Raw genomic sequence first — 109,349 nt, 5'->3', positions numbered from 1 at the left:
CCGAGGCGGGCATCGACCGCCACGAAGAAGATTTCGGCCAGACGCTCGGCCGCTGGGGCGTGGGCGCCGGACCATATGTCGTGCTGCCGCTATTCGGCCCTTCGACCCTGCGCGACACGGCCGCGTTGCCGGTGGACCGCGCGGGTGGCGTGGTCTCGAACATGAACGACGTGGCCTGGCGCAATTCGCTGTCGTTCCTGGAGGCCGTCGATACGCGGGCGAAGTACCTGCGCGCCGGGCGCCTGCTCGATGACGCTGCGCTCGACAAGTACACCTTCACGCGCGACGCCTTCCTGCAGCACCGCCGCAACGACGTCTACGATGGCAATCCGCCCGACGACGAAGGTGGGAAATAGGGGCAGAAAACGCGCAGAAAAGAGGCTGTTCGCAGCCGGATGAGGCACTTTCTGCTTGCATCCGGTTTCAAGGCTTCACCTGCGCTTCAGGGAACCCGGTCGGCTCCGGACCCGTCGAACACGTTCTTTCCAGGAGGCACATCGTTCAACGCGTGCCTTGTGGATTTTCAAACTTGAGGGAATTGCCATGAACAACAAGATCTTGCAACGACGCGGCTTTGGCCGCCTGGTACTGGCCACCGCGCTGCTTTTTGGTGCCGCCGCGGCTTTCGTCCGACCGGCGCAGGCTGCCGATGAAGCGCCCGATGCGCTGGTGAAGCGCCTGTCGACCGACGTGCTCGAAACCATCAAGGCCGACACCTCCATCAAGTCTGGCGACATCAGCAAGATCATGGTGCTGGTCGACAGCAAGATCATGCCGAACGTCAACTTCCAGCGCATGACGGCTTCCGCCGTCGGTCCGGCATGGCGCCAGGCCACGCCCGAGCAGCAAAAGAAGCTGCAGGAAGAATTCAAGACTTTGCTGGTGCGCACCTACGCCGGCGCGCTCGACCAGGTGAGCGACCAGACTGTCTCGGTCCGTCCGTTCCGCGGTTCGCCCGAAGACACCGAAGTGCTGGTGCGCACCGAGGTCAAGGGCCGTGGCGATCCGGTGCAGCTCGACTACCGTCTCGAGAAAACGCCTGGCCAGGGCGGCGGCTGGAAGGTCTACAACCTCAATGTGCTGGGCGTCTGGCTGGTCGACACCTACCGCACCCAGTTCGCGCAGGAAATCAACGCCCGCGGCATCGATGGCCTGATTGCAGCCCTGGCGGCGCGCAACAAGGGCAACAACGGCAAGAGCTGATGCCATGCTGGTGCTGCCGACGAAGCTCACCCACGACGATGCCCCGGCCTGCATGCGCATGCTGCAGCAGGGGCTGAAGGGTCAGGCCGATACGTCCACCGTGGTGGACGCCAGCGCGCTGGCGCAGTTCGACTCCTCGGCTCTGGCTGTGTTGCTGGAGTGCCGCCGGGAATCGAGTGCGCTCGGCCGCGGCTTCGCGGTCAAGGGGCTTTCGCCGCGGCTGCGTGAACTGGCTGCCCTCTACGGCATCGCAGGGCTCTTGCCGGCGGCACCCTGATTGATCTTGCTTGTGGCCCGGCCCGGAGCGGCCGTGTCAGGGTATCCGGCCGCGCCGCAGCGGCTTGTCAAGCAGGCCCGTAAAATCGTCGGCTCCCATGCCCGCGATCTCATTCCAATCGGTCTCCAAGACCTATCCCCCCTCCAGACAGCAACGGGCCCAAGGCAAGCAAGGGCTGCGCGCCGTCGACGAGGTCAGTTTCCAGATCGAGCCGGGCGAGTTCTTCGGCCTGCTCGGCCCCAATGGTGCGGGCAAGACCACGCTGATCAGCATGCTGGCCGGCCTGTCGCGTCCTACCGCCGGGGCGATCAGCGTTCACGGCTTCGACGTGCAGCGCGACTATGCCGAGGCCCGGCGCCAGCTCGGCATCGTGCCGCAGGAGCTGGTGTTCGACCCCTTCTTCAACGTGCGGGAGTCGCTGCGCATCCAGTCGGGCTACTTCGGCATCAAGAACAACGAGGCCTGGATCGACGAGTTGCTGCAAAGCCTCGGCCTGGCCGACAAGGCAACGGCCAACATGCGGCAGCTCTCGGGCGGCATGAAGCGCCGGGTGCTGGTGGCGCAGGCGCTGGTGCACAAGCCACCGGTGATCGTGCTCGACGAGCCGACGGCCGGGGTCGACGTCGAACTGCGCCAGACGCTCTGGCAGTTCGTCGCCAGGCTCAACAAGCAGGGCAGCACCGTGCTCCTGACCACGCACTATCTCGAGGAAGCCGAGGCGCTGTGCAGCCGCATCGCCATGCTCAAGCTGGGCCGCGTGATTGCGCTCGACCGTACCAGCGAACTGCTGAAATCGGCCACCAGCAACGTGCTGCGCTTCAAGACCGACGCCATGCTGCCCTGGGCCATTGCCCAGCACGCGCGCATCACCGGGCGCATCGTGCAACTGCCGGCACAGAACGCCCATGAAGTCGAACAACTGCTGGCCGCAATCCGCGAAGCCGGCGTCGCGGTGGAAGACGTGGAAATGCGCAAGGCCGATCTGGAAGACGTGTTCATCGATCTGATGGCGGGCGAGCAAACGCCGCTGGAGGTCTCGCGATGATGGCCGTGACGGGTTGGCGCGCACTTCTCTATAAAGAAACGCTGCGCTTCTGGAAGGTCGGCTTCCAGACGGTCGGCGCGCCGGTGCTTACCGCGCTGCTCTACCTCATGGTGTTCGGCCACGTGCTCGAAGACCACGTGAAGGTCTACGGCTCGGTCGGCTACACGGCCTTCCTGGTGCCGGGCCTCGTGATGATGAGCGTGCTGCAGAACGCCTTCGCCAACAGCTCGTCGTCCATCATCCAGAGCAAGATCATGGGCAACCTGGTCTTCGTGCTGCTCACGCCGCTTTCGCACTGGGGCTGGTTCTTCGCCTACGTGGGCTCGTCGGTGATCCGCGGGCTGGCCGTGGGACTCGGCGTGTTCGCGGTGACCGTGTTCTTCGCCATGCCGAGCTTCGTTGCGCCGCTGTGGATTCTGGTGTTCGCGCTGCTGGGCTCCGCGATGCTCGGCACGCTGGGGCTCATTGCCGGGCTCTGGGCCGAGAAGTTCGACCAGATGGCCGTGTTCCAGAACTTCCTGATCATGCCCATGACCTTTCTCTCGGGCGTGTTCTATTCGATCGGCTCGCTGCCGCCGTTCTGGCAGTCGGTGAGCCACCTCAATCCGTTCTTCTACATGATCGACGGCTTCCGCTACGGCTTCTTCGGAGTCAGCGACGCTTCCCCCTGGCTCAGCCTGGGGATCGTCGGCGCCGCCTGGCTGGTGGTGAGCGCCATTGCCGTTCATCTCCTGCGAATCGGCTACAAAATCAGAGGCTGAAAGGCCCTTCAATCTCCCCATGACCGCCGAACAACTCCAGGCCCTGATCCAGTCCCACCTCCCCTGCGAGCACATCACGCTCGAAGGCGACGGCCGGCATTGGTACGCCACCATCGTCTCGGCCGAATTCGAGGGCAAGCGCGCCATTCAGCGACACCAGCGGGTCTACGCCACCCTCGGTGCGAAAATGCACACCGACGAGGTGCATGCGCTCTCCATGAAGACCTACACGCCGGCCGAATGGGCGGCGTTGGAAAAATAACTCCCGGCCCCTTGAGGCCCTGATTCGCTGGAAATTCGATGGACAAACTTCTGATTCGCGGCGGGCGCCAGCTTCGCGGCGAGGTGCTCATTTCCGGCGCAAAGAACGCGGCGCTGCCCGAACTGTGCGCCGCGCTCTTGACCGACCAGCCCGTGACGCTGCACAACGTGCCACGCCTGCAGGACGTGTCGACCATGCTCAAGCTGGTGCGCAACATGGGCGTCGTGGCCGAGCGCGATGACAACGGCACGGTGCAGCTCAATGCAGGCGACCTTGCCAACCCCGAAGCCCCCTACGAGCTGGTGAAGACCATGCGCGCCTCGGTGCTGGCCCTCGGCCCGCTGCTGGCCCGCTTCGGCCGTGCCAAGGTCTCGTTGCCGGGCGGCTGCGCCATCGGATCGCGGCCGGTCGACCAGCACATCAAGGGCCTGCAGGCCATGGGCGCCGAAATCACCGTCGACCACGGCTACATGATCGCCAGCCTGCCGGCCGGGCGCACCCGCCTGAAGGGCGCGCGCATCCTGACCGACATGGTCACCGTCACCGGCACCGAGAACTTCCTCATGGCCGCCGCGCTGGCCGAGGGCGAAACGCTGCTCGAGAACGCCGCGCAGGAGCCCGAGATCGTCGACCTGGCCGAAATGCTGATCCGCATGGGTGCCAAGATCCAGGGCCACGGCACCAGCCACATCCGCATCCAGGGTGTTGAAAAACTGCACGGCTGCGAACACGCCGTGGTGGCCGACCGCATCGAAGCCGGCACTTTCCTTTGCGCCGTCGCGGCCACGGGCGGCGACGTGTTCCTGCGCCACGCCCGCGCCGACCACATGGACGCCGTGATCGACAAGCTGCGCGACGCCGGCTGCACCATCTCGCCGGAAGAGGGCGGGGTGCGCATCAGTTCCAAGGCCCCGGCCAGTGAGCACCTCAAGGCGCAGAGCTTCAGCACCACCGAATACCCCGGCTTCCCCACCGACATGCAGGCCCAGTTCATGGCCCTGAACGTGATTGCGCGTGGCGCCTCGATGGTCACCGAGACCATCTTCGAGAACCGTTTCATGCACGTGAACGAGATGGTGCGTCTGGGCGCGACCATCCACGTCGAAGGCAAGGTGGCGATGGTCGAAGGCGTGCCCCAGCTTTCGGGCGCCACCGTGATGGCCACCGACCTGCGCGCCTCGGCCAGCCTCGTCATCGCCGGGCTCGTGGCCGACGGCGAGACGCTGGTCGACCGCATCTACCACCTGGACCGCGGCTACGACCGCATGGAAGCCAAGCTGCGCGGCATCGGGGCCGACATCGAGCGTGTGGCCGGAGCCGCCGCATGATCACCCTGGCGCTCTCCAAGGGCCGCATCTTCGAAGAGACGATGCCCCTGCTGGCCGCCGCCGGCATCGAGGTGACCGAAGACCCGGAAAAATCGCGCAAGCTGATTCTCGCGACCACCCGCTCCGACGTGCGCGTGGTGCTGGTGCGCGCCTCCGATGTGCCCACCTACGTGCAGTACGGCGGCGCCGACCTCGGCGTGACCGGCTCCGACGTGCTGCTCGAGCACGGCAACCAGGGCCTGTACCAGCCGCTCGACCTGCGGATTGCGGCCTGCCGCCTCAGCGTGGCCGTGCGCGCCGACTACGACTACGCCTCGGCCGTCAAGCAGGGCTCGCGCCTGCGCGTGGCCACCAAATACGTAGGCCTGGCGCGCGATTTCTTCGCCAGCAAAGGCGTGCACGTCGACCTGATCAAGCTCTACGGCAGCATGGAGCTCGCGCCGCTCACCGGCCTGGCCGACGCCATCGTCGACCTGGTCTCGACCGGCAACACGCTCAAGGCCAATCACCTGGTCGAGGTCGAACGCATCATGGACATCAGTGCACGGCTCGTGGTCAACCAGGCCGCGCTCAAGCTCAAGCGCGAGCCGATCCGCCGCATCATCGATGCCTTTGCGTCAGCCATTCCTCGGTCTTGAGGAGCGCCGTGTCCGAAGAGAACAAGAGGAGCTTTTTCTCGAAACTCGACAGCCACTACGCGGCAGTCGAGATGATCAGAGACGCCTCCAAGGCACTCTGGATCATTGCAGCGCTGCAAGCGATTTCAGCGCTGATCGGCGACAAGGTCGGATTGGTGGATGCCGCGTTGAATGCCGCCTGCGCATTTGGCATTGCCCGCTTCCGCAGCCGGGTTGCTGCGAGCATTGCTCTGGTATTTGCGCTCGGAACCTTGATCTTTGCCGGATATGGCATGGCGGCCGGTGGCCGCGTCAGCGGTGCGGGCGCGTTGATCGCGATGTTCGCCGTTTGGGGCTCGGCCCGCGCTCTTGAAGCGACCGTCAAAATACGAGGTACCTTGGTCAACAAGCCCTCGCGTCTTTCGAGCGACCTCGAATGAACAGCCGTCCCGTTGGATATTTTTCTCGATTCATGCGATGAAACTGAAAGCAGCCCCCGCCCGTCTCTCCACGACTTCAGCCAGCTTCGATGCTGAATTCAAGGCGCGGCTGCATTGGTCCGCCGACGCGGACGCGGCCATCGAGAAGGTGGTGGCCGACATCCTGACCGATGTGCAGAAGCGGGGCGACGACGCGGTGCTGGAATACACCAACCGCTTCGACAAGCTCGGTGCCAGGACGCTGCCCGAACTGGAGTTGACGCAGGCCGAGCTGAAGGCCGCCTTCGAATCGCTGCCCGCCGCCCAGCGCGACGCGCTCGAAGCCGCCGCGCGCCGTGTGCGCAGCTACCACGAGGCCCAGAAGAAGGCGAGCGGCGAGAGCTGGAGCTACCGTGACGCGGACGGCACGCTGCTCGGCCAGAAGGTCACGCCGCTCGACCGCGTCGGCATCTACGTGCCGGGCGGCAAGGCGGCCTATCCGTCGAGCGTGCTGATGAATGCGATTCCGGCGCACGTGGCCGGCGTGGCCGAAATCATCATGGTGGTTCCGACGCCGGGCGGCGAAAAGAACCCGCTCGTGCTCGCCGCAGCCTACGTGGCCGGCGTGACGCGCGGTTTCACCATCGGCGGCGCCCAAGCGGTGGCTGCGTTGGCCTACGGCACCGCCACCATTCCCGCAGTCGACAAGATCACCGGCCCGGGCAACGCCTACGTCGCAGCCGCCAAGCGCCGCGTGTTCGGCACCGTGGGCATCGACATGATCGCGGGCCCGAGCGAAATTCTCGTTCTGGCCGACGGCACCACGCCGCCCGACTGGGTGGCCATGGACCTGTTCAGCCAGGCCGAGCACGACGAACTCGCGCAGAGCATTCTGCTGTGCCCCGACGCAGCGTATATCGACCGCGTGCAGGCCGAAATCGACCGCCTGCTGCCCGCCATGCCGCGCGCCGAAATCATTGCCGCTTCGCTCAACGGCCGCGGGGCGCTCATCCATACCAAGAGCATGGAAGAGGCCTGCGAGATCAGCAACCGCATCGCACCCGAGCACCTGGAAGTCAGCAGCAGCGAGCCGCAGCGTTGGGAACCGCTGCTGCGCCATGCCGGCGCGATCTTTCTCGGCGCCTTCACCAGCGAAAGCCTCGGCGACTACTGCGCGGGCCCCAACCACGTGCTGCCGACCAGCGGCACGGCGCGTTTTTCGAGCCCGCTCGGCGTCTACGATTTCCAGAAGCGTTCGAGCCTCATCGAGGTGAGCGAAGCCGGCGCGCAGGTGCTAGGTCCGATTGCGGTGACGCTGGCCGAAGGCGAGGGCCTGCAGGCGCACGCCGAAGCGGCGCGCATGCGCTTGCGCAAGATTTGAAGTTCCATAAACAGAAAACCGCTCGGGAGGAGCAAGCCAGATGATTCATCGTCTTCATAGTTCGCGTTTTTTCAGATTCGCTGCGGGCCTCATTGCAGGCGCGGGTTTGCTCGCCGCCTGCAGCCAGATGCCGCAGGCGCCGCGCAATGAGTCGGCCGCCTTGTCGGCAACGCCCAGCGCTGCGGCTGCTGTGCCCGCGCCGGCCCAGCTCGGCACCCAGTGGGGCGAGGGCAGAGAGTCGAAGACCCGTACGGTCGAGGCGAAGCGGCTGTCCGCGCAGCCTGACGAAGTCGCCTCGCTGGGCTACAACGAAGCATCCGCCGTGCGCCGCGAAGCGGGCAACAACCCCGAGCGCCGGCTCAACCTGCAACTGGCCCAAGGCGATGTGGAATGGTCAGTGCTGGATGAAAACGGCCGTCCTCTGCCGATGCAGCGCGCACGCCGCAGCAGCAGCGACATGTTCCGCCTCGCCGGCATCGAAGGCGCGCGCTACACGCTGCGCTTTCGCAACCTCAGCGACCGCAGCTACGAAGTGATTGCCACGGTCGACGGCCTCGACGTGCTGAACGGCAAGCCCGGCAGCCTGCGCAATGGCGGCTATGTGCTGCGTCCGCTGCAGACCCTCGACATCGAAGGCTTCCGCAAGAGCCAGAGCGAGGTCGCGGCCTTCCGTTTCGCCGCACCAAGCCGTGCCTATGCAGCGAACACCGAAGCCGGCGACGTGCGCAACATCGGCGTGATCGGCGCCGCATTGTTCGAGCTCGAGCAGCCCGAAGCATCGCGCCGCCCGCGCCGCAATGCCGCGTCGACGCAGCCGAACGCCTTCCCGGCCGACGACTCCTACGCACCGCCGCCGCGCTACAGCAAGTGATGCCATGAGCCATGCCGCCGTCCTGCTGCTGCCGCGCCTTTCGGCGCTGTTGCTCGCACTGGCGGCCGGTGCCGGTGCGCAGGCCATGAGCATTCGCGAGCTGCGCACGCTGGAAGCGGGCGAGAAGGACGGCAAGGCCTACGCGAGCTACTACCTCGTCGGCGTGCTCGAAGGCTTGCGCGAAGGCGTGGAAGCGTCGCAGCGCAACGGCCAGAAGCCGGTCTTCTGCGTCGAGGGCCGCCGGCTCGAGCCTTCGATGGCACGCTCCCTCTATCAAACCGAGCTGACGCGCAACGCCGACAGCTATGAGGCCGACATGCCCGTGCAACTGGTCATGTCCGGCGCCCTTAGAAACAGCTACCGCTGCACCCGATGACAACTTCCGCTACCGCCCGCCCGATCGACCGCATCCGCTCCGACGTGCAGTCCATGCATGCCTATGCGGTGCAGGACGCGCGCGGCTTCGTCAAGCTCGACGCCATGGAAAACCCGTTCGGCCTGCCGCCTGCGTTGCAGGCCGAGCTCGGCGCACGGCTCGGCGCGCTGGCGCTCAACCGCTATCCGGGCGAGCGGGGCGGCGATCTGCAGCGCGCGCTGGCCGCGCACGCACACATGCCCGAGGGCTTTGCGCTGATGCTGGGCAACGGCTCCGACGAGCTGATTTCGCTGCTGGCCATTGCCTGCGACATGCCCGGCGCAGCGGTGCTCGCGCCCGTGCCCGGTTTTGTGATGTACGCCATGAGCGCCCAACTGCAGGGCTTGCGCTTCGTCGGCGTGCCGCTCACGGCCGATTTCGAACTCGACGAGGCGGCAATGCTGGCTGCCATCGCGCGCGAGAAGCCGGCCATCGTGTACCTGGCCTATCCGAACAACCCCACCGCCAACCTCTGGGACGATGCCGTCATCGAGAAGATCGTCGAGGCCCAGGGCGCGCAGGGTGGCCTGGTGGTGATGGACGAGGCCTACCAGCCATTTGCCGCCAGGAGCTATATCGACCGCATGGCGAAGCACGGCCACGTGCTGCTGATGCGCACCCTCAGCAAGTTCGGCCTGGCCGGCATTCGCCTCGGCTATCTCATGGGGCCGGCCGCGCTGGTCTCCCAGATCGACAAGGTGCGTCCGCCCTACAACATCAGCGTGCTCAACTGCGAATGCGCGTTGTTCGCGCTCGAGCATGCCGAGGTGTTCGAGGCCCAGGCCCGGCAGATCCGCGAGGAGCGCCACCGCCTCATGATGGGGCTGGGCCGTCTTTCGGGCGTGAAGACGTGGCCGAGCGACGCCAACATGATCCTCGTGCGGGTGCCCGATGCCGCCAAGGCCTTCGAGGGCATGAAGGCGCGCGGGATTCTGGTGAAGAACGTTTCTAAAATGCATGAACTGCTCGCAAACTGCCTGCGCCTCACCGTCGGAACGGCCGACGAGAATGCGCGGATGCTCGCGGCACTCGAAGCCTCACTATGACCACCCCCCAAACAGCCGACACGGGCACTGCCGCGCGCACCGCAACGGTCACCCGCAATACCGCCGAAACCAAGATCACCGTCAGCGTCAACCTCGACGGCACGGGCAAGGCCAAGCTCGCCACCGGCATCGGCTTCTTCGACCACATGCTCGACCAGATCGCCCGCCACGGCCTGATCGACCTCGACATCGACTGCCAGGGCGACCTGCACATCGACGGCCATCACACGGTGGAAGACGTGGGCATTACCCTCGGCCAGGCGGTGGCCAAGGCCGTGGGCGACAAGAAGGGCATTCGCCGCTACGGGCATGCCTACGTGCCGCTCGACGAGGCGCTGAGCCGCGTCGTCATCGATTTCTCGGGCCGCCCGGGTCTGGTGATGCACGTGCCCTTCACGAGCGGCATGATCGGCACCTTCGACAGCCAGCTCACCTACGAGTTCTTCCAGGGCTTCGTCAATCACGCCTTCGTCACGCTGCACATCGACAACCTCAAGGGCGTGAACGCGCACCACCAGTGCGAAACGGTGTTCAAGGCGTTTGCACGCGCAATGCGCGGCGCGCTCGAACTCGACCCGCGCTCCGTGGGCGTCATTCCCTCGACCAAAGGCTCGCTCTGAAATCCATCGGCGCTCAGCTATGAAATCTGTAGCAAATACCGTCGCCGTGGTCGACTACGGCATGGGCAACCTGCGCTCCGTCTCGCAGGCCGTGCAGCATGCGGCCGACCAGGTGGGGGTCGAAGTCTTCGTCACCTCCGACCCCGATGTGGTGCGCAAGGCCACCCGCGTGGTGTTGCCGGGGCAGGGCGCCATGCCCGATTGCATGCGCGAGTTGCGCGACTCGGGCCTGCAAGAGTCGGTGCTCGAAGCCGCGGCCAGCAAGCCGCTCTTCGGCGTGTGCGTGGGCATGCAGATGCTGCTGTCGCGCAGCCATGAAGGGCCGACCGATGGCCTGGGGCTCATCCCCGGCGAAGTCGTCAAGTTCGACCTGGCCGGCCGGTTGCAGCCCGATGGCAGCCGCTTCAAGGTGCCCCAGATGGGCTGGAACCAGGTGCGCCAGGCCCAGCCGCATGCGGTGTGGGCGGGCGTACCGGACATGAGCTATTTCTATTTCGTTCACAGCTTCTATGCGCGGCCTGCGGACGACCGGCACAGCGTGGGCGAGGCAGATTACGGGGCATGCTTTACCGCAGCCATCGCACGCGATAACATTTTTGCCACCCAGTTCCACCCGGAGAAGAGTGCGGACCACGGGTTGCAGCTCTACCGAAACTTCCTCCACTGGAATCCCTGACCTTATATTTCCGCCCGGGCCGAACCTTCCTCAGCCCGGATTCCGCACACTCGCGTCACTTCCATGCTCCTCATTCCCGCCATTGATCTCAAAGACGGCCACTGCGTTCGCCTCAAACAGGGTGACATGGACCAGTCCACCATCTTCAGCGAAGACCCCGCCGCCATGGCCCGCAAGTGGGTCGAGGCCGGGGCGCGGCGGCTGCACCTGGTCGATCTGAATGGCGCCTTTGCCGGAAAGCCGCAGAACCACGCGGCCATCAAGGCGATCCTGCGCGAAGTGGGCGACGACATTCCCGTGCAGCTGGGTGGCGGCATCCGCGACCTGGACACCATCGAGCGCTACATCGACGACGGCCTGCGCTACGTGATCATCGGCACCGCCGCGGTCAAGAACCCGGGCTTCCTGAAGGACGCCTGCGTGGCCTTCGGCGGCCACATCATCGTGGGCCTCGACGCCAAGGACGGCAAGGTCGCCACCGACGGCTGGAGCAAGCTCACGGGCCACGAGGTGGCCGACCTGGGCAAGAAGTTCGAGGACTACGGCGTCGAATCGATCATCTACACCGACATCGGCCGCGACGGCATGCTCTCGGGCATCAACATCGATGCCACCGTCAAGCTCGCGCAGGCGCTGACCATTCCGGTCATCGCCTCGGGCGGCCTGTCGAACATGGCCGACATCGACCAGCTTTGCGCGGTCGAGTCCGAAGGCGTCGAAGGCGTGATCTGCGGCCGCGCCATCTATTCGGGCGACCTCGATTTCGCCGCCGCGCAAGCCCGCGCCGACGAACTCGCCGGCGTCTGAGGCGTCTTGTGTAGCGCGGCGTGCTCTGTGCGCTTGCCATTGCCAACTACCGGTCGCTGCGCCAGCTGACGGTGCCGCTCGGCCGGCTTACCGTCGTGACCGGGCCCAACGGCAGCGGCAAATCCAGCGTGTACCGCGCGATGCGGCTTTTGGCCGACATTGCCAACGGCGGCGTGATCCGCTCGCTGGTGCGCGAGGGTGGGCTTTCCTCCACCCTCTGGGCCGGGCCCGAGCGCTTTTCGGCCGCCATGCTGCGCGGCGATGCGCCGGTGCAGGGCACCGTGCGCAGCGAGCCGGTGAACCTGCGGCTCGGGTTCTCGGGCGTCGAGACGAGCGACTTCGGCTACGCGATCGACATCGGCCTGCCGGTGCCGCGCGAAACAGCGTTCGGGGGGGACCCCGAAATCAAGCGCGAGGCCATCTGGAGCGGTCCGGTGCTGCGGCCCGCCACGCAGCTGGTCGACCGCAAGGGCGCTTCGCTGCGGCTGCGCGGCGAGCGCAGCGGAAGCTGGGAGCCCGTGGGCCGGCCCATCGCCCATTTCGCCAGCATGATGACCGAGTACGCCGACCCCCACGCCGCACCCGAGATGCTCACGCTGCGCGAGCAGATGCGCTCCTGGCGCTTCTACGACCACTTCCGCTCCGACGCCGACGCACCTGCGCGCCAGCCGCAGCTCGGCACCTACACGCCGGTACTGGCCAACGACGGGTCCGACCTGGCCGCCGCGCTGCAGACCATTCGCGAGATCGGCGACAGCGGCGCGCTCGACCGTGCCGTGGACGACGCATTCCCCGGGGCCCGCGTCGAAGTGCGCGCGAATGACGACCGCTTCGAAACGCTGATGCACCAGCACGGCCTGCTGCGGCCCCTGACCGCGGCGGAGCTCTCGGATGGCACCCTGCGCTACCTGCTGTGGATTGCCGCGCTGCTCACGCCCCGGCCGCCGGCGCTGCTGGTGCTCAACGAGCCCGAGACCAGCCTGCACCCCGACCTGTTGCCTGCGCTCGGCCGGTTGATCGCACAGGCTGCCCGCGAGTCGCAAGTCATCGTGGTGTCGCATGCCGCGCGGCTGATCGCCGCGCTGGAAGACAGCGACGAACTGCAACCGGTGGTGCTGGAAAAGCGGTTCGGCGAAACCCGCATCGCCAATCTCGACATGAGCGAGATACCGCATTGGGCGTGGCCGGCGCGGTAGCTGCCGGCCTCCGTTTCCCCTCCTGCGCGGATTATTCCGCCTTCACCGACATCGTCTGGATGATCGCTTGCATCTGGGCGCTCATCGGCAGGTCGATGCTTTCCCCCGTCGGAAGCTTGCGCAGGAACCAGCGCTTGTACTGGCGCTCGATCTCGCCGTCCTGGGCCAGCACCTGGAAGGCGTCGTTGATCACCTTGGCCAATTGCGCATCGCCCTTGCGGTACATGATGCCGTAGGGGTCGTAGGAGAGATAGTCGCCGACCACCTCGTACTGGGCCTTGGCGGCTTCCCGCGCGATCAGGCCGTAGAGCAGCACGTCGTCGGTGGCAAAGGCATCGGCCTGGCCGCTTTTCACCAGCCCGAACGAATCGGCGTGGTCGCGCGCCACCAGCAGGTCGATGCCGAGCTTGAACTTCTGCGAAAGCTCGCGCAGCGTCTTCTCGTTGGTGGTGCCCGCGGTAACGGCCACCCGCTTGCCGGCCAGGTCGCGGAACGACTTGATCGGCGAGCCCTTCTTCACCAGCACCTTGGTGCCCGAGACGAAGATCGTGGGCGAGAAGCTCACGCGCTTCTGCCGCTCGAGATTGCTGGTGGTCGAGCCGCATTCGAGATCGACCGTGCCGCGTTCGACCGCTTCGATACGCGAATCGGAGGTCACCGGCACCCACTTGATCACGAGGCTCTTGTTCACCGTTTCCTCGATGGCCGTGACCAATTCGCGGCAGAGTTCGATCGAATAGCCGATGGGTTCGTCGCGTGCATTGAGAAAAGAGAACGGCACCGACGACTCGCGATAGCCGATGGTGATGGCGCCGGTCTCGCGCACCTTGGCAAGGGTGCCGGTCAGCGTAGGGGGCGCTTCCTGCGCCTGCACGGGGGCTCCCATGACAAGGGCAACCGCCGCCAGCAGGCCGGCAATGAAAACCGGCAGCGTCGGCCTGGGCTTCATCGCGGGCCTCACGCGTGGGCCGGGTGGGCGAGGGTGGCGGCGGCCTCCTCGTCCAGCGCCTTGGCGTTCACCGCTGCGTCGCTCTCGGAGAGCAACTGGCCCTCCCACTTGGCAACCACCGCGGTGGCAATGGAATTGCCCACTGCATTGGTGGCGGAGCGCCCCATGTCCAGGAAGGTGTCGACGCCCAGGATCAGCAGCAGGCCGGCTTCCGGAATGTCGAAGTGGTTGAGCGTGGCGGCAATCACCACCAGCGAGGCGCGCGGCACGCCGGCCATGCCCTTGGAGGTGAGCATCAGGATCAGCAGCATCGTGACCTGCGTGCTGAGCGGCATGTGGATGTTGTAGGCCTGCGCGATGAACAGCACGGCAAAGGTGCAATACATCATCGAGCCGTCGAGGTTGAACGAATAGCCCATCGGCATCACGAAGCTCGAGATCTTGCGCTTCACGCCGAAACGGTCGAGCGCCTGCAGGATCTTCGGATAGGCCGCTTCCGAGCTGGCCGTGGCGAACGAAAGCAGAAAGGCTTCCTTGATGAGCACCATCAGCTTGAACACCCGTCGTCCCAGGAACGACAAGCCCGCGAGGATCAGCACGCCCCACAGCACGAAGAGGCCCAGATAGAAGTCGCCCATGAAAACCGCGAACTTCAGCAGGATGCCCAGGCCGTTCGTCGCAACGGTGGCCGCCATGGCGGCCATCACCGCAAGGGGTGCGAGCTTCATCACGTAGCCGGTGATCTTGAGCATGGCGTGCGAGAGCTCGTCGATGGCCGCCACCAGCGTCTTGGCCTTGTCGCCGAGCGAGGCGAGCGCCACGCCGAAGAACATCGAGAACACCACGATCTGCAGGATCTCGTTGTTGGCCATGGCCTCGGCAAAAGACTTGGGCACCAGGTGGCTCACGAAGTCCTTGAGGGTGAACTTCGCGGTCGCCAGGTTGGCCGAGGCGCCAATGTCCGGCAGCGGCAGCCCCAGGTTCTCGCCCGGCTTCAAAACATTGGCCATCACGAGGCCGATGAGCAGCGAGATGAGCGAAGCGGTAAAGAACCAGCCGAGCGACTTGCCGAACACGCGGCCCACCGACTTGGCGTCACCCATGTGCGCAATGCCCACCACCAGCGTGGAGAACACGAGCGGGCCGATCAGCATCTTGATGAGGCGCAGAAATACGTCCGACACGATCGACACGTAGCCTGCAATCTGCGCAGCCGCTTTCTTGTCCGGAAAGCTCGTGAAGATCATGTAGCCGACAAGAATGCCGAGCACCATGGCGATCAGGATCCAGGCGGCGGCCGGCAGTTTCTTCATCATGCGTTTCTCTTCGATGTGTAGGTATGGTTTTGGAGGTGTGCGCGGACCTGCCGGCGTCTGTGTGCTTGCGTGGCGGGCAAAAGGTTATCCAAGAAGGCCCCCCGCGTGCAACCAGCAGCACCACGGCTTCGATGAGGTCTTAAGTGTCCATTGCCGGTTTCGCGTGCGGGAATTTCCGCTGCCTACAATTCCCGCATGGACATCAATCCGATCGAGTTTCGCGGCCAGCCGGCGCTTCGTGCCACCGGCGCCGACGGCAGTGCTTTCACCGTGTCTCTACACGGGGCGCAACTGCTATCCTGGACCACGGCGGATGGCGTCGAGCGGCTCTATCTGAGCCCGCGCGCCGTGTTCGACGCAGCAGCCGCAATCCGCGGCGGCGTGCCCATTTGCTGCCCTCAATTCAATCAGCGAGGCATGTTGCCCAAGCATGGTTTCATGCGCAATCTGCCTTGGGAAAACCGTGGCATCGACGCCGCATCGGGCGAACTGACCTTGCGGCTGCGCGACAGCGAGGCCACGCGCAAGCTCTGGCCGCATGTTTTCGAGGCACGCCTGCAAATCGGCATGGCCCCGGGCCGGCTGCGCGCTGCCCTGACACTGCTCAATCTCGACCATGCGCCATTCAGCTTTGCCGCGGCGCTGCATACCTACTTGCGTGTCGACGACATCGCCGATGTGCGCCTGGAGGGGCTGCAAGGCGCCAACCGCTGGGATTCGCTGCGCGACGACCGCCACGTGGAGACGGCGCCGGAGCTGCGTTTCAATGCCGAGTTCGACAGCGTCTATGCAGCGCCCGCCAAGCCATTGCGGCTGGTGCAGCCGAGCGGCACGCTTGAAATCGAGCAAAGCGCGAGCTGCAGCGAAACCGTGGTCTGGAACCCCGGTGCCGTGCTTGGTGCGAAACTCGCCGACATGCCTGAAGATGGCTACCGGCACATGCTGTGCGTGGAAGCCGCGCGCATCGACGAGCAGGTGCTGCTCGCACCCGGGGCCCAATGGCAGGGCTGGCAGCAGCTTCGCGTTCTCTGATTTTTTCCCTACGACCGACCATGCTCGCAAAACGCATCATTCCCTGTCTCGACGTTACCGGCGGCCGCGTGGTCAAGGGCGTCAATTTTCTCGAGCTGCGCGATGCCGGCGATCCGGTCGAGATTGCGGCGCGCTACAACGCGCAGGGCGCCGACGAGCTCACTTTTCTCGACATCACGGCCACCAGCGACGGCCGCGACCTGATCCTCCCGATCATCGAGGCGGTGGCCTCTCAGGTCTTCATTCCATTGACGGTGGGCGGCGGCGTGCGCACCGTGGCCGATGTGCGCCGGCTGCTCAATGCGGGCGCCGACAAGACCAGCTTCAACTCGGCGGCCATTGCCGATCCGCAGGTGATCAACGACGCGTCGCAGAAGTACGGGGCGCAATGCATCGTGGTGGCCATCGATGCCAAGCGCCGCAGCCCCGGGGAAGCCGCCACGCGCGGCGCGGGCTGGGATGTGTACAGCCATGGCGGCCGCAAGAACACAGGCCTGGACGCCGTGGAATGGGCGGCCGAGATGGTGCGCCGCGGCGCCGGCGAAATCCTGCTCACGAGCATGGACCGCGACGGCACCAAGAGTGGTTTCGACCTCGAACTCACCCGTGCGGTGAGCGACGCCGTGAATGTGCCGGTCATTGCATCGGGCGGGGTCGGCAGCCTCGACGACCTGGCCGACGGCATCCAGACCGGCGGCGCCGATGCGGTGCTGGCCGCCAGCATCTTCCACTACGGCGAACACACGGTGGGCGAGGCCAAGGCCCGCATGGCGGCCCGGGGCATTCCCGTCCGGCTGTGAGTGCGGCCGCCGCCCCTGGGGGTGGGACAATACCCTTTATGAATTGGCTCGATGAAGTGAAGTGGGACGCGAACGGCCTGGTGCCCGTGATCGCGCAGGAAAAGGGCAGCAACGACGTCCTGATGTTCGCCTGGATGAACCGCGAGGCGCTCGAAAAGACCGCCGAGCTGGGCCGCGCCGTGTATTTCAGCCGCTCGCGCAACAAGCTGTGGTTCAAGGGCGAGGAATCGGGCCACGTGCAGACGGTGCACGAAATCCGCCTCGACTGCGACAACGACGTGGTGCTGCTCAAAGTCACCCAGCTCGGCCACGAGCCCGGCATTGCCTGCCACACCGGCCGCCACAGCTGCTTCTTCAGCAAATACGAGAACGGCCAGTGGACCGCGGTCGAGCCGGTCTTGAAAGACCCGGAGTCGATCTACAAATGACGGCCACAGTGAACACCGCCGACGCCCTCGCACGCCTTGCCGCCGTCATCGAAAGCCGCCTGCCCGCGCACGGCGGCGATCCGGAGAAGAGCTACGTGGCGCGCCTGCTGCACAAGGGCCCCGATGCCTTCCTCAAGAAAATCGGCGAAGAAGCCACCGAGGTCGTCATGGCCGCCAAGGACGCCGACCACGGCGGCGACCGCACGAAAATAGTGAACGAAGTGGCCGATTTGTGGTTCCACACCATGGTGGCGCTGGCCCACTACGGTTTCTCGCCCGGCGAGGTGATTGCGGAGCTCGAGCGCCGCGAGGGCACCAGCGGCATCGAGGAAAAGGCCCTGCGCAAGGCGCGGGCGCGTGAGGCATCCAACGATTGAAAGGACATCCCATGGCCAACGACATCGTGAACGTGGAACCCGACGAGTCCCTCAAGACCTGGGGCTGGGTCAGCTATATCCTGCACCTGATCGTGGCCATTTGCGCCGTCTTGCCGGGAGCGCAGGCTTCCGTGGCGCTCCTGCTGGTGGCGCTGGTGATCGATTTCGTCAAGCGCGATAACGCGGCGGGCACCTGGCAGGCTTCGCACTTCAGCTGGCGCATCCGGTCGGTGCTGTGGGCCGGCCTGCTGTACGTCGTGACCTCGTGGCTCTGGCTGCTCTTTCTCGTGCCGGGCTGGATCGCCTGGAGCCTGATTTCGCTGTGGTTCCTCTACCGGATCGTGAAAGGCATGATCCGCATGAACGACAGCCGTCCCATGGAACCCAAAGATGTCATCTGATCCGAACTGCGTCTTCTGCAAAATCATCGAAGGCAAGATTCCCTCGCGCAAGGTCTACGAAGACGACGAACTGTTCGGTTTTCACGACATCTCGCCCTGGGCGCCGGTGCATTTCATGCTGGTGCCAAAGAAGCACATCGCCTCGATGGCGCAGCTCATGCCCGACGACGCCGCGCTGATGGGCAAGATCATGACGCTGGCCCCCAAGCTGGCGGTGGAGCAGGGCTGCAGGCCCTATCCGGAGGGCGGCTGGCGCGTCGTCATCAATACGGGCGCCGAGGGCGGGCAGGAGGTTCACCATCTCCATGTCCATGTCATGGGCGGTCCCCGTCCATGGCTTCGCGGCTGAACATTAGGCCAAACTGTCACATTTCGCCCGACTAAAATCGGACACATTCTTAGGAGTCTTCCATGGGTTCATTTTCAATCTGGCACTGGCTGATCGTGCTGCTCGTCGTGGTCATGATCTTCGGCACCAAGAAGCTGCGGAACATGGGTTCCGACCTTGGTGGCGCCGTCAAGGGCTTCAAGGACGGCATGAAAGAGGGCGGCACCACTGCCGACGCGCCCGCTGCTTCGTCGGCCCCTGCCGCCCAAGTGACCGGCCAGCCGGCCAACAGCGACAAGTCGACGATCGACGTCGAAGCGCGTCAGAAGTCCTGAGCGCGGGTCCTAAGTGCTCGACCTCGGTATTGAGAAGCTGGCGCTGATCGGCGTCGTGGCGCTGATCGTCATCGGCCCGGAAAAGCTGCCACGGGTGGCGCGCACGGTCGGCACCCTGCTGGGCAAGGCGCAGCGTTACGTGAACGACGTCAAGGCCGAGGTCAATCGCTCGATGGAGCTCGAAGAGCTGCGCAAGATGAAAACCACCGTGGAGGATGCGGCGCGCGATGTCGAGCACAGCATCCACACCGGTGCGACCGATCTCGAAAAGCAGTTCTCCGGTTCGGGCGAAACCCTCTCGGCCCTGGCCGAACCCGAGCCTTCGGTGCCTGAATACAGGCACCCGCGCAAGAACTGGCGCCTGAAGCAGGGCGCCACGCCGCAGTGGTACAAGGCCCGCAACGGCGTGCGCACCAAGGCGCTGTCGGGTGCCGCGCGCGTGGCCCGGTTCCGCCCTCACAAGATCAACTAGCGGCTTTCACATTCCCGCGTTCCTCGTGCGCCGCACGCCGGCCGAAGCCACGCTTTCTCCTGCTCTTTTTCCCTTCCAATGGCCGATTCCGACAACAAGAACAAAGACGCAGAAGACGAGTTGGCGGGCACCGAACAGCCGTTCGTGCAGCACCTGGTCGAACTGCGCGACCGGCTGCTCTATTGTGTCTACGGCCTAGTGATCGCGGGCGTGCTGCTGGCCATCTGGCCCGGCCCGGGCGGGCTGATCGACCTCATCGCCATGCCGATCCAGGCCCACATGCCGCCGGGCGCCAAGCTCATCGCGGTGGGCGTGTTCTCGCCCTTCTTCGTGCCGCTCAAGGTGCTGATGATGACGGCCGTGCTGCTGGCACTGCCCTGGCTCATGTACCAAATCTGGATGTTCGTGGCGCCGGGGCTCTATAGCCATGAAAAGAAATTCGCGCTGCCGCTGATCTTGTTCGGCAGCCTGCTGGCCTATGTCGGCATCGCCTTTGTGCAGTTCTTCGTGCTCGACAAGATGTTCGGCTTCATTCAGAAATTCACGCCGCCGAGCGTGAGTGCCACGCCTGACATCTCGTCGTACGTGGAGGCCATTTTGTCGCTCTACATCGCATTCGGCGTGGCGTTCCAGGTGCCGATCGTCGTGATGCTGCTGGTGAAGTTCGAGATGGTGACCATTGAAAAGCTGCGCTCGTTCCGCGGCTACTTCATCGTGGTGGCCTTCGTCATCGCCGCGGTGCTCACGCCGCCGGATGTGGTGTCGCAGCTCGCGCTGGCGGTGCCGATGTGCCTGCTCTACGAGGTAGGCATCATCGGCGCGCGCTACTTTGCAGGCGGCAAGAAAAACGAAGAGGAAGAAGAAAGCGCCGATTCCTCGGCGTCTTCCTGATCGATCGCGGCTCGGCTACTCGGGCTGGTTGGGCACCTGCCGCACCGGGCTCTTGGGCCGCAGGCCCGGCGTTACGTCCAGTTCCATCTTGTCGGTGCCGCGCTGAAGCGCAAAGCGTGCGGTGCTGCCCGGCTTCAGGCCAGCCACGGCAGTCAGCAGGCCCTGCACGTTGTCGGTCTTCTTTTCTCCGACCGAAGTGATCACGTCGCCCGGGCGGATGCCAGCCTTGGCTGCCGGCCCGTTCTGGAGCACGCCGGTGATGATGACGCCGGTATCCGCCTTCACGCCGAAGGTCTCGGCCAGTTCGGGCGAGAGTTCGTTCGGCTCGACGCCGATCCATCCGCGGCGCACCTGGCCTTCCTTCACGATGCCTTCGAGCACGATCTTGGCCATGGAGACGGGAATCGCGAAGCCGATGCCCATGCTGCCGCCCGAACGCGAGTAGATGGCGGTGTTGATGCCCTGCAGGTTGCCGTTGACGTCGATCAGCGCGCCGCCCGAATTGCCGGGGTTGATGGCGGCATCGGTCTGGATGAAGTTCTCGAAGTTGTTGATGCCGAGCTGGTTGCGCCCCAGCGCCGAGACGATGCCGCTGGTGACCGTCTGGCCCACGCCGAAGGGGTTGCCGATGGCCAGCACCTGGTCGCCCACCTGGAGTTCGTCGGAATTGCCCAGCACGATCGCGGGAAGCTTGTCCAATTCGATCTTGAGCACGGCAAGGTCGGTGTCCGGGTCGGTGCCGATCACCTTGCCGCGCGTATGGCGACCGTCGTTGAGCGTGACTTCGATTTCGTCCGCGCCTTCGACCACGTGGTTGTTGGTCAGCACATAGCCGTCGGAGCTCACGATCACGCCGCTGCCCAGGCCGACCTGGGGCTGGTCGCCCTGGTCGCCGAAGAAAAACCGGAACCACGGGTCGTTGCTGCGCGGGTGGCGTTGCGCCGCCTTGCTGGTGTTGATGCTCACGACCGCGGGCGAGGCTTTCTTTGCCGCCGCGCTCAAACTGCCGGGGACCGGCGCCGAGGGGGCGCCGGCCGGGGCCTCGACGACCGACACCACGCCGCCCAGAGAGGTGGCGCGCCGGTTGATCCATTCGGGCTTGAGTGTCGCAACAACGAAGTAGGCCGCCAGGAGGACGGTCACGGCTTGGGCAAAGAGCAGCCAGGTGCGTTTCATGAAACTTTGATTAGAGCGGGGTGAACGCGCCGTCCGCGCGGCGCCAAGAGCCAATTGTCCCTCAACCCCTGTCCGTCAGAAACCGCGCCGCGCGGTCGAGAATGACATAGGCCTCAAGCGCCAATAAGGGATAACCCTTAGCATCGCGCAGCGAGCCCACACGGCTCCGAACTCCGGCCTTCCGCATCGCCCACCCGGCGGACGCGGCCAGGTGTTTCGCCTGCGCGCTGCCCTCCGCTTTCAATCCCTCTGCGGCCGGTGCGCGGCAACGACCTTCCGCCAGCCATGACTTCTCACGCAATTTCCCCGGACGGCGCACAGCCGGTGCCGGCCCGCACGCTCGACGCGCGCGATTACAAGACCCTTGCCCTGTCCGCTCTCGGCGGAACGCTGGAGTTCTACGACTTCGTCATCTACGTATTCTTTGCCACCGTTCTGGGCGCGCTTTTCTTTCCCGCCGACATGCCCGACTGGCTGCGGCAGCTCCAGACTTTCGGCATCTTCGCCGCCGGCTACCTGGCCCGGCCCGTGGGCGGCATCGTCATTGCGCATTTCGGCGATCTGCTCGGCCGCAAGCGCATGTTCACGTTGTCGATCTTCCTGATGGCGGCGCCGACGCTGGTCATCGGCCTCTTGCCCACTTACGCGAGCATCGGCATCGCGGCGCCGCTGCTGCTGCTGGCCATGCGCGTTCTGCAGGGCGCAGCCATCGGCGGCGAAATGCCTGGCGCCTGGGTGTTCGTCGGCGAGCACGTGCCGGCGCAGCGCTACGGTTTCGGCATTGGCACGCTGACCTCGGGCATTACCGGCGGCATTCTGCTGGGCTCGCTCGTTGCCGTGGCCATCAACCGCTACTACCTGCCGGCGGAGGTGAGCGAGTTCGCCTGGCGCATTCCTTTCGTGCTGGGAGGCGTGTTCGGGCTCGTCTCGGTGTACCTGCGCCGGTTCCTGCACGAGACACCGGTTTTCAAGGAACTGGCCGACCGCAAGACCGTGGCGCGCGAACTGCCGCTGCGCACCGTGCTGCGCGAGCACCGCGCGGCGAGCATCTACGTGGGGCTGCTGACCTGGGTGCTGTCGGCCGCCATCGTCGTGGTGGTGCTGTACACGCCCACCTACCTGCAGAAGGTGCATCACATTCCGGCCGCACTGGCGCTGGAAGCCAACGCCCTTGCCACGCTGACCCTGACCATCGGCTGCGTGCTGGTCGGCTGGGCCAGCGACCGCATCGGCACGCGCGCCGTCATGCTCATTGGCTGGGGAGGGCTCTTCGCGACGGCATATCTGTTCTATACCGGACTGCCGGGCACGCCGGCCACGCTGTTCTGGCATTACGGCCTGGTGGGATTGTTCGTGGGCACCATCGCCACGGTGCCAATTGCCGGCGTGCGTGCATTCCCGGCGCCGGTGCGCTTCACCGGGCTTTCGTTTGCCTACAACATGTCTTATGCCGTGTTCGGCGGCCTGACGCCCGTGATCCTGACCGTCTGGCTGCAGCACGACAGCATGGCGCCGGCGCATTATGTGGCTGTGCTGGCAGCCCTGGGCTTCCTGCTGGCCCTGTGGCCACTGGCGGCACGCGGCCATGCTATGCGCAACGGTGGCGGGAGCGCGACAATGTCGCGATGAGCACCACTCGCCACGAATTGCTGCACGCCTTCGACCTGCTTCTTGCGCCCTCACGCTTCAAGGACTACGGACCCAACGGCCTGCAGGTCGAGGGCCGCACCGTGGTGCGGAAAATCGTTTCCGGCGTTACCGCGAGCCGCGCGCTCATCGAAGCCGCCATCCACGCCGAGGCCGACGCCATCTTCGTTCACCACGGCCTGTTCTGGCGCGGCCAGGACGGCTGCGTGACCGGCTGGATGAAGCAGCGGCTGAGCCTGCTGCTGGGCGATGACGTCAATCTGTTCGCGTACCACCTGCCGCTCGACGCGCACCCCGAGCTCGGCAACAACGCCCAGCTCGGCCTGCAGCTCGGTCTGCTCGCCCATGCTGGTTCGACCGGGCGCTTTGGCGATCAGGAGCTCGGTTTCCTGGGCGCGCGCGATAACGGCGAGAGCTTTGCCAGCGGCAAGGAACTGGCCGCGCACGCCGAAAAGATTCTCAAGCGGCCCGTAACCCTGGTCGATACGGCGCACCGACCCATCAAGAACATCGCCTGGTGTACAGGCGGCGCCCAAGGTTATTTCGAGGCGGCCATTGCCGCAGGGGCCGATGCCTTCATCACCGGCGAGATCTCCGAGCCCCAGGCCCACTATGCACGCGAGATGGGCGTCGCTTTTCTGGCCTGCGGACACCATGCCACCGAACGCTACGGCGCCCAGGCCGTGACCGCGCATGTGGCGGCCCAGCTCGGGCTCAAGCACGAGTTCATCGACATCGACAACCCGGCATGACCGGCCAGGCCGCTATCGTTCCTGTTGCCATCACGCTGGGCGACCCCGCGGGCATCGGCCCGGAAATCATCGCCAAGGCTTTCCATCGGGCGCCCGACGCCACGCGCGGTGCCTTCGTGGCCGGTGACGTGGCCACCATGCGCCGCGCATCGCAAGCCCTGGCGCAGCCGGGGCAACCCGCGTGGCCGATGGCGGAAATCGGGCACGTGGCCGAGGCGGCCTCAATGCCGCCGGGTTGCATCCCCGTGCTGCAGGTGGTGGCGCCGCCGCAGAACATCGTGTTCGGCCGGATCAGCGCCGAAGCCGGGCGCGTGGCGGGCGACTGCGTGGTCTGGGCCGCGCGCGCCGCATTGCGGGGCGACATCGCCGCCATCGTGACGGCACCGCTGCACAAGGAAGCGCTGGCCGCGGCGGGTTTTCCGTATCCCGGGCATACCGAGCTGCTGCAGGCCGAAGCCGCCGCGCATGCGGGCCTTGCGGTGGACGGCATGCCGGTGCGCATGATGCTGGCCAACGACGATCTGCGCACCGTGCTCGTCAGCATTCACATGTCATTGCGCGACGCCATCACCGCCGTGAGCTTCGGCAACGTGCTGGAGACGCTGCGCATCACGCACCGTGCCTTGTACCGCATGCTCGGGCGGGCGCCGCGCATCGGCGTGGCCGGCCTCAATCCGCATGCGGGAGAAGGGGGGCTCTTCGGTTCCGAAGAGCACGACATCATCGCTCCGGCCATTGCGGCGGCTCGCGCCGAGGGCATCGACGCCGACGGACCGCATGCGCCCGATACCGTCTTCATGCGCGCGCGTACCAAGGCGGGCGTGCCCGGAAGCGGCGAATTCGATGTGGTGATTGCCATGTACCACGACCAGGGGCTGATTCCGGTCAAGTACCTCGGCGTGGACAAAGGCGTGAACGTGACGCTGGGCCTGCCGCTGGTGCGCACCAGCCCCGATCACGGCACCGCGTTCGACATTGCGGGCACGGGCCGGGCCGACGCATCGAGCCTCATCGAGGCTCTGCGCATGGCCAGAACGCTGACCGGCGCTTGAGGCGCCAAGGACGCCTCAGGGGCGATTCTTCAGGCTGTCGCGAATCTCGCGCAGCAGGGCGATGTCTTCCGGCGGTGCCACCGGCGCGGCGGGGGCCTCGGCATCGGCCTTGCGCAGCTTGTTGATCTGCTTGACCATCATGAAGATGATGAAGGCAAGAATGACGAAGTTGACCGCGATGGTGATGAAGTTGCCATAGGCCAGCACCGGTACGCCGGCCTTCTTCAGCTCGGCCAGGTTGTTGCCCGCGCCCGCCGGTACGGAACCCAGCACCCAGTACAGATTGGAGAAGTCGAGCTTGCCGAACACCAGTCCGACCACCGGCATGATGATGTCGCCGACCAGCGAGTCGACGATCTTCCCGAACGCCGCACCGATGATCACGCCCACCGCGAGGTCGACGACATTGCCCTTGACGGCAAATTCCTTGAATTCACTGAGGATGCTCATGATTTCGATGTGCTTGGGCGCACGGGTGTTGAAGATGGCGCGAGTATGCCTGTGGAATAATCATCCCGCCTTGAACCGGATCGACGCATGGTTGTAGTTCGAAAGAGTTCCCGGCGGCCGGCCGACTTTAATAATAACGATTCAATCGCCGGGCCCGCACCGAAAAGGCGCAATTCCATTTTAAATCGATGAATAGTTTCTGGTTATTGGTCACCGGGTTCGGTGACAGCGGCTTTCTATTGCCCGCCGCATTGTGGATCGCAATTTGGCTGGCGGTCGACCGCGCCACGCGCCCGGCAGCGGTGCATTGGGTGCTCCTATTCGGCGGATGCGGGCTTGCCGTGATGCTGTCCAAACTGGCTTTTCTGGGCTGGGGAATCGGCAGCGTCGACTTCGATTTCACCGGCTTCAGCGGGCACACGGCGCTGGCAACGAGCGTCTGGCCGGTCGTTTTCTGGCTTGCGGCGCTGCGCTTCGCACCATTCTCGCGCGTCGTTGCGGCGCTGGCGGGATGGGCCTGGGGCGTTGCCGTCGGAGTGTCGCGGCTGGAGCTCGAGGTGCACTCCACCGCCGAGGTGCTAACAGGCGTCTTGCTCGGCACGATTGTGAGCGCAAGCTTTCTGCGGCTGCAGCGCAACAGGCTGCCAGCCGTATCGCTGCGAACTCCGCGCTGGCTTGCTGCCGGCCTTGCAGCCCCGCTGTTGTTTTTCATCGTCGTGGGGCGGCCCGCACCCACGCAGTACGCGCTGGAATCCATTGCCGCCTGGATGGCGGGCATCGAGCGGCCGTACAGGCGTAGCGATCTCCTGCAGAACCGCGAACCCGCCCGTCGGCCCGCATGGAATTCACAGGTGCTTACAAAAGAGCAAACCTTTTAGATGAGACGGCAATGGCTGCCAATTGTCGCTTGAATGCAACAATTGATCCATTGGGCAGTTAATTAATAGTTCACATTTGCAAACCGCAGGTCGCGGTTTTGAATGTGCCCCGAAGGTCCTCATTTCCCAATGAGAAACAGGCCCTCGGCATTGCGGCCGAACATGCCCCTGACGGCACCCGGGTCAATCCACAGATAGACACATTTTTTTCGTCTATTCAACGGAAAACAGGGGATGCGCGGGCAGCGACAATTCGGTCGGCGTGCCTGACAACATCGCGCAGGCCCGCTTTCACGAACCGTGACAAAAAGGTCGAGGCCAAATGCAGATTGGGCTCGGGCCTTGCATATGAATCACGGAATGTCGAAAAAACCAATTTGTGCAATGGGGATCAATTTGACACGCTACGTGCACCCGATGGGGTGGGGTTTTGCCCTAATCGGCGCGTTATTGCTGCAGGGTTGCGCACCGGGCTTCAGTTCTGTGTCTGCCTACGAGGCAGACCAGAGCCTGCCCCCGGAGTTCCAATACCTGCCGGCCGACGGCGCGCCGGACGGGGTAATTACCTCGATTTCACCCGCTCTCATCCGTGCAATGGCCGAGGCGCAGCCGACGGCCGTCGCGCCCGACGTGAAGGCCCTTTTCGGCGAGGCGCGGGTCTACACCATCGGGCCGGGCGACGTCGTGGGCGTGATCGTCTACGACCATCCGGAGTTGTTGCCGAATGCCGGCGCGGTGATCACGCAGCAGGCGGACCCCACGGGCATCAGCGTGGCGCCTGGCTTCATCGTCGGCGCGGACGGGCAGATCACGTTCCCCTACATCGGCCGCGTCAAGCTCCAGGGACTGACCGAAATCGAGGCCTCCGACCTCATTGCGAAACGCATTGCGACCTACATCAAGGATCCGCAGGTGACCGTGCGCATCCAGTCGTTCAGAAGCCGCCGCGCTTTTGTCGAAGGCGAAGTGCGAACGCCCGGCCTGCAGATCTTCACCGACGTACCGATGACGCTGGCCGAAGCGATCAGCCGCGCCGGCGGCATTACCGCGAATGGCGACCGTTCGTTCGTGACGCTGCAGCGCAGCGGCAAGTCCACGCTGATCAACCTGCCGAATCTCCAGGAGCTGGGCGCCGACGCCAGCCAGATTCCGCTGCGCAACGGCGACGTGATCCAGGTGCGGCACCGCGACGAGAGCAAGGTGTTCGTGATGGGCGAAATCGCGCGTCCCTCGGCGCTGCTCATGCACAACGGGCGGCTCAGCCTGAACGAAGCGCTCGGCGAAGCCGGCGGCCCCAACCTGGCTTCGGCCAACACGGGCCAGGTCTACGTCATTCGCAACAACGCCAGAGGCTTGCCGGCGATCTTTCATCTGAACTCGAAGAATCCGGCCGCATTGGCATTGGCCGAACGCTTCCCACTGCAGCCGCGCGACGTGGTCTACATCGATTCCGTGCCGCTCGTGACCTGGAACCGCCTGGCCAGCCTGATCCTGCCGGCGGCGCAAGTCATCAACGCCGGCGACGAGGTCTGGAGCCGCCACAGATGAAATCCGTCCTGACAGTCTGCATCGGCAACATCTGCCGAAGCCCCATGGCGGAAGGGCTCCTCGCCGCCGGGCTGCCGCATCTGCGCGTCGCATCGGCGGGTACCGGGGCGCTCGTCGGCAAGCCGGCCGACGCCACGGCGCAAAAGCTCATGCAGGCGCGCGGCATCGACATTTCGGGCCACGTGGCGCAGCAGGTGAGCCAGTTGCTCTGCCGGCAGGCCGACCTGATCCTGGTGATGGACATGGAGCAGCGCCGCTACCTCGAGTCGACCTACCCCTTCGTGCGCGGCAAGGTCTTTCGCATTGCCGAGGCCGCCAAGCAGGACGTGCCCGATCCCTACCGAAAAGACGAAGCGGCCTTCGAGCACGCCCTGTCCCTCATCGACGTGGGCGCCAGGACCTGGATCGATCGCATTCTGAAAATTACAAAACCCGAGCAGCAACCGACATGAACGCACCCCAGCAAGCCGCCCTGCCGATGCCAGCGCTGGAAGAGGAGGGAGACGGCGTCAACCTCGTCGAGTACCTGGACATCCTCGTCGACAACCGCTGGCTCATTGCCATCGTGACCGCCGCGACTTTGTTCCTCGGCTTTGCCTATGCCTTCTTCGGCAAGCCCATGTACGAAGCCAACGTGGCGGTGCAGGTGGAAGACTCCGGCAATTCGGCGGGCAGCTTTCTGGGCGATGCCGCTTCTTCCCTGCTGAGCGTGAAGACCCCCGCCGCGGGTGAAATCGAAATCATCAAGTCGCGCGCCATCCTGGCCCAGGCCGTGGAGAACACCAAGCTCTACATCAGCGCGCAGCCCCGCTACGCACCCATTGTGGGCAGCTGGCTCTCCCGGCGCGCCACCGATCTGTCGGACCCCGGCTTCATGGGGCTTTCGGGCTACGTGACCGGCACCGAGCAGATCCTCGTTCCCCAGTTCGACGTGCCCGCTGATTTCGAAGAGAAACAGTTCACGCTGACTGTAAAACCCGACAACCGCTACGAGCTGACCTATCCCGACGTCGCAACTCCGCTCAACGGCGCCATTGGAACGCCGCTGGTCGCCAACCTTCCGAGCGGCAGCCTTCGGCTGTTGGTCAGCTCCGTCAATGCCAAGCCGGGCGCCCAATTCCGGCTGGTCCGGTTTTCGAAACAACTGACGCTCTTGTCTTTGCAGGACGGCCTCAAGGTGGTTGAAAAAGGCAAGCAGTCCGGCGTGATCGACGTCAGCTGGAAGCACCCGAATCCCGAAAAGCTGACGCAACTGCTCAATGAAATCGGACGCCTCTATGTTCGCCAGAACATAGAGCGCAAGGCGGCCGAAGCCGAAAAAACCCTGGGCTTCCTCGACACCGCACTGCCCCAGTTCAAGAAGCAGCTCGAGCAGTCCGAAGACCTCTACAACCGCTACAGAAACGAGAACGGCACCGTCAGCCTCGACGACGAGGCGAAAAATGCCCTCACCCAGACGGTCGATCTGCAATCCAAGTTGCTCGAAGCGCAGCAGAAGCGGCGCGAGCTCTCCGCGCGCTTCACCGACAAGCACCCGAGCATCCAGACGCTGGACACGCAAATTGCGGCGTGGAAGGGCGAAATCGGGTCGGTCGATTCGCGCATCCGCAAAATGCCGCTGCTCCAGCAGAACACCGTGCAGATGCAGCGCGACATCAAGGTCAACACCGACCTCTACGTGTCGCTGCTCAACAGCTCGCTGCAGATGCGGCTGGCCAAGGAAGGCAAGGTCGGCAACGTGCGCCTGCTGGACGACGCCATCACTCCGGAAGAGCCCGTCTGGCCCAAGCGGCCGCTGATCCTCGCCTTTGCATTGCTCGTGGGGCTGATGGCCGGCGTGGCCGCCGCGATTGCCAGGAACTCGTTCTTCGGCGGTATCCGCAATCCGAGCGAAATCGAAATGCATACGGGGCTCAGCGTCTACAGCAGCATCCCCCTGAGCGGCGCGCAGCGGATGATCGACAAGAGCATCGAAAGCAAAGCGCCCGGCATGCACATCCTTGCACTTCAGCACTCCGAAGATCCTGCGGTGGAAAGCTTGCGCAGCCTGCGAACCGCCCTGCAGTTCGCCATGCTCGAAGCACCCAACAACCGCCTGCTCATCTCCGGTGCAACGCCCGGCGTCGGGAAGACTTTTGTTTCCGTCAATTTCGCAGCAATTACCGCCGCTTCCGGGAAAAAGGTTCTTCTGGTCGATGCCGATTTGCGCAAGGGCCGGGTTAATCAGTTCTTCTCAGTATCCCGATCCTCCGGTTTGTCCGAATTGATTGCCGGCACATTGAACCTGGAAAAGGCCGTTCGTTCGTCGATCCTGCCGAATCTGGACGTCATAACGACCGGCGTGCTGCCGCCGAACCCCGCCGAATTGCTGATGAGCGACTCTTTTTCGCAACTTTTGGAAAAACTGTCGCCCGACTATGACTTGGTCATCGTCGATACGGCGCCGGTGCTGGTGGCGGCGGACACGGCTTCGGTGGCGCCGCTCGCAGGCTCCCTTCTTCTTGTTGCCCGTGCGGAAAAAACCCAGCTCGGCGAATTGAACGAGAGTGTCAGAAGGTTGGCGCACGCTGGCTGCTCGGCCAATGGCGTAATTTTGAATGCTATGGACTTATCTCGCCGACATGCGGGCGGCAGTGCATACAAATACGGTGGTTACCGTTACATACACTATAAATACAAAAACAACAGGGATACCACCTAGTTGATGGAACGATTTCTGAGAAAATTAAGCTAGAGCGTGTGATTTATCACGCGTGGCACTAAATTGGTGCCTTTGCTCAAAAGCTAATAACAAAGGCCTAGGGTTAAGTACTTCGTTCTTTTGTATTACGTGGTTGAGTCGCTCGGACTGCGCAATGGTTTTTACGCGCAGCATCCTTCAAGGCTCCCGGGCAAGGCCGAAATGACCTGAAGCCCGAGCCGCAACTTATCACCGACCCGAGAGGGGCAAGCGCTTGCTTGTAAGACGAAAGGTGCTCCAGCAATGAGAGTTCTTAAGCTAGAAATTTGCCTCCGTTTCAAATGTGAGAATGGAGCATTCCTATGACAAATTTCCATCAAGAGGAATTGATTGCGCCAAGAGGCGAGGAAATGCATGGCGAATTTTCAGACTCGGCATGGACAAAAGTCCGTCATCCAGCCATGCTGCGGGCCGGTAAAAGGGCGGTGGATATTGCCGCTTCGCTTTTCTTTTTTACCGCTTTCGGCTGGCTCTATATTCTGCTTGCCATTGGCGTTTTTCTGAGTTCCGGAGCCCCCGTCCTGTATTCGCAGCCGCGCTATGGACGGGGAGGGCGCGTGTTCAAGTTCTACAAGTTCCGCTCCATGCTCTCGAACTCGGCCCAGATTCTCGAGGAACACCTCAAGAACGACCCCGTGGCGCGCCAGCAGTGGGACGACTATCAAAAGCTCGAGAACGACCCGCGCATTACCCGCTTCGGCAAGTTCATCCGCAAAACAAGCCTGGATGAACTGCCGCAGTTCTGGAATGTGCTGGTTGGCGACATGAGCCTGGTCGGTCCCCGGCCGTGCATGCTCGACCAGAAGGGGCTCTATGGCGCCGATTGGTCGTTCTATTGCGCCGTGCGGCCCGGCATCACCGGCCTGTGGCAAGTGAGTGGCCGCAACCAGCTGAGCTACAAGAAACGCGTGGCGCTGGATGTCAGCTACGTCGAGACGCTCTCCGTCGGCAGGGATATCTCCATTTTCATCAGGACCATCTGGGTGGTTGCCGTGGGACACGGTTCGCGATGACCGGTCTCCGAAAACAAACTAACTCAAGATGAAAAAGATTCTGATTTGCGCGGTACCTTTCAGCGACAACCTGGGAGATGGGGTCATCGCTGCATCCCTGGCCCATATTGCCGGCCTGAAGTACCCGCGGGCCAGCGTCGAGTTTCTGGACATTGCCGGCCGTGCCGGGTTCGAGGAAGAAAATCTGCGAGGCGGCGGTGCCTTCCAGGTTTTCGCAAAGCTGCCGTCCCTGTTGCAATCCCTGATCGTTTTCCTGTACTGCCTCAAAGGCTATTTTTTCGTTTGGCGAAAAAACTGGAAGGCTGCAATCAGCGACGCAGATCTGATCGTCATCGGAGGTGGGCAGCTGTTTTGCGATGTTGCGCTCAATTTTCCGGCCAAACTGTTTCTCCTGAGCCGGCTTTTGCGTGGAAAACGGGTGGTGGTGGTTTCGGTCGGCGTCACGGCGCGGTGGTCGTTTCTGGGGCGGTTCCTGGTCAAGCGGTTCATAAGAAATGCCAGGCCTGTTTTCTACGCGACGCGCGACAAGGAGTCGGCAAGCAACCTGCATACGCACTTCAGAATTCCGAGAGGAAGCATCAGGGTCGTTCCCGATCCCGCGCTCGTTTGCGCCGATGCGTTTGCGGAAGGACTTTCGCCCGAGAAGAACTGGGACATCGGAATTTGCGTCAGCAGTCTCGATGCCCTGGTAATGAACTCCGAGTATGCGAACTCCAACTCGACGGAGTCCGCCAAGTTTTTTTCGACGCTCGCCGAAGCATTGCGAGCCGAAGGAAAGCGGGTGCTCTATTTCACGAACGGCGCATCCGAAGACAACAAGATATTGAACGAGATTTCTTCGGAATCCAGTGCGCCGAAATCCAGTTTCCTGGTTCCCCGGCATCCTGACGAGCTCGTTTCTCTCATCAGCGCCTGCTCATGCATCGTTGCCCATCGGCTCCATGCAAACATCGTTGCGTACAGCCTGAACATTCCGTCCATAGGAATGAATTGGGACAAGAAGGTCGAGTCCTTCTTCGAACTGACAAAGCGAAAGCGCTACCTCTTCGATTTGTCGCCAAAGGTGGAAAAACTCGAGGCTTCGGTGCTCGGGCTGCTGAACGAGAAAGCTCCGGACCGGCAAACGCTCGACTTGCTCAGAGGCGAAGTGGTTGCCGGAATTCATGCCTTGATCTGACTTCGCAGGCCATGAAAATATTGCACATTGCCGAAACGCTCAAGGGCGGGCTGGAAACCTATCTTCGGATGGTTTCGGGCTTTCAGCAGAACTCGCCGGTCATCAGCCAGGCGAAGTTCATCCTGCCCGGTCCGGTGGACTGGCTGAGCTCGCAAGACACCCACGTGGTTCCGACGGCGCGCAGTCCGTTGGCTCTTGCGAGTTATGCCGCTGAAGTCAGGAAAATCATCCGGACGGAGCGGCCCTCGGTGCTTCATCTCCACAGTTCGATTGCCGGTGGGGTTGTTCGCGCCATGGCGCTCTTCGGCCAGGTGCCGCAAGAGACAAAGATCGTCTACTGCTCTCACGGCTGGGCGTTCGATCAGATCGGTCCTTCCTACAAGAAGTCGATCTATCGATGGGTCGAATGGCTGCTTTCATACTGGAGCGATGCGATCATTTGCATCAGCGACCACGAACTGCGAATTGCAGAAAAGTTCGGCATCAAGAAATGCAGGTGCATTCCGAACGGAATCACCCCCGCAGCCCTCGGCCAGGAACAGGTTGTTGTCCCGAAAGAAGAATCGCCGCGGCCCAGAAAAGTCCTGTTCGTGGGACGGCTCGATCGGCAAAAGGGCATCGACGTGCTGCTCGATTCCTATGCCCGGGTCCGGCCGAATTTCAAACTCACCATCGTCGGCGGCGCCGTTCGGAACGATCTTTCTCTTGCCCATTCCGAAGACATAGAGTTCAAGGGATGGCTTGAAAAGGAAGAGCTCGATGCCGCGTACAGGACTTCCGACGCGGTCATCGTGCCGTCGAGATGGGAAGGCTTCGGCTTTGTCGCGGTCGAGGCGATGGCAAGGAGCAAGCCGGTTTTTGCCTCGGCCGTGGGCGGCCTGATCGACATCGTCGAAGACGGCAGCAGCGGCCGGCTGTTTCCGCTCGATCGCCTGGACGAAATGCTGCGCGAAATCGACCAGATCCCCGACGAAGAGTTGGTGCGAATGGGGCGAACCGGGCGAGAGCTTTTCGAAAAGAAATACACCGCCGACAGAATGAATTCAGCCATCGTCGATCTATACAAGGAGTCGGTCCAGTGATGAAGTTTTCATCCCTTGTTCCTGTCCCGGGGCGCCTGCGCGGAATCTTCAGGTTGTTCTGCGCCTCGGTGGCGGTGGCCGCAATCTCGTTGTCGGCCCAGGCCCGGGGCGTCGGCGAGCTGAGTACGGAGTACCCGACGGCCCTGAGCGTGCAGATCGATCCGGCCACTATTTCGAACGAAGACCTGAATGAAATCAGGGCCGCGGGTTTCGAGTTCGTTCGATTCGGCGTGCGGCCTCCGCTGAAGAGCGTCAACCCCGCCATGATCGATTACTCGAGCCTGATCCGGCGCGTGAAGAACGCCAGGCTCGAAGCCATCGTGACGCTGTTCGGAGGCAAGGAGATCTGGGGGCACGAGCCCGCGGACCTGGGCGCCGGCGGCCAAAGGGAAAAGCTGTTCGCGAACTTCGCGCTCGAATTCATGAACGCGCATGCTGCCGACGTGGCGGTTTGGGAGCTATGGAACGAGCCCGACCACAAGACGTTTCTGAACCCGGCGCTTTTTTCGAACTTCCAGACCGCGACCGCGGAGTTCTGCCGCAGCATCACGCAGTTGAAGACTCCACCGAAGGTCGTCATGGGCTTCGGTTTTGCGAAGCTTCCTTTCAGCCAGGGCCAAGTCCCTCTGCAACTCGAGAACGCCTTCGTGTCGGCAGCCAAGGCCAACTGCCTGACGGACATCTCGATCCATCCCTACCGCTCTGTTCCCGAAACAGCCATTGCCGACTATGGAAAGCTGCGCGGCAAGCTGGATGAGCTGCAGCTCGGAAAAGTCGGCATCGTTGCTTCGGAATGGGGTTATGCGTCTTACCTTCCTGTTCGGGACCGCAACACCCAGGCTTCGCTCATCTTTCGCGAATACCTGACCAACGTGGCTGCCGGCATCAAGCTTCTGAACCTCTATGCATGGCAGGACCGGGGAACGTCCGCCGTTTCGAGAGAAGACAATTTCGGGCTCAAGTCGAAGGGGGGCGAGAAGAAGGAAGCCTTCTCCAGCCTTACCGAATTTCTCAAGATCGCCAGAAACTCCAGGAAGGTTTCCTACGAGAGCAACGCCGGTCTGAACAAGCTGGTGCTGAGCCGTGGAAATTCGCTGCTCCACGTGGTGTGGACGCAAAGCTCGGAGCAGAACGTGCTGGTGCCCGCCGAAAAGGGAAAGAAGTGCACGCGCGTCGATTTCTTCCCGCAGGTGCGGCACGGCACCTGCGGCAACCCGGTCGACGGGGGCTTTGCAGGCAAGGCAACCGCCTATCCGTTCCTGTTGTCGATTTCTGACTGAGGATGGCGTCTTTCTCCGGAATTCGGAAGCGTCTGGGGCCGATCTATGCAGTTGCAGATCAATGCATCTATAGCGCGAGCCAGCTGCTGCTGAGCTTTGCGCTGGCCCGGGTGTTGTCGCCTTCGGATTTCGGTATTGCTTCGGCTTTCCTGGCGATCGTCAGTTTCCAGTACATCCTGCATACGGCGGTGGTGCATGAGCCGTTGCTGATCAAGCGCTACTACGCGGATCGCTCCGCCGCCTGGTGGAGTTGGGCGCTCGTTGTCGCGGTGTCTGTTGCCGGCTTTCTGATCTGGCAGTTCACCGGGTTTCCGGGGCCGCTGAACTGGGCCGGCGTGGCCTTGATCGTTGGCTACGAGATATTCTGGATTTCTCGCAGTGTTTTGCTCGTGGGGCGCCGGTTCGCAGTGCTGTGCGTGTCCGGTGTCCTGATCTGCATCGGCTATGTGGCGGTCCTGGTCGGCTTGAGACCGGCGACGTGGACACAGGCCTTGCTGTGGATTGCCGTCATTCAGCTGCCGTTCCTGGTCCTGATTGCCAGGAGCCTGAAGAATGTGATTGCGCCCCTTCCGGCGCCGGCCGGCGCGCAAACCTTGACCATCAGGGAAGCCACGGCCTATGGGTGGAAGGCAAGCCTGTCGCAGCTCATGAGCTGGATCATGACGGGTGGCGCCATATTGCTGCTGGGCTCCTCGGCGGATTCCGCGCAGGGCGGGTTGCTGAAGATCTACATCACGTTTCTGCTGCCCATGCAGTATGTGCTGCTCGCGCTGGGCTACTACATCCTGCCGAAGCTGGCGGCCAGCTGGAAATCAGACGACCGTAAAGACGCTTTTCGCCTCTTCATCAAGTTCGTCGTCTTCGGCTTCGTGGTCGCGGAGATCGGCGGCGTCCTGTTGGGCCTGCTGGGGCCTTACCTGGTGGTTCTGGCATTCGGCAAGAACTACGGTGGAATGGATTTCTCACCGTTTTTCTATGCCCCCGCCATCTTCGGTCTCACGATGTGCCTGAGAACGGGGTTCAGGGCCGCCGCGCGGCCTGGCGCTCTTTTGTGGTGCTCGATCTTCGGGGCGCTGGTGTTCGCGGCGTGCATGCTCGCGGCCAGGCCGCCGATTTCCTATATCCAGACCATCAATGCCATGACACTGGGCTTCGCCTGCATGGCGGCCATGATGATCGGCTGGCTGTTCTTCATCATGCGCGAAGACCGTTCCGGTCGAACCGCCTGATCTCTTTTTCGAAGAAGGCCCGCCGCACGGGTGAGCGCGGCGGGGTTTGACGGAAGCGCCGTGTCAGCGCGGCCGGTCGAAGTTCAGGATGTTGTCGCCTGTGCCCGGCGTGCCGCTGTCCGGCGGGCTGAACTTGAAGGCGCTCGGGTCGCGTGCGGAAGTCATCTCGTAGAGCGGGTGGATCCGGCCCAGGCGCGCACCGCCGTCGCGCACCAGCGGTGCCCACGCGAAGTTGGCGGTGAACTTGTTCGAGCGCGGCAGCAGCGCGTCGAAAGGCACCGAAATGTAGATGCCCTTGTCGAAGCTGCCTTCGCCGAACTGCCTTGCCGACACATTGGTCTTGGTGGCGTAGGCGCCAAGCACCACGCCGTTGTCGAAGCGGCGGCTGATGTCGATGGTGACGCCGCGATCACCCGCCAGGTACTGGCCCGCGCTGATCTTGGCCAGCACGCCGTTCCAGCCGGTGTCCCAGTAGAGGGTGGCGTGGCCCGTGTTCACCTTGTAGTCGCGCAGGCCGAAGTCCTGCTCGAAGTCGCGCTGCCGCACATGGTTGAAGTCGACGCCAATGGCCATCCGGCTGCGCCACGGCCGGTAGAGCCATTCCGCGCCGACGCCTGCATACATGCTCTCCAGCGCACCGCCGTACACGCTGTAGTACTGGTTGTCCGTCAGCCTGCCGACGTGCGTCAGTTGCAGCACCGGCATGGTCAACCGTCTCGCGGTGGCGTACTCGCGCTGGAGGGTTCGTACACGGGGCATGTTGCTTCCCGCCGTGTAGGTGAACTTGTCGAAGTTGTCGAGCAGGCGCAGGTTCAATGCACCGTTCACCCAGGTGCTCGGAGTGAAGCGGTATTCCGCCACCGCCTGCACGCCGATCTGGTAGAGCACGAATGCGTTGGGGCCGCCGAGAATCTGGCCGAGACTGGGCGTGAGGCCGATGCTGAACTTCGAGGTGCGCCGCTCCCACGGCGCCAGTGCCTTGTCGTCCACGATGCCGGAGGCGTCCCTGGATGCGGCGGCCGTATTGGCGCCCTCGGCCTTCGGGATGTTGACGGCCTGAAAGTCGGAGCCCACCGGCGGCGCATAGTCGCGCTGGCTGGCCGCGCGAGCTTCACTGGGCGTTTGCGTCTGGTAGTGCGCTGTGACCCATTCGTTCCGGTCGACCACTTGCGCGTGCATCGGCAAGCCTCGTTCCGAATAGTGAAGCACGAAATTCTTGATCGAACCCGGCGCATCGCGATGCAGCACGGCAATGATCTGCTCGACACGGGCATTGCGATAGACGGTGGCGCTTTCGGTGATCCACACGTGCAGCATCTGGCCCTGCGGCGCAATGCGTTGAACGGTCCACTCCGTGCGGCTCTCGATGTCGGCCGCGGTGGCCGCCCAGCCCGGGGAGGTGGCGGGCGGTGTCGGCGAAAAGCTCGGTGCCGGAGGATCCGCTGTCTTGGTCATCTGCATCTTTGCCAGATTGGTGTGCAGCGTGACGCCCACCATCACCTTGTTTCCGCGCTCGAGGCCGGCCGAGAAAGTCACGCCCGGTGAGTAGCGGTACTCCAGGCCGATGTTGAAGGGGGAGCGCCGCGGCTGGTCGTTGTTGAGCGGTTCGTTCTTGTAGTTGTTGCCTTCGAATTCGAGCTTGAGCGTCAATGGATCCCAGGGCGTGTGCCATTGCACGCCGCCAAAAAGTGCGGTGGGTCCGCGAAAGAGCCGGCCGAAGTTGGCGCCGCCCCACGTCGTCTCGCTGATGCGGGTCTTGAAGCGACTGCTCAGCAGACCGAAGGGGTTGCTGATGTTCCCGCTGCTTCCCATGTAGCCCCAGCCGATGCCGAGGCTGAAATCCAGGTCGCCGTGGCGCTTGCTCGCCACGAGGTACTCGGACGAAAAGAGACCGGTACCGCCGATGTCGCGAAAGCCGAGGGCCACTTCGGGAAGGTAGGCCGACTCTTTCCAGAGCCGCGCCTTGACGTCGATGCTCTTGTCCTTGTAGTCCTGGTTGCTGAGGCCGACCCCGTAGATCCGGTTGCCGATGGACGTGTAGCGGAAACCGGCTTCCAGCCAATCCAGCGGCTGGAACATCACGTTCAGCCGCGTATAGGGCGAGACATGCGTGAGCGAAGTGCGCATGTCCCCCGCCTGACCCATGCGGGCCGTGGGCGTCTGCAGCAAGCCGGTTTCGCCCCAGTCATTGCCGCTGGACTGCAACGCGCGGTACTGCGGTGCCGCCTCGGGACGCACTGAAACCGTGGTCGGCTGGAATGGCGTGGCCGATGCCGATGCCGATGCCGATGGCGCGGCGGGGTCGGGTGGAATTCCGGCCGGTGGCGTGAGTGGAAGTGCCGTAGCCGCAGCAGCGGCGGGAGCCACAGCCGACGGCTCTGCTGCCACGGCCACGGCGCCGCCTTGCGGCGACGGGCCCTGCGTGGCCAGGAACTTGATCATGCCCTCGGAAACGGCATCCAGGTCGACCATGCCGCGTGGCGCTGCCCAGACCCATGCGCCGGGCGCAGGCTCGTCCGAAAGATGCGCATTCCACTTCGCCATGCCGACGCGGGCAGTGCGGCCGTCGGGCTGCGCTACCCAGGCCCAGTCGTGCTTGCCTTCGGGGTCGCAGGCCGCCACGTAGTCCCATGCCGTGCGGCCGGGCTCATGGGCCACCTGGCAGAGCTGCCCATCGGGCTGCACCACCGAAATCGTCTTCAGTGCCGGCGGTGGCGCAATGAGTTGCTGGCCCGCCGTCAGCACCGGGTCTTCTTCCGGATGCGCCTGGAGCCAGCGCGGGTCCACGATGCCGAGCGCAACCCGGCCGGTCACGGGAAGCTTCTGCAGCCATGCGATCAGCTGCTGGCGTTGAGCCTGTTCGTCCCGGGGCGCGCGCCGCCTGGCGGCCTCGAGCCGCAGCAGCACCTGGTTCTTCAGAAACTGCTGCGCCAGGCGCTCCTGCGGAACGCGCCACGAGAGGCCGGGTGCCGCTGTCTCGGTCGGCTGGCGAAGCAGCCAGGCACTCAGCCGCTCGCCGGGGCGAATGTCGGCATCGTTGGTGGGGGTCTTGTTGTCGACGGGGCTGCTGCCCAGAGGCTGGGCCCCGGCGGCGCAACTCGCCGCCAGCGCGCAGGCCACCGCGGCGCGAAGAGGCCAGGAATGTCTGCCAGAGCCACGGGGAAGCGAACGGCTCATGTACCAGCGCTCGCCGCTGCGACGGGTGCTGGGGGGGAAGGCGTCCACTGCTCGAAACTCATACACAGATCATTGGAAATACATTGCTCGGAGTAAACGACCCGAGGGATACCGCCCGCTTGCGAGACGCCGAAGCGCGCGGGAGGCAAGGAAGCACTTGCCGGCCGGGAAGCGCTGCGCTCCTCGTACCAGCGCAAGGAAGCAGCAGCCGTGCCAGCCAGGGCGACTTGCTGCGGTGCGGCAATGGGCGTCAGCACGATTTCGTCCCGAATGCCGAAACGGTAGCCGGGCATCATGTCGCGCTGGCGCTGATAAGTTCTTGCCGGCTGCGGGCTGTTCGCATCGCCGGTCCACGCGGGCAGGCCGAAAAAGCGCACTTCCCGCCAATCGGTCGAGAGGCCGGTGGTTCCCACGACGCGTCCGTCGAGCAGCTTGACGACTTCGCCGCTCCCGCTGTACCAGACTTCGACGGCACCTTCGGGGCGCTTGTCGATATAGCCGAGCACCATGAATACCGTCTGCTCGCCGATAGCGACGCGCAAATAGCGGTAATTAGGATTAAACGTGGGCGAGGGCGCTGCAGACGTGCCGTTATAAATATGCCGCGCCGTGGCCAGCATGGCGGAAGATCCGGAAGAACAGCCGCCAACGCCCAAAAGAAATGCTGACAAAAGACAGCATTCAACAAGTCGCGTGGCGTGGCCAACGCGCGGACTTTTCAGCGAATGCCCTCCCGCCAGGAGGGCCCGCACGGTTAATTCGTGCCGGTGGTGCCTGTGCCTGTGCCCGTGCCGCCAGTACCGCCCGTGCCGCTGCCGCCGCCGCTGTTGCCGCCGTTTCCGCTGGCAACAGCAGCTGCCAGCCCCACGCTGGCAGCAACGCCGCCAGCTTGTCCGGCGGTGATGCGGCCCGATGCGGAGTTGGCTGCGCCCGTGGCACTTGCCGGTTGCGGGCCAGGCGTTTGAACCGGGGGCGGCGTTTGCGCCAGCGCCGAAGAAATGCTCAGGGTCGCAATGACGGTTGCGTAAACCAGTGGCTTGATTCTCATGGCAAACATCCTCTCGAATTGACGATTAACAGTTGGGGCAAGATTAGCAGTTAGCGAAGTGTGCCGCAACTAATTTAGCCCTTTTGCCGCCCTATACAGTTGCAAATCGTTGTGTCGAAATGTCTTGTAAATAAGTTGCAAATAAATACTAATTAGTTGTTCTTAATAAGCCTTTCGCGGGCGTTGGTGGAGCCCATTCGCGCGTGCTCCGGGCCGGCGGCGTTGAATATGCCCGCAACAGCCCGCTACAATCGCCGGTTGACCCTGCTCCAGCGAAGAAGACTTAGAGGATCCCCATGAGTGACATGACCTCCGGTTCCCCCCGGATCGACACAAGCAAGCGGACGTGGTTAATCGCATCCAGCTGTGCCGGCGTAGCGGGAGGCGTGGCCACCGCGATTCCCTTCGTGAGTACTTTCCAGCCCTCCGAAAAGGCCAAGGCCGCGGGCGCTGCGGTCGAGGTGGACATCGCAGGCCTCAAGGTCGGCGAGAAGATCACCGTCGAATGGCGCGGCAAGCCCGTCTGGATCCTCAAGCGTTCGCCCGATCAGGTTGCCGAGCTTCCCAAGCTCGACGGCCAGCTGGCCGATCCGCTCTCCAAGCGGCACCCCGACGAATTCACGCCCGAATACGCACAGAACGCGCACCGCTCCATCAAGCCCGATGTGCTGGTGGTGGTGGGTATCTGCACCCACCTCGGCTGTTCGCCGGTCGACCGCCTGCAGGCCGGCCCGCAGCCCTCGCTGCCGAACGACTGGGAAGGCGGCTTCCTGTGCCCCTGCCACGGTTCCACCTTCGACCTGGCCGGCCGTGTCTTCAAGAACAAGCCCGCGCCCGACAACCTGCCTGTGCCCCCGCACATGTACCTGTCCGAGACCAAGCTGCTCATCGGCGAAGACAAGAAGGCCTGAGGCAGAAGAAGAACATGGCTGAATTCCACGAAATTTCCCCCAATGCGCCCGCCGGCGAGAAGCTTCTCAACTGGGTCGACAACCGTTTCCCGCTGACCAAGCTCTGGAACGACCAGTGGGGCAAGTACTACGCGCCGAAGAACTTCAACTTCTGGTACATCTTCGGTTCGCTCGCGATGCTGGTCCTCGTGATCCAGATCGTGACCGGCATCTTCCTCGTGATGCACTACAAGCCCGATGCGAACCAGGCGTTCGCTTCGGTCGAGTACATCATGCGCGACGTGCCCTGGGGCTGGCTCATCCGCTACATCCACTCGACGGGCGCCTCGGCGTTCTTCATCGTGGTGTACCTGCACATGTTCCGCGGCCTCATGTACGGCAGCTACCGCAAGCCGCGCGAGCTGATCTGGGTCTTCGGCTGCGCGATCTTCCTGTGCCTGATGGCCGAAGCCTTCATGGGCTACCTGCTGCCCTGGGGCCAGATGAGCTACTGGGGCGCCCAGGTGATCGTGAACCTGTTCGCCGCCATCCCGTTCATCGGTCCTGACCTGGCGCTGCTCATCCGCGGCGACTACGTGGTGAGCGACGCAACGCTCAACCGCTTCTTCAGCTTCCACGTCATTGCCGTGCCGCTGGTGCTGCTCGGCCTCGTGGTGGCCCACCTGATCGCGCTGCACGAAGTGGGTTCCAACAACCCCGACGGCATCGAAATCAAGGCCAATCGCGGTCCCGACGGCCATCCGCTCGACGGCATTCCGTCGCACCCGTACTACACGGTGCACGACATCTTCGGCGTGGTGGTGTTCCTCACGATCTTCTCGGCCGTGATCTTCTTCGCGCCGGAAGCGGGCGGGTACTTCCTCGAGTACAACAACTTCATTCCGGCCGATTCGCTCAAGACGCCGAACCACATCGCTCCGGTCTGGTACTTCACACCGTTCTATTCGATGCTGCGTGCAACCACCGACGACATGGTCAACGTGTTCGCGCTGATCATCGGCGCTGCAGCCATCCTGAACTTCGTCAAGGGCAAGTCGGGCACCGCGCTGAAGATCGCGATCGTCGTCGTGGCGGCCGTGGCCATCTTCCTGCTCAAGGCCTTCGACGCCAAGTTCTGGGGCGTGGTCGTGATGGGCGGCTCGGTCATCATCCTGTTCTTCCTGCCATGGCTCGACAAGAGCGAGGTCAAGTCGATCCGCTATCGCCCGAGCTGGCACAAGTATGTCTACGGCGTCTTCGTGTTCCTCTTCCTGATCCTGGGCTACCTGGGCATCCAGGCGCCCGGCGTCTGGGGCAGCCTGGTCATCGGTTCGTTCGCGCTGGACATCGCGCAAACCATCTCCCAGATCGGCACGCTTTTCTACTTCGGTTTCTTCCTGCTCATGCCCTGGTGGAGCAGCAAGGGCGAGTTCAAGCCCGTGCCTGACCGCGTGACCTTCGCCGCCCATTGAGAAGCCCAAGAGAGCTCGAGAGAAACACGATGAAGAAAAGCATTTCTGGCTGGCTCGCGGTTGTGGGTCTGGCACTGGGCCTGACCTTTTCCGCGGTCGCATCGGCCGAGTCCGGCGGCCTGGCTTGGGACAAGGCGCCCAACAAGACCACCGACGTGGCCTCCCTGCAGAACGGCGCCAAGCTGTTCGTCAACTACTGCCTGAACTGCCACTCCGCGGCTTTCATGCGCTACAACCGCCTGCAGGACATCGGCATTACCGAGCAGCAGATCAAGGACAACCTCCTGTTCTCGACCGACAAGGTCGGCGAGACCATGAAGGCCAACATCGACGCGCGCCAGGCCAAGGACTGGTTCGGCACGATCCCCCCTGACCTGACGCTGGTGGCGCGTTCGCGCGCCGGTCATGGCGGCACGGGTGCGGACTACCTCTACACCTACCTGCGCACCTACTACCGCGACGACACCAAGGCCACCGGCTGGAACAATCTTGTGTTCCCGAGCGTTGCCATGCCCAATCCGCTGTGGGAACTGCAGGGCGAACGCCGCCCGGTCTACACCAAGGTCGAGCAGCACGGCCATGCAACCGAAGTGTTCAAGGGCTGGGAGCAAGTCACCCCCGGCACCATGACGCCGTTGCAGTTCGACAATGCCGTCGGCGACCTGGTGAGCTACCTGCAATGGATGGCCGAGCCTGCACAGAACACGCGCATCCGCATCGGTGTGTGGGTGCTGTTGTTCCTCCTCGTGTCGTTGGTCTTCGTGTGGCGACTGAACGCCTCGTACTGGAAAGACGTCAAGTAGTTCCGTCCACGCCGACTGCGCGCCTCGTGCGTGCGGTCCCGCAGAGTGGGTTGCCAACGCGACCCACTCTTTTTGATTTTTAGGAGTCTCTCGCCATGATGGTCTTGTATTCAGGAACGACCTGCCCCTTTTCCCACCGCTGCCGCTTCGTGTTGTTCGAGAAGGGCATGGACTTCGAAATCCGCGATGTCGATCTCTACAACAAGCCCGAAGACATCAGCGTGATGAACCCGTACGGCCAGGTTCCGATTCTGGTCGAGCGCGACCTGATCCTGTACGAGTCGAACATCATCAACGAGTACATCGACGAGCGCTTTCCGCACCCGCAACTGATGCCTGGCGATCCGGTCGACCGCGCGCGCGTGCGCCTGTTCCTGCTCAACTTCGAGAAGGAACTGTTCGTGCATGTGGCCACGCTCGAGAACCGCACCGCCAAGGGCAACGAGAAGGCGCTCGAAAAGGCCCGCTCGCACATCCGCGATCGCCTCACGCAGCTTGCACCCGTGTTCCTCAAGAACAAGTACATGCTGGGCGACAATTTCTCGATGCTCGACGTGGCCATTGCGCCGCTGCTCTGGCGCCTGGACTACTACGGCATTGACCTCAGCAAGAACGCGGCGCCGCTTCTGAAGTACGCTGAGCGCATCTTCTCGCGTCCGGCCTACATCGAAGCACTGACGCCTTCCGAAAAGGTCATGCGCAAGTAAAACTGCGTCAACCGTTCTCCGCTGTCTTTCATGATCAACGCGCTCGAGTCGTCCTCCACCCGCCCGTACCTCATCCGGGCGCTGTACGAATGGTGCACCGACAACGGGTTCACGCCCTATGTCGCGGTGCAGGTCGACGACACCGTCCAGGTGCCGCGCGAATACGTGAAGAACGGCGAGATCGTGCTGAACATCAGCTTCGACGCGACCAGTTCGCTCAAGCTCGGCAACGACTTCATCGAGTTCAAGGCCCGGTTTGCCGGCAGCGCGCGCGAAATCATCGTGCCTGTGGGCCGGGTGATTGCGATCTATGCGCGTGAAAACGGGCAGGGCATGGCCTTCCCGGCGCCTGTGGCCGCGGGCAGCGGTGCCGAGGGCGGCGGCGGATCCCCGGAGGCCGCGCACGCGCCCCAGGGGCCCGCACGCATGCCGCTGCGCGATGCATCGCGCGGCACCGAAGGCGATGCCGGCAAGATCGTTCACCTGGTAACGGGTGAAGATGCGGACGAAATGGTCGATGCCGGCGACGACGCCGGTTCGTCCATCGACCCCACCGATGAGCCGCCGCGCCCTCCGATGGGTGGCGGCAGCCGCCCGTCGCTCAAGCGCGTGAAGTAGGCCGGTTCCGCACCGCTAAAATCCCAGGATTCGTGCCGCTTTAGCTCAGTTGGTAGAGCACCCGCCTTGTAAGCGGAAGGTCGTCAGTTCGATTCCGACAAGCGGCACCATATCGAAGAAGATCCCGGAAAGGCATTCGCCTTGGCCGGCAAGCAAAAAGGGGCGATTTCTCGCCCCTTTTTCATTTTTTGGCGGCTGACAGAGATCAGCAACGGCCTTTCTTGGCTTGTCCCGGAGGGCAGTGCGGGTGTCCGCCGCCGCCGTGGTCCCCGCCATGGTCGGCGTGGCGAGGCCTCTCCGCGCGGCGCCAGTTGCCTTCCATCCATCGCCACCCGCCGTCCGCCTGAACCCAGCGGCCAGGCGCATAGGCGTAGTCCGGCCGTGCGGCCTGCCAGAAGCCGGCACGCCAGACATAGGCGCGCTGGTTCCATTGCCAGTGTCCCGGCACCCACACCTGGCTTGCCCTGGGGCCCGGCATGGGCTCATACCGGGGCGCGGGAGGCGCAACCTGAACCAGGGGCAGGTTGATGTTGACCGAAACCTGCGCCGCGGCGGGCAGGGCAGCCGCGACGAGCGCGGCGGCCACCAGAAGAGCTGGGACTTTCATTGGAACCTTTGAATATGTGAACACGCATGCACAACGCAGGCCGGTGCAAAGTGTAATCAGCACATTCCTCAGGTTGGGCTGTATGAAAACCATGGTACGCAGCGTCGTGGCCGTTCCTGCCGGTGCTAGAGTCGAAACGCAAGTTGCACGCTGATGCGCAGACTCCGCTTTCTTACCCACCGGCACCGCGCCCCTTCCACGAACCGGGTGCTCGGCCTGCTGTTGGCCTTCAACGCCGGCGCGGTCAATGCGGGCGGATTCCTCGTGCTGCACATGTACACCTCGCACATGACGGGCTTTGCGTCGCAGTTCGCCGACGGGCTGGTGCTGGGCAACACCAAGCTGCTGCTGAACGCGCTGGGCGCCATTCTGGCCTTCGTTTCGGGCGCCGCCGTTTGCGCGATTCTCGTGAACTGGGGCCGCCAGCACCACTTGCGCAGTGTCTATGCGGTACCGCTGCTGCTCGAGGCCGCGCTCATGTTTCCGTTCGGCTTGATAGGAGCCATTACGCTGACATGGCCCACCCCGTTTGCCGTGCCGCTCACCGTGCTGCTGCTTTCGTTCATCATGGGCTTGCAGAACGCCGTCGGCTCGAAGACCTCCGGAGGGAGCATCCGCACCACCCACATGACAGGCAACATCACCGATCTGGGCATGGAGCTGGGAAAGCTGCTCTACTGGAACCGCCATGCGACGCCCGCGCGTGCGATGGTGCGCCACAACCGCCGCCGGATGCAGGCGGCGGGCGGGTTGATCGGCATGTTCGTGCTGGGCGGCGTTGTCGGTGCGCTCGGCTTCAGCTACGTCGGCTTTGTGTGCGTGGTGCCGCTCGCGGCATTGTTGCTTGCCATCTCGGTGCCGCCACTCATGCGGGACGTGCCACGCTCCAGGACATTGCAGAAACTCCTGGGGGCATTCAGACGGCACCCACGCTGCCTGTGATCGGCAACACAATGCCCGTGATGTAGCTGGCGCAGCACGGAGCGGCCAGGAACACATAAGCGGGGGACAGTTCCTCGGGTTGCGCCGGCCGATGCATGTCGGTCTTCTTGCCGAAGTCTTTCACCTTTTCAGGCGGGCTGTCCGCCGGGTTCAATGGCGTCCATACCGGCCCCGGCGCCACCGCATTCACGCGGATGCCCTTCGGCAAAAGGTTGCTGGCGAGCGACTTGGTGAAGGCGTGGATCGCGCCCTTGGTGGTCGAGTAGTCGAGCAGGTGCGCGCTTCCCTCCAGACCGGTGACCGAGCCGGTATTGATGATCGACGAGCCCTGGCCCAGGTGCGGAACCGCGGCGCGCGCCATCTGGAAGTAGCCGAACACATTGGTCCTGAGCGTCAGGTCGAAGCGCTCGTCGGTAATGTCCTCGATCGAGTCCGCGTGCAACTGGAAGGCCGCGTTGTTCACGAGGATGTCGAGCTTGCCGAATGCTTCGACCGTCCTGTCGACCGCCTCGCGGCAGAAAGCAGGGTCGCAGACGTCGCCCTTGATCACGAGGCAGCGCGCACCTTCAGCCTCGACGTAGCGCCGCGTTTCCTCGGCATCCTCGTCTTCCTCCAGGTACGCGATGGCCACGTCGGCGCCCTCACGGGCATAGAGCAGCGCCACGGCGCGTCCGATGCCGGAATCGCCACCCGTGATCAGTGCCGCCATGCCTTCGAGCTTGCCGCTGCCCTGGTAGTCCGGCGCCTCGAAGCGGGGGCGCAGGGCCATCTCGGCTTCCAGGCCGGGCTTGCTCAAATGCTGTGCCGGCATGGGGTTGGCCGGCTGGGGCCGCGGCCCTGCTTGCGCAGGCTGGCCGGACTTCTTGGCGGCGGGCTTTGCGCTGCCGTCTTTCGCGTCTTGTGCACGCTGAACCGCACGGTGTTTGGACGCCGCCGTGTGGGCCGTCCCTCCGGACTTGGTTGATCTTGCGGGTGATGCAGTGGTCGATTTCATGGTGCCTGGGCTCCTCATGTGAATGACCACCGTAAAACTTCGCTGCCTGGCCTGCGTAGGAATCCATCCCGAATGCACGCCCGCCGTGTCGTGCGATACGCCCACCCCGGGGCGAGCTAGATTTCCGCGCCCTCGACCAGGAAGCGCACGCGCCGCACGCCCTGCCATTCATCGGCGTCGAGCCTGAAGGCCAACTTCACGCGCGCGGGCAGCGGCTCGGTATGGCCGAACCAGATGCCGTCGACCGGCTGCCCCTGGTGCCGCAGCTTGAGCGCCAGGTGCTTTTCGCCCACGAGGCGCTGCGACACCACCTCCACTTCCTCGCTGAAGGTGGGCGGCGCGAAGCCCTGGCCCCATACCTCGCGGTGCAGCGTGTCGACCAGGTCGATGCGCATGTACTCGCGTGCCAGCGGCCCGTCGGTGTCGAGGCGGCGCGTCAGCGTGGCCGCATCGAGCCACTCGTGCGCCACCTCGGCCAGCGCCTGTTCGAACACCTCGAATTTCTCCCGCGCCACCGTGCAGCCGGCCGCCATCGCATGGCCGCCGAATCGCAGCAGCACGCCCGGGTGGCGCTTGGCCACCAGGTCGAGTGCATCGCGCAGGTGAAAGCCCGGGATCGACCGGCCCGAGCCCTTGAGTTCATGCTCCTTGCCCGGCGCGCCGCTCGCGGCAAACACGAAGGTCGGACGGTGAAAGCGGTCCTTGAGCCGCGAGGCCACGATGCCGACCACACCTTCGTGAAAGTCGGCATCGAACACGCTGATGGCGGCCGGCGGTGCCTCGCTGCCGTCGGTCGCGGGGCCGAACAGCGATTCGGCCAGCAACAGCGCCTGGTCGCGCATGCCGCCCTCGATGTCGCGCCGCTCGCGGTTGATGCCGTCGAGCATGCGCGCCAGTTCGTCGGCGCGGCCCGCATCGTCGGTCAGCAGGCATTCGATGCCCAGCGTCATGTCGGCGAGCCGGCCGGCCGCATTGATGCGGGGGCCGAGCGCAAAGCCGAAATCGAAAGTGGTGGCCACCGCGGCGTTGCGTCCGGCTGCCTTGAACAGCGCCGCAATGCCCGCCGGCAGCGCGCCGGCGCGAATGCGCCGAAGGCCCTGCGCAACGAGGCGGCGGTTGTTGGCGTCGAGCTTCACCACGTCGGCCACCGTGCCCAGCGCCACCAGCGGAAGCAGCACGTCGAGCTTGGGCTGCGTGGCCGCCGTGAAGATGCCGCGCGTGCGCAATTCGGAGCGCAGGGCCAGCAGCACATAGAACATCACGCCCACGCCGGCAATGCTCTTGCTCTCGAAGCCGCAGCAGGGCTGGTTGGGATTCACCAGCACATCGGCGGCCGGCAGTTCGGGGCCGGGCAAGTGGTGGTCGGTCACCAGCACCTGCAGGCCGCGCGCCTTGGCGGCGGCCACGCCCTCGACGCTGGCAATGCCGTTGTCGACGGTAATCAGCATGTCGGCACCGCTGTCGGCCACGCGCTCGGCGATGGGCGGCGTGAGGCCGTAGCCGTCGACCACGCGGTCGGGCACCAGGTAGCTCACGTTTTTTGCGCCGAGCAGGCGCAGGCCTCGCACCCCGACGGCGCAGGCGGTGGCACCGTCGCAGTCGTAGTCGGCGACGATGCACAGGCGCTTGCCCTGCGCCATGGCATCGGCCAGCAGCACCGCGGCCTCGCGCGTACCGTGCAGCGTGTCCGGCGGCAGCAGGCGCGCCAGGCCGTCGTCGAGCTCGTCCTTCGCCAGCACGCCGCGCGCGGCGAAGAGGCGGGCCAATAGAGGGTGCACGCCGGCCTGCTCCAGCGCCCAGACCGAGCGGGGCGGAATCTCCCTTGCGATGATTTTCATAGGGCCTCGAGCACGGTGGCGGCGCGCGTCCGGTCGAACAGGCTCCGGGCCCAGCCCATCAGCCCGCGCTGCTGCACCGCGTAGCATTGCGCCGCGCGGTCGCCGCACAGCGTGAGCGTCACGTCGGCACCGGCGGTGTAGTCGGCCAGCAGGCCGGCGACGGCGCCCGCATCCAGTGCCTGCCACGCTTCGGCCCAGCCGGGGCCGTCGTCGCGCAGCGCGGCTATGCGCAGCGCGTCGCTCACTGTCGGCTCGGGCGCGGCGGACGAAGGTATTTCCGCCTGCAGCGCGCCGGTGCCGCTGAGCCAGAAAGAGTTGATAGGCGGTACGCCGCGGGCGGCGCGGTCGTCGTTCACGCGCTGGGTGTAGAGCAGCATCTGCATTTCGTTCTGGAGGCGGCGCAGCGGCCGTGCGGCCTCGGCCAATGGCGACCACTGCGAAATCGGGTGGCCCACGGCCCTGTCGATCGATGCCGTTGCCAGGCCGTTGAAGATAGGCGCGCGCGCAAGCCAGCGGCCTGGCGTGGGCGAGGGGTGCAGCGCAATGCCGTCTTCCTCGAAGAAAGGAAGTGCGGCGGCCAGCAGCGCGGCCGATTCGGCGGCGTCGATCTCGATGGCGGCCGGGTCGCCCAGCACCACGTCGTCGATGCCCACTTGCCAATTGCACAGCGAAACGAGGCCCCAGCCTTCGCGGTCGCCGGGCCCGGCGATGCCGGCCTGCCTGGCTTCCAGCGCAGCCCAGGGAATGCAGCCGTCGGGTGCGGAAATGCCCAGCGCCCCCGCCAGCGCCCGTTCGTGGGGCGGTGAGCGCGTGCTTTCGTCTTGCGTATCGGTCTGCGCGAGCGAAAGCCGGGAGAGCAGGGCCTCGAGATTGGGCAGCCGAAGCGATGGCAGTGCCGCGCGGCATGCCGGGGAACCGCGGCCGGCAAAGGGGATCAACAGGTGACGTGGGAGAGGTTCGGCCATTTCCCCATTGTCCGGGATGCCACAATCCCGGGATGAAACGCCCCCCAGCGTCGTGGGACGCGCGAAGCGCGTTGGAATAACCAGGATATATGCGACTTCCTTATGAACTGCAGCTCGGCTGGCGCTATACGCGCGCAGGCCGGGCAACACGGCGCAACGGCTTCATCTCCTTCATCTCGGGCGTGTCGATGCTCGGCATCGCATTGGGGGTGGCGGCGCTGATCATTGTGCTCAGTGTGATGAACGGCTTCCAGAAAGAAGTGCGCGACCGCATGCTCGGCGTGGTCTCGCACATCGAGATTCTTTCGCGCGACGGCCAGGCCCTGCCCGACATCGACGCCATCATGGCGGCCGCGCGCAAGAACCCCGAGGTGATCGGCGCGGCGCCCTTCATTGCCACGCAGGCGCTCATTGCGCGCGGCGAGGACATGAAGGGCACGCTGGTGCGCGGCATCGTGCCCAAGCTCGAACCCGAGGTGACCGACATCGACAGCACGGCGCAGAAGGGCACGCTCGACAAACTGGTGCCGGGCCAGTTCGGCATCGTGCTCGGCGGCGAGCTGGCGCGTTCGCTCTTCGTGCAGCCGGGCGACCAGGTCACGCTGGTGGCGCCGGGCGGGCAAGTCACGCCGGCGGGCGTGGTGCCGCGGCTCAAGCAGTTCACCGTGGTCGGCACCTTCGATTCGGGCCACTACGAATACGACTCGGCGCTGGCCATGATTCACGCGGAAGACGCCCAGCGCGTGTTCCGTCTCGACGGGCCCACCGGCATCCGCATCAAGCTCAAGGACCTGAACGAGGCGCGCGACGTGGCCGACCAGATGGCCGTCACGCTGCCGGGCCAGTTCCTCATTCGCGACTGGACGCGCCAGAACAAGACATGGTTCGCGGCCGTGCAGGTCGAGAAACGCATGATGTTCATCATCCTCACGCTCATCGTGGCGGTGGCGGCCTTCAACCTGGTGTCCACGCTGGTGATGACGGTGACCGACAAGCGCGCGGACATCGCCATTCTGCGCACGCTGGGCAGTTCGCCGCGCAGCATCATGGGCATCTTCGTGGTGCAGGGTGCCATGGTCGGCGTTATCGGCACCGTGGCCGGGCTGCTGCTGGGGCTGGGCATTGCCTACAACATCGACGTGATCGTGCCCGCGCTCGAGCGGCTTTTCCACGCGAGCTTCCTGCCCAAGGACATCTACCTGATCAGCAAGATGCCGAGCGATCCGCAGCGCAGCGACATCATGCCGATTGCCATCATTTCGCTGGTCCTGGCCTTCCTGGCCACGCTGTATCCGAGCTGGCGCGCCAGCCGCGTCAACCCCGCCGAGGCCCTGCGCTATGAGTGAACAACAAGCTACCGCCACGCCGGGGAACGGCGTGGTGCTGAAGGCGCGCGGCCTCACCAAGCGCTTTCACGAAGGGCGCATCGACCTCACCGTGCTGCACGGCGTCGACCTGGACGTGCGTGCCGGAGAAACGCTGGCCATCGTCGGCGCCTCGGGCTCGGGCAAGAGCACGCTGCTGCACCTGATGGGCGGGCTCGACGGGCCCACGGCGGGCAAGGTCGAACTGCTCGGCAAGGACATCGCGCATGCCGACGCGGCCGAGCAGGGGCGGCTGCGCAACCAGCACCTGGGCTTCGTCTACCAGTTTCACCACCTGCTGCCCGAGTTCAGCGCGCTCGACAACGTCGCAATGCCGCTCAAGATCCGGCGCATGGCACCCGCGCAAGCGGCGGCGGCGGCCACCAAAATTCTCGAAAGCGTGGGCCTGGGCGAGCGCCTGCATCACCGGCCGGCCGAGCTCTCGGGCGGCGAGCGCCAGCGCGTGGCCATTGCGCGCGCGCTGGTCACGCAACCGGCCTGCGTGCTGGCCGACGAGCCCACGGGCAACCTCGACCGCAACACGGCCGACACCGTGTTTGCGCTGATGATCGAACTCGCGCACAAGCACCGCACGGCCTTCGTGATGGTCACGCACGACCAGGAACTCGCAAGGCGCTGCGACCGCGTGCTGCAACTGGTGGCGGGACGGCTGGCGGGTTGAGTTGATGCCGCTTGCCACGGCGAATGCGATGTCGGCGAAACTGTCTGTCTGTTCGGCAAGATGCCGTTCAATCACAGGAGTGCTTCTTGATCATGGAAACCGACGACGACACCACGCCCGCCGCCACCGCGGAGCCGCGCAATTCCTACCTGGAAGAGAAAGCCTTCAAGTCGCGCACGCTGCTGATCTTCGGCAGCATCACCGACTCGGTGGCCGCCGACGTCACGCGCAGGCTCATCGCGCTCGACGCCGACAGCCAGGACAAACCCATCGACATTCTGGTGAGCTCGCCGGGCGGCCACCTGGAATCGGGCGATGCCATTCACGACATCGTGCGCTTCATTTCCGCGCCGGTGAACATGATCGGCACCGGATGGGTCGGCAGCGCCGCCACGCATCTCTACCTCGCAGTACCGCGCGAACGGCGCGTGTGCCTGCCCAATACGCGCTTTCTCATTCACCAGCCGAGCGGCGGCGCGGGCGGGCAGGCGACCGACATCGCGATCCAGGCGCAGGAGATCATCAAGGCCCGCCATCGCATCGCACACGAAATTGCGCGCGAAACCGGCAAGCCGATCGATGTGGTGCTGGCCGACATCGAGCGCGACCGCTGGCTCTCGGCTGCGGAGGCGGTCGAATACGGGCTGGTCTCGCGCATCATCCAGCGCAAGACCGAGCTGCTGTAGCAGCTGCCGGGGCCGATTACCTGGGCTTGTAGGCCACGACGTCGATCTCTACCTTGGCGTCGACCATCAGGCGCGCCTCGGTGGTCGAGCGCGCCGGCTTGTTTTCACCGAAGTAGCTCATGTAGATGCGGTTGAAGGCACCAAAGTCGCGCGCGTCCTGTAGCCAGACGGTGCTCTTGCACACGTCGTCGAGCGTGGCGCCGGCCAGCGCGAGCACCTTCTTCAGGTTTTCCATCACCTGGCGCGTTTGCGCCTCGATGCCGCCCACCACGATCTCGCCTTCGGCATTGGCGGGCACCTGGCCCGACACATAGACGAAATCGCCGGCGCGCACGGCCGGGGAGAAGGGGCGGGCCTGGCGGTCCGAGGCGACGGGCGGGGCACCGAGGTATTCGAGCGGCATGGGGAAACTCCTGAAGTGAGAAAAGAAGAAAAGAGGATCGCAAGTATCGATCCAATCTGAAAATTAGTTTCAGAAAACCCTTGAATCAAGGGTTAACACGGATGATTTGGCATGAATACTGCTTCAAAGTCCGGGCCGAAAAGAAAATTTCTTTCACAACCTGCCCGCCCCATGAAGGAGTCCCCCATGCCTTACGCCGGTCTTGTCCAGCGCCTGCCGCACCTGTCGAAGCGCAGCCTGCTGGGTGCTTCCCTGCTCGCGCTGCTGTGCGCCGCGCTGCCTCACCAGCAGGCCCAAGCCCAGGGGCCGCGCAACTTCGCCACGCTGGCGATGGTCGCCGAGCCGCAGACGCTCGACCCGATGGCCTCCACGGCCGACCTGGTCGGAACCATCATGCAGCACGTGTACGAGACCCTCTACACCTTCGACGCCAAGTGGAACGTGGTGCCGATGCTGGCCGAGACCATGCCGAAGATCTCGGCCGACGGCAAGACCTACGCCATTACCCTGCGCAAGGGCGTGATGCTGCACAACGGCCGCGAACTCAATGCCGACGACGTGGTGGCCAGCCTGCAGCGCTGGATGGACCAGTCGCCGCGCGGCAAGGCCGTGGGCAAGGAAATCGAGAGCCTCAAGGCCAAGGGCCCGCTGGGCGTGGAGATCGTGCTGAAGGCGCCGTATGCGCCGCTGCTCTCGCAGCTCGCGCTGCCCAGTGGCATGGCGGCCATCATGGCCAAGGACTCCATCGCATCCCCGCTGAAGGATTTCGTCGGCACCGGCCCCTACAAGTTCAAGGAGCGCCGCCCCGACCAGTTCGTGCTGCTCACGCGCTTCGACAAATACGCGGCGCGCAAGGAGCCGGCAAGCGGCTACGGCGGCAAGCGCGAAGCCGCCATCGAAGAGCTGCGCTTCGTGCCGGTGCCCAACGCCAGCACGCGCGTCGAAGGCGCCCTGGCCGGCCAGTACGACTTTGCCGACCTGCTGCCGGTCGAAGCCCTGCCGCGCCTGGAGAAGTCGGGCGGCAAAACCGTGCCGATCATGACGCCGTCGTTCGGTTTTCCGTATCTCGTGCTCAACACCAAGGAAGGCGTGGCCGCCAACCAGGCCCTGCGCCAGGCGATCCAGTCCGCGCTCGGCGAAGGCGAAATGCTCGCGGCCGGCTTCGGCGACACGCGCTTCTTCGTGGCCGAAGGCAACCACTTCCCCAAGGGCTCGCCGTTCTATTCGACCGCCGGCACCACGCTCTACAACGAGCGCAACGCATCCAAGGCCAAGGAGGCCGCGGCCAAGGCCGGCTACAAGGGCGAGCCGATCCGCGTGCTTACCAGCCGCCAGTACGACTTCCACTACAACATGTCGCTGCTGATGGCCGAGCAGCTCAAGCGTGCCGGCTTCAAGGTCGACCTGAACGTGGTCGACTGGGCCACGCTGGTGCAGCGCCGCAACGACGCGAAGCTGTGGGACATCTACGTGACGCACTCGGGCCAATTCCCCGAGCCGATGCTTTCGCCGCCGCAACTCGGCGACGGCGCGCCCGGCTGGTGGGACACGCCCGCCAAGAAATCCGCCCTCCAGGCCTTCAATGTCGAAAGCGACCCGGCCAAGCGCGGCGCGCTGTGGGGCAAGGTGCAGCAGGTGGTCTACGAAGAAGTGCCGTACATCAACGTCGGCAAGTTCAACGGCCTTTCGGCCAAGAGCCCGGCGCTGGACAACTACCAGCCGGCCACCTGGCCCTTCTTCTGGAACGCCCGGATCAAGTAATGGAGCCGTCCGCTTTCGCATCGGCTCGACAAGACTGCACCCCATGATCCGCTACATCGCCTCCCGCGCCGCCGGCATGCTGGTGGTGCTCGCCATCGTGGCGGTGCTCGTCTTCGTACTCACGCGCGCGGCCTCGGGCGATCCGGTTTCGGTGCTGCTGGGCGACCAGGCCACCGCGGCCGACATCGCCCGCGTGCAGAAGGAATACGGCCTCGACAAGCCGCTGCCCGTGCAGTTTGGCTACTGGCTGCGCGAAGTGCTGCAAGGCAACCTCGGCACCTCGATTTTTCTGCAGCGACCGGTGACGCAGGCGCTGTGGGAGCGCGCCGAGCCCACCACGCTGCTCGCGTTGATGGCCGTGGCCATTGCCGCGCTCATCGGCGTGCCGTGCGGCATCGTCTCGGCGGTGTTCCGCGGGCGCGTGGTCGACCAGTTGTTCACGGGCATTGCGATGCTCGGCGCCAGCATTCCGAGCTTCTGGCTCGGCATCGTGCTCATTCAGATCTTTGCCGTGTCGTTCGGTTGGTTCCCGGTGTCGGGCTACGGCGCGCCCGATGCGCCGTTCACCGAGCGGCTGCACGCGCTGGTGCTGCCCGCCACGGTGCTGGGTTTGCTGAATTCGGCGCTCATCATCCGCTTCACGCGTGCCTCGATGCTCGACGTGCTCGGCGAAGACTACGTGCGCACCGCGCGCTCCAAGGGCCTGAGCGAAAGCACGGTTGTGCTCAAGCATGCGCTGCGCAATGCGCTGGTGCCCATCGTCACGGTGATCGGCCTCACGGTGGCGCTGATGATCGGCGGCGCGGTCATTACCGAGACCGTGTTCGGCCTCCCGGGTGTCGGCAACCTCGTGGTGAGCGCGGTGCTCCGGCGCGACTACCCAGTGATCCAGGGCGCACTGCTCGTGATCGCCGCGATCTACGTGCTCATCAATTTCTCCATTGACCTGCTGTACGCCGTCGTCGATCCGCGCGTGAAGGTCTGAGAGCAACAACAACATGCAAATGCCCCGAATGCTCCGCCAGCTGATGCATCGCCGCATCGTGATGGTCTCCGCACTGGTACTGCTGGTGATTGCGGTGCTCGCCATCGGCGCACCGCTGTTCGCCTCCATCGATCCCAACGACACGGCGGTGCTGCAGCGCCTGAAAGGTCCGAGCGCCGAGCACCTGCTGGGCACCGACGAGCTCGGCCGCGACATGTACTCGCGCATCGTTCACGGCGCGCGCTACTCGCTCGCCATCGCGGCGCTCACTGCGCTGGGTTCGGTCATCGCCGGTACCGTGCTGGGCCTGATGGCCGGCTTCTTCCGCCGGCTCGACACGCCGCTGATGCGCGTGGTCGACGCGATGATGTCGTTCCCCGACATCCTGCTTGCCATTGCGCTCGTGGCCATCCTCGGGCCTTCGCTCATCAACACCGTGCTCGCGCTGGTGCTGGTGTACACGCCGCGCGTGGCGCGGGTGGTGCGGGCCTCGACGCTGGTGGTGCGGGAGCTGCTGTTCGTCGAAGCCGTGCGCGCGCTGGGCGTGCGCACCTCGCGCATCCTGTGGCGGCACATCCTGCCGAACCTGATGTCGCCGATCCTCGTGCAGGTGTCGTTCATCTTCGCCTACGCCATCCTGGCCGAGGCGGGCCTCTCGTTCCTCGGCGTCGGTGTGCCGCCGGAGATTCCGACCTGGGGCACCATGGTCGCGGGCAGCCAGCAGTACGCGCATCAGGCCTTCTGGGTGGTGCTGTTTCCGGGGCTCGCCATCATCTTCACTGCGCTTTCGCTGCAACTGCTGGGCGACGGCGTGCGCGACCTGCTCGACCCCAAACTGAAGAAGACGCTGTGATGACGAACGCCACGAACATACCGCGTCTGCAGGTGAGCAACCTGAGCACCAGCTTTCCCACCGAAGACGGCCTCATCCGCTCGGTGGCCGATGTGAGCTTCTCGATCCAGCCCGGCAAGACGACGGCGCTGGTGGGCGAATCGGGCTCGGGCAAGTCGGTGACCAGTCTCACGCTGATGCGCCTCTTGCCCAAGACCGCGAACGCACAGGTCAGCGGCTCGGCCTCTTTCGTCACGCGCGAAGGCAAGACGCTCGACCTGCTGCAGATCGGCGAACGCGAGATGCGCAGCCTGCGCGGCAACCAGCTGTCGATGATCTTCCAGGAGCCGATGACCAGCCTGAACCCGGTCTTCACCATCGGCGAGCAAATTGCGGAGAGCGTGCGACTGCACAAGGGCCTCGACCGCAAGGCGGCCATGGCCCATGCGCTGCGCATGCTGGAGCTGGTCGAGATTCCGGCGGCGGCGCAGCGCATCCACGAGTACCCGCACCAGCTCTCGGGCGGCATGCGCCAGCGCGTGATGATTGCGCTGGCCATGGCGTGCGACCCGACGCTGCTGATTGCCGACGAGCCCACCACCGCGCTCGACGTGACCATCCAGGCGCAAATTCTCGAGCTCATGCGGCGGCTGCAGGCCGAGACGGGCATGAGCATCCTCTTCATCACCCACAACCTCGGCGTGGTCGCACACCATGCGGACGACGTGGTGGTGCTCTATGCCGGCCGCGTGGTCGAGAGCGCGCCCGTGCGGCCGCTGTTCGCGCAGCCCGAGCATCCGTACACGCAGGGCCTGCTGGCCTGCCTCCCGGGCAAGGCGCGGTTGCCGGGGCAGCCCAAGCCGAAGCGGCTGTTCGCGATTCGCGGGCAGGTGTCGAGCCCGCTTGCGCCGCCGCCGGGCTGTGCTTTCGAGCCGCGCTGCGACCATGCGCTGCCGGGTTGCAGGGAAGCGATTCCGCCGTTGATCGATATCCGCGAGGGCCGCCAGGCACGCTGCATTCGCGTGCAGCCGGACGCCCAACTTGCGAGGGCCGCATGAGGCGCCCGCTGCTGCCCCTGTCTTGCTCCCTCCCCTTCCGGGGGAGGGCTGGGGTGGGGGCATGCGGCCGTTCCGTCGTTGCGACGGTCTCCACCGCCCAGAGCCCCCATCCCAACCCTCCCCCGGAAGGGGAGGGAGCCAATACAACATCCCCACGATGACCACCGCCGCCCCCCTCATCGAAGTCCGCGGACTCAAGAAATACTTCGGCAGCAGCGACCGTCCGGTACGCGCGGTCGACGACGTGTCGTTTGCCATCCAGCCCGGCGAAACGCTGGGCCTGGTCGGCGAATCGGGCTCGGGCAAGAGCACCATCGGCCGCACCGTGCTTCGCCTGATCGAACGCACCGAGGGTCAGGTGCTCTACCGCGGCGACGACATCGGCGCGCTCTCGGGCGAACGCATGCGCAAGCTGCGCAGCAAGCTGCAGATCATTTTCCAGGACCCGTATGCGAGCCTGAACCCGAAGATGCGCATCAGCGCCATCCTCGGCGAGGCGCTGTCCACACATGGCCTGCACAGGGGCGCCGCGGCGCGCGACAAGCGCATTGCCGAGCTGCTCGAAACCGTGGGCCTGCGCGCCGAGCATGCAAGCCGCTTTCCGCACGAGTTCTCGGGCGGCCAGCGCCAGCGCATCGGCGTGGCGCGCGCGCTCGCTGTGGAGCCCGAGTTCATCGTGGCCGACGAGCCGCTGTCGGCGCTCGACGTGTCGATCCAGTCGCAGGTCATCAACCTGCTGGCCGACCTGCGCGAGCGCCTGGGCCTCACCATGCTCTTCATTTCGCACGACCTCGACGTGGTCGAGTACCTGTGCGACCGGGTCGTGGTGCTGTACCTGGGCAAGGTGATGGAAGTGGCCACCACCGATGAGCTGTTTGCGCGGCCTTCGCATCCCTACACGCAGGCGCTGCTGGCCGCGAGCCCGAAGCCCGACCCGACGCTGGCCACCGAACGCATCGCGCTCAAGGGCGACATTCCCAGCCCGATCTCGCCGCCTTCGGGCTGCGTGTTCCGCACCCGTTGCCCGCACGCCATCGAAGCCTGCGCGCAGACGGTGCCGCCGCTCGACGAGATTTCTCCCGGACACTACAGCGCCTGCATCCGAAAAGAGCTGCTCTCCAACATTGCCGCATGACCATGACCGACACCACCGCTGCCGCCGACCAGGATTTCAACGACCCGCTGCTGGGCAGCAACTTCAAGGGCTATCCGCGCACCCAGCCGCCGCGCCGCCGAAGCGAAGTCGGCGCCGCGGGCTGGAACGTGCTTGCCGGCGATCTGCCGCTGCCGCTGGCCGTGCTCAAGCGCGAGGCGCTCGAGCACAACCTGGCCTGGATGCAGTCGCGCGTGCGCGAATGGGGCATCGACCTGGCGCCGCACGGCAAGACCACCATGTCGCCGCAGCTCTTCCAGCGCCAGCTCGATGCCGGCGCCTGGGGCCTGACCTTTGCCACGGTGACGCAACTCGCCGTGGGCGTGGCGGCCGGCGCGCGCCGCACGCTCATCGCCAACCAGGTGGTGAGCGACGAAGACCTGGCCGGCATCCAGATGCTGCTGCAGGCGCATGTCGACCTGCGCATCGTGTTCCTGGTCGATTCGCTCGCGCAGCTTGCGCTGATCGAAGACTGGGCGAAACGCCATCCGGCAAGCGTGCCTTTCGAGGTCATGATCGAGATCGGTGTCGAAGGGGCACGCACCGGCTGCCGTACGCACGAAGAAGCCGTGGCGCTCGCCACGCGGCTGCGCGCCAGCGATGCGGCCAAGCTCGTGGGCATCGAGACCTACGAGGGGCAGGGCGCCACCGGTGCCAGCGAACCCGACACGGCCTACGCCAACACGCTGATGGACCGCGTGGAAGCCATCGCGCGCCACTGCGACACGCAGCAGCTGTTCGAAACCGGCGAGGTGCTGGTCTCTGCCGGCGGCTCCGCCATCTTCGACCTCGTGGCCGGCCGCTTGAAGCCGGTGCTGGGTTCGCCGGTGCGCGGCCTGCTGCGCTCGGGCTGCTATGTCACGCACGACCACGGCTTCTACAAGCGCATGGTGAGTGCGGTGGACGAGCGCCTGGGGTGCGGTTGCGGCGAGAGCCTGCGCCCCGCGATGGAAGTGTGGGCCACCGTGCAGTCGCGGCCCGAGCCCGGCCTGGCGATTCTGGCCGTCGGCAAGCGCGACATATCGTTCGACCTTTCGATGCCGGTGCCGATCGCTCGCGCCGCGCGCGGCATGCTCGAAGCGCAAGCCGTGCCCGCGGGCTGGAAGATCACCGCGCTCAACGACCAGCACGCCTACCTGCGATGGGATGCATCCGAAGAAACGCAGGCCCCCGTGGTCGGCGACCGTGTCGGCCTCGGCATTTCGCACCCCTGCACCACCTTCGACAAATGGCACTGGATGCCGGTGGTCGAAGAAAACTACCGCGTGAGCGACGCCGTCGCCATGCACTTCTGAACACGAACCGATGACTCCCTCATTGCTTCAGAAGATCGCCGAACTCCGCAGCAGCGCACCGGCCACGCGGCGCGCGATTCTCGACCTGATCCTCGAAGACCCCGACCGCGCGCTCGAAGAAAGTTTCGAGCAGCTGGCCGAGCGCTCGCGCAGTTCGGTGCCCACCATCATGCGCACCTGCCGCGACCTGGGCTTTGCAGGGCTGCGCGAATTCAAGCTTGCGCTCGCGCAGGAGCTGGCGCTTGGCGGCTCGCCGCTGCACCGGCGCGTGAACATCGAGGACGCGGCCGATGAAGTCGTCAGCAAGATCGCGCGCAGCGCCGCGGCTTCGGTCTCGGGCGTGCGCGGGCAGCTCGATATGCAGGTGCTCGAGGGGGCGGTGGCCGTCATTGCGGCCGCGCCGCATGTCGACTTGTACGGCGCGGGCGCCACGTCGTGGTTCATGGCCAACGACCTGCAGGCGCGGCTCTTCAGGCTCGGCCTCTCGGCCAACGCCTGGGCCGACTACCACCTGCAGCAGGTGGCGGGTGCCGCGCAGCGTCCGGGCGGCGTGGTCATTGCCATTTCGCACGTGGGCGGCATGCCGTCGCTGCTCGACGCGGTGGACATCGCGCGCGGGCAGGGCGCCAAGGTGGTCGCACTCACGCGGCCCGGCACCGCGCTGGCGGCCAAGGCCGACTTTCTGCTGGGCCTCTCGGTGCCCGACGACGCCGTGATGCACGTGGGCATCGATGCCTACCTGACGCACCTCACCGCCATCGAGATTCTCACGGTGCTGGTGGCGCAGCGTCGCGGCGAGCCCGCGGTGCAGCGCCTGCAGCGTGCACGCGAAGCCTTCCAGCGCCATGGCATCGACGCCACCACGCATCCGCTGCAAAGCTGGGATGGCGGCGGCATCAACACCGGAGGCCGCGCATCGTGAGCGACGCCAAAGCCATATTGCTCGAGGCCGGCCTGGTGGTCGACGGCTCGGGTGGGCCTTCGTGGCCCGGCGACCTGCTGCTGCAGGGCGACCGCATCGTCGCGCTGGGGGAAGGCCTGCGCGAGCGGCTGCCCGAAGGGATTGCGCTGGCCGACGTGGAGATCGTCGACTGCCGCACGAAGGTGATTGCACCCGGCTTCATCGACGCGCACACGCACGACGACGCCATCGTGCTGCGCGACCCGCTGTGCCTGCCCAAGGTGTCGCAAGGCATCACCACCGTGGTGACCGGCAACTGCGGCATCTCGCTCGCGCCGTATCGCACGCCGCAGTCCAAGCCGCCGCTCACGCTGCTGGGCGCGGAATCATTCAAGCATGCCACCATGGCCGAGTACCGCGCAGCCGTCGATGCGACGCAGCCGGCAATCAACGTGGCGGCGCTGGTGGGCCACACCACCTTGCGCTTCGCGGCCATGGAAGCGCTCGACCGGCCCGCGAACGGCGATGAGTTGGCGCGCATGGAAGCACTGCTCGACAGCTGCATGGCCGAGGGCGCGCACGGCATGTCGTCGGGGTTGTTTTATGAAGAAGCGTTTGCCGCTCCCGCCGAGGAAGTGACCGCACTCGCACGCGTCGTGGCAAGGCATGGGGGTGTCTACGCCACGCATCTGCGCAGCGAAATGCAGCAGATCATCGAAGCGCTGCACGAGGCCGGCGACACCGCCTTCAGCGCCGGCGTGCCGCTGGTCATTTCGCACCACAAGTGCGCCGGCCCCGCGAACTGGGGCCGCACCAAGGAAACGCTGCCGCTGATCGAGGCGCTGGCGCAGCGCCAGCAGATCGCGATGGACGTGTACCCCTACGTCGCGGGCTCCACCGTGCTGCGCGAAGACTTGGTCGATGGCGTCATCGATGTGCTGCTGACCTGGTCCGATCCGCACCCGGAGATGACGGGCCGCCTGATCTCCGACATTGCGCGCGAGTGGGGCACCACCGAGCAGGAGGCCTGCCTGCGCCTGAAGCCCGGCGGCGCCTGCTATTTCCAGATGCAGGAAGAAGACGTGGAGCGCGTCATCGCGCATCCGCTCACCATGATCGGCAGCGACGGCCTACCGCACGACCGGCATCCGCATCCGCGCCTGTGGGGCGCGTTCCCACGCGTGTTCGCGCGCTACTGGCGCCAGCGCCGCCTGTTCACGCTCGAGCAGGCCGTGCACAAGATGACGGGCATGACCGCGCGCAACTTGCGCATTGCCGACCGCGGCCTGCTGCGCGCGGGAACCATGGCCGACGTGGTGGTGTTCGACCCTGAGACCATTGCCGATACCGCCACCTACGACAAGCCGCATGGCGTCAGCCTAGGCGTGGAGTGGGTGTTCGTGAACGGCGTGCTGGCGTATCGCGGCGGTGGCGATGAGGCGAAGGTGCTTGCTCGGGCGGGGCGGATGCTTGGCCGCGGGGAGAAGGCGTAATTCATTCAGGGCGAGTGCAAAGGCCACCGGGTACTCCCCTCCGCGAATGTCCCCCGCCTTCGGCTCCTCCTTTATTTCGCTGCGGGGAGCACCCGATGCCCTGTGCACACCGGGCGCTGCGCTTGTTCCGTTCGATCAACGACCACCGCGCATAACGCTCACGTCGATGGGGTGCCTTGCGCAGCGAAATAAAGGAGGAGGCCGCAGGCCGGGGGACATTCGCGGAGCAAGGTACCCCGTCGGCGGGTGCGCGCCCTGAACAACAAGCCCCGGGTAGGATGCGCCACCTCCACGCTCCTCCTTTCCATGCACACAGCAGCACGCCATCTCGTCTTCCACGCAGCAGTGATCCTGCTTTTCGGACTCTTGCTCGGTGCGCCCTATGCGAAGGCCATCAAGCGCAATGCGCCGGCCCACATCGTCAACTCCTGGCGCGTGGCGCACTTGAGCCTGCCCATCGGTGCGACGCTGATGCTCGCGACGGCTGCCGTGCTGACCTTGCTCGCGGTTTCCATGCCGGTCATGTGGGTCATCGCCGTTGCGCTGATCGTTTCAGGCTACGGCTTCTGCGTTGCCACGCCCCTGGCCGCAATCACGGGCCAGCGCGGGTTGTCTTCCGATGGCGCTGGCCTGGGCAAGCTCGTCTATGCTGGAAACATGGTCGGTGCGTGGGGCTCGATCGTCGGTGCTGTCGCGTTGCTCTGGGCGGCGTTCGTCGCGCTCTGACGGGCAGGAACTCTGCAATGGCGGTGCGGTTGGACGACAGGCACTCGTGGGCGGTTTCCGGTTCTCCGGTTGTTCCCCTCACGAATCCCGCTTACGCGCGGTCGTCGCCGCCACCGATCTGCGGAAGTTTCGCGATCACCTTGATCTCGAACTGGAAGCCGTAGAGCCACGTCACACCGATGCCGGTCAACGTCGGGTGCGGCGCATTACCCCAATATTCCGGCAGTACCTTCCAGATCGTGTCGAACTTCGATTCGGGATCGACGATGAACACGGTGACGTCGATCACGTCGTCGAACGTGCAGCCTGCGGCCCCGAGGATCGCATTCAGGTTGTCGAACGCGAGCCGGACCTGCGCCTCCAGGTCGGGCTCGGGCGAGCCGTCGGGGCGGCTGCCGACCTGTCCCGAAACGAACAAAAAGCCATTGGACCGGATCGCCGGCGAATAGCGATTCTTTTCGTAGAGCGCCTGGCGCCCGGGCGGGAAAACGACGTCACGTTGAGCCATGGAGATTGCCTTCTTTTCTTGATGGGCCGAAGCCGACCCGTTGATAACGATGAAGGGACTTTAGGCAGCCGCGTCACCCGGATAAACAGGCAAAGTCAACAATCACTGTTTGCAGAACCCAAACAATCTTCGAATCAGCAGGAGCGGATAGACATGGACCGTTTCGATGCGATGCAGGCATTCGCCCGTGTGGTGGAAACACGCAGCTTCACCCAGGCGGCCGAGACGCTGCACATGAGCAAGACCAGCGTGACGCAACTGGTGCAACAGCTGGAAGCGCGGTTGCGCGTGCAGTTGCTCAACCGGACCACGCGCAAGGTCAACGTCACGGCCGACGGCGCGGCCTATTACGAGCGCGTGGTGCGCCTGCTGGCCGACATGGACGATGCCGAAACCAGCCTGTCCGGCGCCTCGGCGTCGCCGCGGGGCCGGCTGCGCGTGGATGTGCCGACCCCGCTGGCCCGCATGCTCCTGGTGCCGGCCTTGCCGGCGTTCCATGCGCGCTATCCCGACATCCAGCTCGACATGGGCGTGAGCGATCGCATGGTGGACCTGATCGGCGAGAACGTGGACTGCGTCGTGCGTGGCGGAGAACTCACCGACCAGTCGCTGATGGCACGCCGCGTGGGCGACCTGCAGCTCAAGGTCTGCGCGGCGCCGGACTACCTCGAACGTGCCGGCACGCCTTCGCATCCGAGGGAGCTGGAAGACACGCACCACCGCATCGTGGGTTACCACTGGTCGCGCACCGGCAAGACCTTTCCATACGCCATGCGCCGCGGCGGCGAGCACATCGAAGTGCAAGGCCGCTACGTGCTCGCGGTAGACGACGGCAATGCCTATCTTGCGGCCGGCCTGGCCGGACTGGGCGTTCTCTGGCTGCCGGACTACATGTGCAAGGCGCACCTGGCGCGTGGCGAGCTGGTGCCCCTGTTCGAAGATTGGCAGCTCGATCCGATGCCGATGTACGTGGCGTTCCCGCCCAACCGGCATGTCAGCGCCAAGCTGCGCGTGTTCATCGACTGGATCGCCGAGCTGATGGCACACCAAGCGCCCGTCGTCGTTCGCGGCCGACGTGACTCGTGAATTGCGACTGGAACGTCGGGAGCAGGGCGAGACCGGGTTCATGCTGGTAGGCTGGCGGCTTCCATTCCCTGGACTCATCTTCGTTCCACGCGCATGAATGCCTCTTACCGCCGGCCGGTTCCATTGAACAAGGCCTATCGCCTGCTGAACCACGGCCCGACCGTGCTCGTGAGCGCTGCCCACGGCGGCCAGCGCAACATCATGGCCGCGGCCTGGGCCATGCCGCTGGACTTCGACCCGCCCAAGGTGGCCGTGGTGCTCGACAAGAGCACCTGGACGCGCGCGCTGCTCGAAGGCGCGGGCACCTTCGCGCTGCAGGTGCCTTCGCGCGCGCAGCTCGACCTGACAGATGCCCTGGGCAACAGCTCGGGCCGCGAAATCGCCGAGCGCGACGGGCACGACAAGTTCGCAGCCTACGGGCTACAGACTTTCACCGGCGCAGCCGGTACGGCGCCCCTGCTGGAAGACTGCGTTGCATGGCTCGAATGCCGGCTGCTGCCCGAACCGCCGATCCAGCAGCGCTACGACCTGTTCCTGGGCGAAGTGATCGCGGCGCAGGCCGACTCGCGCGTGTTCGCCGAGGGACGCTGGAACTTCACGGGGCACGACGAGCTGCGCACGCTGCACCATGTGGCGGGCGGGCACTTCATCGTCGATGGCGACGCTGTGGATGCGCAGCCGTTCGCACCCGTGCAACCTTAGTTCTTGAACGGCGGGCGACCCGGTCAGGGCGCCGGCCTGCGCGCAATGGGCGCCACCAGCATGTGCCGCAAAGCCAGCACGCCGCACACGGTCGCCAGCGCGATCACCAGCAAGGCCAGCGCGGTGTCTGAAAGCGACACAGTCTCGGGCAGGTCGCTGATGAAGATCGTGCCCGTGTTGTAGGCCGCATGCAGTGCGATACACGGGATGAGCGAGCGGGTGCGCTCATAGAGCCATCCGAGCACCGTGCCCATCGCCAGGCCAACGACGAACTGGTAGATGTTCATGTGCGCCACGCCGAAGAGCAGCGCCGAGCCCACGATGGCCTGCCACCGCGAATAGCGCTGCAGGAACCCGCGCAGCACGATGCCGCGGAACAGCATTTCTTCCAGCAGCGGCGCCATGACGCACACCGCCAGCGTGGCCGCCACGCTGCCGTCGGCCATGCGGCTGAACATCGATTCCTCCCAGGCCGAAAGCGGCGCGATCAGCACCAGCAGGTTCATCGCGGCCACTATCACCACCATCAGCCCCGGCACCAGCAGCAGCACCGGCGGAACGATCAGCACCAGCGTGGCCCTGGCGGAGGCCGGGGACTGGTGGAACAGCTCGCGATAGGTGAGCTGCTGGAAGTGCATGACCCCGGCGAATACGCAGCCGTTGCCCAGCACGGCGGAAAGCACGCCCAGCTGCATGTCGTTGAGTCCGAGCCAGCGGTTGGCATCGCGCAGCGCAACGGCAATGACGAATTCGCAAAGGAACAGCGCCAGGAACAGGAGGGCGGCTTGCGGCCCGCTGGGAAAGCCCGGGCTTTTCACAGCACGAACGGAATGAAGCGCCGCGTGCGGCGCATGTACTCGCGGTACGCATCGCCAAAATGCGCGATGCATTCCTTTTCGTCGCTGCGTGCCGTCAGAAACAGCAGCATCGTGGCCGCCAGCACCAGCGCAAGCGTGAGCCAGGTGAACTGCTTCAGGAAGGCGCCCCAGGCCAGCAGCATCAGCGCCGTGTACATCGGGTGGCGAATGTAGCGGAAGGCGCCGGTACTGACGATGGACGACGTCTTCTCGAAACCATAGAGCGCCGGGTCGTCGTTGCGTGCCTCGGTCGGCTTGCCCTGGGCCTTGAGCAGCTTCACCGCATGGATCGGCAGCCAGATCGACAGCGCCAGGAACACGCAGGAGAGCAGCTGGGTGAACGACAGCGGGTCGACATGCCACACCGGCAGGTTCACGATGATCAGCACCAGCATGCATTCCCACGCGAAGAAGCGGTAGAAGCCGTGCGAGCCGGGCTGGCGCAGCGGCCCGCGCGAGACGTGCAGCAGCGCGGCCGTGCCGGCGACAAAAAGAAAGATCTGAAACCAGAGAAGCATGGCGGCCGAATTTACACGGCCCGCCCGACTTCAGCCAGATTCAGCCAGAAATAGAAAATCCGCCGTCCACCGGAATGGCGGTGCCGGTCACGTAGTCCGAAGCCCGGCTTGCCAGAAACACGGCCGTGCCGGCAATGTCGGCCGGCTGGCCCCAGCGGCCGGCGGCGGCGCGGGCCACCACGCGGTCGTACAGGCCCGGAATCTGGCTGCGGGCGCCGTCGGTCAGCTCGGTTTCGAACCAGCCGGGAAGAATCGCGTTGACCTGGATGTTGTCGGCCGCCCACGAGAGCGCGGTCGACTTGGTGAGCTGCACGATGCCGGCCTTGCTCGCGGCATAGGCCGGGGCATAGGGTGCGCCGAAGATCGACATCATCGAGCCGATGTTGATGATCTTGCCGCCGCCCGCCTTCTTCAAATGAGGATGTGCGGCCCGGCTGCACAAAAAGGCGCTGGTCAGGTTGGTGTCCATCACCTTGTGCCACTCGTCCAGCGCCAACTGGTCGACCGGCTTGCGCACCGTGGTGCCGGCGTTGTTGATGAGGATGTCGAGCCGGCCACAGCGCGCGGCCGCTTCGTCGAAAGCCTTCTGCACCGAGGCTTCATCGGCCACATCGACCTCCAGCGCGAAGCTGTCGCTGCCCAGCGCCTTCAGCGCCTCGACCGCGGCGGCCGATTTCTGGGCGTTGCGCGCGGCCACGATGACGCGGGCGCCGGCCTTGGCAAGGCCCTGGGCCATCCCCAGGCCGATGCCGCCATTGCCGCCGGTGACGAATGCCGTTTTTCCTGTGAGATCGAACATCAGGTGGTTTCTGGTTTCTTGGAGACGAGGGTCAGGATATCGTAGCTCGCGACCAGCTCGCCGTCCTGGTTCGTCACCTCGACATCCCAGGCCACCACGCCCTGGCCCTGGCCGCTCGCGTCCTTCTTGTTGCGGTCGATCTTGCGCTTGCAGGTCAGGCGCGCGCGAATGGTGTCGCCAATGCCCACGGGCTTGACGAAGCGCAGCGTGTCGAGGCCGTAGTTGGCGAGCACCGGGCCTGGCGCGGGCGACACGAAGAGGCCGGCGGCGGCTGACAGCACGAAGTAGCCGTGCGCGATGCGCTTGCCGAAAGGCGACTCCTTTGCTGCCACCTCGTCGAAGTGCATGTAGAAATAGTCGCCCGAGATGCCGCCGAACGCGACGATGTCGGCCTCGCCGACCGTTCGGCGGTGCGTAAGGAGCGAGTCGCCGATGCGCAGGTCTTCGAAATGGCGGCGGAAGGGATGCACCTCGCTTTCGCGCACGGCCGCGCCGCGCACATGCTCGCCGGTGATCGCGGCCAGCATAGTGGGCGAGCCTTGCACCGCGGCGCGCTGCAGGTAGTGCTTCACCGCGCGCAGGCCGCCGAGCTCTTCACCGCCGCCCGCGCGGCCCGGGCCGCCGTGCTTGAGCTGCGGCAGCGGCGAGCCATGGCCGGTCGATTCGGCGGCGGCTTCGCGGTCGAGCACCAGCAGGCGGCCGTGCCATGCGGCAGCGACCGGAATGGCCTTGGCCGCGATGGCCGGGTCGCGCGTGACCAGCGTGCCGACGAGGCTGCCGCGGCCGCGCGCGGCCAGCGCAAGCGCTTCGTCGATGCTGTCATAAGGCATCAGCGTGCTGACGGGGCCGAAGGCTTCGACGTCGTGCGCGGCATCGTGTTCGAGCGGCTTGCGGCTCAAGAGCAGCGTGGGCGCGAAGAAGGCGCCTTCGCTCACGCCGTCGCCCACGGGCGAGAAGCCGTCGCGCGCGCCGTAGACCAGCTCGGCGCCTTGCAGCAGCGTGGCGACGCGTTCGGCCACGTCGGCCTGCTGTGCGTGCGAGGCAAGGGCGCCCATGCGCACCTCTTCGCGCGAGGGATCTCCGATGACGGTCTTGGCGAGCCGCGCGCGCAGGCGGTCCGCCACCGCATCGAGATGCTGGCGCGGCACGATCGCGCGGCGAATGGCGGTGCATTTCTGGCCGGCCTTGATGGTCATTTCGCGCGCCACCTCTTTCACGAACAGATCGAACTCTTCGTCGTCGGGCGTCACGTCGGGCGCGAGGATCGCGCAGTTGAGCGAGTCGGCCTCGGCGTTGAACGGAATCGATTGGCGCACCAGGTTCGGGTGCACGCGCAGCTTGGCGGCCGTGTCGGCCGAGCCGGTGAAGGTGACGACATCCGCGCCCTCGAGCCGGTCGAGCAGGTCGCCCGTGCCACCGACCACGAGTTGCAGGCTGCCTTCCGGCAGGATGCCCGACTGCACGATGAGCCGCACCAGCGCTTCGGTGAGGTAGCTGGTCGCGGTGGCCGGCTTGCCGATGCACGGCATGCCCGCGAGGAAACTGGGCGCGAACTTCTCGAGGAGCCCCCACACCGGAAAGTTGAACGCGTTGATGTGCACCGCCACCCCGCCGCGCGGCACCAGGATGTGCGTGCCCGCAAAGCCGCCCTTCTTGCCGAGCGGAAAGGCCGGGCCTTCGTGCACCAGGTTGCCCGAGGGGAGCTCGTTGGTGCCGATGCCGGCATAGGCGCTGAGCGTGCCGGCGCCGCCTTCGATGTCGATCCAGCTGTCGGCGCGGGTCGCGCCGGTGTGGGCGGAGATTGCGTAGAGCGTTTCCTTGTTGGCCGCAAGGTACTTGGCCAGCGCCTTCAGGCGTTCGGAGCGCTGCTGGAAGTCGAGCGCCATCAGCGTGGGCAGGCCGACCCGGCGCGCGTGGTTCAGCGCTTCGGCGAAGTCGATGGCCTCGGCATGCGTGCTTGCCACGGGCTGGCCGTTGACGGCGCTGCGCAGCTGTTGTGCGCTCTCTTTGCCGATCCAGCGGCCGGCGATGTAGCTTTGAAGGGTGGTCATGAGAGTGTCCTTTCGATGTGTTGCTCCTTCCCCCGCTGGGGGAAGGCTGGGATGGGGGCAGGCGGCGCTGGTTCGGCGCGGTGCCTTATCGATCGCCGCCTGCCCCCACCCCAACCCTCCCCCGGAAGGGGAGGGAGAAAAACAGGGTCATTTCTTGTTGCCGATGCCCAGGTAGGTGTCGATGATTCGTTGGTCGTGCAGCAGGTCTCCGGCCTTGCCTTCAAGCGCCACTGCGCCCATCTCCAGCACATAGGCGCGGTCGGCGACCTGCAGCGCCGCGCGCGCGTTCTGCTCCACCAGGAGCACCGAGACGCCATGGCTGCGCAGTTGAGAAACCACGCGCAGCACCTCACGCACCACCAGCGGCGCCAGGCCCAGCGAGGGTTCGTCCAGCATCAGGAGCCGCGGGCGCGCCATCAATGCGCGGCCGATGGCGAGCATCTGGCGCTCGCCGCCCGAAAGCGTCGAGGCCAGCTGCGGCTTGCGTTCGCGCAGCCGTGGAAAGATCTCGAACACTTCTTCCATGCGTGCACGCTGGTCGCGCTTGCCCTTGCGCCACTGGTAGAAGCCGCCGAGCAGCAGGTTGTCTTCGACCGACATGTCGCCGAACAGCTCGCGCCGCTCGGGCACCAGCGCCACGCCGCGCGCCACCATGGTCTCGACGCCGGGGCGTGCGATGCGCTCGCCATGCAGCGTGAGGCTGCCGGTGGAGGGCAGCAGGCCCATGGTTGCGCACAGCAGCGTGGTCTTGCCGGCGCCGTTGGGTCCGATGACGGTGACGATCTCGCCTTCGTTCACATGCAGGCGCACGCTGTGCACCGCCTCCACGGTGCGGTAGGCGACGCAGAAGCCGTCGAGCTGTAGGAGCGGATGGCTCATCGTGCGTCCTCCAGCAGCTGGTCGTCGGCGCCGCCCAGGTAGGCCTCGAGCACGCGCGGATTGGCCTGCACTTCAGCCGGCGTGCCGGTCGCGATGACGGTGCCGAACTCCAGCACGGTGATGCGGTCGGCAAGGTTCATCACAAATTCCATGTCATGTTCCACCACGAGAATGCCAAGGCCTTCGGCGCGCAGCTGGCCCAGCAGCACGGAAAGCGCGCGCTTCTCCAGGTGGCGCAGGCCCGCGGCGGGTTCGTCGAGCAGCAACACCGAAGGCTGGCCGGCCAGCGCGCGCGCAATCTCGACCACGCGCTGCTGGCCGAGCGAGAGCGACGCGGCCGGCGTGTCGGCATGCGCGCCGAGGCCGCAGCGTTCGATCTGGCGGCGGGCCTCGGCCATCAGCGCGGCTTCTTCCGCGCGGTCCATCCGCAGCATCGCGGCGAGCCAACCGCGCCTGGCACGCAGGTGGGCACCGAGCGCGACGTTCTCGACCACGCTGCGCTGGCCGAGCAGGCGCACATGCTGGAAGGTGCGGCCCAGGCCGAGTGCCGCGAACACGCGCGAAGGCTTGGCCGCCATCGGATGGCCCGCTAGCCGCACTTCGCCGGAGCTTGGGTCGTCCACCCCGGAGATCATGTTGAAGAAGGTGCTCTTGCCCGCGCCGTTCGGACCGATCAGCGCGTGGATCTCGCCGGCCTTCAGCGTCATCGAGATGTCATTGTTGGCCACCAGCCCGCCGAAGCGCTTGCTGACGCTGGTGGCCTGGAGCAGCACCTCGTCCTTGGCGGGCAAGTTGCGTTGCACGAGCTGCGCGGCCGAGGCGGCGGGCCGTGCGGCATCGGTGGCCGCAACGGCATGCGGGCGTACCCAGCGCCTGGCGATGCGCGCCAGCGTGGGCCACAGGCCATCGGCAAAGCGTTGCAGCACGAAGAGCATGAGCAGGCCGAACACGATCACTTCGAAGTTGCCGCTGCTGCCGAGCAGCGAAGGCAGAACGTCCTGCAGCTTTTCCTTCAGCAGCGTGATGAGCGCGGCGCCCAGCACCGCGCCCCACAGGTGGCCCGCGCCGCCTACCACCGCCATGAACAGCAGCTCGATGCCGATGTTCAGGTTGAAAGGCGTGGGGTTGACGAAGCGCTGCAGGTGCGCATAGAGCCAGCCCGATACGGCGGCCAGCAGGGCAGCGAGCACAAAAAGCTTTACGCGGTGGCGGGCCGTGTCCACACCCATCGACTCGGCCATGAGCCGCCCGCCCTTGAGGGCGCGGATGGCCCGGCCTTCGCGCGAATCGAGCAGGTTGTGCATGGCCCAGAGCGCCAGCAGCAGCACGGCCCAGATCACCACGCCAAGCACACGCGGCGTCGCCAGCGAGAAGCCCGCGACGGCCAGCGGTGGTACGCCGGTGATGCCCGTCTGCCCGCCGAGGAAATCCATGTTGCCGAACAGGTAGTAGAGGCTCAGGCCCCAGGCGATGGTGCACAGCGGCAGGTAATGGCCCTGCAGCTTGAGCGTGACCGCACCCAGCGCCCATGCGAGCGCGAAGGTCAGCAACAGCCCCAGCAGCAGCCCGGCCCACGGCAGCAAGGCGGGGCCGACGACGCCGCCCATCCACGCCGCGGCGGTGGGCGATGTGCAGATCCACGCGGTGGCGTACGAGCCCATGCCGACGAACGCGGCCTGGCCGAAAGACGTCATGCCGCCCACGCCGGTCAGCATGACCAGCCCGACCGCGACCAATGCATAGAGCCCGATGTTGCTGAGCACCGAAACCGTGAACTCCGGCAGGAAGCCCCAGGCCGATGCAAGTGCCGCGACGCAGACGAGCGTGAGCTGCCTCGGGGTGATCAGCGCGCGGCCAACGGATGCCGCCGCGGCGTTGGCGGTGTTGTCGGCGGAGGTGTTGTTCATTCCTCGTCCTCTACATGGTGGCTGTGCAGCGAACGCCACCACAGCACCGGGATGATCAGCGTGAAGACGAGCACCTCCTTGAACGGGCTGGCCCAGAACGAAGCGAAGGCTTCGAGCTGGCCGACCAGCAGTGCGCCCGCGAGTGCCAGCGGATAGCTCGCGAGCCCGCCCACGATGGCGGCAACGAAGCCCTTCAGCCCGATCAGGAAACCGGTGTCGTAATACACCGTGGTGAGCGGCGCGATCAGGAGGCCCGAGATCGCACCGATCAGTGCGGCGAGCGCAAAGCTCAGGTCGCCCGAGAGCTCCGTTGGAATACCCGACAGCCGCGCGCCCACACGGTTGATGGCCGTGGCGCGCAGCGCCTTGCCGATCATCGAGCGGCCGAAGAAAAGGAACATCGCAATCACCAGCAGCAGCGTGACGCCGATCACCACCAGCGACTGCCCGCTGACCGGAATGCCGCCGACGTCGAAGCGTTCTTCCGAGAATGCCGTGGTGCGATAGCCTTCGGCACCGAAGAAGAGCAGGCCCAGCCCCACCAGCACGCCGTGCAGCGCCACCGAGACGATCAGCAGCATCAGCACGCTGGCATCGGCCAACGGCCGGTAGGCGAGGCGATAGAGCAGCGGCCCGAGCGGTGCGATCAGCACCAGCGTGGTGACGGCTTGAGCCGCCATCGAGGTCGGCTTGAGCCAGAGCACGAGCGCGCAGGCCAGCGCCGGCAGCGCCACGCACCAGGTGAGCGTCGAGCCCCAGTCCACCACCGTGCCGCGCTTCCAGCGCCAGGCTTCCACCACCAGCACCATCGCCGCAAGCGCGACCAGCAGCCAGAGCGTGGCCGGCACGCGGCCGGCCTGCAGCACCGCCATCGACAGAGCCCCGAAGGCGACGAACTCGCCTTGCGGAATGAAGATGACGCGCGTGACGGAAAACACCAGCACAAGAGCGAGCGCCATCAATCCATAGACGGCACCGTTCACGATGCCGTCTTGCCCGAGCAAAAGGGCGATCTGCAGATCCATAGAAAAACCTTCGGGCCTTGCCCGTGTGTCGAATCAGTCGTGCCCCCACCCCAGCCCTCCCCCAGAGGGGGAGGGAGCAAGGCGAGACGCGCTCAGGGCTGGTATTTCCAGGCGCCGTTCTCGATCTTGACCATGACGCGGGCGCGCTGATCGAGACCGAGATGGTCGTTGGCGGTCATGTTGAATACGCCGTGGGCGCCGGCGACGTCCTTCACCTGCTCGAGCGCGTCACGCAAGGCGGCACGGAACTCGGGCGTGCCAGGCTGCGCCTTCTTGAGCGCCACCGGCACGGCCGAGGTCATCAAGAGGCCCGCGTCCCATGCATGCGCGCCGAAGGTCGACACCGTGTTCTTGCCGTTCGCGCCCTCGTAGGCGGTGACGTAGGCCATGGCCGATTTCTTCACCGGATGGCTGGCCGGCAGCTGCTCGGCCACCAGCACGGGGCCGGCTGGCAGGAGGGTGCCTTCCACGTCCTTGCCACCCACGCGCAGGAAGTCTGCATTCGCGACGCCGTGCGTCTGGTACATCTTGCCGGCGTAGCCGCGCTCCTTCAGCGTCTTTTGCGGCAGCGCGGCCGGCGTGCCCGAGCCCGCAACCAGCACCGCATCGGCCTTGGCGGCCATGATCTTCAGGGCCTGGCCGGTCACGGAGGTGTCGGTGCGTGCGTAGCGCTCGTTGGCCACGATCTTGAGCTTCTTCAGGTCCGCCGCCTTGGCGAATTCCTGCGACCAGCCTTCGCCATACGCGTCGGAAAAACCGATGAAGGCCACGGTCTTCACGCCGTTGGCGGCCATGTGCTCGGCAATGGCGAGGGACATCATGATGTCGTTCTGCGGCGTCTTGAAGACCCACTGCTTCTTGGTGTCCATCGGCTCGATGATGCGGGCCGATGCGGCAATGGAAATCATCGGTGTCTTGGCTTCGCTCACCACGTCGATCATGGCGAGCGAGTTGGGCGTGGTGGTCGAGCCCAGCACGATGTCGACCTTGTTCTCGGCGATCAGCTTGCGGGCGTTGGCCACGGCCGCCGTGGTGTCGGAAGCATCGTCCAGCACGATGTAGTTGATCTTCTGGCCGCCGATGGTCTTGGGCATCAGGGAGATGGTGTTCTTCTCGGGAATGCCGAGCGAGGCGGCCGGACCGGTGGCCGAGAGCGTCACGCCGACGTTGATGTCGGCCCATGCCGCGGCGGCAGTGGCGCACAGCGCTGCGATCAGCAGGGGCTTGAAGAAGAATTTCATTTTGGTTTGTCTCCGGGTTGAAAAATTGTTGTGACGTCAGCGCTCGTCGAAGGACAGGGTGACGCGTTCCGTGAGAGGGTGCGCCTGGCAAGTCAGCACGAATCCTGCGGCTACTTCATTCTTGTCGAGCGCAAAGTTTCTTTCCATGCGGACTTCCCCCTCCACGAGCTTGGCGCGGCAGGTACCGCATACGCCCGAGGTGCATGAGAACGGCACTTCGAGCCCGGCCGCAGAAGCCGCGTCGAGGATGCTCGGCTGGCCTTCGGTAAAAGTGATCTCGCGCTGCAGGCCGTCGCGCACGATGGTGATGCGCGCCTGTTTGGCGTCACCGGGCCGGGCTTCGTGCACCACTGCGCCGACCTGGCCTGTCGACGTCGTGGAAGGCAGCGCAACGCCGAAGCGTTCGATGTGAATGCGTTCCTCCGGAACGCCAGCAGCGAGCAGCGCGGCCTCGGCCTCGTCGTTCATCTGGAACGGCCCGCAGATGTAGGCATGGTCGATGCTCTTCGCGGGCACCACCGTCCGGAGAAACTCGCCGATCTTCTCGCGGTTCATCACGCCGCGGCCCAACGGCGAATCGGTGTGCTCGTCGGAGAACACATGCTGCAGCACCAGGCGCGTCATGTAGCGGTTCTTCAGGTCCTCGATTTCTTCCTTGAACATCGTGGACTGCAACTGGCGGTTGCCGTAGATCAGCGTGAAACGGCTCTTGGGCTCGCGCGCCAGCACGGTCTTCATGATCGAGAGGATCGGCGTGATACCGCTGCCGCCTGCGATGCCGACGTGGTGGCGCGCCGAGGCCGGCTCGATGGGCACGAAGAAGCGGCCCTGCGGCGCCATGACCTGCACGGTATCGCCGGGCTGCAGATGCGCGTTGATCCAGTTCGAGAACACGCCGCCCTGCACCTTGCGCACGCCGACGCACAACTCGCCGTCGTCCAGGCCCGCGCAGATCGAATACGACCGGCGCAGGTCTTGCCCGTCGATGTCCTTGCGCAGCGTGAGGTACTGGCCTTGCGTAAAGCCGAAGACTTCCTGCAGTTCGGCCGGCACTTCGAACGAGACGATGACTGCCTCCGAGGTGTCGGGTTCGACGGCCTTCACGCGCAGCGGGTGGAAGAGGGTGCTCATCGCTTAGATCGGCTTGAAATGTTCAAAGGGCTCGCGGCAGGCCATGCAGCGGTACAGCGCCTTGCATGCGGTGGAGCCGAAGGCGGAAAGGCGCTCCGTGCGCTCGCTCGCGCAGCGCGGGCAGGCAATGCGTTCGCCGCCGGCGATACGGCCGAAGAGGCGAATGGGCATCGCGGTGCTGGCCGCGTCTTCGGGGGTGAGGTGCGCAGGCGGCGCGATGCCGTAGGCCTTGAGTTTGGCGCGGCCTTCATCGCTGATCCAGTTGCTGCTCCACGCGGGCGCGCGGCGCAGCGTGGCGCGTGCACGGCCGAGGCCGGCTTGCTCGATGGCGGCCAGCACATCGTGCTCGATGGCTTCGGTCGCGGGGCAGCCGGAGTAGGTGGGCGTGAGCACGATCTCCAGCCCGTCGTCGTGCTCGATCACTTCGCGCACGATGCCCAGGTCGCACACCGACACGGCCGGCACCTCGGGGTCGAGCACCGTGTGCAGCACGGCCCACGCCGCATCGACGCGCGACGCCAGCGCGTTCACCACACACCTCCGGGGAAGCTGCGTTGCAGATGCTGCATCTCGGTGAGGATGTAGCCCATGTGCTCGCTGTGGACGCCCTGTTTTCCGGTGCTGCGGAAGGCGGCTTCCTTCGGCATTGCGAGATTGGCCGCGTCGAGCACCTGCTGCATGTCGGCGAACCAGGGTTCGCGCAGTTCGCTCCACGCCGGGCCGAGCCCGCTGGCGCTGGCTTCGGCATCGACCGCATCGCTTTCGAACAGTTCGGGCACATAGAGCCACAGCTGCTTCAGGGCCTTCTCGGTGCGGCGGCGCGATTCGTCAGTGCCGTCGCCGAGGCGCACGACCCAGTCGCCAGAATGCTGCTGGTGGTAGCGCGCTTCCTTCACGGCCTTGCCGGCGATGGCGGCCACTTCGGCCTCGCTCGACGTGGCGAGGCGCTGCCACAGCAGCTTGAGCAGTGTCGCAACCATGGTGTTGCGCACCACGGCAAAGGCGAAGTCGCCGCGTGGCAGCTCGACCAGCGTGAGGTTGAAGTAGTCGCGTTCGTCGCGCAGGTAGGCGAGCTGGTCCTCGTCGTGCTCGCGACCTGTGCCCTCGAGCTTGCCGGCGTGTGTGAGCAGCGCGCGCGCCTGGCCGACGAGGTCGAGCGCGATGTTGGCCATGGCGATGTCTTCTTCCAGCACGGGCGCATGGCCGCACCATTCGCCGAGGCGCTGCGCGAGCACGAGGCAGGTATCGCCGACGCGCAGCAGGTATTGCACGGCGGGCGTTCGGTTCAGTTCGATCGATGCTTGCATGGTGCTCCGCTCACATGTGGTCCACGGACTTGGGCAACGAATAGAACGTCGGATGCCGGTACACCTTGTCCTCCGCCGGATCGAAGTACATGTCCTTGTCCCCCGGATCGCTGGCCACGATCTGGTCGGAGCGCACCACCCAGATGCTGCTGCCTTCCTGGCGGCGCGTGTACACGTCGCGCGCCATCTGGATCGCCATCTTCGAATCGGCCGCATGCAGGCTGCCGCAATGCTTGTGGTCAAGCCCCGCCTTGCTGCGCACGAACACTTCCCACAGGGGCCACTCTTGCGTGGAATTTTCGGTATCGGCGCTCATGCGGCCTCCTTCATCGGTTGCTTGTTGGCGTGGGCCATGGCGGCTTCGCGCACCCAGGCGCCGTCTTCCCAGGCGTCGACGCGGGCCTGCAGGCGCTCGCGGTTGCAGGGACCGTCGCCGCCGATCACGCGCCAGAACTCGCTCCAGTCGATGGCGCCGAAGTCGTGCGCCTGGCGCTCTTCGTTCCACTTCAGGTCAGGGTCTGGCAGGGTCACGCCGAGGATGCGCGCCTGCTCCACGGCGGCATCGATGAACTTCTGGCGCAGCTCGTCGTTGCTGAAACGCTTGATGCCCCAGCGCATCGACTGGGCCGAGTTGGGCGACTGGTCGTCCGGCGGGCCGAACATCATGATCGAGGGCCACCACCAGCGGTTGACCGCGTCCTGCACCATCGCTTTTTGCGCCTCGGTGCCGCGCGTCATCATGGTGAGCAGCGCTTCGTAGCCTTGGCGCTGGTGAAAGCTTTCCTCGCGGCAGATGCGAACCATGGCGCGCGCATACGGCGCATACGAACAGCGGCAGATCGGCACCTGGTTCATGATGGCCGCGCCATCGACCAGCCAGCCGATGGTGCCCATGTCGGCCCAGGTGAGCGTGGGGTAGTTGAAGATCGAGCTGTACTTGGCTTTGCCGCTGTGCAGCGCGTCGAACATCTGGTCGCGCGAAGTGCCCAGCGTTTCGGCGGCGGCATACAGGTAGAGCCCGTGGCCGCCTTCGTCCTGCACCTTGGCCAGCAGGATGGCCTTGCGCTTGAGCGTGGGCGCGCGGCCGATCCAGTTGCCTTCGGGCAGCATGCCGACGATTTCGGAGTGCGCGTGCTGGCTGATCTGGCGCACCAGCGTCTTGCGGTAGTGCTCGGGCATCCAGTCTTTTGCCTCGATGAAGTCGCCGGCATCGATATGGGCGTCGAAGCGTTCCTGGAGCCGCATTTCGTCGGCGGAGCGCACGGCCTTTTTCTTGCCGTCGTCGCCCGCGTCCTTGCCCATGGTGTCCATGGCCTGGGTGTACATGTGCGTGTCCTTTGCAAAGAGGGTTGAAACGGCGCGCGTTCAGCGCGGCCGGGTGTCGATCACGCGGCGGGCCTTGCCGGTCTGCGTGCGTTCGATGGAATCGGGGTCGAACACGCGCACCGTGGTCGAGATGCCGATCAGCGTCTTCACGCGGTCCTGCACCCAGCCGGCGATGGCCTGGCGTTGGGCTTCGTCGACGGCGGCGTTGCTGTGGTCGAGCTCGCAATGCACCTCGACTTCGTCGAGCAGGCCTTCGCGGCGCACGTGCACCTGATAAAGACCCGAGAGGCGCTCGTGCGCGAGCACGATCTCTTCCACCTGGGTGGGAAACACGTTCACGCCGCGGATGATCATCATGTCGTCGCTGCGCCCGACGATCTTGCCCATGCGGCGGAATGACCGCGAGGTGGGTGGCAAGAGGCGCGTGAGGTCGCGCGTGCGGTAGCGCACGATGGGCATGGCCTCCTTGCTGAGCGAGGTGAAGACCAGTTCGCCTTCTTCGCCGTCGGCCTTGAGCTCGCCGGTGTCGGGGTCGATGATCTCGGGGTAGAAGTGGTCTTCCCAGATCACCGGGCCGTCCTTGCTCTCGACGCATTCGCTGGCCACGCCCGGGCCCATCACTTCGGAGAGGCCGTAGATGTCGACCGCGTCGAGGCCGGCCTTGCCTTCGATGTCGCGGCGCATGGCTTCGGTCCACGGCTCGGCGCCGAAGATGCCGATCTTGAGCGAGCTGTCTTTCGCGCTCAGCCCCTGGCGCTCGAACTGCTCGATGATCACCTGCATGTAGCTGGGCGTGACCATGATGATGTCGGGCTTGAAGTCCTGGATGAGCTGCACCTGCTTTTCGGTTTGCCCGCCCGACATCGGAATGACGGTGCAGCCCGCGCGCTCGGCGCCGTAGTGCGCGCCGAGGCCACCGGTGAAGAGGCCGTAGCCGTAAGACACGTGCACCATGTCGCCCGGCCTTCCGCCCGCGGCGCGGATGGAGCGCGCCACCAGGTCGGCCCAGGTGTCGATGTCCTTCAGGGTGTAGCCCACCACGGTCGGCTTGCCGGTGGTGCCCGACGAGGCATGGATGCGCGCCACCTGCGTGCGCGGCACGGCGAACATGCCGAAGGGGTAGTTGTCGCGCAGGTCTGTCTTCACGGTGAACGGAAACTTCGACAGGTCGGCGAGCGACTTCAGGTCTTGAGGATGCACGCCCTTGGCATCGAAGGCCTTGCGGTAGTGCGGCACGTTGTCGTACGCACGCTGCAGCGTGGCGCGCAGGCGGGTGATCTGCAGCGCGGTGATTTCGTCGCGGCTCGCGGTTTCGATGGGCTCGAGCTCGCCGGGTGCGGGGTGTCTGGCTGTCATGGTGCTTGTGTCTCCTCAGGCGGCAACGGCGGGGCGGCCCTTGGCGGTGTACGAGCGGCCACGGAACATCGCGACGCGTTCGCCGCGCTGGTTGGTTATCTCGGTGTCGTACACGCCGGTGCGCCCGGCCTTCGAAACTTCGAAACAGCGCGCAGTGAGCACGTCGTCTTCGCGCGCCGGTGCGATGAAGTCGATCGAGAAACCCGAGGCGACCGTCAGTTCGTTGTACGAGTTGCAGGCAAAAGCAAAGGTGGAATCGGCCAGCGTGGCCATGAAGCCGCCGTGGCAGATGGCGTGGCCGTTGAGCATGTCGGTGCGCACGCGCATTTCGAGGGTGGCCTGGCCGGGGCCGACTTCGACGATGCGCATGCCCAGGCCCTTGGAGGCGTTGTCGTTCGCGAACATGCCGTCGCGAACGTATTCGGCGGTTTGCTGCGGGGTGCGGGTGGTGTCGGTCATGGCTCAGCGATCCTTGAACACCGGCGCGCGCTTGGCGCGGAAGGCTTCGACGCCCTCGCGGTAGTCGTCGGCGTTGCCCATCTCGCGTTGGAGGCGGGCCTCTTCGGCAAGTGCCGAATCGAGGTCCAGGTCTTGCGCCGCGACCATGGCCTGGCGGGTGGCAACGAGGGCGCGGGTCGGCATGCCGGCCAGTTTCGATGCGAGTGCGGCGACCGTCTCGGCCAGCGCCGCATCGTCCACGCATTGCCAGATCAGGCCCATGCGCGCGGCTTCTTCGGCGGGTAGCTTGTCGCCCAGCATCGCCATGCCCAGCGCGCGCGCCGAGCCGACGAGCCGCGGCAGCAGCCAGGTGCCGCCTGTGTCGGGCACGAGGCCGATCCGGGTGAAGGCCTGGATGAAGCTGGCCGAGCGGCCGGCCACGGCGAGATCGCAGCACAGCGCAATGTTGGCGCCCGCTCCGGCGGCAACGCCGTTCACGGCTGCGATCACCGGCACCGGCATCGAACGGATGCGCGCGACCAGCGGCGCGTAGTAAGCGGAGATGACATGGCCCAGGTCCTTGGGCGCCGCGCCCGGCGTGGGGTCGGGTGCAACCGAGGGGTCGGCCAGGTCCTGTCCGGCGCAGAAGGCGCGGCCCGCGCCGGTGAGCACCAGGCATCGCACGCTCTCGTCCTGCGCGGCAAGGTTCAGCGCGGCCATCAGTTCGGCGTGCAGTTCGGTCGTGAAGCTGTTGAGCGCGGCGGGGCGGTTGAGGCTCAGCGTGCGGACTGCGCCGGCGTTGCCGGTGAGAACTAAAGGTTCTGACATGGGCTTTGTCTCTCATCCTTGTTGTGGGTAGATCGGCGCATAAACACTATTGACCGACCGTCCGGTAGATTTTAGGATCGACCTTGAATCCGGCACAAGCGGGTTGATTCAGGGCAAACCCTGAGCCCCGCCAAAAGGAGACCGACCGCATGCCCAGCTATTCCATCGACGGCGTCATTCCCGTCGTCGACCCGACGGCCTATGTGCATCCCAGCGCCGTATTGATAGGCGACGTGATCGTCGGCCCCCGCTGCTACGTGGGCCCCTGCGCGAGCCTGCGCGGCGATTTCGGCCGCATCGTGCTGCAGGAGGGCTCCAACGTGCAGGACCATTGCTGCATCCACGGCTTTCCCGACCAGGACACGGTGGTCGAGGTCAACGGCCACATCGGCCACGGGGCGATCCTGCACAGCTGCATCGTGCGCCGCGATGCGCTGGTCGGCATGAACGCGGTGGTGATGGACGAGGCCGAGATCGGCGAGCAGGCCATCGTGGCGGCCTGCGCTTTCGTACCCGCCGGCATGAAGGTGCCCGCGCGCGCGCTGGTGGCCGGCATTCCGGCCAAGGTGAAGAAGATGCTCAGCGACGAAGAAATTGCCTGGAAGCTCGAAGGCACGCAGACCTACCAGGCGCTGACGGTTCGCAGTCTTGCCAGCCTGCACGAGGTGGCGCCGCTGCGGCAGATGGAGCCCGATCGGCCACGGCTGCCGGCCACTGACGTGCGTTCGCTCATTGCGACCCGGCGCGGCTAGCCGGCGCGCTTCATGCAAGATCGCAGGTTGCCCGCAACTCCAATCAAGGAAGAAAGAAGACCCGATGCCGCGTGGAAGATCCGCCACCTACGACGACCAGCGCGAGTTCATCCTCGCGCAGGCCGCCCAATTGTTCGCGCGCCGCGGCTATCCCGCCACCTCGATGAACCAGGTGGCCGAGGCGTGCAATCTCTCGAAGGCCACGCTCTATCACTACTACAAGGACAAGAGCAGCCTCTTGATCAGCATCGCCGAGACGCACGTCTCGAAGCTCGCCGCGCTGGTGGCGGAGGAAGAAGCGTCGACGCACACCGATGAAGAGCGCCTGCGCCGCTTCATCTACCGGATCGTCGAGGAATACGCCGGCGCGCAGGACGCGCACCGCGTGCTGACCGACGACGTGCGCTTTCTCGAAGAGGAAGACCGCGAGCGCGTGCTCGACAAGGAGCGCGAGGTGGTCGCGGGCTTTGCGCGCGCCGTCTCCGCGCTCAGGCCCGGCGCGCCGAGCAACGACCTCGCCAAGCCGCTGACCATGCTGCTGTTCGGCATGATCAACTGGATGTTCACCTGGATGAAACCGGGCGGAAAGCTCGACCACGCGGCCATCGCGCCGATCGTGGCCGATCTGTTCCTGGGCGGCATCGGCGCGGTGAAGTCGCCGGATCAGTCGGCGATGGCCGCGCAGCCCGATCAGGCCGTTGCCAGGTAGCGCGCGGCCGGCTTGCTGGTCTGCGAGGCGCCGAACAACTTGGCGCTTGCATCGGTAAAGCCGGTGAGCAGGGCGGCGTCGTTCACCGACGGCAGCGTGATCGCCTCGCCCAGGTCGAGGCCGGCCAGGGCGGCGTCCACGCACTCTTCGGCCTGCATGACCGTGCCTTCGGCCAGTGCCGACACAGGCACGCCCGAGAGCTCCCAGATGTCGGTGGCCGTGGCGGCCGGCAGCACCAGCTGCACCTTCACGCCGGTGCCCGCCACCTCTTCCTGCAGCCCGCGCGTGAACGCCACCACGAAGGCCTTGGTGCCGCTGTAGATGCTGCTGATCGGCAGCGTGTAGAAGCCGAGCACCGAGCCGATGTTCACCAGCGTGCCGCGGTTGCGTGCCTTGAAGGCGGTCAGTGCGGCGTGGCTCAGGTGAGCGAGGGCGTTGATGTTCACGTCGAGCATGCTCTGCAGCTGCGCGCTCGTGGTCAGCGCGACCGGTGCGAGCGTGGAGAGGCCGGCATTGTTGATCAGCAGCGTGACCGACGGGTCGGCGGCAACGGCCTTGGACACGCGCTCGAGGTCGCCGGCGGCGGCCAGGTCGGCTGCGAGTGTTTGCACCTTGACGCCATATGTGGCGCGCAGGCTGGCCGCGACTTCTTCCAGCAGGTCGGCGCGGCGCGCCACCAGCAGCAAGTCGTGGCCGCGACGGGCCAGGCGGTCTGCATAGATCTTGCCGAGGCCGGCCGAAGCGCCGGTGACGACGGCGGTGCCGAGGGTTGCTTGTTCGCTCATTTCGAATCCGTTCAAAAAAGGTAGTTTGGAAGGGCTGTCTTGCTGCAAGCATGATGACCATCATGTTTGAGGTGTCGAAGCATGATGGTTATCATGCTTAGCGTCAAGCCATGCCTTGAAGTACCCCGGAACAGAAAGAGGTCACATGCGATACCCCGCAGCGGAAACCGCCGAAAAGCACCAGAAGATCCTTTCCGAGGCCTCGCGCCTCTTCAAGGAACGCGGCTTCGACGGCGTGAGCGTGAGCGAGATCATGAAAGCCACCGGGCTCACGCACGGCCCGTTCTACAACCACTTCGACTCGAAGGAAGCGCTGATGGCGGAGTGCATCGTCCATGCCGGGGATGCGGCGCTCGCCGACCTCGATGAGGCCGGAAAAACGCCCGAAGGCATGCGCGCCTATGTGCGGAGCTACCTGAGCCGCGAGCACCGCGACAGCCGCGCCGGCGGCTGCCTCGTGGCGGCGTTTGCCGCGCATGCGGGCCAGCCGGGGAGCGAGCAAGCCATTGGGGCGCCGCTGACGACTTACTTCAAGGTGTTGATCGACCGGTTCACCAGCAAGTTTCCGTGGCGTTCGAAGAAGAACGCCCGGGGCGACGCGATCCGCATCCTGGCGTCGATGTACGGCGGCGTGGTGCTGGCCCGCGCCATGGACGACGAGGCCTTGTCCGAAGAAATCCTGCGCGAGGTGCTCGCCGGGCTGCCGGCCGCCGCCAAGGCCGGAGCTAAAGAATCCGGTTGAACCAGAGCAGCGAGAGCCCCGCCGACAGCAGCGTGAGAATGGCCGCGCCCAGCGCAAAGAGCGCCGAGATCTCTGTTTCCTTCTTCTCGACCGTGAGCTTGGAGCTCAGCGTTTCATACACCTTCTTCAGGTCGGCGGCGGTGCCCGCATAGAAGTACTCGGCATTGGTCTTGTTGGCCACGGCCTTGAGCGTTTCCTCGTCGAGCCGCACGCGCATCGACCAGCCTTCGAAGCCGATGGTTTCGCCGTCGACCGTGCCCACGCCTACCGTGTAGATGCGCACGCCGCGGTCCGCCGCGGCCTTGGCGGCATCGAGCGGGTCGACGCCGGTGGTGCGCTGGCCATCGGTCAGCATGATGATGGCGGCCGAGGTGTAGGAGCCCGGTGCAACCGGCGTGAACTCCTTGGCCTGCTTTTCCGTCTGGTCGATGGGTGTGCCGCGCTGGCGGCTGGGGGCGCTGAACTGCGAAACGTCGATGCCCGCGTCAGGAAACAGGGTGGCGAGCGAAACGACGATCGCATTGCCCGTGGCCGTGGCACGCTGCAGCTGGAAGCTGTCGATCGCGGTCACCAGGTCGTCGTGGTTGGTGGTGGGCAACTGCGCCACCTGGGCACTGCCCGCGAAGGCCACGATGCCCACCTTCACATGGCGCGGCAGGTCCTTGATGAAGCTCTTGGCCGCTTCCTGCGCCGCGACCAGCCGGTTGGGCAGCACGTCGGCTGCGCGCATGCTGCCGGACACGTCCATCGCGAGGATGATGGTCTGCTGGTTCGAAGGCAGCAGCACCACGGCCATGGGCCGGGCGGCGGCCACCAGCATCGCGGCCATGGCCAGCAGAAAGAGGAAGGGCGGAATATGTCGCCTGACGCTTTGGCCGGCGCCCATGGCCTCGCGCACGATCGAGAGGCTGGCATAGCGCACCGCCAGCTTCTTCTTGCGGCGGATCAGCCAGATGTAGAGCAACACCAGCAGCGGCAAGGCTGCCAGCAACCAAAGGAATTGAGGCCAGAGAAAAGTCATGCTGCCACCGCCTTCATGCTGCCCGAGCCGATGCGCGTGCGGCGCTTGCGCATGTCGGCAAAACGAACGATGGCTTCCACCAGGTCGTCGCCGGTCGAAAGCTCGAGTGCATCGACGCCGGCCTTGGCGAGCGAAGCGCGCAGCGTTGCCTCGCGCTCGGCCGCCAGGCGGGCAAAGCGCTTGCGAAAGCCGGCATCGTGGGTGTCGACCCAGAGCTGCTCGCCGGTTTCGGCATCGCGCAGCGGCACCAGGCCGAGGTCGGGCAGTTCGAGCTCGAGCGGATCGAACAGGCGCACGGCAATGACTTCATGCCGCTGCACCAGTTGGCCGAGCGGGCGTTCCCAGCCGGGCTCGCTCAGGAAGTCGGACACCACAAAAACAGTGGAACGCCGCGGCATCAGCGTGGCGGCGGATTTCAGCAGGTCGGCCAGGCGCGTCATGCCTTTTTGCGTGGGCGCGGTTTCGATCTTGTCGGCGCGGCGCTCCATGGCATGCAGCAGATGCAGCACGTGCCGGCGGCCGCTGCGCGGCGGAATCACCGCTTCGAGGTCGCTGCCGTAAACGAGCGCACCCACCCGGTTGCCGTGGCGCGTGAGCAGGCGCGCAAGCACGCCGACAAAGCCGGCCGAGATCTCGCGCTTAGCCTTCAGGCCGGAACCGAAATCGACCGAGCGGCTCAGGTCGAGCACGAACCAGGCGGACATTTCGCGGTCTTCGGTGAACACGCGCACATGCGGTACCTGCAGCCGCGCGGTGACGTTCCAGTCGATGTGGCGCACGTCGTCGTGGTGCTGGTATTCGCGCAGGTCGGCCAGGTCGAGGCCGGTGCCGCGCATCAGCGTGCGGTAGTCGCCCTGCAGCAGGCCGTCGAGGCGGCGGATGACGGTCCATTCGAGCCGGCGTAGCGCGCGCTCGGTACCTCCGGCCTCGGCGATGAGCCGTTCGTCGTTGGCGGCCGCAGGGGCCTTACGCCACCAGCTTTTCATGTTCGAGAGGTTTTGGGGGAGCGGGAACGGCCTTCATGATCTTCTCGATCAGGCCGTCGGGTGTGAGGCCTTCGGACAGGCCTTCGTAGGAAAGCGTCACGCGATGGCGCAGCACGTCGGGCACCAACGCGGTCATGTCTTCGGGCAGGGCATAGCTGCGGCCGCGCAGCAGCGCGAGCGCGCGTGCGCCTTCGGTGAGGCTGATGCTGGCGCGCGGGCTGGCGCCGAAGGTGATGAAGCGGCGCATGTCCTTCAGGCCGTGCTTGTCGGGCGTGCGCGTGGCCGATACGAGCTTTACCGCGTACTGGATGAGCGACGGGTCGACGTACACGCGCCGCGCCTCGGCCTGCAACGCTGCAAGCTGCTCGGTCGTCGCAACCGGATTGACCTCGACCAGCGTGCCGATCACGCGCTGGACGATGACGAACTCTTCTTCATCGCTCGGGTAATCGACCAGCACCTTCATCATGAAGCGGTCGACCTGCGCCTCGGGCAGTGGGTAGGTGCCTTCGGTTTCGATCGGGTTCTGCGTGGCCATGACGAGAAACGGGCGCGGCACCTTGTGTGTTTCGCCGGCAATGGTGACCTGGCGCTCCTGCATCACCTCGAGCAGCGCGCTCTGCACCTTGGCCGGGGCGCGGTTGATTTCGTCGGCCAGCAGCAGGTTGGCAAACACCGGGCCGAGCGAGGTACTGAACTCGCCGGTCTTCTGGTTGTAGATGCGCGTGCCGACCAGGTCGGCCGGCACCAGGTCGGGAGTGAACTGGATGCGCTTGAACTGGCCGCGCACCGTGTCGGCCAGCGTCTTGATGGTGAGGGTTTTCGCGAGGCCCGGCACGCCTTCGACCAGCAAGTGGCCGCCAGCGAGCATGGCGACCATCACGCGCTCCAGGAAGCGGTCCTGGCCCACCACAACCCGCTTGACCTCGTAGAGGATCTGCTCCATCAGCTCGGCCGTGGTGGAAGACGTGGAAAAGGGGTTCTCGGTGCTCATGCGATGGCCTCTGTGTAAACAATCGAAAGCATGGTGCGGTTCTCCGGGGCGTTCTAGAACGGCGGCGAACCGGCGGCCGATGCCGCGTTTTCTATCGGCACGGCAAAACCGATGCCTATGAAGGTGCGCTGCTGCGTGGGATTGAGAATGGCGGTGACGATGCCGAGCACCTCGCCGTCCATGTTGATCAGCGGGCCGCCCGAGTTGCCGGGATTGGCGGCCGCGTCGAACTGGATCAGGTTGCCCAGTTCCTGCTTGCCCTCGGGCGAGCGGAACGAGCGCTTCAGACCCGACACCACGCCGGCCGACACCGAAGGACCGATGCCGAACGGAAAGCCGACCGCGGCCACCTGGTCGCCGGATTGCAGATCGCCGGTCGAGCGCATCACGGCGGGTATCAGGTCGTCGGGAATCTTCTGGGCCTGCAGCACCGCAAGGTCGTTCTCGGGCTGCACGCCGGTGATGGTGGCCACGGCTTCGAGGCCGTCGGAAAAAGTGACCTTGATGGTCTCGGCGCCGGCCACCACATGCAAGTTGGTGAGGATGATGCCCTTGTCGACAATGACCACGCCGGTGCCCACGCCGCGCTCCACCTCGCCCGGCGGTGCATCGGCCTCAGGCGGCTTGCCCTTGGCAAGATTGCGTCCACGCTTCTGGGTCTTGGCCTCGGGCGTGGCTTTCTCGGGGCCGTAGCCGACCACGCGGACCACTGAAGGCCGCACGATCTCGGCGGCCTTGGCGGCGGGTGAGGGGAGCGTGTGGGTCTGCAGCGTGCGCAGCACGGCCGAATCGATGTCTTTCTGCGTCAGCGCCCTGGCGCCTTGGCGCGGCCACCATGCACCGCCGACCGCAATGGCGCACAGCACCACCAAAAACGCGAAACTGCGCCGGCCGGGCTGCCAGCGCGGCTTGCCTTGCGGCGGAGAACCAGGTGAATCCGGCGGCGCGCCATTGCCCCCGCCCTCGGGCGATGGCACGGCCTGATCGGCGGCCGCGGAATCGGCCGCTTGAGGCAGCGTGCGGGGCGAACGGCTGTAGAAAGCGGGCCTGCGCATCGAAACACCTCCGGCAAGGGATGACGGGAGAGGGGTTCACAGTAGCACGCTTTCTTCTGCCTTGCATCCCTTCGGGCATCATCTCGCCATGGCTGCATTCATCGACACCCACTGCCATCTGGACGCGCCCGAATTCGGTGCAGAAATGCCGCTCGTCCGTGCACGGGCCGCCGAACGGGGCGTGGCGCTGTGCGTCATTCCGGCCGTTGCCGTCTTCAACTTTGCGACCGTGCGCGAACTGGCGCAGGTGCAGGGCGACGCCTATGCGCTGGGAATCCACCCGCTGTGCACCGGCAATGCGCAAGAAGCCGACCTGGAGGCGCTCGATGCCGAGCTGGCCGTGCGCCGCGGCGACCCGCGGCTGGTCGCGGTCGGCGAAATCGGGCTCGACTATTTTGTGGAAGGGCTGGACAGCGAAAAGCAGCAGCACTTTTTTCACACTCAGTTGCAACTCGCGCGCAAATACGAGTTGCCGGTGCTCATTCATGTGCGCCGCTCGGTCGACAAGGTGCTCAAGCATTTGCGGCAGACCGCAGCCGGCCGGCCGTGGCAGGGCATTGCCCATGCATTCAACGGCAGCGAGCAGCAGGCCAAGGCCTGCATCGACATCGGGCTCAAGCTGGGATTCGGCGGTGCCGTGACCTTCGACCGCGCGTTGCAGCTGCGGCGGCTGGCGGCCACGCTGCCGCTCGAATCGATGGTGATGGAAACCGACGCGCCGGACATCCAGCCGCACTGGATCTATCGCACGCAGGCGCAGCGTGCGGCCGGTGAACCGCAAGGCCGGAACGAACCCGGCGAACTGCCGCGCATCGCAGAAGTGGTGGCGCAATTGCGCGGCATCGGTATCGATGAACTGGCCGAGGCCACGACTCGAAATGCGCTGAAAGCCATGCCGCGGCTCGAAAGTCTTCTCCCCTTGTCGGAAGCCCGGCCGCACCGCGCGTAGGCCGATACCCCGTCTTGCGGTTTCACAAGCGAGGCGTGCATTTTTACTGTCATCCTTGGTGTTCGAACTGGCGTTGCTTGTTCAGTGGCAAGTCTGTCACTCCAACTCTTCATCCAACAAGGAGTCTTTACACATGACCACATCTTTCATTCGCACCGTGCCCGTTGTGCTTGCCCTCGCGCTTGCTTCCATCGGCGTTTCCGCCGTGGCGCAAACCGCGGCGCCCGCAACCGCAACGGCTCCCGCCCCTGCTGAACCCACCACCACTGAAAAGGTGAAGGAAGCCGGCAAGGACGCGGTCGATGCAACCAAGAGCACGACCAAGAAGGCCGTGAACGCGACCGAACGCGGCACCAAGAAGGCCTGGGACGCCACCAAGCGCACCACCAAGAAGGCCACCAACGCCACCAAGAATGTCGCCGTCAAGACCGGCGACGCTGTTGAAACCGCAGGCCACAAGACGGCCGACGGCATGCGCAGCACCGGCAAGGCGATCGGCGAAAAGGTTCCCGGCACCGCCGAACACGAAGCGGCCAAGAAATAATCAGCGCTCGCCTTCAGCACAAACCCGCTTCGGCGGGTTTTTTCATGGGCAATCGAAAGTGCCGACAGTGCCAAGATAGAGCCTGTTCATGAACCCACCAACCGCACCCGATACCGGCGGCGCGGTGCTGACGGGCCTTGCGCCCATCGTCTCGCCCGCAACGGTCGTATTGATCCTCGGCAGCTTCCCGGGCGTTCGTTCGCTCGAGCAGCAGCAGTACTATGCGCATCCGCAAAATCAGTTCTGGAAAATCTTGCAAGCCGCCTGGCCCGACCACCCGCTCCCGATGGGCGCAGACAGTTATCCCGAGAAGAAAAAGTGGCTGCTCGACCGCGGCCTGGGCGTGTGGGATGTGTACGCCGCCTGCGAGCGCGAGGGCAGCCTCGACTCCGCCATTCGCGCGCCCGTGGCCAACGACATCGCGGGGCTGCATTTGCCGCGGCTCTCAGCCATTGCGCACAACGGCGGCGAGAGCTTCAAGCATGCGCGGCACACGCGCACACTCGGAGTGCCGGTTTATCAGCTGCCTTCCACCAGCCCCGCCAACGCGTCGTGGAGCTTCGAGCGCAAGCTCGCAGCCTGGCGCGAGGTCTTTGTCGCCCACCACCTTCTTTGATGGCCACGAGCAAAACTCCCGTTCTTCCCGAAGTCAACTTTTCCGACTGGGGCGACATCCGCTACCTGCATCTCGGCACCGAATGGGTCCAAGGCTCGATGAAGCTCGATGCGCCGTTCGAAATCGAACTCGAATACGTGCAGCGCATGATGGCCTGGCTGCTGTTCGTCGACCCGAAGAGCGTGGCGAACCGCCACGCAATGCAGCTCGGCCTGGGCGCGGCCACGCTCACCAAGTTCTGCCGCAAGACCCTGCGCATGCGCACCACCGCGGTGGAACTGAATCCGCAGGTGGTGGCGGCATGCCGCGGCTGGTTCAAGCTGCCGGCCGACGACCCGAAGCTGCGCGTGGTCATTGCCGATGCGGCACTGGAGATTCGCAAGCCCGAGTGGCAGGGCACGGTCGATGTGCTGCAGGTCGACCTGTACGACCATGAGGCCGCCGCGCCGGTGCTCGACAGCGAAGGCTTCTATGCCGATTGCCGCGCATTGCTCACCGAAGACGGCTGCATGACGGTCAATCTCTTCGGCCGCTCGTCGAGCTATGAACGCAGCCTGGAAAAAATCGCCGGCGCATTCGGCGCCGACGCGGTCTGGGCCTTCAAGCCGACGCGAGAAGGCAACACGGTGGTGCTGGCGCAGCGCACGCCAGGCCGCCCGAAGCGCGAAGCGCTTGCCGAGCGCGCCCAAACGATCCAGACTCGATGGGGCTTGCCCGCGCCGAAATGGCTGCGTGTGTTCAAACCGCTGAATCCCACTATCACCCGACTTCCCGGCTCATGAGCGCTGTTCCCGCTGCTTCCGCACCCAAACCCTCGGCCGACCGGCACGAAGGCCCGCTCGACCTGCGCCGTTTGATCGAATGGCTCGCCGCCGATGGCGTGATCTCGCCGGTGGAGGCCAAACGCACCATTGCGCGCTGCGCCCAGGCCGAGAGCCGGCAGGCGCCGCTGGTGCGGCTCGCCAACGTGGCCATGACGCGCGAAAGCGACGGCAAGCCGCTCGATGTCGAAATGCTCACGCAGTGGCTCGCCGGACGTGCGGGGCTCAGCTACCTGCGCATCGATCCGCTCAAGGTCGACGTGGGCAAGGTGGCCGACACCATGAGCGCGGCCTATGCCGAGCGCCACAAGGTGCTGCCGGTGCAGGTGCTGCCTACCGAGGTGGTGGTGGCCACCGCCGAGCCGTTTCTCACCGACTGGATTGCCGAGGTGGAGCGCCAGTCGCGCCGCACGGTGCGCCGCGTGGTGGCCAACCCGATCGACATCCAGCGCTACACGGCCGAGTTCTTTGCGCTCGCCAAGTCGGTGCGCGCCGCGCAGAAGGCCGGCGGCAACACCGGGGGCGCGAGCTTCGAGCAACTGGTGGAGCTGGGCAAGAGTACCAAGCAGCTCGACGCCAACGACCAGAGCGTGGTGCAGGTGGTCGACTGGCTGTGGCAATACGCCTTCGACCAGCGCGCGAGCGACATCCACCTGGAGCCGCGCCGCGAGCAGGGCGTGATCCGCTTTCGCATCGACGGCATCCTGCATCCGGCCTACCAGATGCCCATGGGCGTGATGAACGCAATGGTGTCGCGCATCAAGCTGCTGGGCCGCATGGACGTGGTCGAAAAGCGCCGCCCGCTCGACGGCCGCATCAAGACCCGCAACATGCGCGGCGAAGAAGTCGAAATGCGCCTGTCCACCTTGCCGACGGCTTTCGGCGAGAAGATGGTGATGCGGATCTTCGACCCCGACACGGCGGTGAAGGACCTCGACGCGCTCGGCTTCTCGCAGCATGACGCACACCGCTGGGAGCAGCTCGTCACGCGGCCCAACGGCATCATCCTGGTGACCGGGCCCACGGGCTCGGGCAAGACCACCACGCTGTACTCCACGCTCAAGCGCGTGGCGACCGAAGAGGTCAACGTGAGCACGGTCGAAGACCCGATCGAAATGATCGAGCCCTCGTTCAACCAGACGCAGGTGCAGCCGCAACTGGACTTCGGGTTTACCGAAGGCCTGCGCGCACTGATGCGGCAGGACCCGGACATCATCATGGTCGGCGAAATCCGCGACCTTGCCACGGCCGAAATGGCGGTGCAGGCCGCGCTCACGGGCCACCTGGTGTTCAGCACGCTGCACACCAACGATGCGCCGAGCGCCATCACGCGGTTGATGGAACTGGGCGTGCCTTCGTACCTCATCAACGCCGTGATGCTCGGCGTGCTGGCGCAGCGGCTGGTGCGCACGCTGTGCCCCAACTGCAAGCAGCCCGACGACACGATCACGCGCGAGAAGCTCGAAACCATCGTCAAGCCCTGGCAGATCACCGGTTCGGTGCGCGCCTACAAGCCCGTGGGCTGCGTCGATTGCCGCATGACGGGCTACATGGGCCGCATGGGCCTGTACGAGCTGCTGAGCATCAGCGAAGACTTCAAATCCCAGGTTACCAAGGAGCCCAACCTCGCCGGACTCCGGCGGCAGGCCGTGATCGACGGCATGCGCCCGCTGCGCCTGGCGGGTGCGCTGCGTGTGGCCGAGGGCGTGACGACCATCGAAGAGGTTTTGAGCGCCACGCCCCCTCTGGAATGAGCTGCGGCAGGGCCGATTCCCGCGGTGGTGTGGAGTCGGCGTTGTGAAGTCTTTCGGGTTATCCCTAGGCCCTTCGTTAGTGGAATCCACATCGGGCTGACCTCCAGCTGACTCGACAATCTCGCATCGAAATCTGTTCGAGGAGACTGTTCGTGAAAATCAAGAGTCAGAAAGACTTTTTCTCGGGCCTGATGTTTACGGTCGTGGGCGTGGCGTTCGCATGGGGCGCCACCACCTACAGCGTAGGCAGCGGCGCTCGCATGGGGCCGGGTTATTTCCCGTTGATGCTGGGCATCCTGATGGCCGTCATCGGCCTGGGGATCATGTTCAGCGGCCTGACCGTTGAAACCACCGACGGCGAAAAGATCGGCAAGTGGGCCTGGAAGCAGGTGGTGTTCATTCTGGGCGCCAACCTCGCGTTCGGCATTTTGCTCGGCGGCCTGCCGAGTCTCGGCGTGCCGGCCATGGGAATGATCATCGCGATCTACGCGCTCGTGCTCATCGCAAGCCTTGCCGGCCACGAGTTCAAGCTGCCTACCGTGCTGATCCTGGCCACCGTGCTGGCCGTTGGCAGCTACGTTGCATTCATCTGGGCGCTCAAGCTGCAGATCCAGGTCTGGCCGACCTTCATCACCGGTTGAGAAGAAAGCTGCTCACATGGAATTGATTGACCACCTCTCGATGGGTTTTGGCGTTGCCTTTACCTTCACGAACCTGCTGTACTGCCTTGGCGGCTGTATTCTGGGCACGCTGATCGGCGTGCTGCCGGGCATCGGCCCGGTCGCGACCATCGCGATGCTGCTGCCCGCCACGTACGCGCTGCCGCCCGTGTCGGCGCTGATCATGCTGGCCGGTATTTATTACGGCGCGCAGTACGGCGGCTCGACCACCGCAATTCTGGTGAACCTGCCTGGCGAATCTTCGTCGGTGGTAACCGTGATCGACGGCTACCAGATGGCGCGCAAGGGCCGTGCGGGTCCGGCGCTCGCCGCTGCCGGCCTGGGTTCGTTCTTTGCCGGTTGCGTCGGTACGCTGATCCTGGCTGCGTTCGCACCGCCGCTCACCGAACTGGCCTTCAAGTTCGGCCCTGCCGAATATTTCTCGCTGATGATCCTGGGCCTGATCGGCGCCGTGGTGCTGGCTTCGGGCTCGCTGCTCAAGGCGATCGGCATGATCGTGCTGGGCCTGCTGCTGGGCCTGGTAGGCACCGACGTGAATTCGGGCGTGGCGCGCTACAGCTTCGACGTTCCGGAACTGACCGACGGTATCGGCTTCGTGGCCATCGCCATGGGTGTGTTCGGTTACGGCGAAATCATTGCCAACCTTTCGCGCCCCGACGACGAGCGTGAAGTGTTCACCGCCAAGGTCTCGGGCCTGTTCCCGACCAAGGAAGACTTCAAGCGCATGATTCCCGCCGTGCTGCGCGGCACGGCGCTGGGTTCGGCGCTCGGCATCCTGCCAGGTGGCGGTGCGTTGCTGTCGGCCTTTGCGGCCTACACGATCGAGAAGAAGACCAAGCTGCATCCGGGCGAAGTGCCCTTCGGCAAGGGCAACATCCGCGGCGTGGCAGCACCCGAGGCAGCCAACAACGCCGGTGCGCAGACCTCCTTCATTCCGCTGCTCACGCTGGGCATTCCGCCCAACGCGGTGATGGCGCTGATGGTGGGTGCGATGACGATCCACAACATTCAGCCGGGCCCGCAGGTGATGACCAGCAACCCGGAACTCTTCTGGGGCCTGATCGCTTCGATGTGGCTTGGCAATGCGATGCTTGTCATCCTGAACCTGCCGCTGATCGGCATGTGGATCAAGCTGCTGACGGTGCCCTACAAGTTCCTGTTCCCCGCCATCGTGCTGTTCTGCGCCATTGGCGTGTACTCCACGAACAACAACACGTGGGACATCTGGATGGTCGGTATCTTCGGCTTCGTGGGCTACACCTTCTTCAAGCTGGGTTGCGAGCCTGCGCCGTTGCTGCTGGGCTTCATCCTCGGGCCGATGATGGAAGAGAACCTGCGCCGCTCGCTGCTGCTCTCGCGCGGTGACTGGAGCGTTTTCGTCACCCGCCCGATCTCGCTCGGGCTGCTGCTCGCCGCTGCACTGCTGCTGGTGATTGTGCTGTTGCCGGCGGTGAAGGCGAAACGCGAAGAAGCTTTCGTCGAAGACTGATTTCCGTCTTCCTGTTTTCTGCAAACGGCGCCTTCGGGCGCCGTTTTCATTTCAGCGGTTCTGCTGCGTGTTGTGTTTGAAGGCTCCTGTTCAGGGCGCGTGCAAAGGCCACCGGGTACTCCCCTCCGCGAATGTCCCCCGGGCTTCGCCCTCCTCCTTTATTTCGCTGCGGGGAGCACCCGATGCCCTGTGCACTGGGGCACGCTGCTGGTGTACCGTTGATCAACGACCGCCGCGTATGACGCTCACGTCGATGGGGTGCCTTGCGCAGCGAAATAAAGGAGGAGGCCGCAGGCCGGGGGACATTCGCGGAGCAAGGTACCCCGTCGGCGGGGGCGCACCACGAACAGAACACCAAACGCACAACGCGCTGAATCAAACAAGCCTACGGCTTGCCGGCCCTCGGTGGTTTCATATGCTGCCGAGCCATGGCCAGGAAGGCCAGCGCGGCAGGGCTGAGCGGGTGTTTGGCCAGTCGTACCGCGACCACCGGGTATTCGAGCGTGGGGCGCGTGACCGCCACCGCACGCAGGTTGCCGGGCATCAACACCTCCACATAGCGCGGCAACAGCGCCACACCCGCACCCGCCTGAATGAGGCCGAACGCCGTCGACAGCATCGACACGTGATGAACCACATGCGGGTACACATTCGCCACGCTCGACAACTGACGGCTGACCGAGCGCCATACATTGGCGTCCGGATTCACGTGGATGAAAGGCAGCGCCTCCAGGTGCCTGGCGTCGACCACCACACGCTGCGCCAGCGGATGGTCCTCGCGCACGAAAAGAGCCATGCGCTCCGTGAACAACGGCTCCGTCGCCAGCTCCGAGTGCTTCTGCCCGATGTCCGATCCAAAGCCCAGGTCGGCCTCCTGCGAGAGGAGGCGCGAAATCATCTGCTCCGCAGTGCTGTCGAGCAGCGTGGTCGCCAGCGTGGGGTGCTTCTGCGAAAAGCGCCCGAGCATCGGCGGCAGCAACGCTCCGGCAGTGAGGTGCCCAACCGCCAGCACCACGCGCCCTTCGCGCAACTGCGACTGCGAACGGCAGGCGTCTACAGACTCATCGATGAGCCGCAGCGCGCGCACCGCCGTCTCGACCATCACCTGGCCCGCGCTCGTCAGCTGGATGCGGCGGCCCCGCACCACCAGTGGCTGCCCGATCTCTTCTTCCATGCGCTTGATCAGGTGGCTGATCGCAGGCTGCGTCAGCTGCAGTGTTTCCGCCGCCAATGTGAAGCTGCCCGATTCGGCCACCGCCGCCAGCGCCCGCAGCTGCTGCAGCGAGACCTCTTCCGTGGCATTCTTTGCCATAAACCGTGTTCATAGTTGAATAACCAGGATTATCTGGCTTGATGCGCGGCGGCTGCATAGCATGCAAGGTTTCTTCACGGGCCAGAATCCAGCACCATGAAACGAATCCAGTTCCTTCACGGGGTTGCCGCGGCGCTTTGCCTGGCTGCATCGAGCACAGCCAGCTTCGCGCAGGGCTATCCCAACAAGCCGGTGCGGCTCGTCGTGCCGTTCCCCGCGGGCGGCGCTACCGATCTCTTTGCCCGCACGCTCGGGCAGAAGATGGGCGACAAGCTCGGCGCCATGCTGGTCATCGACAACAAGCCGGGGGCCGGCGGTGCCATCGGTTCCGACCTGGTTGCCAAGGCACCGGCCGACGGCTACACGCTGCTGCTGGCCACCACCAGCACGCACTCGATCGGCCCGGCCATCACCAGCAAGCTGCCTTACGACACCGTGCGCGATTTCTCGCCCATCGCGCATGTGGGCGATGCGCCCAGCATCATGCTGGTGCCGGTCAATTCGCCCGCGAAGACGGTGCGCGAATGGATCGAGCATGCAAAGAAGAACCCCGGCAAGCTCAACTACGCCTCCAGCGGCAACGGCACCATCGTGCAGCTCACGGCGGAACTCTTCAAGGCGCAGGCTGGCGTGTTCGTCACGCACATCCCCTACAAGGGCACCGCGCTTGCCATTCCCGACCTGATCAGCGGCAAGATCGACGTGCTGTTCGATTCGCTGCCCACGGGCATGCCGCACGTGCGCGACGGGCGCTTGCGCGCGCTCGGCGTCACCACACTCAAGCGCAGCCCGCTCGCGCCGGAGCTGCCGCCCATTGCCGACACGCTGCCGGGCTACGAGTCGAACACCTGGTTCGGCTTCTATGGGCCGAAGGGCCTGCCGGCGGACATCGTCGCGCGCGTCAACAAGGCGGCCAACGAAGCGCTGGCCGACCCCGAGGTGAAGGACAAGCTTTCGCGCCTGGGCATCGAGCCCGCCGCCGCCGGAACGCCCGAGCAGTTCGCGAAGATGGTGGCCACCGATGCGGCCAAGTGGAAAAAAATCGTGGTCGAACGCAAGATCACCAACGAGTAACGATGAGACAAACCGTCATGAACTTCGATTTCAGCAACCCCTATCTCTCCACCCGCATTCCGATCTTCGCGCGCAACGTGGTGTCGACCTCGCACCCGCTGGCTTCGCAAGCGGGGCTGCGCATGCTCCAGCAGGGCGGCAACGCCGTCGATGCGGCCATTGCCACGGCGGCCGTGATGACGCTGGTCGAACCGGTGAGCAACGGCCTGGGCAGCGACGCGTTCTGCATCTTGTGGGACGGCAAGGAACTGCATGGCCTGAACGGCTCGGGTCCCGCGCCCAAGGCCTGGACGCCCGAATACTTCAAGGCCAAGTACGGCGCCGATGCCGCAACGCCGCCCATGCGCGGCATCGACTCGGTCACGGTACCGGGCGCCGTGCGCAGCTGGGTGGCGCTGAGCGACCGCTTCGGCAAGCTGCCCTTTGCCGACCTGATGGCGCCGGCCATCGACATTGCCGAGCGCGGCTACCTCGTGCCGCCGGTGGTGCAAGGCAAGTGGCTGGCAGCCACCTCGCTGCTCGAATCGCAACCCGGCTTTGCGCAGTCCTTTCTGCCCTGGGGCCGTGCACCCGAGATCGGCGAGCTGTTTCGTTTTCCCGCTGCCGCTCGTGCGCTCAAGGCCATCGCCCGCACCAAGGGCGAGGCCTACTACAACGGCGAAATCGCCGAGGCGCTCGCCAAGTTTTCGAAAGAGCAGGGCGGCGCGCTCACGGTGGCCGACCTGTCGGCCTACCAGCCCGAGTGGGTCAAGCCCATTTCGCGCGACTACCGCGGCCACACGCTGCATGAGATTCCGCCCAACGGCCAGGGCATTGCGGCGCTGATCGCGCTCGGCATTCTGGAGAAGTTCGACATCGCTTCGCTACCCGTGGACTCGGTGGCTTCGCAGCACCTGCAGATCGAGGCGATGAAGCTGGCCTTTGCCGACGTGTACCGCTACGTGTCGGAGCCATCGTCGATGACGGTGACCCCCGCGCAAATGCTCGATGACGCCTACCTGGCATCGCGTGCGAGACTCATCGACGTGAAAAAGGCGCAGGACTTCAAGGCCGGCAATCCCGTGAAGGGCGGCACCATCTACCTCACGGCCGCGGACGAGAGCGGCATGATGGTGAGCTTCATCCAGAGCAACTACATGGGCTTCGGCTCGGGTTGCGTGGAGCCCGAGTTCGGCATCAGCCTGCAGAACCGCGGTCACGGCTTCAGCCTGAAGGCGGAGAGCCCCAACGTCGTGGCGCCGGGCAAGCGGCCGTTCCACACCATCATTCCGGCCTTCCTTACCAAGGACGGCCAGCCGGTGATGAGCTTTGGCGTGATGGGCGGCAACATGCAGCCGCAAGGCCACATGCAGACACTGGTGCGCATGCTCGACTACAAGCAGAACCCGCAGGCCGCCTGCGACGCGCCGCGCTGGCGCTTCAACACGGGGCTCGAGATCAACGTCGAGGCCGCGATGAATCCGAACACCGTGCAGGGCCTGCGCGACCTCGGCCACCAACTCGACGTGATCGACGATTCCTACCAGGACTTCGGTGCCGGCCAGTTCATCTGGCGCGCGGGCGATCCATCGGTCGAAGGCTATGTCGCCGCCAGCGATCCGCGCCGCGATGGCCTCGCTGCAGGCTATTGACGACCGCGCGATGATCGAGGGATGACCAAGTCCGCCGTACAGACCGGCATTCCCTCCGCACATGGCGGCGCAAAGAGCATTGCGCCCGGCCTCATCCTCGCCTCGCTGGGTGCCATCGCGTTCAGCGGCAAGGCGATCATCGTCAAGCTGGCCTATCGCCATGGCGTCGACGCCATCACGCTGATCATGCTGCGCATGTTGTTTGCGCTGCCGCTGTTCGCGGTGATGGCGTGGTGGGCGGGGCGCGGCAAGCCTGCGCTCACGTTTCGCGATTGGCTTGGGGTGATCGGGCTCGGTTTCTCGGGCTACTACCTCGCGAGCTTTCTCGACTTCGCTGGGCTCGCATATATCTCCGCCAGCTTCGAGCGGCTGATTCTTTATCTCAACCCCACGCTGGTGCTGCTGTTCGGCTGGCTCCTGTACAGGCGTCGGGCAACGCGGCCGCAGGTGCTGGGCATGATCGTGAGCTATGCCGGCGTGCTGCTGGTCTTCGGGCACGAGCTCTGGACCGGGGGTGACGGCAAGGGCGGCGGGGCGGCGGCGTGGGGCGCGTTCCTGGTGTTCCTGAGTGCGGTGAGTTATGCGGGCTACCTCGTCTACAGCGGCGAGTTCGTCAAGCGGCTCGGCTCGCTCCGGCTCGTGGGCCTGGCCACCACCGTGGCTTGCGTGCTGTGCATCCTGCAGTTCGTGCTCACGCGGCCGATGAGCGTTGCCATGCAGGTGGCGCCCGAAGTCATCTGGCTATCGGTGCTCAACGCCACGCTGTGCACGGCGGTACCTGTCCTGATGGTCATGATGGCCATTGAGCGCATCGGTCCGGCCATGGCCGCGCAAACCGGCATGATCGGGCCTCTTTCGACCATTCTCATGGGGGTGGTCATACTCGGCGAGCCGTTCACCGCGTGGATCGCGGCCGGCACGGTGCTCGTGATTGCGGGCATCTTCGTTTTCACACGCACGGGGCGCTAGCGCCCCTGCAGTACAGGAGAAGCAATATGGATCTGGGCATTGCAGGCAAGACCGCGCTGGTATGCGGCGCGAGCAAGGGACTCGGCTACGGCTGCGCCGAAGCGCTGGTGCGCGAAGGCGTGAACGTGGTGATCGTGGCGCGCGGCGCCGAGGCGCTCGAAGCGGCGGCAGCCAAGCTGGCAGCTGCGGCAACCGGTTCGCCGGCGCCGTTCGTCAAGCATGTGGCCGCCGACATCACCACCGAGGCCGGCCGCGCGGCCGTGTTCGCGCTGGGCCACGACTTCGACATCGTCGTGACCAACGCGGGCGGTCCGCCCCCCGGCGATTTCCGCAACTGGGACCGCGAGGCGTGGATCAAGGCGGTCGACGCCAACATGCTGACGCCCATCGAACTCATCAAGGCCACGGTCGACGGCATGGCCAAGCGCGGCTTCGGGCGCATCGTCAACATCACCTCGAGTTCGGTGAAGTCGCCCATCGACATCCTGGGCCTCTCCAACGGCGCGCGCAGCGGCCTCACCGGCTTCGTGGCCGGCGTGGCGCGCACGCCCATCGCGGCACAGGGCGTGACCATCAACAACCTGCTGCCCGGCTCCTTCGACACCGATCGCCTCAAGGGCACGATGGCCGGCGCGGCCCAGAAGTCGGGTCAGGACTTCGACACCGTGTGGGAAGCCCGCAAGAAGAACATTCCCGCCAAGCGCTTCGGCACGCCGGCGGAGTTCGGCGCCATCTGCGCTTTTCTGTGCAGCGTGCAGGCCGGCTACATGACCGGGCAGAACGTGCTGGCCGACGGCGGCGCTTATCCGGGCACTTACTGAGCCCGCCTCGTGGTCTCAACGTTTAGACGATGAGACCACGATCCCGCCGACGATCAGCAAAAATGCCGCTCCGTGGTACCACTGCGGCGGCTCACCCAGGAATGCGGCCGAGAACAGCGCGGCGAACAGCGGCGTGAGGTTCATGAAGAAGCTCGCCGCCTGCGGCCCCGCATGCTGCACGCCGCTGCCCCAGCAGCGGTAAGCCAATACGGCGGGGCCGATACCGATGAAAGCCAGTGCCGCGAGGAGGGGCCAGCCGGGCACGATGTGCGCGTCGGTCAGCGTCCACTCTCCGGCCGCGAACGCGCCCGACCACGCGAGGCCGAACACCAGTTGCGCCATCAGGAACGCGGCCCAGTCTTGCCGCACGGCTTGCGGCTCCCGCGTGCGGGCCAGTATCCAGCTGTAGAACGCCCATGCGATGGTGCCCAGGATCATGTACAGGTCACCCGGCACCAGCCGCAGCCCAAGCAGCTGCCGCCATTCGCCGCGGCTCAGCACCAGCAGCACACCCAGCATCGAGAGCAGCGAGCCGCCGATCTCGCGCCCGCTGACGCGGGCACCGAAGAAAACAGCGCCGGTCGCGAGCATCCACAGCGGCAGGCTGGAGCCCACCAGCGTGACGTTGATGGGCGTGGAAGTCTGCAGTGCCAAATACTGGAACGCGTTGTAGCAGCCGATGCCCAGCAGCCCCAGCACCGCGTAGCGCTTCCAGTGCGCCCACATCGGGCTGCCGGGTCGCAATACCGGCCATGCGAGCGGAAGCAGCAGCACGAAGGCGATGGCCCAACGCACGAAGTTCAGCGTGAGCGGCGACACCAGGTCGCGCACCATGCGGCCGACCACCGCATTGCCGGCCCACAACAGCGGCGGCACGGTGAGCAGGAAGACGGTCGAAGGCGTGAGGCGCTGCTGAATCTGCATGGCCGCCGACTCTACCGGGCATTGCCCTCTGCCGCCGTGAAAGGGCCAAACGTGGCACGATGCCGTCTTCTTTTTCCGCATGCCTGGAGACCGCAAAGATGATGAGCAAAGCCGTCCGTATCGACCGCCATGGTGGTCCCGAAGAACTGAAGATCGTCGACGTGGAGGTCGGCGAGCCCGGGCCCGGCGAAATACGCATTCGCCACAAGGCCGTGGGCCTGAACTTCATCGACACCTACCAGCGCGGCGGCCTCTACCCTTTCCAGATGCCTTTGCAGCTGGGCATGGAAGCCTCGGGCGTGGTCGAGGCCGTGGGCGAGGGTGTCACCCACCTCAAGGCGGGCGACCGCGCCGCCTATGCGAGCCAGCCGCCCGGCGCTTACAGCGAGCTGCGCGTGATGCCGGCCAAGTGCGTCTGCAAGCTGCCCGATGCCATCTCGTTCGAGACGGGCGCGGCCATGATGCTCAAGGGCCTGACGGCGCAATACCTGCTGAAAAAAACGCTGCCGGTGCAAGGCCTGCAACCGGGCGATTTCATCCTGTTCCACGCGGCGGCCGGCGGCGTCGGCCTCATTGCCTGCCAGTGGGCCAAGGCGCTGGGCCTGCAGCTGATCGGCACCGCGGGCAGCGATGCCAAATGCAAGCTCGCACTCGAATACGGCGCGGCGCATGCCATCAACTACAGCACCGAGAACTTCGCGGCCCGCGTGAAGGAGATCACGGGCGGCAAGGGCGTGAAGGTGGTGTACGACTCGGTGGGCAAGGACACCTGGGAGGGTTCCATCGACTGCCTGCGTCCGTTCGGCCTGCTGGCGGTATTCGGCAACGGCTCGGGCCCCGTGCCGCCGATCAGCTTCGGCACGCTGGCCTCGAAGGGCTCGCTCTACGTGACGCGGCCGACGCTGTTCACGCACATTGCCACGCGCGAAAGCACGCAGGCGATGGCCGACGACCTGTTCGCGGTGGTGCAAAGCGGCGCGGTGAAGATCCCGATCGACCAGCGCTATGCGTTGGCCGATGTGCAGCAGGCGCACCGCGACCTGGAAGCGCGCAAGACCACCGGCTGCACGATCCTGACGCTCTGAAGCGGGGCAAGGGCCGGCCGGTGGCGGGCCGGTCTTGTCCTACCCGCGGTGGGGTGTCATGCCTTCGTCTTGTGCGGGGCGCACTTTGTAGCCTGCCACGACGCTCGGGAAACGCCGCCACTGCCATGGACACCGTCAGAACCTTCATCGTCGAAGACAACGCCACGATCCGCGAGAACCTGGTGGGCACCTTGCGCGAAGTGGCCAGGGTCGATCCCGTGGGCCAGGCGGAATCGGAGCGGGAAGGTACGCGCTGGCTGGCGGGCAACTTGTCGCAATGGGACCTCGCCATCATCGACCTGTTCCTGAAAGACGGCACGGGCTTCAGCGTGCTCGAAGCCTGCCGCAACCGTGAGCCGGCGCAGAAAATGGTGGTGCTCAGCAACCATCTCACTCCGGAAATGCGCCGCAAATGCGTGCAACTCGGTGCCGATGCGGTGTTCGACAAGGCCACGGAGATCGACGACCTGATCGACTTCTGCCTGCGCCGGCGGCAGGAGCAGTTCATGACGTCGCCGTTTTACCAGGCCCACTGACACAGCGGCTCTGCCCCATTCCGCGGGCCGCAGCCCGAAGAAGCACAGGCGAATCAGCCCTCGATCTTCCCCAGCCGCGATTCGCGCAGCCGGCTTGGTGCCAGCGCGCCGGCCGATTCCAGGATCGGATAGGCAATGGAGCAGATGTGCGAGTTGATCCGCTTCAGGTCGCTGATCAGGTCGATGTGCAGCGAACTGGTCTCGATGCTCAGCGTGGTTCGGTCGGACAGCCGGTCGAGGTGGGTGGTGGCATAGGCCCGTTCAAGGTCGCGGAAGCGGGCTTTTTCCTGGAGCAGCTTTTGCGCATCGCGCACATTGCCGTTGAGAAATACGCTCATGCTCAGCCGAAGGTTGGCCACCAGCCGGCCATGCAGCTCCACGATTTCCGCCATGCCCGCTTCGGAAAAATTGCGCTGCGGCTTGATCTTCTTGTCTTCGATGTCGATGATCACGCGCTCGATGATGTCGCCGATCTGCTCCATGTTGATGGTGAAGCTGATGATGTCGGTCCAGCGGCGGCTTTCTTCCTCGCCCAGCGCCTCGCGCGAGATGCGCGTCATGTAGTACTTGATGGCCGAGTAGAGCTCGTCCACCGTGTCGTCGAGCTGCCGCAGCTCCTGCGACAGGCGCAGGTCGTTGTGGCGGATTACATCGAGCGTGCCGATGAGCATGGTCTCCACGATGTCGGCCTGGTGCAGCGCCTCGCGTGCCGCATTCGAAATGGCGAGCGAAGGCGTGGAGAGCGCCGAGGGATCGAGGTGGTGCGGCCGCGTGGAAGTGGCCGGCAGCGGCGGCACCGGCAGCATCCTGGTGACCAGCGTTGCGACCCATTGCGTGAGACCGATGAAGCCCACGCTGATGATCACGTTGAACGCCAGGTGAAACAGCACCACGCCATGCGTCGCGTTCGGCACGTGCGGCTGCACATAGCGCAGCCAGAGCCCGACGAACGGCGCGAGGATGGCCACCCCGAGCGCCTTGAAAAGCAGGTTGCCCACCGTGACCTGCCGCACCGGTATGGCCGACTTGGCGGTGGTCAGCACGGCCAGCAAGCCGCTGCCGAGATTGGCGCCGAGCACCAGCCCGAGTGCGACATCCAGCGGCACCACGTGGGAGCTTGCCATGGCCGCCACCAGCAGCACGACCGCCAGGCTCGAATACGCCACGATGGCCAGCACCGCACCGATGGTGATCTCGAGCAGCACGTCGCTGCTGAGCGAGGCCAGCAGCGCCCGCACGGCCGGCGCCGAGAAGAGCGGTTCGGTGGCTTCCACCACCAGCTGCAGCGCCAGCAGCATCAGCCCCAGGCCGATGAGCACCCGGCCGACGCGGCCGGCCACGCTGGCCGAGCGGGAAATGAACAGCACCACCCCCACGAAGATGAACATCGGCGAAAGCCAGGAGAGGTCGGCCGAGAACAGCACCGAAATGAGCGCCGTGCCGACGTCCGCCCCGCGCATGACCGCCAGCGCCGCGGGCAGTGTGACCAGCCCTTGCCCCACGAAGGACGAAGTCATCAGCGAAGTGGCTGTGCTCGACTGCACCAGCGCGGTCACGCCGATGCCCGAGAGCGCGGCCGTGAAGCGGTTGCGCATGCTCTGCACCAGGATCTTGCGCAGGTTGGCCCCGAACACGCGCAGCACGCCCGTGCGCACGAGGTGCGTGCCCCACACCAGCAGTGCGACGGCGGCCAGCAGGTTCAGAAGATGCTTCATGGGTGCCGGTTTCTATCCTTTTCGTTTTGGTTCGTTTTCGACCCCATTTTCCACAGTATGGGCTCAGTCGATCAGCGTTCCGTTGTCATGGAAGGGAAAAGGGCCCTCGAATGTGCCGGAAGCCGCCAAATGGGTCACCAGCCGTCCGCTGCGGCCGGACCACGCATGCACCCTGAAACCGGGCGGCTCCAGCGTCCAGGCCGATGGCGCATCGGGTGACAGGTCCAGGCAGACCTGGTGCGCCGGCGCCGGTGAAGTCGATGCGATGGTGCCGCCGAACCGCACGTCAATGGCACGGTGCAGGTGACCGCAGATCACGCGTTCGATGTTGCTGTACCGCGCCACCAGCGCTTCCAGCGCCTCGGCACCCTGCAGCAGGCCGATTTCGTCCATGTGGCCGATCAGCGTCTGGAACGGCGGGTGGTGCATGGCAATCACCACCGGCTCGCCGCGGCAGGCCTCAAGCTGTTCCTCAAGCCAGGTCAGCCGCTCGCCGCACAGCGCGCCATGGCTTTCGCCCGGCACGCAGGTGTCCAGCGCGAGCAGGCGCAGCGCACCCACCCGCACCGAATACTGGACAAAGCCGGCCGGGCCCATGCCCTCCGTCAGGTAGTTGTGGCCCGGAAAGCTGCGGCGCAATTGGTCGCGGTCGTCGTGGTTGCCGGGCATCAGGTAGACCGGCATGGCCAGCGGTGCCAGCAGGCGGGCCAGGTGCTCGTATTCGGCGGCGCGGCCGAAATCGCTCAGGTCGCCCGTGATCACGACCGCGTCGGGCCGCTGCGCGAGCCGCAGCACCGACTGCACCGCGCGCTCCAGATAAGGCGCGGTATCGATGCGGCCATAGGCCAGGCGGCCGGGTTCGCGGATGTGCAGGTCGGTCAGCTGGGCCAGGAAAGTGGTGTCTTCTGTCGTTGTCGTCATGCGCTGGTTTCCTGCGACGTCATCAGGCGGTCGGGCTGAATGCGAAGCCCGACCGGATCGCCGGGGCCGAACGGCGTGTCGCGGCCCACATCGGCGACCAGCAAGGGCTGGTCCTGCATACGCAGCTGCAGCTGCACGCGATCGCCGAGAAAGGTGCGGCGCTCGACCGTGGCGCTGCCCCAGTCGGGCCGCGGCGCGCTCACTTCGATGTCTTCGGGGCGCACCAGGAGCATGGCATGGCCGCGCCACGCGGGCGGGCAGGGCAGCGTGCATCCTCCGAGTCGGACAACGCCCTGCGCAATGGCGTCGGCCCCGCGCTCCAGCCGGTTCACCCGGCCCAGGAACTCTGCCACGAAGGGATGCGCGGGCGCGCGGTAGAGCTCTTCGCCGCGGCCGATCTGCACGATGCGTCCGGCGCTCATCACCGCCAGACGGTCGGCAATGGCCAGTGCCTCCTGCTGGTCGTGCGTGACGTGGATGGCCGTGATGTGCAGCCGCCGCAGCAGTTCGGCGAGTTCGTCGCGCAGCGACTCCTTGAGCTTGGCGTCGAGCGCGGCCAGCGGCTCGTCGAGGAGCAGCACGCGCGGGCGCACGGCAACCGCGCGCGCCAGGGCCACGCGCTGGCGCTGGCCGCCCGAGAGTTCGGCGGGGCGCTTGTTTTCCAGGCCACCGAGCCGCGTGAGGTCGACCAGTTCGCCCACGGCGCGCTTTTCTTCTTCGGGCGCTACGCCGCGAATGCGAAGGCCGTAGCCGATGTTGGCGGCCACGGTCATCTGCGGAAAAAGTGCGTAGCTCTGAAACACCATGCCCACGCCGCGATGTTCCACCGGCCGCTGCGTGACGTCTTGCCCGCCAAAGACGATGCGGCTGCCTTCGTCGGGTGCTTCGAGCCCCGCGATCAGCCGCAGCAGCGTGGTCTTGCCGCAGCCGGAGGGGCCGAGCAGGGCGAGCACTTCGCCCGCCTCCACGTGCAGGTCGGTCGGCAGCAGGCCGCGCGTACCGTCGGCGTAGGTCTTCGCGCAGCGCGAAATGTCGATGGGGATGCGTTCAAGTTCCATGGCGTTTCTGCATCAGGTTGGCAAGGTACTGCAGTCCCCACAGCACCGGAAGGATCACGGCGAAGAAGACCAGCGTGTAGGCCGATCCGATTTCGATGCGCATCGACGCATAGCTGTCGGCCAGGCCCACAGGCAAGGTGCGCGTGAGCGGCGTGTGCAGCATCCACGTGAGGTTGAATTCGCCCACCGAGAGTGTGAACACCATCAGGCTGCCCGCCACGATGGCGGGGAACACGGCGGGTACGAGGATGCCCATGAAGCGCTGGCGGAAGTTCGCGCCGAGCGAACGGGCGGCTTCCTCGAGCGCGAGCAGGTCGTCACGCTGGAAGGCCGAGCTCACGGTGCGGACCATGAACGGCAGCGTGAACACCATGTGGCCCACGAGAATGAAGGCGAAGCTCTGGCGGAAGGCGGTGAGTTGCCCGTAGGCGAGTATCAGCGCCAGCGCGGTCGCGAGGCCCGGCACCGCGACCGGCAGCGTCAGCAGCTCTTCGAAGATGTGCGCCGCGCGTGAGCGGCTGCGCGCCAGCGCGTAGGCGCATGGCACACCCAACAGCACGGTGCCGACTACGCAGGCCAACGCCAGCGCAAGCGACCAACCCACGGTGCCGCCGTAGTTCTCCCACACCTCGCCGAGCCAGCGCAGCGTGAGCCCGCTCTTCAGGCCGGTGCTGTAGTTGTTGACCAGGCCCGCCATGACGGACAGCAACATCGGCGCGATCATGAAGAGGCTCACCAGCACGGTAATGGCCAGCAGGAAGGGAGCCTTGGGTTGCGTGTTCTTTCGCATGAGCGTTTTCCTTCAGCGCGCGACCGGGTTGGCCCCGAAGCGGCGCGCAACGAACAGCACCAGCCAGGTCACGATACCCAGCGCAATTGACAGCGAAGCCGCTAGCGCGAAGTTGGCGTAGTTGGTGAACTCGTTGTAGATGGTGATCGGAATCACCTCGAACTTGCTGGCGAGCGTGAAGGCGGTGCCGAAGGCGCCCATCGAGGTCGCGAACAGAATGGCGCCGCAGGCCAGCGTGGTGGGCGCCAGTTCGGGCATCCATACGTCGCGCGCCACGCGCAGGCGCGAGGCGCCGAGCGAGCGCGCGGCTTCTTCGAGCTGCACGTTCATGGCCTCGGCCGCGGCGGCGTAGGTTGCAATGGCGCGTGGAAGCGAGAAGTACAGGTAGGCCAGGAACAGCCCGAGCAGGCCGTACGCAAAGGTGATGCGTTCGCCGAACAGGCCGTCTCCGATGTCGGCCACCAACCCTTGCCGTCCGCCGAGCAGGATGACGAAGAAGCCGATGATCACGCCCGGAAAAGAGAGAGGCAGCGTGAGCAGCGACAGCAGCATGCGCTTGCCGATGAAGGCATGGCGCGCAAGATAAATGCCCACGGCCGCGCCGAGCACTAGCGTTGCGAGCGTCACCGCCACTGATAGTGCAACGGTGTTGGCCATGCTCTGCAGATAGCGCGAATCTGTCAGCACCGCGAAGTAGGTGGACCAGCCCTTGGTCGCGGGCAGCGTGAGCAGGCGCACCACCGGCAACAGCCAGAAGGCAGCGAAGAACACGGCTGCGGGTGCTGCGCAGGCCAACAGGCGCCAGCGTGGGTTCCAGGCGTTGGGTTGCTTCATCTCAAGTTCATTTCCCACTGTGTTGCTGGGCGCCGTTGTTATGGGCGCTGTTGTTCAGGGCTTGTGCAAAGGCCACCGGGTACTCCCCTCCGCGAATGTCCCCCGCCTTCGGCTCCTCCTTTATTTCGCTGCGGGGAGCACCCGAT

The 109,349-nt window shown here is 65.3% G+C and carries 115 protein-coding genes and 1 tRNA gene (1 of these 116 running past the window's edge); 75 read left to right on the top strand and 41 right to left on the bottom strand.

Annotated elements, in window-relative coordinates:
- From ABIC94_RS23355 to ABIC94_RS23275, 17 genes are all read left to right on the top strand, one after another.
- Positions 1 to 356, top strand: the final stretch of a protein-coding gene (locus tag ABIC94_RS23355) for an MlaA family lipoprotein (RefSeq protein WP_354375360.1). 391 nt of this gene lie to the left of the window's left edge; only the last 356 of its 747 coding nucleotides appear in the window; its start codon lies beyond the left edge, outside the window; the stop codon is at positions 354 to 356.
- Positions 357 to 543: 187 nt separating this feature from the next.
- A complete protein-coding gene (locus ABIC94_RS23350) occupies positions 544 to 1,203 on the top strand; it encodes an MlaC/ttg2D family ABC transporter substrate-binding protein (protein WP_354375359.1) in 660 nt (219 codons plus the stop codon).
- Positions 1,204 to 1,207: 4 nt separating this feature from the next.
- Positions 1,208 to 1,480, top strand: coding sequence for an STAS domain-containing protein (locus ABIC94_RS23345; RefSeq protein ID WP_354375358.1), 273 nt, complete (start codon positions 1,208 to 1,210; stop codon positions 1,478 to 1,480).
- 97 nt (positions 1,481 to 1,577) lie between these two features.
- Complete coding sequence (locus ABIC94_RS23340; protein WP_354375357.1) at positions 1,578 to 2,525, top strand: ABC transporter ATP-binding protein; 948 nt, start codon at positions 1,578 to 1,580, stop codon at positions 2,523 to 2,525.
- 5 nt (positions 2,526 to 2,530) lie between these two features.
- Positions 2,531 to 3,286 (top strand): ABC transporter permease, encoded by a 756-nt coding sequence (locus ABIC94_RS23335; protein WP_354375413.1) that lies wholly within the window; start codon positions 2,531 to 2,533, stop codon positions 3,284 to 3,286.
- A 19-nt stretch (positions 3,287 to 3,305) separates the two neighbouring features.
- Complete coding sequence (locus tag ABIC94_RS23330; protein WP_012746311.1) at positions 3,306 to 3,548, top strand: BolA family protein; 243 nt, start codon at positions 3,306 to 3,308, stop codon at positions 3,546 to 3,548.
- A gap of 38 nt (positions 3,549 to 3,586) precedes the next feature.
- Positions 3,587 to 4,876, top strand: coding sequence for a UDP-N-acetylglucosamine 1-carboxyvinyltransferase (murA, locus tag ABIC94_RS23325; RefSeq protein WP_354375356.1), 1,290 nt, complete (start codon positions 3,587 to 3,589; stop codon positions 4,874 to 4,876).
- Positions 4,873 to 5,514 carry an ATP phosphoribosyltransferase gene (gene hisG, locus ABIC94_RS23320; protein ID WP_354375355.1) on the top strand — a complete coding sequence of 214 codons (642 nt, stop codon included), beginning with the start codon at positions 4,873 to 4,875 and terminating at the stop codon, positions 5,512 to 5,514. The genes murA and hisG overlap by 4 nt, the downstream gene beginning before the upstream one ends.
- 8 nt (positions 5,515 to 5,522) lie before the next feature.
- Entirely contained in the window at positions 5,523 to 5,933 is a 411-nt protein-coding gene (locus tag ABIC94_RS23315; protein ID WP_354375354.1) for a hypothetical protein, read from the top strand.
- A 37-nt stretch (positions 5,934 to 5,970) separates the two neighbouring features.
- On the top strand, positions 5,971 to 7,293 hold the full coding sequence (gene hisD / locus ABIC94_RS23310; protein WP_354375353.1) for a histidinol dehydrogenase: 1,323 nt from the start codon (positions 5,971 to 5,973) through the stop codon (positions 7,291 to 7,293).
- Between the two features lie 40 nt (positions 7,294 to 7,333).
- Positions 7,334 to 8,164 carry a hypothetical protein gene (locus ABIC94_RS23305; RefSeq protein ID WP_354375352.1) on the top strand — a complete coding sequence of 277 codons (831 nt, stop codon included), beginning with the start codon at positions 7,334 to 7,336 and terminating at the stop codon, positions 8,162 to 8,164.
- Positions 8,165 to 8,168: 4 nt separating this feature from the next.
- Positions 8,169 to 8,540, top strand: coding sequence for a hypothetical protein (locus tag ABIC94_RS23300; RefSeq protein ID WP_354375351.1), 372 nt, complete (start codon positions 8,169 to 8,171; stop codon positions 8,538 to 8,540).
- Entirely contained in the window at positions 8,537 to 9,625 is a 1,089-nt protein-coding gene (hisC, locus tag ABIC94_RS23295) for a histidinol-phosphate transaminase (protein ID WP_354375349.1), read from the top strand. Before ABIC94_RS23300 ends, hisC begins: the two co-directional genes overlap by 4 nt.
- Positions 9,622 to 10,245 (top strand): imidazoleglycerol-phosphate dehydratase HisB, encoded by a 624-nt coding sequence (gene hisB, locus ABIC94_RS23290; protein WP_354375348.1) that lies wholly within the window; start codon positions 9,622 to 9,624, stop codon positions 10,243 to 10,245. The genes hisC and hisB overlap by 4 nt, the downstream gene beginning before the upstream one ends.
- Positions 10,246 to 10,264: 19 nt before the next feature.
- A complete protein-coding gene (gene hisH, locus ABIC94_RS23285; protein WP_354375346.1) occupies positions 10,265 to 10,921 on the top strand; it encodes an imidazole glycerol phosphate synthase subunit HisH in 657 nt (218 codons plus the stop codon).
- Positions 10,922 to 10,984: 63 nt separating this feature from the next.
- On the top strand, positions 10,985 to 11,728 hold the full coding sequence (hisA, locus tag ABIC94_RS23280; protein ID WP_126745541.1) for a 1-(5-phosphoribosyl)-5-[(5-phosphoribosylamino)methylideneamino]imidazole-4-carboxamide isomerase: 744 nt from the start codon (positions 10,985 to 10,987) through the stop codon (positions 11,726 to 11,728).
- Positions 11,729 to 11,748: 20 nt separating this feature from the next.
- Positions 11,749 to 12,924 (top strand): AAA family ATPase, encoded by a 1,176-nt coding sequence (locus ABIC94_RS23275; protein WP_354375345.1) that lies wholly within the window; start codon positions 11,749 to 11,751, stop codon positions 12,922 to 12,924.
- Positions 12,925 to 12,955: 31 nt separating this feature from the next.
- Here the strand turns inward: ABIC94_RS23275 and ABIC94_RS23270 are convergent, their stop codons facing one another.
- Together ABIC94_RS23270 and ABIC94_RS23265 are read right to left on the bottom strand one after the other, a co-directional pair.
- The gene (locus ABIC94_RS23270) at positions 12,956 to 13,873 is read right to left on the bottom strand and encodes an amino acid ABC transporter substrate-binding protein (protein ID WP_354375343.1); all 918 of its coding nucleotides are present in this window, start codon (positions 13,871 to 13,873) and stop codon (positions 12,956 to 12,958) included.
- Between the two features lie 8 nt (positions 13,874 to 13,881).
- Positions 13,882 to 15,189 carry a dicarboxylate/amino acid:cation symporter gene (locus ABIC94_RS23265; RefSeq protein ID WP_354375342.1) on the bottom strand — a complete coding sequence of 436 codons (1,308 nt, stop codon included), beginning with the start codon at positions 15,187 to 15,189 and terminating at the stop codon, positions 13,882 to 13,884.
- 195 nt (positions 15,190 to 15,384) lie between these two features.
- Between ABIC94_RS23265 and ABIC94_RS23260 the strand changes: the two genes are divergently transcribed.
- From ABIC94_RS23260 to tatC, 9 genes are all read left to right on the top strand, one after another.
- Positions 15,385 to 16,221, top strand: a complete 837-nt coding sequence (locus tag ABIC94_RS23260; RefSeq protein WP_354375341.1) for a D-hexose-6-phosphate mutarotase — start codon at positions 15,385 to 15,387, stop codon at positions 16,219 to 16,221.
- 20 nt (positions 16,222 to 16,241) lie between these two features.
- Positions 16,242 to 17,021 carry an imidazole glycerol phosphate synthase subunit HisF gene (gene hisF / locus ABIC94_RS23255; protein WP_354375340.1) on the top strand — a complete coding sequence of 260 codons (780 nt, stop codon included), beginning with the start codon at positions 16,242 to 16,244 and terminating at the stop codon, positions 17,019 to 17,021.
- 29 nt (positions 17,022 to 17,050) lie between these two features.
- Positions 17,051 to 17,449, top strand: coding sequence for a phosphoribosyl-AMP cyclohydrolase (hisI, locus tag ABIC94_RS23250; protein ID WP_354375412.1), 399 nt, complete (start codon positions 17,051 to 17,053; stop codon positions 17,447 to 17,449).
- Positions 17,446 to 17,826, top strand: a complete 381-nt coding sequence (locus tag ABIC94_RS23245) for a phosphoribosyl-ATP diphosphatase (RefSeq protein WP_354375339.1) — start codon at positions 17,446 to 17,448, stop codon at positions 17,824 to 17,826. Before hisI ends, ABIC94_RS23245 begins: the two co-directional genes overlap by 4 nt.
- 11 nt (positions 17,827 to 17,837) lie before the next feature.
- Complete coding sequence (locus ABIC94_RS23240) at positions 17,838 to 18,227, top strand: DUF4870 family protein (protein WP_354375338.1); 390 nt, start codon at positions 17,838 to 17,840, stop codon at positions 18,225 to 18,227.
- On the top strand, positions 18,217 to 18,576 hold the full coding sequence (locus ABIC94_RS23235; protein ID WP_354375337.1) for a histidine triad nucleotide-binding protein: 360 nt from the start codon (positions 18,217 to 18,219) through the stop codon (positions 18,574 to 18,576). Before ABIC94_RS23240 ends, ABIC94_RS23235 begins: the two co-directional genes overlap by 11 nt.
- Before the next feature lie 62 nt (positions 18,577 to 18,638).
- The gene (tatA, locus tag ABIC94_RS23230) at positions 18,639 to 18,890 is read left to right on the top strand and encodes a Sec-independent protein translocase subunit TatA (protein ID WP_354375336.1); all 252 of its coding nucleotides are present in this window, start codon (positions 18,639 to 18,641) and stop codon (positions 18,888 to 18,890) included.
- A gap of 13 nt (positions 18,891 to 18,903) precedes the next feature.
- Complete coding sequence (tatB, locus tag ABIC94_RS23225; RefSeq protein WP_307702494.1) at positions 18,904 to 19,362, top strand: Sec-independent protein translocase protein TatB; 459 nt, start codon at positions 18,904 to 18,906, stop codon at positions 19,360 to 19,362.
- A 78-nt stretch (positions 19,363 to 19,440) separates the two neighbouring features.
- Complete coding sequence (tatC, locus tag ABIC94_RS23220) at positions 19,441 to 20,253, top strand: twin-arginine translocase subunit TatC (RefSeq protein WP_055804349.1); 813 nt, start codon at positions 19,441 to 19,443, stop codon at positions 20,251 to 20,253.
- Between the two features lie 15 nt (positions 20,254 to 20,268).
- Here the strand turns inward: tatC and ABIC94_RS23215 are convergent, their stop codons facing one another.
- Positions 20,269 to 21,429 (bottom strand): S1C family serine protease, encoded by a 1,161-nt coding sequence (locus ABIC94_RS23215; RefSeq protein WP_354375335.1) that lies wholly within the window; start codon positions 21,427 to 21,429, stop codon positions 20,269 to 20,271.
- A 285-nt stretch (positions 21,430 to 21,714) separates the two neighbouring features.
- On the opposite strand from ABIC94_RS23215, the gene ABIC94_RS23210 reads away from it, so the two are divergent.
- Genes ABIC94_RS23210 through pdxA form a run of 3 tightly spaced genes read left to right on the top strand, consistent with a single transcriptional unit; the run spans position 21,715 to position 24,880 of the window.
- Positions 21,715 to 23,058, top strand: a complete 1,344-nt coding sequence (locus ABIC94_RS23210; RefSeq protein WP_354375334.1) for an MFS transporter — start codon at positions 21,715 to 21,717, stop codon at positions 23,056 to 23,058.
- A complete protein-coding gene (locus ABIC94_RS23205; protein WP_354375333.1) occupies positions 23,055 to 23,828 on the top strand; it encodes a Nif3-like dinuclear metal center hexameric protein in 774 nt (257 codons plus the stop codon). The genes ABIC94_RS23210 and ABIC94_RS23205 overlap by 4 nt, the downstream gene beginning before the upstream one ends.
- The gene (gene pdxA / locus ABIC94_RS23200) at positions 23,825 to 24,880 is read left to right on the top strand and encodes a 4-hydroxythreonine-4-phosphate dehydrogenase PdxA (RefSeq protein WP_354375332.1); all 1,056 of its coding nucleotides are present in this window, start codon (positions 23,825 to 23,827) and stop codon (positions 24,878 to 24,880) included. The genes ABIC94_RS23205 and pdxA overlap by 4 nt, the downstream gene beginning before the upstream one ends.
- 15 nt (positions 24,881 to 24,895) lie before the next feature.
- Here the strand turns inward: pdxA and mscL are convergent, their stop codons facing one another.
- Positions 24,896 to 25,330, bottom strand: coding sequence for a large conductance mechanosensitive channel protein MscL (gene mscL, locus ABIC94_RS23195; RefSeq protein WP_354375331.1), 435 nt, complete (start codon positions 25,328 to 25,330; stop codon positions 24,896 to 24,898).
- A gap of 188 nt (positions 25,331 to 25,518) precedes the next feature.
- Here mscL and ABIC94_RS23190 point away from each other — a divergent pair, with 188 nt between their 5' ends.
- The 9 genes from ABIC94_RS23190 to ABIC94_RS23150 all read left to right on the top strand — a co-directional run bounded on the left by ABIC94_RS23190 (position 25,519) and on the right by ABIC94_RS23150 (position 36,277).
- The gene (locus ABIC94_RS23190) at positions 25,519 to 26,208 is read left to right on the top strand and encodes a phosphatase PAP2 family protein (protein ID WP_354375330.1); all 690 of its coding nucleotides are present in this window, start codon (positions 25,519 to 25,521) and stop codon (positions 26,206 to 26,208) included.
- Positions 26,209 to 26,592: 384 nt separating this feature from the next.
- Positions 26,593 to 27,756 carry a polysaccharide biosynthesis/export family protein gene (locus tag ABIC94_RS23185; RefSeq protein WP_354375329.1) on the top strand — a complete coding sequence of 388 codons (1,164 nt, stop codon included), beginning with the start codon at positions 26,593 to 26,595 and terminating at the stop codon, positions 27,754 to 27,756.
- The gene (locus ABIC94_RS23180) at positions 27,753 to 28,208 is read left to right on the top strand and encodes a low molecular weight protein-tyrosine-phosphatase (protein ID WP_354375328.1); all 456 of its coding nucleotides are present in this window, start codon (positions 27,753 to 27,755) and stop codon (positions 28,206 to 28,208) included. The genes ABIC94_RS23185 and ABIC94_RS23180 overlap by 4 nt, the downstream gene beginning before the upstream one ends.
- Positions 28,205 to 30,457: a polysaccharide biosynthesis tyrosine autokinase gene (locus tag ABIC94_RS23175; protein ID WP_354375327.1), complete on the top strand. Its 2,253-nt coding sequence runs from the start codon at positions 28,205 to 28,207 to the stop codon at positions 30,455 to 30,457. Before ABIC94_RS23180 ends, ABIC94_RS23175 begins: the two co-directional genes overlap by 4 nt.
- A 341-nt stretch (positions 30,458 to 30,798) precedes the next feature.
- On the top strand, positions 30,799 to 31,509 hold the full coding sequence (locus tag ABIC94_RS23170) for a sugar transferase (RefSeq protein ID WP_354375326.1): 711 nt from the start codon (positions 30,799 to 30,801) through the stop codon (positions 31,507 to 31,509).
- A gap of 28 nt (positions 31,510 to 31,537) precedes the next feature.
- Positions 31,538 to 32,686, top strand: coding sequence for a polysaccharide pyruvyl transferase family protein (locus tag ABIC94_RS23165; protein WP_354375325.1), 1,149 nt, complete (start codon positions 31,538 to 31,540; stop codon positions 32,684 to 32,686).
- An 11-nt stretch (positions 32,687 to 32,697) separates the two neighbouring features.
- Entirely contained in the window at positions 32,698 to 33,768 is a 1,071-nt protein-coding gene (locus ABIC94_RS23160) for a glycosyltransferase (RefSeq protein ID WP_354375324.1), read from the top strand.
- Positions 33,768 to 35,048: a hypothetical protein gene (locus tag ABIC94_RS23155; protein WP_354375323.1), complete on the top strand. Its 1,281-nt coding sequence runs from the start codon at positions 33,768 to 33,770 to the stop codon at positions 35,046 to 35,048. Before ABIC94_RS23160 ends, ABIC94_RS23155 begins: the two co-directional genes overlap by 1 nt.
- Before the next feature lie 2 nt (positions 35,049 to 35,050).
- Positions 35,051 to 36,277 (top strand): lipopolysaccharide biosynthesis protein, encoded by a 1,227-nt coding sequence (locus tag ABIC94_RS23150; RefSeq protein WP_354375322.1) that lies wholly within the window; start codon positions 35,051 to 35,053, stop codon positions 36,275 to 36,277.
- A gap of 63 nt (positions 36,278 to 36,340) precedes the next feature.
- On the opposite strand, the gene ABIC94_RS23145 is transcribed toward ABIC94_RS23150, so the two are convergent.
- The 3 genes from ABIC94_RS23145 to ABIC94_RS23135 all read right to left on the bottom strand — a co-directional run bounded on the left by ABIC94_RS23145 (position 36,341) and on the right by ABIC94_RS23135 (position 40,502).
- A complete protein-coding gene (locus ABIC94_RS23145; RefSeq protein ID WP_436318089.1) occupies positions 36,341 to 39,454 on the bottom strand; it encodes a YjbH domain-containing protein in 3,114 nt (1,037 codons plus the stop codon).
- Positions 39,451 to 40,074 (bottom strand): YjbF family lipoprotein, encoded by a 624-nt coding sequence (locus tag ABIC94_RS23140; protein WP_354375320.1) that lies wholly within the window; start codon positions 40,072 to 40,074, stop codon positions 39,451 to 39,453. Before ABIC94_RS23140 ends, ABIC94_RS23145 begins: the two co-directional genes overlap by 4 nt.
- Before the next feature lie 134 nt (positions 40,075 to 40,208).
- Positions 40,209 to 40,502: a hypothetical protein gene (locus ABIC94_RS23135; protein WP_354375319.1), complete on the bottom strand. Its 294-nt coding sequence runs from the start codon at positions 40,500 to 40,502 to the stop codon at positions 40,209 to 40,211.
- 296 nt (positions 40,503 to 40,798) lie between these two features.
- Here ABIC94_RS23135 and petA point away from each other — a divergent pair, with 296 nt between their 5' ends.
- The 6 genes from petA to ABIC94_RS23105 all read left to right on the top strand — a co-directional run bounded on the left by petA (position 40,799) and on the right by ABIC94_RS23105 (position 45,102).
- Positions 40,799 to 41,413 carry a ubiquinol-cytochrome c reductase iron-sulfur subunit gene (petA, locus tag ABIC94_RS23130; RefSeq protein ID WP_354375318.1) on the top strand — a complete coding sequence of 205 codons (615 nt, stop codon included), beginning with the start codon at positions 40,799 to 40,801 and terminating at the stop codon, positions 41,411 to 41,413.
- 14 nt (positions 41,414 to 41,427) lie between these two features.
- Positions 41,428 to 42,864 (top strand): cytochrome b, encoded by a 1,437-nt coding sequence (locus ABIC94_RS23125; RefSeq protein WP_354375317.1) that lies wholly within the window; start codon positions 41,428 to 41,430, stop codon positions 42,862 to 42,864.
- Between the two features lie 29 nt (positions 42,865 to 42,893).
- Positions 42,894 to 43,667, top strand: coding sequence for a cytochrome c1 (locus ABIC94_RS23120; protein ID WP_354375316.1), 774 nt, complete (start codon positions 42,894 to 42,896; stop codon positions 43,665 to 43,667).
- A gap of 95 nt (positions 43,668 to 43,762) precedes the next feature.
- Positions 43,763 to 44,374 (top strand): glutathione S-transferase N-terminal domain-containing protein, encoded by a 612-nt coding sequence (locus ABIC94_RS23115; protein WP_062473683.1) that lies wholly within the window; start codon positions 43,763 to 43,765, stop codon positions 44,372 to 44,374.
- A gap of 30 nt (positions 44,375 to 44,404) precedes the next feature.
- Positions 44,405 to 44,992, top strand: a complete 588-nt coding sequence (locus tag ABIC94_RS23110) for a ClpXP protease specificity-enhancing factor (RefSeq protein ID WP_354375315.1) — start codon at positions 44,405 to 44,407, stop codon at positions 44,990 to 44,992.
- Positions 44,993 to 45,026: 34 nt separating this feature from the next.
- Positions 45,027 to 45,102, top strand: a tRNA-Thr gene (locus tag ABIC94_RS23105).
- Between the two features lie 95 nt (positions 45,103 to 45,197).
- Here ABIC94_RS23105 and ABIC94_RS23100 read toward each other — a convergent pair.
- Complete coding sequence (locus ABIC94_RS23100; protein WP_354375314.1) at positions 45,198 to 45,599, bottom strand: hypothetical protein; 402 nt, start codon at positions 45,597 to 45,599, stop codon at positions 45,198 to 45,200.
- Positions 45,600 to 45,752: 153 nt separating this feature from the next.
- Here ABIC94_RS23100 and ABIC94_RS23095 point away from each other — a divergent pair, with 153 nt between their 5' ends.
- Positions 45,753 to 46,541 carry a YoaK family protein gene (locus ABIC94_RS23095; protein ID WP_354375313.1) on the top strand — a complete coding sequence of 263 codons (789 nt, stop codon included), beginning with the start codon at positions 45,753 to 45,755 and terminating at the stop codon, positions 46,539 to 46,541.
- On the opposite strand, the gene ABIC94_RS23090 is transcribed toward ABIC94_RS23095, so the two are convergent.
- From ABIC94_RS23090 to ABIC94_RS23080, 3 genes are all read right to left on the bottom strand, one after another.
- The gene (locus tag ABIC94_RS23090) at positions 46,516 to 47,535 is read right to left on the bottom strand and encodes an SDR family oxidoreductase (protein WP_354375312.1); all 1,020 of its coding nucleotides are present in this window, start codon (positions 47,533 to 47,535) and stop codon (positions 46,516 to 46,518) included. The two genes, ABIC94_RS23095 and ABIC94_RS23090, sit on opposite strands and share 26 nt — an antisense overlap.
- Positions 47,536 to 47,651: 116 nt before the next feature.
- Positions 47,652 to 49,373 carry a single-stranded-DNA-specific exonuclease RecJ gene (recJ, locus tag ABIC94_RS23085; protein ID WP_354375311.1) on the bottom strand — a complete coding sequence of 574 codons (1,722 nt, stop codon included), beginning with the start codon at positions 49,371 to 49,373 and terminating at the stop codon, positions 47,652 to 47,654.
- Complete coding sequence (locus tag ABIC94_RS23080) at positions 49,370 to 50,338, bottom strand: hypothetical protein (protein WP_354375309.1); 969 nt, start codon at positions 50,336 to 50,338, stop codon at positions 49,370 to 49,372. Before ABIC94_RS23080 ends, recJ begins: the two co-directional genes overlap by 4 nt.
- Before the next feature lie 89 nt (positions 50,339 to 50,427).
- Between ABIC94_RS23080 and ABIC94_RS23075 the strand changes: the two genes are divergently transcribed.
- From ABIC94_RS23075 to ABIC94_RS23065, 3 genes are all read left to right on the top strand, one after another.
- Positions 50,428 to 51,684, top strand: a complete 1,257-nt coding sequence (locus ABIC94_RS23075; RefSeq protein WP_354375308.1) for a lipoprotein-releasing ABC transporter permease subunit — start codon at positions 50,428 to 50,430, stop codon at positions 51,682 to 51,684.
- The gene (gene lolD, locus ABIC94_RS23070; protein ID WP_354375307.1) at positions 51,677 to 52,384 is read left to right on the top strand and encodes a lipoprotein-releasing ABC transporter ATP-binding protein LolD; all 708 of its coding nucleotides are present in this window, start codon (positions 51,677 to 51,679) and stop codon (positions 52,382 to 52,384) included. The genes ABIC94_RS23075 and lolD overlap by 8 nt, the downstream gene beginning before the upstream one ends.
- A 92-nt stretch (positions 52,385 to 52,476) precedes the next feature.
- A complete protein-coding gene (locus ABIC94_RS23065; protein ID WP_354375411.1) occupies positions 52,477 to 53,070 on the top strand; it encodes an ATP-dependent Clp protease proteolytic subunit in 594 nt (197 codons plus the stop codon).
- Between the two features lie 16 nt (positions 53,071 to 53,086).
- Here the strand turns inward: ABIC94_RS23065 and ABIC94_RS23060 are convergent, their stop codons facing one another.
- Positions 53,087 to 53,473: a RidA family protein gene (locus ABIC94_RS23060; protein ID WP_354375306.1), complete on the bottom strand. Its 387-nt coding sequence runs from the start codon at positions 53,471 to 53,473 to the stop codon at positions 53,087 to 53,089.
- A gap of 186 nt (positions 53,474 to 53,659) precedes the next feature.
- On the opposite strand from ABIC94_RS23060, the gene ABIC94_RS23055 reads away from it, so the two are divergent.
- The 9 genes from ABIC94_RS23055 (at position 53,660) to ABIC94_RS23015 (ending at position 63,677) form a co-directional block, all read left to right on the top strand.
- Complete coding sequence (locus ABIC94_RS23055) at positions 53,660 to 55,234, top strand: ABC transporter substrate-binding protein (RefSeq protein ID WP_354375305.1); 1,575 nt, start codon at positions 53,660 to 53,662, stop codon at positions 55,232 to 55,234.
- A gap of 43 nt (positions 55,235 to 55,277) precedes the next feature.
- The gene (locus ABIC94_RS23050; protein WP_354375304.1) at positions 55,278 to 56,219 is read left to right on the top strand and encodes an ABC transporter permease; all 942 of its coding nucleotides are present in this window, start codon (positions 55,278 to 55,280) and stop codon (positions 56,217 to 56,219) included.
- Between the two features lie 13 nt (positions 56,220 to 56,232).
- On the top strand, positions 56,233 to 57,072 hold the full coding sequence (locus tag ABIC94_RS23045; protein WP_093020034.1) for an ABC transporter permease: 840 nt from the start codon (positions 56,233 to 56,235) through the stop codon (positions 57,070 to 57,072).
- Positions 57,072 to 58,109, top strand: a complete 1,038-nt coding sequence (locus ABIC94_RS23040) for an ABC transporter ATP-binding protein (RefSeq protein WP_354375303.1) — start codon at positions 57,072 to 57,074, stop codon at positions 58,107 to 58,109. The genes ABIC94_RS23045 and ABIC94_RS23040 overlap by 1 nt, the downstream gene beginning before the upstream one ends.
- 157 nt (positions 58,110 to 58,266) lie before the next feature.
- The gene (locus ABIC94_RS23035; RefSeq protein WP_354375302.1) at positions 58,267 to 59,244 is read left to right on the top strand and encodes an ABC transporter ATP-binding protein; all 978 of its coding nucleotides are present in this window, start codon (positions 58,267 to 58,269) and stop codon (positions 59,242 to 59,244) included.
- On the top strand, positions 59,241 to 60,557 hold the full coding sequence (locus ABIC94_RS23030; RefSeq protein WP_436318084.1) for an amino acid deaminase: 1,317 nt from the start codon (positions 59,241 to 59,243) through the stop codon (positions 60,555 to 60,557). The genes ABIC94_RS23035 and ABIC94_RS23030 overlap by 4 nt, the downstream gene beginning before the upstream one ends.
- Before the next feature lie 10 nt (positions 60,558 to 60,567).
- On the top strand, positions 60,568 to 61,479 hold the full coding sequence (locus ABIC94_RS23025) for a MurR/RpiR family transcriptional regulator (protein ID WP_354375301.1): 912 nt from the start codon (positions 60,568 to 60,570) through the stop codon (positions 61,477 to 61,479).
- Positions 61,476 to 62,951: an N-acyl-D-amino-acid deacylase family protein gene (locus ABIC94_RS23020; protein WP_354375300.1), complete on the top strand. Its 1,476-nt coding sequence runs from the start codon at positions 61,476 to 61,478 to the stop codon at positions 62,949 to 62,951. The genes ABIC94_RS23025 and ABIC94_RS23020 overlap by 4 nt, the downstream gene beginning before the upstream one ends.
- Positions 62,952 to 63,257: 306 nt before the next feature.
- Complete coding sequence (locus ABIC94_RS23015) at positions 63,258 to 63,677, top strand: hypothetical protein (protein ID WP_354375299.1); 420 nt, start codon at positions 63,258 to 63,260, stop codon at positions 63,675 to 63,677.
- Positions 63,678 to 63,768: 91 nt separating this feature from the next.
- On the opposite strand, the gene ABIC94_RS23010 is transcribed toward ABIC94_RS23015, so the two are convergent.
- Complete coding sequence (locus ABIC94_RS23010; RefSeq protein WP_354375298.1) at positions 63,769 to 64,185, bottom strand: RidA family protein; 417 nt, start codon at positions 64,183 to 64,185, stop codon at positions 63,769 to 63,771.
- A 153-nt stretch (positions 64,186 to 64,338) separates the two neighbouring features.
- Between ABIC94_RS23010 and ABIC94_RS23005 the strand changes: the two genes are divergently transcribed.
- Both ABIC94_RS23005 and ABIC94_RS23000 read left to right on the top strand, forming a co-directional pair.
- Positions 64,339 to 65,271 (top strand): LysR family transcriptional regulator, encoded by a 933-nt coding sequence (locus tag ABIC94_RS23005; protein ID WP_354375297.1) that lies wholly within the window; start codon positions 64,339 to 64,341, stop codon positions 65,269 to 65,271.
- A 93-nt stretch (positions 65,272 to 65,364) separates the two neighbouring features.
- Positions 65,365 to 65,973 (top strand): flavin reductase family protein, encoded by a 609-nt coding sequence (locus ABIC94_RS23000; RefSeq protein ID WP_354375296.1) that lies wholly within the window; start codon positions 65,365 to 65,367, stop codon positions 65,971 to 65,973.
- A 23-nt stretch (positions 65,974 to 65,996) separates the two neighbouring features.
- Here the strand turns inward: ABIC94_RS23000 and ABIC94_RS22995 are convergent, their stop codons facing one another.
- The 16 genes from ABIC94_RS22995 to ABIC94_RS22920 all read right to left on the bottom strand — a co-directional run bounded on the left by ABIC94_RS22995 (position 65,997) and on the right by ABIC94_RS22920 (position 81,636).
- Positions 65,997 to 66,791: a CPBP family intramembrane glutamic endopeptidase gene (locus ABIC94_RS22995; RefSeq protein ID WP_354375295.1), complete on the bottom strand. Its 795-nt coding sequence runs from the start codon at positions 66,789 to 66,791 to the stop codon at positions 65,997 to 65,999.
- A complete protein-coding gene (locus ABIC94_RS22990; RefSeq protein WP_354375294.1) occupies positions 66,788 to 67,348 on the bottom strand; it encodes a methyltransferase family protein in 561 nt (186 codons plus the stop codon). Before ABIC94_RS22990 ends, ABIC94_RS22995 begins: the two co-directional genes overlap by 4 nt.
- A gap of 40 nt (positions 67,349 to 67,388) precedes the next feature.
- The gene (locus ABIC94_RS22985) at positions 67,389 to 68,147 is read right to left on the bottom strand and encodes an SDR family NAD(P)-dependent oxidoreductase (RefSeq protein WP_354375293.1); all 759 of its coding nucleotides are present in this window, start codon (positions 68,145 to 68,147) and stop codon (positions 67,389 to 67,391) included.
- Positions 68,147 to 70,198 (bottom strand): phenylacetic acid degradation bifunctional protein PaaZ, encoded by a 2,052-nt coding sequence (paaZ, locus tag ABIC94_RS22980; RefSeq protein WP_354375292.1) that lies wholly within the window; start codon positions 70,196 to 70,198, stop codon positions 68,147 to 68,149. The genes ABIC94_RS22985 and paaZ overlap by 1 nt, the downstream gene beginning before the upstream one ends.
- Before the next feature lie 147 nt (positions 70,199 to 70,345).
- Positions 70,346 to 71,077, bottom strand: coding sequence for an ABC transporter ATP-binding protein (locus ABIC94_RS22975; RefSeq protein ID WP_354375291.1), 732 nt, complete (start codon positions 71,075 to 71,077; stop codon positions 70,346 to 70,348).
- Positions 71,074 to 72,984, bottom strand: a complete 1,911-nt coding sequence (locus tag ABIC94_RS22970) for a branched-chain amino acid ABC transporter ATP-binding protein/permease (protein WP_354375290.1) — start codon at positions 72,982 to 72,984, stop codon at positions 71,074 to 71,076. Before ABIC94_RS22970 ends, ABIC94_RS22975 begins: the two co-directional genes overlap by 4 nt.
- The gene (locus ABIC94_RS22965; protein ID WP_354375289.1) at positions 72,981 to 74,009 is read right to left on the bottom strand and encodes a branched-chain amino acid ABC transporter permease; all 1,029 of its coding nucleotides are present in this window, start codon (positions 74,007 to 74,009) and stop codon (positions 72,981 to 72,983) included. Before ABIC94_RS22965 ends, ABIC94_RS22970 begins: the two co-directional genes overlap by 4 nt.
- Before the next feature lie 92 nt (positions 74,010 to 74,101).
- Complete coding sequence (locus ABIC94_RS22960) at positions 74,102 to 75,250, bottom strand: ABC transporter substrate-binding protein (RefSeq protein WP_354375288.1); 1,149 nt, start codon at positions 75,248 to 75,250, stop codon at positions 74,102 to 74,104.
- Between the two features lie 36 nt (positions 75,251 to 75,286).
- Positions 75,287 to 76,381 carry a 1,2-phenylacetyl-CoA epoxidase subunit PaaE gene (gene paaE, locus ABIC94_RS22955; RefSeq protein ID WP_354375287.1) on the bottom strand — a complete coding sequence of 365 codons (1,095 nt, stop codon included), beginning with the start codon at positions 76,379 to 76,381 and terminating at the stop codon, positions 75,287 to 75,289.
- Positions 76,382 to 76,384: 3 nt separating this feature from the next.
- Entirely contained in the window at positions 76,385 to 76,912 is a 528-nt protein-coding gene (gene paaD, locus ABIC94_RS22950) for a 1,2-phenylacetyl-CoA epoxidase subunit PaaD (protein WP_436318083.1), read from the bottom strand.
- A complete protein-coding gene (paaC, locus tag ABIC94_RS22945) occupies positions 76,909 to 77,688 on the bottom strand; it encodes a 1,2-phenylacetyl-CoA epoxidase subunit PaaC (protein WP_354375285.1) in 780 nt (259 codons plus the stop codon). Before paaC ends, paaD begins: the two co-directional genes overlap by 4 nt.
- A gap of 10 nt (positions 77,689 to 77,698) precedes the next feature.
- Positions 77,699 to 78,004, bottom strand: coding sequence for a 1,2-phenylacetyl-CoA epoxidase subunit PaaB (gene paaB / locus ABIC94_RS22940; protein WP_354375284.1), 306 nt, complete (start codon positions 78,002 to 78,004; stop codon positions 77,699 to 77,701).
- Complete coding sequence (gene paaA / locus ABIC94_RS22935) at positions 78,001 to 79,014, bottom strand: 1,2-phenylacetyl-CoA epoxidase subunit PaaA (RefSeq protein ID WP_354375283.1); 1,014 nt, start codon at positions 79,012 to 79,014, stop codon at positions 78,001 to 78,003. Before paaA ends, paaB begins: the two co-directional genes overlap by 4 nt.
- Positions 79,015 to 79,053: 39 nt before the next feature.
- Positions 79,054 to 80,370, bottom strand: a complete 1,317-nt coding sequence (gene paaK, locus ABIC94_RS22930; protein WP_354375282.1) for a phenylacetate--CoA ligase PaaK — start codon at positions 80,368 to 80,370, stop codon at positions 79,054 to 79,056.
- A gap of 15 nt (positions 80,371 to 80,385) precedes the next feature.
- Positions 80,386 to 80,829, bottom strand: a complete 444-nt coding sequence (paaI, locus tag ABIC94_RS22925; protein ID WP_354375281.1) for a hydroxyphenylacetyl-CoA thioesterase PaaI — start codon at positions 80,827 to 80,829, stop codon at positions 80,386 to 80,388.
- Positions 80,830 to 80,832: 3 nt separating this feature from the next.
- Positions 80,833 to 81,636, bottom strand: a complete 804-nt coding sequence (locus tag ABIC94_RS22920; RefSeq protein ID WP_354375280.1) for an enoyl-CoA hydratase-related protein — start codon at positions 81,634 to 81,636, stop codon at positions 80,833 to 80,835.
- A 149-nt stretch (positions 81,637 to 81,785) separates the two neighbouring features.
- On the opposite strand from ABIC94_RS22920, the gene ABIC94_RS22915 reads away from it, so the two are divergent.
- Positions 81,786 to 82,388, top strand: coding sequence for a phenylacetic acid degradation protein PaaY (locus ABIC94_RS22915; RefSeq protein ID WP_354375279.1), 603 nt, complete (start codon positions 81,786 to 81,788; stop codon positions 82,386 to 82,388).
- Between the two features lie 64 nt (positions 82,389 to 82,452).
- Positions 82,453 to 83,097, top strand: coding sequence for a TetR/AcrR family transcriptional regulator (locus ABIC94_RS22910; RefSeq protein WP_354375278.1), 645 nt, complete (start codon positions 82,453 to 82,455; stop codon positions 83,095 to 83,097).
- Here ABIC94_RS22910 and ABIC94_RS22905 read toward each other — a convergent pair.
- Entirely contained in the window at positions 83,079 to 83,882 is an 804-nt protein-coding gene (locus tag ABIC94_RS22905) for an SDR family NAD(P)-dependent oxidoreductase (RefSeq protein ID WP_354375277.1), read from the bottom strand. The two genes, ABIC94_RS22910 and ABIC94_RS22905, sit on opposite strands and share 19 nt — an antisense overlap.
- A 145-nt stretch (positions 83,883 to 84,027) precedes the next feature.
- On the opposite strand from ABIC94_RS22905, the gene ABIC94_RS22900 reads away from it, so the two are divergent.
- Positions 84,028 to 84,624, top strand: a complete 597-nt coding sequence (locus tag ABIC94_RS22900) for a TetR/AcrR family transcriptional regulator (protein ID WP_354375276.1) — start codon at positions 84,028 to 84,030, stop codon at positions 84,622 to 84,624.
- On the opposite strand, the gene ABIC94_RS22895 is transcribed toward ABIC94_RS22900, so the two are convergent.
- From ABIC94_RS22895 to ABIC94_RS22880, 4 genes are read right to left on the bottom strand one after another with little or no spacing between them, the layout of a single operon-like run.
- Positions 84,608 to 85,645 (bottom strand): VWA domain-containing protein, encoded by a 1,038-nt coding sequence (locus ABIC94_RS22895; protein WP_354375275.1) that lies wholly within the window; start codon positions 85,643 to 85,645, stop codon positions 84,608 to 84,610. The two genes, ABIC94_RS22900 and ABIC94_RS22895, sit on opposite strands and share 17 nt — an antisense overlap.
- Complete coding sequence (locus ABIC94_RS22890; RefSeq protein WP_354375274.1) at positions 85,642 to 86,631, bottom strand: DUF58 domain-containing protein; 990 nt, start codon at positions 86,629 to 86,631, stop codon at positions 85,642 to 85,644. The genes ABIC94_RS22895 and ABIC94_RS22890 overlap by 4 nt, the downstream gene beginning before the upstream one ends.
- Positions 86,612 to 87,625: an AAA family ATPase gene (locus ABIC94_RS22885; RefSeq protein ID WP_354375273.1), complete on the bottom strand. Its 1,014-nt coding sequence runs from the start codon at positions 87,623 to 87,625 to the stop codon at positions 86,612 to 86,614. The genes ABIC94_RS22890 and ABIC94_RS22885 overlap by 20 nt, the downstream gene beginning before the upstream one ends.
- A 53-nt stretch (positions 87,626 to 87,678) precedes the next feature.
- Positions 87,679 to 88,680: a S1C family serine protease gene (locus tag ABIC94_RS22880; RefSeq protein ID WP_354375272.1), complete on the bottom strand. Its 1,002-nt coding sequence runs from the start codon at positions 88,678 to 88,680 to the stop codon at positions 87,679 to 87,681.
- A gap of 88 nt (positions 88,681 to 88,768) precedes the next feature.
- On the opposite strand from ABIC94_RS22880, the gene ABIC94_RS22875 reads away from it, so the two are divergent.
- The 7 genes from ABIC94_RS22875 (at position 88,769) to ABIC94_RS22845 (ending at position 95,533) form a co-directional block, all read left to right on the top strand.
- Complete coding sequence (locus ABIC94_RS22875; protein WP_354375271.1) at positions 88,769 to 89,629, top strand: TatD family hydrolase; 861 nt, start codon at positions 88,769 to 88,771, stop codon at positions 89,627 to 89,629.
- Between the two features lie 133 nt (positions 89,630 to 89,762).
- Positions 89,763 to 90,173: a hypothetical protein gene (locus ABIC94_RS22870; RefSeq protein WP_354375270.1), complete on the top strand. Its 411-nt coding sequence runs from the start codon at positions 89,763 to 89,765 to the stop codon at positions 90,171 to 90,173.
- A gap of 88 nt (positions 90,174 to 90,261) precedes the next feature.
- Complete coding sequence (locus tag ABIC94_RS22865) at positions 90,262 to 90,789, top strand: DNA-deoxyinosine glycosylase (protein WP_354375269.1); 528 nt, start codon at positions 90,262 to 90,264, stop codon at positions 90,787 to 90,789.
- Entirely contained in the window at positions 90,789 to 91,571 is a 783-nt protein-coding gene (locus ABIC94_RS22860) for a spermidine synthase (RefSeq protein WP_354375268.1), read from the top strand. Before ABIC94_RS22865 ends, ABIC94_RS22860 begins: the two co-directional genes overlap by 1 nt.
- Positions 91,568 to 93,364 (top strand): GspE/PulE family protein, encoded by a 1,797-nt coding sequence (locus ABIC94_RS22855; RefSeq protein ID WP_354375267.1) that lies wholly within the window; start codon positions 91,568 to 91,570, stop codon positions 93,362 to 93,364. Before ABIC94_RS22860 ends, ABIC94_RS22855 begins: the two co-directional genes overlap by 4 nt.
- A gap of 152 nt (positions 93,365 to 93,516) precedes the next feature.
- A complete protein-coding gene (locus ABIC94_RS22850) occupies positions 93,517 to 94,005 on the top strand; it encodes a tripartite tricarboxylate transporter TctB family protein (RefSeq protein ID WP_354375266.1) in 489 nt (162 codons plus the stop codon).
- A gap of 16 nt (positions 94,006 to 94,021) precedes the next feature.
- Positions 94,022 to 95,533, top strand: coding sequence for a tripartite tricarboxylate transporter permease (locus ABIC94_RS22845; RefSeq protein WP_354375265.1), 1,512 nt, complete (start codon positions 94,022 to 94,024; stop codon positions 95,531 to 95,533).
- A 385-nt stretch (positions 95,534 to 95,918) separates the two neighbouring features.
- Here ABIC94_RS22845 and ABIC94_RS22840 read toward each other — a convergent pair whose 3' ends face one another.
- The gene (locus ABIC94_RS22840) at positions 95,919 to 96,845 is read right to left on the bottom strand and encodes a LysR family transcriptional regulator (RefSeq protein WP_354375264.1); all 927 of its coding nucleotides are present in this window, start codon (positions 96,843 to 96,845) and stop codon (positions 95,919 to 95,921) included.
- Between the two features lie 96 nt (positions 96,846 to 96,941).
- On the opposite strand from ABIC94_RS22840, the gene ABIC94_RS22835 reads away from it, so the two are divergent.
- Genes ABIC94_RS22835 through ABIC94_RS22820 form a run of 4 tightly spaced genes read left to right on the top strand, consistent with a single transcriptional unit; the run spans position 96,942 to position 101,340 of the window.
- Positions 96,942 to 97,919 carry a Bug family tripartite tricarboxylate transporter substrate binding protein gene (locus ABIC94_RS22835; RefSeq protein ID WP_354375263.1) on the top strand — a complete coding sequence of 326 codons (978 nt, stop codon included), beginning with the start codon at positions 96,942 to 96,944 and terminating at the stop codon, positions 97,917 to 97,919.
- Positions 97,920 to 97,936: 17 nt separating this feature from the next.
- Complete coding sequence (locus tag ABIC94_RS22830) at positions 97,937 to 99,550, top strand: gamma-glutamyltransferase family protein (RefSeq protein ID WP_354375409.1); 1,614 nt, start codon at positions 97,937 to 97,939, stop codon at positions 99,548 to 99,550.
- Positions 99,551 to 99,571: 21 nt separating this feature from the next.
- Positions 99,572 to 100,519, top strand: a complete 948-nt coding sequence (locus ABIC94_RS22825; RefSeq protein WP_354375262.1) for a DMT family transporter — start codon at positions 99,572 to 99,574, stop codon at positions 100,517 to 100,519.
- A gap of 26 nt (positions 100,520 to 100,545) precedes the next feature.
- The gene (locus ABIC94_RS22820) at positions 100,546 to 101,340 is read left to right on the top strand and encodes an SDR family oxidoreductase (protein WP_354375261.1); all 795 of its coding nucleotides are present in this window, start codon (positions 100,546 to 100,548) and stop codon (positions 101,338 to 101,340) included.
- Between the two features lie 15 nt (positions 101,341 to 101,355).
- Here the strand turns inward: ABIC94_RS22820 and ABIC94_RS22815 are convergent, their stop codons facing one another.
- Positions 101,356 to 102,264, bottom strand: coding sequence for a DMT family transporter (locus ABIC94_RS22815; protein WP_354375260.1), 909 nt, complete (start codon positions 102,262 to 102,264; stop codon positions 101,356 to 101,358).
- A gap of 101 nt (positions 102,265 to 102,365) precedes the next feature.
- Here ABIC94_RS22815 and ABIC94_RS22810 point away from each other — a divergent pair, with 101 nt between their 5' ends.
- Positions 102,366 to 103,349, top strand: coding sequence for a quinone oxidoreductase family protein (locus ABIC94_RS22810; RefSeq protein ID WP_354375258.1), 984 nt, complete (start codon positions 102,366 to 102,368; stop codon positions 103,347 to 103,349).
- Between the two features lie 125 nt (positions 103,350 to 103,474).
- Complete coding sequence (locus ABIC94_RS22805; RefSeq protein WP_354375257.1) at positions 103,475 to 103,885, top strand: response regulator; 411 nt, start codon at positions 103,475 to 103,477, stop codon at positions 103,883 to 103,885.
- A 53-nt stretch (positions 103,886 to 103,938) separates the two neighbouring features.
- Here ABIC94_RS22805 and ABIC94_RS22800 read toward each other — a convergent pair whose 3' ends face one another.
- The 5 genes from ABIC94_RS22800 to ABIC94_RS22780 form a co-directional block, all read right to left on the bottom strand.
- Complete coding sequence (locus ABIC94_RS22800) at positions 103,939 to 105,600, bottom strand: Na/Pi cotransporter family protein (RefSeq protein WP_354375256.1); 1,662 nt, start codon at positions 105,598 to 105,600, stop codon at positions 103,939 to 103,941.
- Between the two features lie 63 nt (positions 105,601 to 105,663).
- Positions 105,664 to 106,521, bottom strand: coding sequence for a phosphodiesterase (locus ABIC94_RS22795; RefSeq protein ID WP_354375255.1), 858 nt, complete (start codon positions 106,519 to 106,521; stop codon positions 105,664 to 105,666).
- Entirely contained in the window at positions 106,518 to 107,579 is a 1,062-nt protein-coding gene (locus ABIC94_RS22790) for an ABC transporter ATP-binding protein (RefSeq protein ID WP_354375254.1), read from the bottom strand. The genes ABIC94_RS22795 and ABIC94_RS22790 overlap by 4 nt, the downstream gene beginning before the upstream one ends.
- Positions 107,569 to 108,369 (bottom strand): ABC transporter permease, encoded by an 801-nt coding sequence (locus ABIC94_RS22785; protein WP_354375253.1) that lies wholly within the window; start codon positions 108,367 to 108,369, stop codon positions 107,569 to 107,571. Before ABIC94_RS22785 ends, ABIC94_RS22790 begins: the two co-directional genes overlap by 11 nt.
- Before the next feature lie 12 nt (positions 108,370 to 108,381).
- Positions 108,382 to 109,203, bottom strand: coding sequence for an ABC transporter permease (locus ABIC94_RS22780; RefSeq protein WP_354375252.1), 822 nt, complete (start codon positions 109,201 to 109,203; stop codon positions 108,382 to 108,384).
- Positions 109,204 to 109,349 lie beyond the last annotated feature (146 nt).

Origin of the sequence: Variovorax paradoxus (genome assembly GCF_040544635.1) — a bacterium.
GTDB lineage: Bacteria > Pseudomonadota > Gammaproteobacteria > Burkholderiales > Burkholderiaceae_C > Variovorax > Variovorax paradoxus_R.
This window is presented reverse-complemented; position numbering and strand designations above follow the sequence as displayed.

Coding starts and splice junctions, on each gene's coding strand:
- ABIC94_RS22965 (WP_354375289.1), bottom strand. CDS start 74,009: ATGGATCTGCAGATCGCCCTTTTGCTCGGGCAAGACGGCATCGTGAAC.
- ABIC94_RS23060 (WP_354375306.1), bottom strand. CDS start 53,473: ATGCCGCTCGAATACCTCGGTGCCCCGCCCGTCGCCTCGGACCGCCAG.
- ABIC94_RS23050 (WP_354375304.1), top strand. CDS start 55,278: ATGATCCGCTACATCGCCTCCCGCGCCGCCGGCATGCTGGTGGTGCTC.
- ABIC94_RS23140 (WP_354375320.1), bottom strand. CDS start 40,074: ATGCTGGCCACGGCGCGGCATATTTATAACGGCACGTCTGCAGCGCCC.
- lolD (WP_354375307.1), top strand. CDS start 51,677: ATGAGTGAACAACAAGCTACCGCCACGCCGGGGAACGGCGTGGTGCTG.
- ABIC94_RS23215 (WP_354375335.1), bottom strand. CDS start 21,429: ATGAAACGCACCTGGCTGCTCTTTGCCCAAGCCGTGACCGTCCTCCTG.
- ABIC94_RS23055 (WP_354375305.1), top strand. CDS start 53,660: ATGCCTTACGCCGGTCTTGTCCAGCGCCTGCCGCACCTGTCGAAGCGC.
- hisH (WP_354375346.1), top strand. CDS start 10,265: ATGAAATCTGTAGCAAATACCGTCGCCGTGGTCGACTACGGCATGGGC.
- ABIC94_RS22825 (WP_354375262.1), top strand. CDS start 99,572: ATGACCAAGTCCGCCGTACAGACCGGCATTCCCTCCGCACATGGCGGC.
- ABIC94_RS22805 (WP_354375257.1), top strand. CDS start 103,475: ATGGACACCGTCAGAACCTTCATCGTCGAAGACAACGCCACGATCCGC.
- ABIC94_RS23185 (WP_354375329.1), top strand. CDS start 26,593: ATGGGGATCAATTTGACACGCTACGTGCACCCGATGGGGTGGGGTTTT.
- ABIC94_RS22990 (WP_354375294.1), bottom strand. CDS start 67,348: ATGCTTCTCTGGTTTCAGATCTTTCTTTTTGTCGCCGGCACGGCCGCG.
- ABIC94_RS23205 (WP_354375333.1), top strand. CDS start 23,055: ATGAGCACCACTCGCCACGAATTGCTGCACGCCTTCGACCTGCTTCTT.
- ABIC94_RS23305 (WP_354375352.1), top strand. CDS start 7,334: ATGATTCATCGTCTTCATAGTTCGCGTTTTTTCAGATTCGCTGCGGGC.
- ABIC94_RS23210 (WP_354375334.1), top strand. CDS start 21,715: ATGACTTCTCACGCAATTTCCCCGGACGGCGCACAGCCGGTGCCGGCC.
- ABIC94_RS22845 (WP_354375265.1), top strand. CDS start 94,022: ATGGAATTGATTGACCACCTCTCGATGGGTTTTGGCGTTGCCTTTACC.
- paaE (WP_354375287.1), bottom strand. CDS start 76,381: ATGAGCACCCTCTTCCACCCGCTGCGCGTGAAGGCCGTCGAACCCGAC.
- ABIC94_RS23040 (WP_354375303.1), top strand. CDS start 57,072: ATGACGAACGCCACGAACATACCGCGTCTGCAGGTGAGCAACCTGAGC.
- ABIC94_RS23095 (WP_354375313.1), top strand. CDS start 45,753: ATGCGCAGACTCCGCTTTCTTACCCACCGGCACCGCGCCCCTTCCACG.
- ABIC94_RS23080 (WP_354375309.1), bottom strand. CDS start 50,338: ATGGCCGAACCTCTCCCACGTCACCTGTTGATCCCCTTTGCCGGCCGC.
- ABIC94_RS22790 (WP_354375254.1), bottom strand. CDS start 107,579: ATGGAACTTGAACGCATCCCCATCGACATTTCGCGCTGCGCGAAGACC.
- ABIC94_RS23000 (WP_354375296.1), top strand. CDS start 65,365: ATGAATGCCTCTTACCGCCGGCCGGTTCCATTGAACAAGGCCTATCGC.
- ABIC94_RS22820 (WP_354375261.1), top strand. CDS start 100,546: ATGGATCTGGGCATTGCAGGCAAGACCGCGCTGGTATGCGGCGCGAGC.
- paaI (WP_354375281.1), bottom strand. CDS start 80,829: ATGACCGACACCACCCGCACCCCGCAGCAAACCGCCGAATACGTTCGC.
- hisF (WP_354375340.1), top strand. CDS start 16,242: ATGCTCGCAAAACGCATCATTCCCTGTCTCGACGTTACCGGCGGCCGC.
- ABIC94_RS23005 (WP_354375297.1), top strand. CDS start 64,339: ATGGACCGTTTCGATGCGATGCAGGCATTCGCCCGTGTGGTGGAAACA.
- ABIC94_RS23190 (WP_354375330.1), top strand. CDS start 25,519: ATGAATAGTTTCTGGTTATTGGTCACCGGGTTCGGTGACAGCGGCTTT.
- ABIC94_RS23035 (WP_354375302.1), top strand. CDS start 58,267: ATGACCACCGCCGCCCCCCTCATCGAAGTCCGCGGACTCAAGAAATAC.
- ABIC94_RS23245 (WP_354375339.1), top strand. CDS start 17,446: ATGACGGCCACAGTGAACACCGCCGACGCCCTCGCACGCCTTGCCGCC.
- mscL (WP_354375331.1), bottom strand. CDS start 25,330: ATGAGCATCCTCAGTGAATTCAAGGAATTTGCCGTCAAGGGCAATGTC.
- ABIC94_RS22975 (WP_354375291.1), bottom strand. CDS start 71,077: ATGAGCCATCCGCTCCTACAGCTCGACGGCTTCTGCGTCGCCTACCGC.
- ABIC94_RS23120 (WP_354375316.1), top strand. CDS start 42,894: ATGAAGAAAAGCATTTCTGGCTGGCTCGCGGTTGTGGGTCTGGCACTG.
- ABIC94_RS22860 (WP_354375268.1), top strand. CDS start 90,789: ATGGCCACGAGCAAAACTCCCGTTCTTCCCGAAGTCAACTTTTCCGAC.
- paaZ (WP_354375292.1), bottom strand. CDS start 70,198: ATGACCACCCTTCAAAGCTACATCGCCGGCCGCTGGATCGGCAAAGAG.
- hisD (WP_354375353.1), top strand. CDS start 5,971: ATGAAACTGAAAGCAGCCCCCGCCCGTCTCTCCACGACTTCAGCCAGC.
- ABIC94_RS22865 (WP_354375269.1), top strand. CDS start 90,262: ATGAACCCACCAACCGCACCCGATACCGGCGGCGCGGTGCTGACGGGC.
- ABIC94_RS23150 (WP_354375322.1), top strand. CDS start 35,051: ATGGCGTCTTTCTCCGGAATTCGGAAGCGTCTGGGGCCGATCTATGCA.
- ABIC94_RS22870 (WP_354375270.1), top strand. CDS start 89,763: ATGACCACATCTTTCATTCGCACCGTGCCCGTTGTGCTTGCCCTCGCG.
- ABIC94_RS23165 (WP_354375325.1), top strand. CDS start 31,538: ATGAAAAAGATTCTGATTTGCGCGGTACCTTTCAGCGACAACCTGGGA.
- ABIC94_RS22835 (WP_354375263.1), top strand. CDS start 96,942: ATGAAACGAATCCAGTTCCTTCACGGGGTTGCCGCGGCGCTTTGCCTG.
- ABIC94_RS22830 (WP_354375409.1), top strand. CDS start 97,937: ATGAACTTCGATTTCAGCAACCCCTATCTCTCCACCCGCATTCCGATC.
- ABIC94_RS22875 (WP_354375271.1), top strand. CDS start 88,769: ATGGCTGCATTCATCGACACCCACTGCCATCTGGACGCGCCCGAATTC.
- ABIC94_RS22910 (WP_354375278.1), top strand. CDS start 82,453: ATGCCGCGTGGAAGATCCGCCACCTACGACGACCAGCGCGAGTTCATC.
- ABIC94_RS22785 (WP_354375253.1), bottom strand. CDS start 108,369: ATGCGAAAGAACACGCAACCCAAGGCTCCCTTCCTGCTGGCCATTACC.
- ABIC94_RS23340 (WP_354375357.1), top strand. CDS start 1,578: ATGCCCGCGATCTCATTCCAATCGGTCTCCAAGACCTATCCCCCCTCC.
- ABIC94_RS23110 (WP_354375315.1), top strand. CDS start 44,405: ATGATCAACGCGCTCGAGTCGTCCTCCACCCGCCCGTACCTCATCCGG.
- ABIC94_RS22970 (WP_354375290.1), bottom strand. CDS start 72,984: ATGAACAACACCTCCGCCGACAACACCGCCAACGCCGCGGCGGCATCC.
- ABIC94_RS23180 (WP_354375328.1), top strand. CDS start 27,753: ATGAAATCCGTCCTGACAGTCTGCATCGGCAACATCTGCCGAAGCCCC.
- ABIC94_RS22890 (WP_354375274.1), bottom strand. CDS start 86,631: ATGAAAAGCTGGTGGCGTAAGGCCCCTGCGGCCGCCAACGACGAACGG.
- ABIC94_RS22795 (WP_354375255.1), bottom strand. CDS start 106,521: ATGACGACAACGACAGAAGACACCACTTTCCTGGCCCAGCTGACCGAC.
- ABIC94_RS23015 (WP_354375299.1), top strand. CDS start 63,258: ATGCACACAGCAGCACGCCATCTCGTCTTCCACGCAGCAGTGATCCTG.
- ABIC94_RS23160 (WP_354375324.1), top strand. CDS start 32,698: ATGAAAATATTGCACATTGCCGAAACGCTCAAGGGCGGGCTGGAAACC.
- ABIC94_RS23145 (WP_436318089.1), bottom strand. CDS start 39,454: ATGAGCCGTTCGCTTCCCCGTGGCTCTGGCAGACATTCCTGGCCTCTT.
- murA (WP_354375356.1), top strand. CDS start 3,587: ATGGACAAACTTCTGATTCGCGGCGGGCGCCAGCTTCGCGGCGAGGTG.
- ABIC94_RS22780 (WP_354375252.1), bottom strand. CDS start 109,203: ATGAAGCAACCCAACGCCTGGAACCCACGCTGGCGCCTGTTGGCCTGC.
- ABIC94_RS23345 (WP_354375358.1), top strand. CDS start 1,208: ATGCTGGTGCTGCCGACGAAGCTCACCCACGACGATGCCCCGGCCTGC.
- hisA (WP_126745541.1), top strand. CDS start 10,985: ATGCTCCTCATTCCCGCCATTGATCTCAAAGACGGCCACTGCGTTCGC.
- ABIC94_RS23075 (WP_354375308.1), top strand. CDS start 50,428: ATGCGACTTCCTTATGAACTGCAGCTCGGCTGGCGCTATACGCGCGCA.
- ABIC94_RS22985 (WP_354375293.1), bottom strand. CDS start 68,147: ATGTTCGATCTCACAGGAAAAACGGCATTCGTCACCGGCGGCAATGGC.
- ABIC94_RS22960 (WP_354375288.1), bottom strand. CDS start 75,250: ATGAAATTCTTCTTCAAGCCCCTGCTGATCGCAGCGCTGTGCGCCACT.
- ABIC94_RS23270 (WP_354375343.1), bottom strand. CDS start 13,873: ATGAAGCCCAGGCCGACGCTGCCGGTTTTCATTGCCGGCCTGCTGGCG.
- paaA (WP_354375283.1), bottom strand. CDS start 79,014: ATGTACACCCAGGCCATGGACACCATGGGCAAGGACGCGGGCGACGAC.
- ABIC94_RS23330 (WP_012746311.1), top strand. CDS start 3,306: ATGACCGCCGAACAACTCCAGGCCCTGATCCAGTCCCACCTCCCCTGC.
- recJ (WP_354375311.1), bottom strand. CDS start 49,373: ATGAAAATCATCGCAAGGGAGATTCCGCCCCGCTCGGTCTGGGCGCTG.
- ABIC94_RS22840 (WP_354375264.1), bottom strand. CDS start 96,845: ATGGCAAAGAATGCCACGGAAGAGGTCTCGCTGCAGCAGCTGCGGGCG.
- ABIC94_RS22905 (WP_354375277.1), bottom strand. CDS start 83,882: ATGAGCGAACAAGCAACCCTCGGCACCGCCGTCGTCACCGGCGCTTCG.
- petA (WP_354375318.1), top strand. CDS start 40,799: ATGAGTGACATGACCTCCGGTTCCCCCCGGATCGACACAAGCAAGCGG.
- paaK (WP_354375282.1), bottom strand. CDS start 80,370: ATGACAGCCAGACACCCCGCACCCGGCGAGCTCGAGCCCATCGAAACC.
- ABIC94_RS23065 (WP_354375411.1), top strand. CDS start 52,477: ATGGAAACCGACGACGACACCACGCCCGCCGCCACCGCGGAGCCGCGC.
- ABIC94_RS23350 (WP_354375359.1), top strand. CDS start 544: ATGAACAACAAGATCTTGCAACGACGCGGCTTTGGCCGCCTGGTACTG.
- ABIC94_RS22880 (WP_354375272.1), bottom strand. CDS start 88,680: ATGCGCAGGCCCGCTTTCTACAGCCGTTCGCCCCGCACGCTGCCTCAA.
- ABIC94_RS23235 (WP_354375337.1), top strand. CDS start 18,217: ATGTCATCTGATCCGAACTGCGTCTTCTGCAAAATCATCGAAGGCAAG.
- ABIC94_RS22900 (WP_354375276.1), top strand. CDS start 84,028: ATGCGATACCCCGCAGCGGAAACCGCCGAAAAGCACCAGAAGATCCTT.
- ABIC94_RS22815 (WP_354375260.1), bottom strand. CDS start 102,264: ATGCAGATTCAGCAGCGCCTCACGCCTTCGACCGTCTTCCTGCTCACC.
- ABIC94_RS23090 (WP_354375312.1), bottom strand. CDS start 47,535: ATGAAATCGACCACTGCATCACCCGCAAGATCAACCAAGTCCGGAGGG.
- ABIC94_RS23175 (WP_354375327.1), top strand. CDS start 28,205: ATGAACGCACCCCAGCAAGCCGCCCTGCCGATGCCAGCGCTGGAAGAG.
- pdxA (WP_354375332.1), top strand. CDS start 23,825: ATGACCGGCCAGGCCGCTATCGTTCCTGTTGCCATCACGCTGGGCGAC.
- paaC (WP_354375285.1), bottom strand. CDS start 77,688: ATGCAAGCATCGATCGAACTGAACCGAACGCCCGCCGTGCAATACCTG.
- ABIC94_RS22915 (WP_354375279.1), top strand. CDS start 81,786: ATGCCCAGCTATTCCATCGACGGCGTCATTCCCGTCGTCGACCCGACG.
- ABIC94_RS22895 (WP_354375275.1), bottom strand. CDS start 85,645: ATGACTTTTCTCTGGCCTCAATTCCTTTGGTTGCTGGCAGCCTTGCCG.
- ABIC94_RS23100 (WP_354375314.1), bottom strand. CDS start 45,599: ATGAAAGTCCCAGCTCTTCTGGTGGCCGCCGCGCTCGTCGCGGCTGCC.
- hisC (WP_354375349.1), top strand. CDS start 8,537: ATGACAACTTCCGCTACCGCCCGCCCGATCGACCGCATCCGCTCCGAC.
- ABIC94_RS23170 (WP_354375326.1), top strand. CDS start 30,799: ATGACAAATTTCCATCAAGAGGAATTGATTGCGCCAAGAGGCGAGGAA.
- ABIC94_RS22885 (WP_354375273.1), bottom strand. CDS start 87,625: ATGAGCACCGAGAACCCCTTTTCCACGTCTTCCACCACGGCCGAGCTG.
- ABIC94_RS23240 (WP_354375338.1), top strand. CDS start 17,838: ATGGCCAACGACATCGTGAACGTGGAACCCGACGAGTCCCTCAAGACC.
- ABIC94_RS22920 (WP_354375280.1), bottom strand. CDS start 81,636: ATGTCAGAACCTTTAGTTCTCACCGGCAACGCCGGCGCAGTCCGCACG.
- ABIC94_RS23025 (WP_354375301.1), top strand. CDS start 60,568: ATGACTCCCTCATTGCTTCAGAAGATCGCCGAACTCCGCAGCAGCGCA.
- ABIC94_RS22810 (WP_354375258.1), top strand. CDS start 102,366: ATGAGCAAAGCCGTCCGTATCGACCGCCATGGTGGTCCCGAAGAACTG.
- ABIC94_RS23010 (WP_354375298.1), bottom strand. CDS start 64,185: ATGGCTCAACGTGACGTCGTTTTCCCGCCCGGGCGCCAGGCGCTCTAC.
- ABIC94_RS23300 (WP_354375351.1), top strand. CDS start 8,169: ATGAGCCATGCCGCCGTCCTGCTGCTGCCGCGCCTTTCGGCGCTGTTG.
- ABIC94_RS23045 (WP_093020034.1), top strand. CDS start 56,233: ATGCAAATGCCCCGAATGCTCCGCCAGCTGATGCATCGCCGCATCGTG.
- ABIC94_RS23265 (WP_354375342.1), bottom strand. CDS start 15,189: ATGATGAAGAAACTGCCGGCCGCCGCCTGGATCCTGATCGCCATGGTG.
- ABIC94_RS23030 (WP_436318084.1), top strand. CDS start 59,241: ATGACCATGACCGACACCACCGCTGCCGCCGACCAGGATTTCAACGAC.
- ABIC94_RS23260 (WP_354375341.1), top strand. CDS start 15,385: ATGGACATCAATCCGATCGAGTTTCGCGGCCAGCCGGCGCTTCGTGCC.
- ABIC94_RS23115 (WP_062473683.1), top strand. CDS start 43,763: ATGATGGTCTTGTATTCAGGAACGACCTGCCCCTTTTCCCACCGCTGC.
- paaB (WP_354375284.1), bottom strand. CDS start 78,004: ATGAGCGCCGATACCGAAAATTCCACGCAAGAGTGGCCCCTGTGGGAA.
- ABIC94_RS22800 (WP_354375256.1), bottom strand. CDS start 105,600: ATGAAGCATCTTCTGAACCTGCTGGCCGCCGTCGCACTGCTGGTGTGG.
- hisG (WP_354375355.1), top strand. CDS start 4,873: ATGATCACCCTGGCGCTCTCCAAGGGCCGCATCTTCGAAGAGACGATG.
- tatC (WP_055804349.1), top strand. CDS start 19,441: ATGGCCGATTCCGACAACAAGAACAAAGACGCAGAAGACGAGTTGGCG.
- tatA (WP_354375336.1), top strand. CDS start 18,639: ATGGGTTCATTTTCAATCTGGCACTGGCTGATCGTGCTGCTCGTCGTG.
- ABIC94_RS22855 (WP_354375267.1), top strand. CDS start 91,568: ATGAGCGCTGTTCCCGCTGCTTCCGCACCCAAACCCTCGGCCGACCGG.
- ABIC94_RS23125 (WP_354375317.1), top strand. CDS start 41,428: ATGGCTGAATTCCACGAAATTTCCCCCAATGCGCCCGCCGGCGAGAAG.
- hisB (WP_354375348.1), top strand. CDS start 9,622: ATGACCACCCCCCAAACAGCCGACACGGGCACTGCCGCGCGCACCGCA.
- ABIC94_RS23135 (WP_354375319.1), bottom strand. CDS start 40,502: ATGAGAATCAAGCCACTGGTTTACGCAACCGTCATTGCGACCCTGAGC.
- ABIC94_RS23155 (WP_354375323.1), top strand. CDS start 33,768: ATGAAGTTTTCATCCCTTGTTCCTGTCCCGGGGCGCCTGCGCGGAATC.